Here is a 115343-nt window from a genome sequence, read left to right as displayed (position 1 = left end):
AGCAGTCCCAGCAGCAGCCGCAGGACACCCCGCGCTTCGACAAGCAGTAGGCCACGCCTAGGAGGGCGACATGATCGTACGGATCATGGGGGAGGGACAGCTGACGCTGGCCGACGGCCGGCTCGCCGAGCTGAACAAGCTGGACGACGAACTCCAGGCCGAGATGGAGAACGGCGACGGCCCCGGTTTCCGCGCGACCCTCCAGGCCCTCCTGGCCAAGGTGCGGGAGCTGGGGGAGCCGCTGCCGGAGGACTCCCTGGAGCCGTCGGACCTCATCCTCCCCTCGCCGGACGCGACCCTGGAGGACGTCCAGGAGCTGCTGAGCGACGACGGCCTCATTCCGGACGGTGCGTAATCCTTCCCCCTGTCCGGCGACTGAGGACGAGGCCGTCCAGGCCGGAGCGGGGGCCCGGGGGCGCGGCCCCCGGCAGACGCCCACCGCACGCGGGCTCACTCATCAGACGCGCCCACTGCGGCTACCGTAAAAAACCATGCGCACCCTCGCCCGAGCCCGCTGCACCCTGGGCGCCCACCCCTCCGCACTGGACGCCGCCCTCGCGGCGGCCGTCCTGGTGTGCATGGTCGCCGGCTCCTTCGTGGACCCGCACGGGCCCGAGGGCGTCAGCTGGGCTCTGCGCACGCCAGACGCGCTCAGCCTCGCCCTCATGGCCGTCGGTGCCGCCGCGCTCGCCTTCCGGCGCCGGGCCCCGCTGGCGGTCCTCGCGGTCACCGGCTGCGTCTCCGTGGTCGAGAGCGTCACCGGCGACCCCCGCGCCCCCGTCGTCATGTCCGCCGTCCTCGCCCTCTACACGGTCGCCGCCTCCACCGACCGCCCCACCACGTGGCGCGTCGGCCTGCTCACCATGACCGTGCTGACCGGCGCCGCCATGCTGGCCGGACCGCTGCCCTGGTACGCGCAGGAGAACCTCGCCGTCTTCGCCTGGACCGGCATCGGTGCCAGCGCCGGGGACGCGGTCCGCAGCCGGCGCGCCTTCGTCCAGGCCATCCGGGACCGGGCCGAGAAGGCCGAGCGCACCCGGGAGGAGGAGGCCCGCCGCCGGGTCGCCGAGGAGCGGCTGCGCATCGCCCGCGACCTGCACGACGTGGTCGCCCACCACATCGCCCTGGTCAACGTGCAGGCCGGGGTCGCCGCCCACGTCATGGACAAGCGGCCCGACCAGGCCAAGGAGGCCCTGGCCCACGTACGGGCGGCCAGCCGCTCCGCACTCGACGAGCTGCGCGCCACCGTCGGGCTGCTCCGCCAGTCCGGCGACCCGGAGGCCCCGACCGAGCCCGCCCCGGGCCTGGACCGCCTCGACGAACTCGTCGCCACCTTCCACCACGCCGGGCTGCACGTCGAGGTGGCCCGCACCGACCAGGGCACCGACCTGCCCACCGCCGTGGACCTGGCCGCGTACCGCATCATCCAGGAGGCGCTGACCAACGTGCAGAAGCACGCGGGGACGCGGGCGAAGGCCGAGGTCAGCGTCGTGCGGGTGGGGCCCAACATCGAGGTCACCGTGCTCGACGACGGGGCCGGCGGCAGTACCGCCGAGACCTCCGCGCCGACCGGTGGCGGGCACGGCCTGCTCGGCATGCGCGAGCGCGTCACCGCCGTGCGCGGCACCCTCACCACCGGTCCCCGCTACGGAGGCGGTTTCCGCGTCCATGCGATCCTTCCGGTCAAGAACCGCACCGATGCAGCAAAGGACCCCGCATGACGATCCGTGTCCTGCTCGCCGACGACCAGGCACTGCTGCGCAGCGCCTTCAGGGTGCTGGTCGACTCCGAGCCCGACATGGAGGTGGTGGGGGAGGCGTCCGACGGTGCGGAGGCGGCCCGGCTGGCCGCCGAACGGCGGGCCGACGTGGTGCTGATGGACATCCGGATGCCCGGCACGGACGGCCTGGCCGCCACCCGGATGATCAGCGCCGACCCGTCCCTCGCCCACGTCCGCGTGGTCATACTGACCACCTTCGAGGTCGACGACTACGTGGTGCAGTCGCTGCGGGCCGGCGCCTCCGGTTTCCTCGGCAAGGGCTCCGAACCCGAGGAGCTGCTCAGCGCGATCCGGGTCGCGGCCGGCGGCGAGGCGCTGCTGTCGCCGACCGCCACCAAGGGACTGATCGCCCGCTTCCTCGCCCAGGAGGGCACCGGGGACGGCGCGGAGCGCGACCCGGCCCGCGCCGAGCGGCTGGAGTCGCTGACCGTGCGCGAGCGCGAGGTGCTGGTCCAGGTCGCCGGGGGCCTGTCCAACGACGAGATCGCCGAGCGGCTGGAGGTCAGCCCGCTCACCGTGAAGACGCACGTGAACCGGGCCATGGCCAAGCTGGGCGCCCGCGACCGCGCCCAGCTGGTCGTCATCGCCTACGAGTCCGGCCTGGTACGTCCGAGGGTGGAGTGACCCGGAGCCGGGCGTACTGCGGCCGGAGTTGAGCTACCGGGACGCCGACTGACCGGCCCGCCGTACGGCTCCTCAGTGCTCGCAGAGGGAGAACTCCCGCTCGTAGACCTGTTCGTTGTGCTCGTCGACGAAGAACTTGCGCTCCCGCATGAGCTCTTCGCGGTAGCCCCTGGCCTCCTCGAGCGTCATGGTCGAGGTGTCGGACCACGGCTGCTGCGGTGGCACGTCGGAGGTCGAGACGATCCGCTCCGACGGGTCGACCAGGAAGAAGGCGAGGATCTTGCGGTGACCCGGGCGGGCGGGGTCCGCGAGGCGGAATTCACCGACGCGGTGCTGCAGGACGTTCGGGAACGCCAGGCAGCGGCCCGCCGGGGTCGACGCCGACCCCAGGACCTGGTTCAGCGCGTCCTCGTTCTCCAGGCCGTAGACCTCGCGCATGCCGTTGTCGTCGTTCTGTTCGTAGCGCGGGTCGTCGAGCGCCGTGCGGAAGCTCAGCCGGCTCTCGGTGATGTTCTCGCTGTCCCAGTAGTAGATGCCGGTCGAGACGATCCGCTCGTTCAGCATCCCCTCGACGTGCCAGGAACCGCCGGCGTACTCGGGCTTGTCCGGGGTGAGGTGGATGGTGGCGAGCTTGACGATGACCTGGAGCCGGCGGCCGCGCAGGTCGACGCGTGCCGTGTCGCCGGGCGTCTCGGGCGGGGTGAATTCCGGGGCGTCGGGGACGGTCGGCCGGCGGTTCTCCCACCAGTCGTCGCTGGCCTCTTCCCAGGCCTGCATGGCCTCTTCGTAGGCCTCGTCGTCGCTGAAGGATTCCTCGTCGGGTTCCTCGGGCTCCTCCGACTCGTCGTACCACCCGTAGGGATCGGCCTCGATCCGCAGGGGACGCGGATGGCGCAGGTCGGTGAGTACGTGCTCCAGCAGCGGGCGCATGCGCGCGAACAGGTCGGGCAGGACGGACGCCAGTTCGCGATGATCCTCGGGGTGGACGTTGTTGACGTACGAACGGAAGGTGACGTCGCCGTCGTCGCTGACGTCCACGTCCGTGGGCAGCCACTGGAACCTCTCCGAGAACTCGTACTTCGAGTAGCGGTCCGTCGGGTTCCGCCAGGCCTGCTCGGGCGCGCCGCTCACCTCCCGGACCAGGCAGAAGAGGGAGGGGTGGACCAGGTCCAGTACCTGGCCGTCGGACCCGGGATGCCAGTCCCGCTCTTCTTCGGGGACCTCCTCCAGGACCCGGACCGCCTCGGCCAGCCGGGAGCGGAGCTCGTCGTCGACGAGTGTGTCCGACTGCCACACCCCGTCGACGGCGGACACCTCGGCGCCGGTCCGGGCATCCCGCAGCGCGGCGTAGTGCGCGAGCTCGGCGAGCACGTAACGGACCTGCGCCTCGGTGAGGCCCTGGGAGACCGCTTCCCGTGACCATCTGGCGACGATGTCGGGATCGTTCATCTTGTCGGACCACCCCGGCTTCGACCGGATGTGGGCGCTGCACCGGATCATCTCCAGTTCCCGCAGCGTCCGGGGTTTCGCGGACTGTATGGAGCGGGTCGAGTTGAAGGGCAGGGGGAAAGCGGGCAGGCCGGTCAAAGCTCTGGATCCTCCCAGTCGGTGTGCGGGCGGCGGGAAGCCTACGGCAGCGCACTGACACCGCGACCGTGGGCCTTCCGCCCGCCCGGACCGACCGGGTTACGGCAGCGCCAGCATCCGCTCCAGCGCCAGCTTCGCGAACGCCTCCGTCTCCTTGTCCACCTCGATGCGGTTGACGAGGGTGCCCTCGGCCAGCGACTCCAGCGCCCAGACCAGGTGCGGGAGGTCGATGCGGTTCATCGTCGAACAGAAGCAGACCGTCTTGTCGAGGAAGACGATCTCCTTGTCCTCGGCGGCGAAACGGTTCGCCAGCCGCCGGACCAGGTTCAGCTCCGTGCCGATGGCCCACTTGGAACCGGCCGGGGCCGCCTCCAGGGCCTTGATGATGTACTCGGTCGAGCCGACGTAGTCCGCCGCCGCGACGACCTCGTGCTTGCACTCGGGGTGCACCAGGACGTTCACGCCCGGTATGCGCGCACGCACGTCGTTGACCGAGTCGAGGCTGAAGCGGCCGTGCACCGAGCAGTGCCCGCGCCACAGGATCATCTTCGCCGCGCGCAGTTCCCCGGCCGTCAGCCCGCCGTTCGGCCGGTGCGGGTTGTAGACGACGCAGTCCTCCAGCGACATGCCCATGTCCCGCACCGCGGTGTTGCGGCCCAGGTGCTGGTCGGGCAGGAAGAGGACCTTGTCGCCCTGCTCGAAGGCCCAGTCCAGGGCGCGCTTGGCGTTGGACGAGGTGCAGATGGTGCCGCCGTGCTTGCCCGTGAACGCCTTGATGTCCGCGGAGGAGTTCATGTACGAGACGGGCACGACCTGCTCCGCGATCCCGGCCTCGGTCAGCACGTCCCAGCACTCGGCGACCTGCTCGGCCGTCGCCATGTCGGCCATGGAGCAGCCGGCGGCCAGGTCGGGCAGAACCACCTTCTGGTCGTCCGAGGTCAGGATGTCGGCCGACTCCGCCATGAAGTGCACACCGCAGAAGACGATGTACTCGGCCTCCGGGCGCGCGGCCGCGTCCCGGGCCAGCTTGAAGGAGTCACCCGTGACGTCGGCGAACTGGATGACCTCGTCGCGCTGGTAGTGGTGACCGAGCACGAAGACCTTGTCGCCGAGCTTCTCCTTGGCCGCGCGGGCACGCGCCACCAGGTCCGGGTCGGAGGGCGAGGGCAGGTCGCCGGGGCAGTCCACGCCGCGCTCGCTCGTCGGGTCGGCCTCGCGGCCGAGCAGCAGCAGGGCGAGGGGCGTCGGCTGTACGTCGAGCTCCTGGGGCTGGGCGGTGGTCACGACACGCACCCTTTCTACTTTTCGTCGAACTGACGCTATATATCATAACCCGTTCACGTCACTTTGACGATGCCCATAGTGTCGGTGTGACGTGAATCCCGGCGCCTGAGCCGCTGTCCGCTCCCCGGGGCGTGTGCGAGCATGAAGGGGCGAGCCGAGGAGCAAGACACGGCCCCGGCCCGGAATGAATACGCGGCCCCGTCGGTTGAAACCGTCGGCAAGCAGTCTCCGTACAACCCGGGAGAGATGTAGATGTCCGTATCGGACGAGACCACCACCGTCACCGACGGCATCATCCTGACCGACGCCGCCGCGGCCAAGGTCAAGGCCCTGCTCGACCAGGAAGGCCGTGACGACCTGGCGCTGCGCGTCGCCGTCCAGCCCGGCGGCTGCTCCGGCCTGCGCTACCAGCTCTTCTTCGACGAGCGCTCGCTCGACGGCGACGTGGTGAAGGACTTCGGCGGCGTCAAGGTCACCACCGACCGCATGAGCGCCCCGTACCTGGGCGGCGCCACCATCGACTTCGTGGACACCATCGAGAAGCAGGGCTTCACGATCGACAACCCGAACGCGACGGGCTCCTGCGCCTGCGGCGACTCCTTCAGCTGAGCCGCACGGCGCCGGCCGACGGCGTACGAGGCGTACGAAGAGGGCGGCGGCCCGGGACACCCCGGGCCGCCGCCCTCTTCGCTTCTCCGGCCTCACCGGCCCCCGGACGGCGCCGGCAGCCGGGCGCCCGGCTTGTGCACCGGGATCTCCTCGCCGTCCGACCCCACGACCTTCCGGTCGCCCAGCGGCTCGTCGAGCGGCACCGTCCGCTCGTACTCCTTGGCGATCAGGATGCAGACCTTCTCCGGGTGCGGCGTCTCGGTCACGGTGACCGTCACCTTCCCCTCGGTCTCCTTCGCCGTCGCCTCGTAGTCGGAGCAGACCCCGCCCGTGAAGTGCACGGTCAGCTCCCCGGACCCGGCCGTGTAGCCCCGCACCTCCACGTCCCGCTGGTCACCGTCCGGCGCCGGGACCGGCTCGTCGGACGGGGCCGGGGAGGCGGGGGCCGCAGTGGTCAGGTACTTCGGGTCGACCGCCGGGTGGGTGACCGTGACGGCGTCGTCCGTACCCGGCGTCCTCACCTCGAACAGCCAGGACGGAACCAGCGTCCGCCGCCCCTCGACCGGGTGCGCCGCCAGCCCGAACACCGCCTCCTCGACCGTCACCGCCTGCTTCTCCGGCTTCTTCGGCGTGCCCGTCGGCAGCTCGCAGGGCGTGTCCGCGCCGTCCCCGTGCGGTACCGGGCTCGCGCACCCTCCGATGCCGGGGGCGCTGCCCGGCGCGTTCAGCAGCGCCAGCGTCTCCTCGGCGCCCAGGACGGGATACGTGTCCCCCTCGACCGGCTCCTTCACCTGCCCGCTGCCGCCGACCACGTCGCCGCGCGCCCCGACCACCACACCGGTCGTCCAGCCGTACGTGGGCAGCCCGCCGACCTCGGGATCGGCGTTCACGGCCCGCCGGGCCCCCATGACCTGACCGGCGTCCAGCTTGGCGTCGTCCTGGCCCAGCGCTTTCAGCACGGGCGCCGCCGCCTTCTTCGCCGCCGCCTCGCTCACCGGATCGCCCGCCCCGTCGGCGGACGGGGCCTTGCACACGGCGCCCTTCCTGCAGTCGTCCGTACCCGGTGTGTAGCGGTGGAAGGTCCAGGTGCCCGGCGCCTGCCTGCTCACCGTGAGCAGCGGCCCGGAGCCGTCCTTGGCGTTGCCGACCTTCCAGGCGTCGCCCCGCACCCGCGGCGCCCCCTCGACGCCGAGCGCCGTCGCCAGGCGGGCCACCTCGGCCTCGGTGACCTCGCCCTCGGCCCGGTAGACGGGCGCCGAGCCGGGACCTTCGGGGAGCGGGCCGTCGGCGCGGTAGGTGACGCCGTACGGGTTCGGCTCGCCGGGCGCGATGCCGTTCGTACCCTCCTCGCCGTCCTGACCGCCCTCGCGGCCCGGGGCGGGCGCCGCGTAGCCGTACAGGGCGAGCGGCGGGGGAGTGCCGTCGCCCGACGCGCCGGACGACGTACCGCCACCGTCCTGGCCGCCACCGGACGCGGACGTGGCCAGGTACGCCCCGCCCGTCCCGACCAACAGCACGGCGGCGGCGACGGACGCGACGGCGATGGCCGGGGGACGCCGCCGCGCGGGACGCCCGGTGCCGGCCTCGTCGGCGGCGGTGGCGTCGTCGTTGTCGGGTCGCTCGGTGTTCACCGCATCGCTCCTTCGGCTGCTACTGGGGACAGCGATGGGACGCGGTGGAGGAGGATCCGGTTCCCGGCGGCCTCAGTCGCCGTAGTCGGACATCGCGTCCAGCAGCCTGGCCGACGTCTGCGGCACGCGCACGCCGTGGAGCAGCGAGACGGGGACGGGGCGGGTGGACACCTTGACCGGAGCCTCCCAGCGCGGGGCCATCCGGGCGCAGTCGCCGCGCAGCGACGCCAGGTCGCCGTCCAGGTCGGCGGGGGCGGGGTCGGCGGTCCTCAGGTTCGTCATAAGAGAACCGTAGGCACGTCCGGGACCGTGGAGAAAGTTGTACTACCGGGTAGTTTCGCCTGCTTCGGCCAGACGGCAGTCCCGGGTAGCGTGAACTGTCAACCCGCCTCCCCTCAGGAGAGAGTCCACGCCGTGCGCATCGCAGTCACCGGCTCCATCGCCACCGACCACCTCATGACCTTCCCCGGCCGATTCTCCGACCAGCTCGTCGCGGACCAGTTGCACACGGTCTCGCTCTCCTTCCTGGTCGACCAGCTCGACGTGCGCCGGGGCGGCGTCGCCGCGAACATCGCCTTCGGCATGGGCCAGCTCGGCACCCGGCCGATCCTGGTCGGCGCGGCCGGGTCGGACTTCGACGAGTACCGGGCCTGGCTGGACCGGCACGGCGTCGACACCGGCTCGGTGCGGATCTCCGAGACCCTGCACACCGCCCGCTTCGTCTGCACCACCGACGCCGACCACAACCAGATCGGCTCCTTCTACACCGGTGCGATGAGCGAGGCCCGCCTCATCGAGCTCAAGACCGTCGCCGACCGCGTGGGCGGCCTCGACCTGGTCTCCATCGGCGCCGACGACCCCGAGGCGATGCTCCGGCACACCGAGGAGTGCCGGGCGCGGTCCATCCCGTTCGCCGCGGACTTCTCCCAGCAGATCGCCCGGATGAACGGCGACGAGATCCGGATACTGCTGGACGGGGCGACCTACCTCTTCTCCAATGAGTACGAGAAGGGGCTCATCGAGACCAAGACCGGCTGGACGGACGAGGAGATCCTCGGCCGCGTCGGGTGCCGGGTCACCACCCTCGGCGCCCGGGGCGTGCGCATCGAGCGGGCCGGCGAGGAGACCATCGAGGTCGGCGTCCCCGACGAGGAGCGCAAGGCCGACCCCACGGGCGTCGGCGACGCCTTCCGCGCGGGGTTCCTGTCGGGCCTGGCCTGGGGGGTGTCGCTGGAGCGGGCGGCGCAGGTGGGGTGCATGCTCGCCACGCTGGTCATCGAGACGGTCGGTACGCAGGAGTACCAGCTGCGGCGGGGGCACTTCATGGAGCGGTTCACGAAGGCGTACGGGGACGAGGCGGCCGGGGAGGTCCAGGCGCACCTGGGCTGAGTCGTCGGGTGCGGGTGGGCGGGGGGCCGGTCGCGCCCGCGCGGCGGAGCCGCAAACCGGCACAGCCCCGCGCCCCCTGGCCGCGTCAGCTGACCCGGCGGACCAGGTATGCCGTGCCGCTTTTCGCCTCCTCCTCGCCCACGTACTCCTGCCCCCGCATCTCGCACCAGGCCGGGATGTCCAGGCGGGCCGCCTCGTCGTCGGAGAGGACGCGGACCGTGGCGCCGACGGGGACGTCGCCGATGACCTTGGCGAGTTCGATCACCGGGATGGGGCAGCGCCGGCCGATCGCGTCCACGACGAGGTCGCCCCCGGTCGGCGGGGCGGCCTCCGTGGCCGCCGGCGCCCCCAGCTTCTCCCGCACCGCGGCCACCGTGCCCGGCAGCACCTCCAGGAACCGCTCGACGTCCTCGGCCGGTGTCCCCGGCGGCAGGGACACCCGGACGTTGCCCTCGCTGAGCACCCCCATGGCCTTCAGGACGTGGCTCGGCGCCAGGGTGCCGCTGGTGCAGGACGATCCGGAGGAGACCGAGAAGCCCGCACGGTCCAGCTCGTGCAGGAGGGTCTCCCCGTCGACGTAGAGACAGGAGAAGGTGACGACGCCGGGCAGCCGGCGCTCCGGATCGCCGACCACCTCCACGTCCGGCACCAGGCCCGGCACCCGGGCCCGGATCCGCTCCGTCAGCTCCCGCAGCCGGACCGCCTCCGCGGCCGCCTCGGCACGCACCGCCCGCAGCGACGCCGCCGCCGCCACGATCGCCGGGAGGTTCTCGAAACCGGGCGCCCGCCCCGACTCCCGCTCGTCCCCGGGCCCCTGCGGCGCGAACCGCACCCCTTTCCGTACGACGAGCAGTCCGACCCCGGACGGCCCGCCCCACTTGTGCGCGCTGCCCGCGAGCAGCGACCAGTCACCGGCGACCTTCCCCCACCCCAGCGACTGCGCGGCGTCCACCAGCAGCGGCACGCCCGCCGCCCGGCACGCTTCGGCCACCTCCGCCACCGGCTGCTCGGTGCCCACCTCGTGGTTGGCCGACTGGAGGCAGGCCAGCGCCGTGCCGTCGCGCAGGGAGTCCGCGTACGCCGCCGGGTCCACCGCCCCCGTCCGGTCCACGGGCACCCGCGTGACCGACCCGCCGTCGGCCTCGTGCGCTTCGGCCGCGTGCAGTACGGAGGAGTGTTCGACCGCTGACACGATCAGGTGGGAACCGGCACGACGCCGCCCGGCCAGCGCCCCGGCGACCCCCGAATGGACCGCCCGCGTCCCCGAAGGGGTGAACACCAACTCGTCCGCCCGGCATCCCACGGCCTCCGCGGCCGCCTCCCGGGCGGCATCGAGCAGCATCCGCGCCCGCCGCCCTTCCCGGTAGAGCCGCGCGGGATCGGCCCACCCTTCGTCGAGCGAGGCCAACAGCGCCTGCCGGGCGACAGGGTGAAGGGGAGTGGCGGAGGCTGCATCGAAGTAGGACACGCAGTAACGCTAAGACGTCCGGCGGGGAATCGCCCCAAGGGGCGCGGGGCTGTGCTCGACATGCGGCTCCGCCGCGTGGGCGCGACCAGCCCCAACGCACCGTCAGCCGCCGACGAACCCCCAGCTCGCACCCCCACAGGCGCCCCCGTCCCACCCTTTCAGGGTGCCCCCCGGCGCGTATGCCACCCTCCCCGCGACCCCTCGGAGAGCGTCGGCTAGGGTTTGGTCCGCATAAACATCAAACCCCTGCCCGACGCAGGGCGGCGACCGACCAGCGAGAAGGCCGCAGCCGAACAGCGCGGGCGAGACTCTCGGGAAGGCGCTACGTGAGTCCCAACGGCTCCGACCGCTCGCCGCGGCGCCCGATGCGGCGGAAGCTGCTGCAGGCACTGACCGCGGGCCTGGTCCTGGCGACCGCCACCGGTTGCACATACGAGGACTTCCCCCGCCTCGGCATGCCCACCCCAACCACGGAAGAGGCTCCGCGGATCCTCTCCCTGTGGCAGGGCTCCTGGGCAGCCGCGCTGGCCACCGGCGTGCTGGTGTGGGGCCTGATCCTGTGGAGTTGCTTCTTCCATCGGCGCAGCCGCACCAAGGTCGAGGTTCCTCCGCAGAACAGGTACAACCTGCCCATCGAGGCGCTGTACACCATCGTTCCGCTCGTCATCGTCTCGGTGCTGTTCTACTTCACCGCCCGCGACGAGTCCGAGCTCATGAGCCTGAAGAAGAAGCCCGACGTCACGGTCAACGTGGTCGGCTTCCAGTGGAGCTGGTGCTTCAACTACGTCGAGAACGTCGAGGGTTCCTCCGGCGACGGCAAGACCTCCAAGGAACTGGCCGCCATCCCGGACCGCTTCAAGGAGGACTTCCCGGCGAACGCCGGCGGTGCCTACGACTGCGGTGTCCCCGGCACGGAGAACCCGCAGACCGGCAACCCCGGCCCGACCCTCTGGCTCCCCAAGGGCAAGACGGTCCGCTTCGTCCTGACCTCGCGTGACGTCATCCACTCCTTCTGGGTGGTGCCGTTCCTCATGAAGCAGGACGTCATCCCGGGCCACACCAACGCCTTCGAGGTGACCCCCAACAAGGAGGGCACCTTCCTGGGCAAGTGCGCCGAACTGTGCGGCGTGGACCACTCCCGGATGCTGTTCAACGTGAAGGTCGTCTCCCCGGAGCGCTACGAGCAGCACCTTCAGGACCTCGCTAAGAAGGGGCAGACCGGTTACGTTCCCGCCGGCATCGCGCAGACGAGCCACGAGAAGAACCGGGAGACGAACAACCTGTGAGCATCCTCAATGAACCCCAGGGTGCCGCGGCAGGGTCCCACTACGAGGACGAACTGCCGGTCCGGCGCCAGAGGCGTGGCGAGATCGTGGTGAAGTGGCTGACGACCACCGACCACAAGACGATCGGCACGCTGTACCTGGTGACGTCGTTCGCGTTCTTCGTGATCGGCGGCGTGATGGCGCTGCTCATGCGCGCCGAGCTGGCCCGTCCGGGCCTGCAGATCATGTCGAACGAGCAGTTCAACCAGTCGTTCACGATGCACGGCACGATCATGCTGCTGATGTTCGCGACGCCGCTGTTCGCCGGCTTCGCGAACTGGATCATGCCGCTGCAGATCGGCGCGCCGGACGTGGCCTTCCCGCGGCTGAACATGTTCGCCTACTGGCTGTACCTGTTCGGCTCGCTGATCGCGGTGGGCGGCTTCCTGACGCCGCAGGGCGCGGCCGACTTCGGCTGGTTCGCGTACTCGCCGCTGTCCGACGCGGTGCACTCGCCGGGCATCGGCGGTGACCTGTGGATCATGGGTCTGGCCTTCTCCGGCTTCGGCACGATCCTCGGCTCGGTCAACTTCATCACCACGATCATCTGCATGCGCGCGCCCGGCATGACCATGTTCCGCATGCCGATCTTCACCTGGAACGTGCTGCTGACCGGTGTGCTGGTCCTGCTGGCCTTCCCGGTCCTGGCCGCGGCCCTGTTCGCGCTGGAGGCGGACCGCAAGTTCGGTGCGCACATCTTCGACTCGGCCAACGGCGGAGCCCTGCTGTGGCAACACCTCTTCTGGTTCTTCGGACACCCAGAGGTGTACATCATCGCGCTGCCGTTCTTCGGCATCGTCAGTGAGATCATCCCGGTGTTCTCCCGGAAGCCGATCTTCGGCTACATGGGTCTGATCGCCGCGACGATCGCCATCGCAGGTCTGTCGGTGACGGTGTGGGCGCACCACATGTACGTCACGGGCGGCGTGCTGCTGCCGTTCTTCTCCTTCATGACCTTCCTGATCGCGGTCCCGACCGGTGTGAAGTTCTTCAACTGGATCGGCACCATGTGGAAGGGATCACTCAGCTTCGAGACACCGATGCTGTGGTCCACCGGCTTCCTGATCACCTTCCTCTTCGGTGGTCTGACCGGTGTCATCCTGGCCTCGCCGCCGCTGGACTTCCACGTCTCGGACTCGTACTTCGTGGTGGCGCACTTCCACTACGTGGTGTTCGGCACCGTGGTGTTCGCGATGTTCGCCGGCTTCCACTTCTGGTGGCCGAAGTTCACCGGCAAGCTGCTGGACGAGCGCCTGGGCAAGATCACGTTCTGGACGCTGTTCATCGGCTTCCACGGCACCTTCCTGGTCCAGCACTGGCTGGGCGCCGAGGGCATGCCGCGCCGGTACGCCGACTACCTGGCGGCCGACGGCTTCACCGCCCTGAACACGATCTCGACGATCAGCTCGTTCCTGCTCGGCATGTCGCTGCTGCCGTTCTTCTACAACATCTGGAAGACGGCCAAGTACGGCAAGCCGGTCAACGTGGACGACCCGTGGGGCTACGGCCGTTCGCTGGAGTGGGCGACCTCCTGCCCGCCGCCGCGGCACAACTTCCTCACCCTGCCGCGCATCCGCAGTGAATCCCCCGCCTTCGACCTGCACCACCCGGAGGTCTCGGCGATCGACCAGCTCGAGAACGTCGGTCACGGTGAGAAGACCCTCGCCGGCGGCAAGGAGGCCGGCAAGTGAAGATCCAGGGACAGCTCTTCATCTGGCTGAGCGTCTTCATCCTGGCCGTCGCGATCGTCTACGGCTACTGGTCGATGGAGCCGGCCGGCACCACGGCCCTCTTCCTGGCCTTCGGCCTGGCCCTCATGATCGGCTTCTACCTGGCCTTCACGGCCAGGCGGGTCGACGCCGGCGCCCAGGACAACAAGGAAGCGGACGTCGCGGACGACGCCGGCGAGATCGGCTTCTTCAGCCCGCACAGCTGGCAGCCGCTGGCGCTCGGCATCGGCGGAGCGCTCGCCTTCCTGAGTATCGCGCTGGGCTGGTGGCTGATGTACTTCTCGGCCCCGGTCATCCTCATCGGCCTGTTCGGCTGGGTCTTCGAGTACTACCGCGGTGAGAACCGCACCCAGTAGCACGCGCCGCGCGCCGAGGGGCCCGGACACTCCGTAAGGAGCGTCCGGGCCCCTTCGTCTGCCGCACCCCTCCTCACCCGTCCGGCTTACCCGCCGTGCCGCTTCTGACGTTGCTCCCTAGCGTGAGGACATGAGCAACCCGGTTCACTTCCAGGCGCGGGGGCGTACGGTCGTCGGCTGCACCCTGCTGGTGATCGCCCTCGGCGCGAGCGTCACCGCCTGCACCAGCGGCGGCGGCGACCACCCCCTGTCCGCCGCGCCCTACGACGCGGCCGGCCAGATCTCCTTCAACGGCCCCACGGACGCCGGGAAGAAGGCCGACCCGGACAAGCCCCTGGAGGTCGTCGCCGAGGGCGCCGACGGGCGCATCACGGACGTCACGGCCATGGACGCGGCGGGACGCTACGTGGCGGGCGAACTCTCCGCCGACGGAACCCGCTGGCACAGCACCTCACCACTGGCCGCAGGCGCCCGCTACACGGTCCGCGTGAGCACCGAGGACGGCGACGGGGCGCCCGGCCGCAAGGTCCTCACCTTCGAGACCGGCAGGCCCAGCGCCAAGAAGACGCTGGACGTCTCCTTCGGGCCGAAGGCGGGCGCCTACGGCGTCGGCCAGCCCGTCACCGCGGAGCTGAGCCAGCCGGTCGCGGACCCGGCCCAGCGGGCCATAGTGGAACGCGCCCTGAAGGTGCGGTCCACGCCCGCGGTGGAGGGCGCCTGGTACTGGGTGGACGACAAGAAGCTCCACTACCGGCCCAAGGAGTACTGGCCCGCCCACGCCACCATCCAGGTCAGCAGCACCCTCGACGGCATCAAGATCGGCGACCGGATGTGGGGCGGCACCGCCGAGCCCCTGACCATCACCACGGACGACCACGTCGTGGCCGTCACCGACGCCGCCGCCCACACGCTGACGGTCTACCGGGACGGCGAGGCGGTCAAGCAGATCCCCGTCACCACCGGCAAGCCCGGTTTCGAGACCCGCAACGGCGTCAAGGTCGTCCTGGGCAAGGAACCCTTCGTACGCATGCGCAGCAGCACCGTCGGCATCGCCGAGGGCTCCTCGGAGTCGTACGACCTGCCCGTCTACTTCGCCACCCGGGTCACCTGGAGCGGCGAGTACGTGCACGCCGCCCCCTGGTCCGTCGGCTCCCAGGGCTCCGCCAACGTCAGCCACGGCTGCGTCGGCATGAGCACCGCCAACGCGGAGTGGTTCTTCGGCGCCGTCCAGGAGGGCGACCTCGTCGAGGTCGTGAACTCGGGCGGCGACATGATGGAGCCCTTCGGCAACGGCTTCGGCGACTGGAACCTGGACTGGACCAAGTGGACCACGGGGAGCGCCCTGACGGGCGGTACGGGAGGCACAGTGAACCAGGACACGGCGAGGCTGCGGCCCACGGTGGTGTAACCCGCCCAGGGGCGCGGGGAACTGCGCGGTCAACCCCCACCGGCCCGCAGCCGCCGGACCGAGCTCCTAGGCGCTCTGCAGCCTCCTCTGCCGCAGCAGAGAGGCCAGCGCACCCGCGAACTCAACGGGCTCCACAGGCAACGCCACAGCGCCCTCAGCCCGGCTCCACGTCGCCAGCCACGCGTCCTGCGGCCGCGCGATCAGCAACAGCACCGGGGGGCACTGGAACACCTCGTCCTTGATCTGCCGGCACAGCCCCATGCCGCCGATGGGCACGGCCTCGCCGTCCAGCACGCAGACGTCGACGCCGCCCTTGTCCAGCTCCTTGATCACGGCGGCCGGAGTCGCGCACTCCACGAACTCGACCACGGGCACGTCCGGGGCGGGCCGGCGACCGGTCGCCAGCCGCACCTGCTCGCGGGTGTTGGAGTCGTCGCTGTAGACCAGCACCGTGGCGGTCGGCTGCATGCTTCCTCCGATACGCAGTGAAACAGTCGTAGCCCGTCGCGCCGGATGCTACTCCCTCCCACTGCCCGTCAACACTGGTTCGGACACTGCTTCGACGGGCCGTTCGATGGGCCATACGGGCAGTACAGACAGGGGGAACACACCGAACGGCACCCCCCGGGGTGAGGGCGGGATAAGCGACCGACATAATGTCGGTCGTGGCGACAGCAACGACAGTAGAAACCGGGCACGCGCACCCGTCGGTCAACCGGCCGAACCTCACCAGCGTCGGAACCATCATCTGGTTGAGTTCCGAGCTGATGTTCTTCGCGGCCCTCTTCGCGATGTACTTCACCCTGCGATCGGTGACCGGCCCGGACTTCTGGTCCGAGAAGGCCGACGCGCTGAACTTCCCGTTCTCCGCGACGAACACCACGATCCTGGTGCTCTCCTCCCTCACCTGCCAGCTCGGCGTGTTCGCGGCCGAGCGCGGTGATGTGAAGAAGCTCAGGATGTGGTTCATCGTCACCTTCGTGATGGGTGCGATCTTCATCGGCGGTCAGGTGTTCGAATACACCGAGCTGGTCAAGCACGAGGGCCTCTCGCTCTCGTCGGACCCGTACGGCTCGGTGTTCTACCTGACCACCGGCTTCCACGGACTGCACGTGACGGGCGGCCTCATCGCCTTCCTGCTGGTCCTCGGCCGCACCTACGCGGCCCGGAGGTTCACTCACGAGCAGGCGACCGCCGCCATCGTCGTGTCCTACTACTGGCACTTCGTCGATGTCGTCTGGATCGGCCTCTTCGCCACGATCTACATGATCAAGTAGTCGCGGCACGCACCCGCGCAATACCAGAAGCATCGACGCAGAAGATCCTGACACCGGGGTAATCCGTGAAAAAGCTCTCCGCACGACGACGCCACCCGCTGGCGGCGCTCGTCGTCCTACTCCTCGCGCTGGCATGCACAGGGGGGCTGTACGCCGCGTTCGCACCCGCGGACAAGGCGCAGGCCGATGAAACCGCCCAGTCCCTCGCCATCGAAGAGGGCAAGAAGCTCTACGCCGTCGGCTGTGCCAGCTGCCACGGCACCGGAGGTCAGGGCACCACCGACGGTCCGAGCCTGGTCGGCGTGGGCGCCGCGGCCGTCGACTTCCAGGTGGGCACCGGCCGCATGCCGGCCCAGCAGCCGGGCGCGCAGGTCCCGCGCAAGAAGGTGATCTACTCCCAGGCGGAGATCGACCAGCTGGCGGCCTTCGTCGCCTCGCTCGGTGCCGGCCCGGCCATCCCGTCGGAGGAGAAGTACGGCCCTGAGGGCGCGGACAGCGCCAAGGGCGGCGAACTGTTCCGCACCAACTGCGCGCAGTGCCACAACTTCACCGGCAAGGGCGGCGCGCTGACGCACGGCAAGTACGCGCCCACCCTCGAGGATGTCGACCCCAAGCACATCTACGAGGCCATGCAGACCGGCCCGCAGAACATGCCCTCCTTCCCCGACACCACGCTGTCGGAGCAGAACAAGAAGGACATCATCGCCTACCTGGACGCGGTCAACGGCGACGACACCGTGGACCCCGGCGGCCTCTCGCTGGGCGGCCTGGGGCCGGTCAGTGAAGGCCTCTTCGGCTGGATCTTCGGCCTCGGTGGCTGCATCGCCGTCGCCGTGTGGGTCGCCGCTCGGACCGCAAAGGCCAAGAAGTCATGAGTAGCCAAGACATTCCAGAAGAGAACCTGCCCGCTGAGCAGGGGGGCACGCACGGCGTGCCGAAGCCCGCGGACGACAAGAACCCGTTCGCGGACCCCGGCCTGCCGCCCCACGAGCACCGGATCCAGGACATCGACGAGCGGGCCGCCAAGCGGTCCGAGCGCACGGTCGCCCTGCTGTTCACGGTGTCGATGCTGGCGACCATCGGCTTCATCGCCGCGTTCGTCGCGATCCCGCACGACAAGTCGATCTACGTCTTCCCGCTCGGGCACATCAACGCGATGAACTTCGCGCTGGGCCTGACCCTGGGCGTGGCGCTGTTCACCATCGGCGCGGGCGCCGTCCACTGGGCGCGCACCCTGATGTCCGACGAGGAGGTCGCCGACGAGCGCCACCCGATCGAGGCGTCTCCCGAGGTCCGTGCGAAGGTCCACGCGGACTTCAAGCAGGGCGCCAAGGAGTCGGTGATCGGCCGGCGCAAGCTGATCCGCAACACGATGCTGGGCGCGCTCACCCTGGTGCCGCTCTCCGGTGTCGTCCTGCTGCGCGACCTCGGTCCGCTGCCCGGCACCAAGCTGCGCCACACGCTGTGGTCCAAGGGCAAGCTGCTCGTCAACATGAACACCCACGAGCCGATGCGTCCGTCGGACATCGCGGTCGGTTCGCTCACCTTCGCCATGCCGGAGGGCCTGGACGAGCACGACCACGGCTTCCAGAACGAGATCGCCAAGGCGGCCCTGATGATCATCCGGCTGGAGCCGGAGGCCATCAAGGACAAGCAGGAGCTCGAGTGGTCCCACGAGGGCATCGTGGCGTACTCGAAGATCTGCACCCACGTCGGTTGCCCGATCTCGCTGTACGAGCAGCAGACGCACCACGCTCTGTGCCCCTGCCACCAGTCCACCTTCGACCTCGCCGACGGTGCCCGGGTGATCTTCGGTCCCGCCGGTCACGCCCTGCCGCAGCTGCGCATCGGCGTGAACGACGAGGGCTACCTCGAGGCCCTCAGTGACTTCGCGGAGCCCGTCGGTCCTGCATTCTGGGAGCGCGGATGAGTACTGCAGCCAACGAATCACCCCGCTCTCGCGGGAAGGCCCCGGCCGGCGAACGGGTCGCCGACTGGGCCGACGGCCGGCTCGGGATCTACTCCCTGGCCAAGGCCAACATGCGCAAGATCTTCCCGGACCACTGGTCCTTCATGCTCGGTGAGATCTGCCTCTACAGCTTCATCATCATCATCCTCACGGGTGTGTACCTGACGCTGTTCTTCCACCCGTCGATGAACGAGGTGGAGTACCACGGCTCGTACGTCCCGATGCAGGGACAGCTGATGAGTGAGGCGTACAAGTCGACGCTCGACATCAGCTTCGACGTGCGCGGCGGTCTGCTGATCCGGCAGATCCACCACTGGGCGGCGATCATCTTCCTCGCCGGCATGTTCGTGCACATGATGCGCGTCTTCTTCACCGGCGCGTTCCGCAAGCCGCGTGAGATCAACTGGCTGTTCGGCTTCCTGCTGTTCGTCCTCGGCATGTTCACCGGTTTCACCGGCTACTCGCTCCCGGACGACCTGCTCTCCGGCACCGGTGTGCGCTTCACCCAGGGCGCGATCCTGTCCGTGCCGATCGTCGGCACGTACATCTCGATGTTCCTGTTCGGCGGGGAGTTCCCGGGGACCGACTTCGTCGCCCGGTTCTACTCGATCCACATCCTGCTGCTGCCGGGCATCATGCTCGGTCTCGTGGTCGGCCACCTGATCCTGGTCTTCTACCACAAGCACACGCAGTTCGCGGGTCCGGGCAAGACCAACAAGAACGTCGTCGGCATGCCGCTGCTGCCGGTGTACATGGCGAAGGCGGGAGGCTTCTTCTTCCTGGTCTTCGGTGTCATCGCGGCCATCGCCGGCATCGCCTCGGTCAACCCGATCTGGAACATCGGCCCCTACCGGCCGGACCAGGTGTCCACGGGCGCCCAGCCCGACTGGTACATGGGCTTCGCCGAGGGTCTGGTCCGCGCCATGCCGGGCTGGGAGATCAACTTCTGGGGTCACACACTGGTCCTCGGTGTGTTCGTCCCGCTGGTGATCTTCGGCCTGTTCCTCGCGATCATCGCCCTCTACCCGTTCATCGAGTCGTGGGTGACCGGGGACAAGCGCGAGCACCACATCCTGGACCGGCCGCGCAACGCCCCGACCCGTACGGCCTTCGGCGTCGCCTGGGTCACGGCGTACATGATCATGCTGATCGGTGGTGGCAACGACATCGTCGCCACGCACTTCCACCTGTCGATCAACGCGGTCACCTGGTTCGTGCGCATCGGGTTCTTCGCCGGCCCGGTCGTCGCCTTCGTGATCACCAAGCGGATCTGCCTCGGTCTCCAGCGCCGGGACAAGGAGAAGGTGCTGCACGGCCGCGAGTCCGGCATCATCAAGCGCCTGCCGCACGGTGAGTTCATCGAGGTCCACGAGCCGCTCAGCCAGGAGCAGCTGCACACGCTCACGGCCCACGAGCAGTACAAGCCGGCCGAGATCGGCCCCACGGTCGACGAGAACGGCGTCCAGCGCAAGGTGAAGCGCACGGACAAGCTGCGCGCCAAGCTCAGCAAGTCCTACTACGGCCCGGAGTCGCAGATTCCGAAGCCGACCGTCGAGGAGTACAAGGAGATCACGAGCGGCCACGGCCACCACTGACCCTCCAGCGTCGCCACACCACGGTCGAAGGGCCCCGTCCGTTCCGCGGACGGGGCCCTTCGCCGTGCCCGGGGCTGGATAGGGTGGGAGCACACCTTCTCTGCGTCACGCACACGATTCAGGAGCGGCTCATGAGCGCTTTGACCCCCGCTGGAGGCGACACCGCGGCGGGCCGCTCCTGGCCCGCCCTGCTGAACGGACTGGCGGACGGCCGGGACCTGACCGCCGACGAGACCGCCTGGGCGCTGGACGTGATCATGCGCGGTGAGGCGACCGACGCGCAGATCGCCGGCTTCGCGGTCGGCCTCAGGTTCAAGGGGGAGACCGTCGAGGAGATCTCCGGTCTGGTCCGCACCATGTACGCGCACGCCAACGTGATCGAGGTGCCGGGGCGGACGGTCGACATCGTCGGCACCGGCGGCGACGGCGCGAAGACCGTCAACATCTCCACCATGTCGGCGATCGTGGTGGCCGGCACCGGCGCCAAGGTCGTCAAGCACGGCAACCGGGCCGCCTCCTCGGCGTCGGGGGCCTCCGACGTCCTGGAGAAGCTGGGCGTGAACCTGGAGCTGACGCCGAAACGGGTGGCGGAGGTCGCCGAGGAGGCAGGCATCACCTTCTGCTTCGCCGTGAAGTTCCACCCCGCGCTGCGCCACGTGGCGGCGGCCCGCGGCCAGCTCGGCATCCGCACGGTCTTCAACTTCCTGGGCCCGCTGACCAACCCCGCGGGCGTGAAGTCCCAGGCGATCGGCGTCGCGCACGCCCGGATGGCGCCGATCATCGCCGGTGTCTTCGCCGAACGCGGGCACTCCTCCCTGGTCTTCCGCGGCGACGACGGCCTCGACGAGCTGACCACGACCGCCACCTCACGCGTCTGGGTCGTGCGGGACGGCCGGGTGACCGAGGAGACCTTCGACCCGCGGGACGTCGGCCTCGAACTGGTCCCGGTGGAGGCGCTGCGCGGCGCCGACGCCTCCTACAACGCCGACGTCGCTCGCCGCCTGCTGGCCGGCGAGACCGGTCCCGTGCGAGACGCGGTGCTGCTGAACTCCGCGGCGGCGCTGGTGGCCCTGGAGCCCGGCGACGGCCCGCTCACCGAGCAGATCCGGGCCGGTATGGACCGGGCCGCCGAGTCGATCGACTCGGGCGCCGCCAGGCGGGCCCTGGAGCGCTGGGTGGCGGCGACCCACGCGTAGCCGCCCACCCTTGTGACGTGCGTCCCGCGATCCGGACTCGGGTTGCGGGGCGCCGATCACTTCCCATAAGTTTTCCGACAGGTCATGAGTGACAGTCATGAGGCCCCGGCCGACTGTCCGGCAACCCTCCGTCCGTGGCGGGGTGCCCCGGGTGAAGACCAGGCCGTGGACAGCAAGGTTCACGGCAAGCGCGGACCCCTCGCGAAACCAGGGGTCCTGGGTCGTCCGAGGGAGTCTTCCGTGAACCAGCGAATGCGATAGGGCCGCAGAGCCCCGCCTCCGCATCCCCCTGCTCTTCTCATTCACAGCGTCCTTCTCCGCGCTGGTCCCCACGGGAGTCCTTCCATGTCCGTACCCACCGCTGTCGCCACCCCACTGCCCGTTCTCGGCCGTGATGTCACCGTTCCGCTCGTCACCGGCGGAGAGGTCACCTACGCCGCGCTCGACTACGCCGCCAGCGCGCCCGCGCTGCAGCGGGTCTGGGACGACGTGGCGGCCTACGCCCCCTATTACGGCAGCGTGCACCGCGGGGCCGGTTACCTGTCGCAGCTGTCGACCGACCTGTTCGAGAACGCCCGCAGGACCGTCGCGGAGTTCCTCGGCTGTCGGGACACCGACCAGGTGGTCTTCACCCGGTCCACCACCGACTCCCTCAACCTGCTCGCCGGCGCGCTGCCGGAGGGCTGCCGGGTCTTCGTCTTCGAGACCGAGCACCATGCCTCGCTGCTGCCCTGGAGCGGCGCGGACGTGACCTACCTCGACGCGCCGCGCACCCCCGCGCAGGCCGTCGAGACCCTGGAGCGCGCCCTCGCCGCCCGCGAGCCGTACGGGCCCGCCCTGGTCTGCGTCACCGGCGCCTCCAACGTCACCGGCGAACTGTGGCCGGTGCGGGAACTGGCCGCCGCCGCGCACGCCCACGGCGCCCGGATCGTGCTGGACGCAGCCCAGCTCGCCCCGCACCACCCCGTCTCGGTGGCCGGCCTGGACGTGGACTGGGTCGCCTTCTCCGGGCACAAGCTGTACGCCCCCTTCGGCTCCGGCGTGCTGGCCGGCCGTGCCGACTGGCTGCGCGAGGCCGAGCCGTACCTCGCGGGCGGCGGCGCCAGCCGCAGCGTCTCCCGGCGGGCGGACGGCGGCGTGGACGTCCAGTGGCACGACAGCGCCGCCCGGCACGAGGCCGGCTCGCCCAACGTCATCGGCGCCTACGCGATCGCCTCCGCCTGCAGGGCGCTCACCGAGGCCGGGTTCGACACGCTGGTCGCCCGCGAGGAGTACCTGATCGGGAAGGTGCGGGAGGGGCTCGCCGGGGTGCCCGAGGTGCGGGTCCTCTCCCTCTTCGGTGACGACGCCCCCCGCGTCGGCGTGCTCTCCTTCGTCGTCGACGGCTGGAACAGCTCCCACTTCGCCGCCGCGCTCTCCGCCGAGTACGGCATCGGCGTGCGCGACGGCCTCTTCTGCGCCCACCCGCTGGTGCGCACCCTGCTCGGCAGCGACCCCGAGACGCAGGGCGAGTGCGGGGCCCCCGAGGCGGCGCCCGGCGAGAAGTCCCTCAACGCCATCCGCGTCAGCTTCGGCGCCGGCACCCCGGACGAGCACGTCGAACGGTTCGTGGACGCCGTCAAGGAGCTGGTGCGCGACGGCGCCCGCTGGAACTACCGCACCGAGGACGGCCGTTGCGTGCCCGACACGTCCGCCGCGGACACCGCCGCCGGGACCTCCGCGGTCTGAGCCCGGCCCGGCAGCCGCGAGCCGAGCAGGACCATCCGCAGCGCCCGCTCGGTGGCGTCCGTGAGCAGCTCGGCCGCGCGCACCAGGGCGTCCGCCAACGCCATCGGCGCCGGCATGATGCCGTGGAAGGCGTCCACCCCGGGCACCTCGTGCGCGCCCTCGCCCAGCGTGCCGGCCAGCGCCAGGACGGGACGGCCGTGCAGCTTGGCACGCCGGGCCACCTCGGCCGGGACCTTGCCGCGCGGCGTCTGGTGGTCCAGGGCGCCCTCGGCGGTGAGCACGAGGTCGGCGCGGGCCAGACGGGCGTCCAGGTCGAGGTGGTCGAGGAGGACGTCGAAGCGGGGCAGCAACCGGGCCCCCACGGCGGCCAGACCCGCGCCCAGCCCGCCGGAGGCACCGGTGCCGGGGCCCGTGCGCAGGTCGGCGCCGAACACCCCCAGGTCCCGGGTGAGGACGCGCGCCCAGTTCTCCAGCCCGGACGACAACTCCTCGACCTGCGCGGGCGTCGCCCCCTTCTGCGGGCCGAACACCCGGGCCACGCCCCGCCGGCCGCACAGCACGTTGAAGGGGTTGCAGGCGACCAGCAGCTCGGTGTCCTTCAGCCGGGGGTCCAGGCCGGACGGGTCGATCCGGGCAAGGCGGACCAGCTCCCGACCGCCGCGGGGGAGTTCGAAGCCGTCCGCGTCCAGCAGCCGCGCCCCGAGCGCCTGGAGCGCGCCCGCGCCTCCGTCGGACGTGCCCGAGTCGCCGCAGCCGACCAGGACGCGCCGCACGCCGGTGTCGAGCGCGGCGCGGATCAGCTCGCCGACGCCGTACGTGGTGGTGGCGCCCGGATCGCGCAGGGCGCGAGGGACCAGCGACAGGCCCGCGACGGCCGCCATCTCCACCACCGCCGTGTCCCGGCCGCCGAGCAGCGCGAAATGGGTGCCGACGGGCTCGCCGACCGGGCCGGTGGCGGCCAGCGCGACCAGCCGCCCGCCGGTCGCGGCGGCCAGCGCGCAGGCGGTCCCCTCACCGCCGTCGACGAGCGGGATGCGGTCGATCTCGGCGTCCGGCAGCACCCGGCGGACGCCCGCCGCGATGGCGTCGGCGGCGGCCTGGGCGGACAGGGACTCCTTGAAGCCGCTGGGGGCCACGGCGACCCGGTTGAGCAGGGAGGGAATCGAGGACGTGGAAGACATGTCGGGCTCCTTCAACGAGTCACGGGTACGCCGAGCAGCGGCCAGACGGCGGCGGCGAAGAACAGCACGAGCGCGGCGGTCAGCGGGGCCAGGACGGCGGACAGCCGCAGCAGGTCGCGCGGGGTGTAGGTGGGGGTGCCGGGGATGTCGGAGAAGAGCGTGACGGGCTTGGCGGAGGCCGGGAGCGTGTGGCAGAAGCCGGCCGCGGCGGTGGAGGCGAGCGCGGCGGCGACCGGGTTGACGCCCGCGCCCAGGGCCGCGGCGATCACCAGTGGTACCAGGACCGAGGAGCGGGCCGAGCGGGACTGGAGGACCAGGTGGGCCGCCGTGCTCACCGCGACCACGACCCCGAGGAAGACGGCCGGGGCAACGTCCGCGGGCAGCCCGGACACCAGCCACTTCGCGGCGCCGGAGTCGGCGAGCGCCACACCCATCGCCATGGTCGCCGCCATGAACAGCAGCAGCGACCACGGCACGGTCTTCAGCGCGTCCTTGAGGCGTACGGTGCCCAGCGCGGGGGAGGAGGCGACGACGGCGCCGATCAGCGCCACCACCGCGGGCGGCACATGGTGCAGGGGCTCGCTGCACCACAGCGCCACCACCGTGGCCAGCAGCAGGGCGCAGCGCTTCTCCTCCTGCGTCCAGGGACCGGTGACCGGGTCCTCGGCGTGCCGCTGTATCTCCTCGGCCGTGATGTGCACCGGGCCCTTGCGGTCCGCCCGCCGAGTGGTCGTCAGCAGCACGGCCTCGGCGGCCAGATGGGAGGAGGCCACCGCCAGCGGCAGCCCGAGCAGCAGCCACTGGGTGAAGCCGATCCGGTCACCGGTCGCCTCCCACAGCACCGACACGGTGATCAGGTGCGCGCCCGCGCCGATCAGGGTCGCCACCGCCGACAGCAGGATCACCGTCGGGAACAGCAGCGCCAGCATCACCACCAGCCGCCTGCGGTCCGCGAGGGCCTTGGCGAGGGCGAGGAACACCGGCAGCGCGAGCGCCGCCCGCCCCGACGTGGCCGGCACCGCGAACGCGGTGACGACCAGCGCGGCCGTCGTCAGGTGCACCAACTGCCGTACGCTGCGCGCCCCGCCGACCAGGAAGGCCGCCGCCCGCCCGGCGAGCCCGGTCCGGGCCACCGCCGCCGCCAGCACGAAGGCGCAGATCAGCAGCCACACCGTGTCGTCGCCGAGGGTGCCGAAGAGGGTGTCGCTGCTGATCACACCGGTCGCGGTCAGCGCGAGCCCGGCGCCCAGCGCGATGTACGTGTCGTCGATCGGGGTGCCGATCCAGGCGCAGGTGGCCAGCGCGAACACGGCGAGGGTGAGGCGCGCGTCGCCGCCGAGGGCGGGGAAGTTGCCGGGTACCGCCAGCAGCGCGCACAGGGACAGCGCCACGCAGAGGGCCGCCGCGAGGCGGAGGTTCAACGTCACGTCATCGAGGATTCACGGGGGCGGTGAGTCATCGATGAGCGTCACATGAAGGAAACTTCACCAGGCCGGCAGCCGGTACCCCATCCCGCGCACGGTCTCGACCTGCTGGGCCCCGAGCTTCTTGCGCAGCGCCCGCACGTACACGTCCACGATGTTCGAACCGGGGTCGAAGTCGTAGCCCCACACGTGCGACAGGATCTGCTCGCGGGACAATACCTGGCCCGGATGGCGCAGGAACAGTTCCAGCAGCACGAACTCACGGGCCGTCAGGTCGACGGTCCGCTCCCCGGCGCGGGCCCGGCGGGTGCGCAGATCCAGGCTGAGCGCCCCCGACTTCAGCACCGTCACCTCGGGCGCCCTGGCCGCCGTACGCAGCCTGAGCCGCACCCGGGCGAGCAGCTCCTCGAAGCGGAACGGTTTGGTCATCCAGTCGTCGGCGCCGCCCTCCAGGCCGGCCACCGTGTCCCGTACGGAGTCCCGGGCGGTCAGCACGATCACCGGGGTCGTCACCCGGGACTCGCGCAGCTCCCGCAGGACCGTGAAACCGTCCCGGCCGGGCAGTCCGATGTCCAGGACGACCAGGTCGAAGCCGCCGGTGAGGGCGTACTCGTAGGCGGCGTCGCCGTCGGCGACGGCGGTGGTGGTGAAGCCGTTGGCGCGCAGGCCCTTCTCGACGAAGGAGGCGATGCGCTCCTCGTCCTCGACGATGAGGATGCGGTTCATGGACGTGCCTCTTCCGGAATCAGTCCAGTGTGAGTACGAAGGTGGCGCCGCCGCCCTCGGTGGTGCGCAGGCCGACCCGGCCGCCGTGGCCCTCGGCGATCGCCTTCACGATCGACAGCCCGAGCCCTGCGCCGGTCCCGCGCACCCCGCGCCGGGCCGTGCCGCGCCGGAAGCGCTCGAAGATGACCTCGGCGTCCTGCGCCTGCACCCCGGGACCCGAGTCGGCGACGTACAGCTCGACGCGCGCACCGTCGGCGCGGGAGCCGATGCGGATGGTCTGGCCGGTGGTGGTGTGCTGCACGGCGTTCTGCGCGAGCTGCACCATGGCCTGCGTGATGCGCTGGGGGTCGAGGCGTGCCTCGCGGTCGGCGACCTGGTCCAGCACCCAGTCCCGGTCGCCGAGGGTGCGGGCCTTGACGTAGACGTCGGCGGTGAGTTCGGCGAGCTGCACGGGCTCGGGGGTGACGAAGTCGGGGCGTTCGGTCTTGGCGAGCAGCAGCAGGTCCTCGACGATGCGGCTCATCCGGTCCAGCTCGTCGGTGACCAGGCGGACGGTCTCCTCCCGTTCCGCCGGGTCGTCGCCCATCAGTTCCAGGTGGCCGCGCACGATGGTGATCGGGGTGCGCAGCTCGTGGCCGGCGTCGTCGACGAACCGGCGCTGGGCGGCGAAGGCGCGCTCCAACCGGTCGAGCATGGCGTTGAACGTCTCGGCGAGCGCGGCCACGTCGTCGTGGCCGTGCACCGGGATGCGCCGGGTCAGGTCCTGCTCGGTGAGCTGCGCGGCGGTGGTGCGCACCAGCCGCACCGGCTTGAGGATGCGGCCCGCGACCACCCAGGCGATGCCCGTAGTCATCAGCAGGGCGACGCCCGAGATGGCGAGCAGCACGCGGAACACCTCGTCGGCGCGCTCCTGTTCCCGTCCCGGGTGGAAGGCGACCACGAACGCCGCCGCCGGTTCGCCGCCGTACCGGGCGACGGTGACCTTGGCCCAGCGGACCTCGCCCTCGGGCCGGTGCAGGGTGCCGGTGGAGTCGGGTGAGGCGTAGATGGCGCGCAGGGCGTCACCGTCCTTGTGCAGGGGCAGGGCGACCGGGATCTCGCGCTGCTGGAAGAACTTGGCCGGCCGGTCGCCCGCCTTGCCCACCAGCCCGATCAGTTCTTCGTCCAGGTCGGCGTACTGCCGCTGCAGGAAGACCTTCAGCAGCCGCTCCGGGTCGGTGAACGGCAGGCCGGTCTCCGGGTCGAAGCCCTGCTCCTCGAAGTTGGCGAACTCCCCGGCCTCCTGCGCGAGCAGCCCGTTGATCCGCTGGTCGGTGTCGTGCAGCAGGATCGAGCGGGTGGTCGTGGCCACCGAGGCGAGGGCGACCGCCATCACGAGCAGCAGCCACAGCAGGATGCGGACGCGGGCCGAGATCCGGCGGCGCTCACGGTCAGCCGTCGTCGCCGGGTCCGTCGTCGCCTGATCCGTCGGCGCCCGAGTCGTCCCCGGTTCCCTGGCCTCGGTCGTCGTCATCGTCGTCATCCGCGGGGCTGTCGGTCACCGGCGGCCGGGTCACCACCTGGTCACTGGGCGTCGGCTCGGGCGAGGAGGAGGTGGGCGTCGGGGCGGGGGAGCCGCTCTCCAGCTCCACCTTGGCCGGGACCTTCGGTTCCTGCGGACTGTCGGTGAGGGCGAAGCTCGTCGCGGCGATGCCGAGCGGGATCAGGACGACGGCCGCGAGGGCCGCCATCCGGCGTGAGAAGACCATGCCTTCGATACTGCGCCCCCTACCGGGCACTCACGATGAGCCCGGGATGAAGAACTCTTCATCCTGGACTCGGCACCTCAGTTGTCCAGCCCGATGGCGAACGCCGCCTCCAGGTCGTGCTGCGAGTACGTCCGGAACGCCACGTGGGTGTCCGTGCCCTCCACGCCCGGGATCTTGCTGATCCGGCCGGGGATGACCTCGGCCAGGTCCTCGTGCTGATTCACCCGCACCATCGCGATCAGGTCGTAGGTGCCGGTGACGGAGAAGACCTCGCTGACGTTCTCCAGCGCGGCGATCTGCTCCGCGATCTCGGGGATGCGGTCCACGCTGGTCTTGATGAGGACGATCGCGCTGATCACGGCTGGTTCTCTCCCTCGGGCGCCGCCACTGGAACGCTCTCAACTGTAGTCGTACGCCCGAACCGCGCCCACGCGAAGACGAAGCCCAGCCCGAAGCCCACCAGGTGGGCGAGGTACGCCACCCCCGGCCCGTCGCCCGCCCGGCCCGCCGCCGTCCACTGCAGCCACACCCAGAACGGCAGCACGATCCAGGCCGGGAAGCGCAGCGGCAGGAAGAACAGGAAGGGCAGCAGGCTGGTCACCCGGGCCCGCGGGAACAGGAAGAGGAACGCGCCGAGGACCGCGGAGATCGCCCCGGAGGCGCCGACCAGGGACTGCTGGGAGTGGGCGTTGGCGCCCGCGTAGCCGAGCAGCGCCAGATAGCCGCAGCCGAGGTAGAACAGGGCGAACTGGAGCCGGCCCATCCGTTCCTCGGTCAGCGCGCCGAAGACGTACAGGAAGAGCATGTTGCCCAGCAGGTGCACCCAGCTGCCGTGGACGAACAGCGCCGTGGCGGGGGTGAGCGCGGAGCCGGGGGAGTCCTCGAACAGTTCTGCGGGGATCACGCCCCAGCGCCGGAAGTAGGCGCGCTGCGCGGCGAGCAGTTCCTCGCCGGTGCCGTACACCGGGTTCAGGCCCGCCGCCGGGCTGACCAGGAACAGCAGGCAGCACATGGTGATCAGCGTGTACGTCACGGGCGCGGCCCGGCCCCGGGTGGTGCGGGCCGTGCCGGGCGCCCTGACCGCGGAGACCGTTCTGCGGACCGCCGTGCTCCAGTTGCGGATCATGAACACAGAGCATGACGTAACGGGACGCGACCGCCCAGGTCGCCTCGCCGCCGTGGACACGCGGGCGTCGGGTACCCGCCAGGCCGTAGGGTTACGAGCCACACGCACCGGGGCGGAGCCCGGCGCGTCACCGACACTGGAAGAGAGTGGACAGCCACGATGACGGTTCCCCTGCCGACCGAGACGACGCGGTGGCGCTGCACCCTGTGCGGCAACCTCACCCGCTTCGACGTCACCCGGGCCTCCAAGGTCGTCGAGTACGTGCACCTCGATCTGGCCGGTGAGCCGAAGGTCGAGGAGCGCGAGGTGCTCAGTGAGACCATCGAGTCGGTGCGGTGCCGCTGGTGCAACGCCGTGGACCAGGTGGAACTCGTGGACAGGCCGGGTGCCGACTCCTGATCACGGGAGCGGCTCCCGCATGAGGTGATCCCGCACGGGATCACGCACAGGCATTGGGGTGACGGATGGCGGAGACACAGGGCGGGGGGCCGGGCGACGGCGCCGCCGAGGTGCTCGACCGCCCGCTGCCCGACGGCGTGCGCCGCAGGGTCGTGCAGATCGTCTCCGACGGCTTCGGCGGACTCACCCTCGGCGAACTGCCCCCACAGCTGAGACAGTACGCCCGGTTCGCCCCCAACCGCAGGGCCAAGTTCGCCGGCAACGCCATGGCCGCCGCCGTCGAGACCGACGCCCTGTTCCGCCAGCGCATCGGTGAGAAGTTCCGCGAGGCCCAGCCGGAGCTGGCCGGTGCCCTGGACTCCGGCTCGCCGCCCCCGGCCGCCGACCCGCTCGACGTGGCGGCGGCGGCCTACGTGCTGCGGCCGCACGGCTGGGTGAAGCTGGTGACCGCCGCCGGTGAGGAGGCGCAGCGCGCGGACGCCGAGCGCGCCGACGAGGAGAGCCGCGCGGAGCTGGAGCGGCTGCACGAGGAGCTGGCGCGGGCCCGCGAGCACACCAGGGCCGAGACCGAGCGGCTGCGCGCCGAGCTGGACGCGGCCAAGCGGGAGACCGAGTCGCTCCACCGCAAGCTGCGCTCCGCCCTCAGTGACGTGAAGCGCGGTGAGGCGGCGCTGCGCAAGGTCCAGGCCGAGATCGACGCCGTGCGCGCCGAGGGGCACACCCAGGTGTCCGCCGCCGAGAGCGAGACCCGGCGGCTCAAGGCCCGGCTCGGCGAGGCGGAGGCCGCGCTGGAGGCCACCCGCAGGGCGGCCCGCGAGGGGCGCAGCGTCGAGGACATGCGCGTACGGCTGCTCCTGGACACCCTGCTGGACGCCACCCAGGGGCTGCGCCGCGAGCTGGCCCTGCCGCCGGTGTCCGTGCGGCCCGCCGAGACGGTGGACGCCGTCGAGCCGGGGCGGATGACGCCGAAGGACATCGCCAACCGCGCCCTGTCCGAGCACGACCCCGCCATCCTCGACCAGCTGCTCGCGCTGCCGCAGGCGCACCTCGTCGTCGACGGCTACAACGTCACCAAGACCGGCTATCCGCAGATGCCGCTGGAGAAGCAGCGGCTGCGCCTGCTCGGCCAGCTCTCCCAACTCGCCGCCCAGACCGGGGCGGAGACCACCTGCGTCTTCGACGGGGCCGAACTGGCGGCGCCGGTGCTGCTCGCGCCGCCGCGCGGGGTGCGGGTGCTGTTCTCCAAGCCCGGCGTCACCGCCGACGAGCTGATCCGCCAGCTGGTGCGGGCCGAACCCCCGGGCCGGCCGGTGATCGTGGTCTCCACCGACCGCGAGGTGGCCGACGGGGTCGCGCGCGCCGGCGCACGCCCGGTGGCGTCCGTGGTGCTCCTCAAGCGGCTTTCCTAGCCCCTGCTCCACTTTCGTGCCAACCGTAACGTCGGAGTTGTATGCCCGTATTGACGGAACCGTCACGCAACGTAGCGTCAACATGATGTCACAGCAGGTGAGTTGTGGCAAAGAATGCGGTGAGTGACGGGGTTTTTCGGGTGCAGGATTTGAACTGATCACGAGTGGGTCACTAGGGTCAGCCATCGAACCCTCGAACGGGTGATCCCTCTCAAGAAGGAGCTCGTCTCCGTGGCGTCCCACCGTCGTCCCAAGCAGCCGAGCCGCACGCGCGTGACCGTGCTCACCACCGCTGCCGCCGCCGCTGTCGCTCTCAGCTCCCAGGCCGCCAACGCCGCCCCGAGCGAGAAGCCGAGCAAGGACGAGGTCAAGGCCAAGGTCGACAAGCTCTACCAGGAGGCGGAGCAGGCCACCGAGAAGTACAACGGGGCCAAGGAGAAGCAGGAGAAGCTCCAGAAGGAGATCTCCACCCTCCAGGACAACGTCGCCCGCGGCCAGGAGGAGCTCAACGAGCTGCGCGACGGCCTCGGTTCGATGGCCAGCTCCCAGTACCGCTCCGGCGGGATAGACCCGTCCCTCCAGCTGTTCCTGTCCGCCGACCCGGACGACTACCTGGACAAGGCCTCCACCCTCGACCAGCTCAGCGGTCAGCAGGTGGAGACGCTGAAGAAGGTCCAGGAGAAGCAGCGCGACCTCGCCCAGCAGCGCGCCGAGGCGTCCGAGAAGCTCAAGGACCTCTCCGCCACCCGCACCGAGCTGGGCAAGAAGAAGAAGGAAGTCCAGGGCAAGCTCTCCTCCGCGCAGAAGCTGCTCAACTCGCTCACCGCGCAGGAGAAGGCCGCCCTCCAGGCCGAGGAGCAGCGCGCCACGCGCAGCAGCGAGCGCCAGGTCCTCACCGGCACCTCCACGCCCGCCTCCGGCCGGGCCGCCGCCGCCTTCGCCGCCGCCCAGAGCAAGCTGGGCACGCCCTACGTCTACGGCGCCACCGGACCGTCCTCCTTCGACTGCTCGGGCCTGACCTCCTGGGCCTACGCCCAGGCGGGCGTCGGCATCCCGCGCACCTCCGAGGCGCAGACCGGCGCGGGCACCCGCATCTCCTCGATGAGCGACCTCCAGGTCGGCGACCTGGTCTTCTTCTTCAACGACCTGCACCACGTCGGCCTCTACGCCGGCAACGGCCAGGTGCTGCACGCCCCGCGGACCGGAACGGTCGTCCGCTACGAGTCGATGGGAACCATCGGCGGCCCGTTCATGTTCGGCGTGCGGGTCTGACCGAAGCTCCGCACCTTCCCCCAGCCGCCCTCGCCGTGCCGCCCGTTCGGGCGAATCACGGGATCGCGTTCTGAACCCCGCCCCGCCGGTGACCTGCGTCAGCGGCGGGGTTCGGCGTCGCGCGCCCTTGACGGTCGTTGGTCGGCGCCCCGCCACGGGGTTACTGTCTGCCGCGTTTCCCTGTCCGCCAGCGGAAGGAGTGCGGCTTCCCGTGGGGTCCCATCGCCGCCTTGCACCATCCGGGTTCGACCGCGGCGCCACCGCCGCCGTCGGCCTGTTCTCCGTCGCCGCCGCGCTCCTGGGCGCCGTACCGGCCACGGCCGCCCCGCAGGACGAGCGTCGGGCGGAGGTGGACCGGCTCTACACCGAGGCGGAGCAGGCGACCGAGGCCTACAACAAGGCCGACGCGCGCACCGAGGCGCTGCGCGAGGAGGTCAGCACGGCGCAGGACGCCATCGCCCGCCAGCAGGGGCGGATCAACACCATGCGGGACGCGCTGGGTTCGCTGGCCGGCGCCCAGTACCGCTCCGGCGGCATCGACCCGTCGCTGGCGCTGCTGCTCTCCGCGGACCCGGACGACTACCTGGACAAGGCCTCCGTGCTCGACCGGGTGACCACGCACCAGGCGGGCCGGCTGAAGGAGCTCCAGGAGGCCATGCGCGACCTCGCCCAGGACCGCGCGGAGACCGCCGCCAAGCTCGCCGAACTGGAGAAGGGCCGCAAAGCCGTGGCCGCCCACAAGAAGACGGTGGAGAAGAAGCTCGCCGAGGCCCGCGAGCTGCTCAACTCACTCCCCGACGAGGAGCGCGCCGCCCACGACCGCGGCTCCCGCTCCGGCCGCACCGACCTGACCATCCCCGGCGGCGCCGCCCCCGCCTCCGGCCGCGCGGCAGCCGCCGTCGCCGCCGCCCGCTCCGCCCTCGGCAAGCCGTACGTCTGGGGCGCCAACGGTCCCGGCGGCTTCGACTGCTCCGGACTGACCCAGTGGTCGTACGCCCAGGCGGGCGTCGGCCTGCCGCGCACCTCGCAGGCCCAGTCGGGCGCCGGACAGCGCGTCTCCCTCTCCGAGGCCCGCCCCGGCGACCTCGTCGCCTACCGGGACGACGCCAGCCACATCGGCATGTACGTCGGCAACGGCCAGGTCATCCACGCGCCCTACCCCGGCGCACCCGTCCGGTACGACCCGGTGGGCATGATGCCGGTGTCGTCGGTGACGCGGGTCTGATCCGGCCGGGCAGGGGAAGCCGGCCGTCGGTGCGCGCTCCGGCGTTCGGCGCGGGCGCGTGGCGCCGGTCCCGTCGGTGACCCGCCTCCGCGTCGGCCGCGTACGGTACCCGGTCGGCGGGGGCGGCCCTTCCGGTTCTCCCGCCCGCTGACTCCCGCGGCCCGGCGCCCGTACGATCGGGAAGGTGGCTGGTCGTAGGCGGGTGTCGGGTTCCTCGGTGGTGGTGCTGTGCCTCCTGCTCGTGTCCCTCGTGGCCTGCGGCGGCCGGACCACCGCCGACCCGGTCCGCACCGAGGTGCAGCGGGTGCTGGACCGGCGGGCCGCCGCCGTCCTCGGCCACGACCGGCCCGCGTACGCCCGCACCGGCGCCGCGGACTCCTTCGACAACCTCGCCGCGGTGCCGCTCACCGCGTGGTCGTACCGCGTCACCGACGTGGACCGCACCGGCGACACGGCCACCGCGGACGTCGAGCTGAACTACCGGCTCGACGGCTACGACCGGGGCCCCGTCACCGCCCGGCGCACCGTGCGCCTGGACCGGAGCGGCGAGGACGGCCGGTGGTCCGTCGAGTCCGACCGGCCCGCGGAGAAGTCCGGCCAGCAGCCGTGGGACCAGGGGGCCGTCCGGGTCGTGCGGGGCACCCACAGCCTCGTGCTCGGCGTGGGCCAGTCCACCGAGGCGCTGCGCGGCTTCGCGGACCTGGCCGACCGGGCGGTGCCGGCCGTGTCGGACGCCTGGGACGGCGACTGGGCCCGGCGGGTCGTCGTACTCGTCCCCGAGTCGCTGGAGGCGATGGCGGGCCTGCTCGGCTCACCGGCCTCCTCCTACCGGGGCATCGCCGCGGTCACCACCGGCGAGACCGGCGGCCGGGAGCACGCCCCCGCCGACCGGATCATCGTCAACCCCGACGCGTACGGGCTCCTCGGCACCCTCGGCAAGCAGGTCGTCCTCACCCACGAGACCACCCACGTCGCCACCCGCGCCGACACCACCGCCGCCACCCCGCTGTGGCTCTCCGAGGGCTACGCCGACTGGGCCGGCTACCGCGACAGCGGCCGCACCCCCGCCCAGGCGGCCCCCGAACTGGCCCGCGCGGTGTCCGAGGGCCGGATGCCCGCGGACCTGCCGACCGACGAGGACTTCGGCTTCACCGCCGACGCCGACCGGCTGGCCCGCGCCTACGAGGGCGGCTGGCTGGCCTGCCTGATGATCGCCGACCAGTGGGGCGAGGACCGGCTGGACGCCTTCTACCGCGCCGTCGGCGCGCACGACCGGCGGGCGGGCGCCGTGGAGGACGCGATGAACGAGGTGCTAGGCACAGCGCCCGAGGAGTTCACGGCGCGGTGGCGGGAGTATCTGCGGACGGAACTCGGCTGAGCCGGCCCTTCTGCTCGGCCCGCCCGCGCGACACCGTGTCGCGCCACAGGACGCGGGCCGCGACGAGCGCGGCGGCCACCAGCAGGCCGTTGCGGACGAACAGCAGCCCGACGCCGAGCGGATCGCTCGCCACGACCTCCGCGAAGTACAGCGGGAACTCCAGCACCGTCACCAGGCTCGCCACCAGCACCAGGACGACCGGCAGGCGCATCCGGCTCGCCCGGAAGCACAGGCAGACCGCCGCCAGGCCGATCAGCCACACCATGTACTGCGGGCTTATCACCCGGCTGGTGACCGTGAACATCAGCACCGCCACGAACGCCGCGTCCGCCGCCGTGTGCGCCGCGAACCGCGAGGCCGCCAGCCGCCACAGCAGCAGCCAGCCGAACGCCAGTGCGGTCAGCGCCAGCGCCACCTTGCTCACCGCGCCCACGTACGGGCCCAGGAACTCGACCGAGCCGTAGTTCAGCAGCACCTCGCCGTCCCAGCCGAACTGCCGGGCCACATGGAAGACCAGCGCGCCCAGCGACTCCACCTCGGTGCCCCGGTCACGCTGGAACGTGACGAACGCGAACGCCCCCGGCATCGACACGGCGAACACCACCGCCAGCCCCGCCGCGCTCAGCGCCGCGGCGGCCCAGCGCGCACGCCCGCGCATCCCGAGCAGCACCAGCGCCGGCCACACCTTCAGCATCGCCCCCAGCCCCACCAGGACACCCGCCGCCCGCGGATGCCGGCCCGCGGCCAGCAGCGCCGCCACCGCGACGGCCGTCACCATCACGTCGTAGCGGGCGTACACCGTCGGACCGAGCAGCGGTACGCCCACCACCCACACCCACGCCCCGCGCGGCGAACGCCCGGACCCACGGCCCGCGTGCCGCAGCAGGGCCAGCACGGCCAGGTCGGTGAAGCAGGCCAGGACGAAGAAGGCCGTCGCGTACTCCAGGAAGGGCAGCAGCGCGGGGGAGAGGATCGCGAGGGCCGCGACGGGCGGGTACTGCCAGGTGACGTCGTCCAGAGGAAACGTTCCGGTACGCAGGGTCTCGTACCAGTTCCGGTAGATGACGGACACGTCGCTGGTGACGTCCGGACCCGGGAAGACCCACACCTTCAGCACGAACAGCAGCAGCACCAGCCGCGTGGCACCCCAGGCCGTGAGCAGCAGCCACACCGCGGACCGCCTCGTATCCGTCGTCTCCACGTGCTCCCTGCCCGGTCCCCGGTCCTCCGTGTGCCCTGCCGTGCGGCCATGATGGCCCGGACACCTGTGCGGATGCCACAGTACGCGGGCGGGCCCAGGCCCGCCCGGCGGGTTCGGTAGGGTCGGCGGCGTGCGCAAGACCTTGATCGTGACGAACGACTTCCCGCCCCGGCCGGGCGGCATCCAGGCCTTCCTGCACAACATGGCGCTACGGCTGGACCCCGAGCGGCTCGTCGTCTACGCCTCCACCTGGAAGCGCAGCCGCGAGGGCGTCGAGGCCACCGCCGCCTTCGACGCCGAGCAGCCCTTCACCGTCGTACGCGACCGCACGACGATGCTGCTGCCGACGCCGGGCGCGACCCGTACGGCCGTCCGGCTGCTGCGCGAGCACGGGTGCACGTCGGTGTGGTTCGGTGCGGCGGCGCCCCTCGGCCTGATGGCCCCGGCACTGCGCAAGGCGGGCGCCGAACGCCTCGTCGCCACCACCCACGGCCACGAGGCGGGCTGGGCCCAGCTGCCCGCCGCCCGGCAACTGCTGCGCCGGATCGGCGAGTCCACGGACACGATCACCTACCTCGGCGAGTACACGCGCTCCCGGATCGCGGGCGCCCTCACGCCCGAGGCGGCCGCACGGATGGTGCAGCTGCCGCCCGGCGTGGACGAGAAGACCTTCCACCCCGCCAGCGGCGGCGACGAGGTGCGGGCCCGGCTGGGCCTGACCGACCGCCCGGTCGTCGTCTGCGTCTCGCGACTGGTCCCCCGCAAGGGCCAGGACACCCTGATCCGGTCGATGCCCCGCCTCCTCGCCGCCGAGCCGGACGCCGTCCTGCTGATCGTCGGCGGCGGCCCCTACGAGAAGGACCTGCGCCGCCTCGCCGAGGACACCGGCGTCGCCGCCTCCGTCCACTTCACCGGCGCCGTCCCCTGGTCGGAACTGCCCGCTCACTACGGCGCCGGGGACGTCTTCGCCATGCCCTGCCGCACCCGCCGGAACGGACTCGACGTGGAGGGCCTGGGCATCGTCTACCTGGAGGCCTCCGCGACCGGCCTGCCCGTCGTCGCCGGCGACTCGGGCGGCGCCCCCGACGCCGTCCTCGACGGCGAGACCGGGTGGGTGGTGCGGGGCGGCGACCCCGGCCAGGCCGCCGACCGCATCGTCACGCTCCTGGGCGACCCGGAGCTGCGCCGCAGGATGGGCGAGAGGGGCCGCGCCTGGGTGGAGGAAAAGTGGCGCTGGGACCTGCTGGCAGAGCATCTGAAGGCGTTGCTGTAGCAAGCGGTGTCTGGAGGCAAGGGCGCCGATATGCCGTTGAGGGGCGCGGAGGACTGCGCGAGGAACCAAACGACGAACCCGCACCCGCCCGCGGCGACCAGGGGGCACCCCGGAAGGCGCCCCTACTTCTACTTCGCGTAGATCGCCTCGATCTCGTCCGCGTAGTCCTTGGCCACAACACTCCGCTTGAGCTTCAGCGACGGCGTCAGATGCCCGGAGTCCTCCGTGAACTGCGCCCCCAGCACCCGGAACTTCCGCACCGACTCCGCCTTGGACACCGCCGAGTTCCCGTCGTCGATCGCGTCCTGGATCGCCGCGAGCAGATCCGCGTCCTCCCGCAGCGACACCGCGGTCGAGCCGGCCGGCTTCCCGTGGTCCGCGCACCAGCGGCCGAGGAACTCCTCGTCGATGGTGACCAGCGCGCCCACGAACGGCCGCCCGTCGCCGACGACCATGCACTCCGCGACCAGCGCGTGCGCGCGGATGCGGTCCTCGATCACGGCCGGGGCGACGTTCTTGCCGCCCGCGGTCACGATGATCTCCTTCTTGCGGCCGGTGATCCGCAGGTAGCCGTCCTCGTCGAGGGTGCCGATGTCGCCGGTGTGGAACCAGCCGTCCGCCAGCGCCTCGGCGGTCGCGCCCGGGTTGTTCCAGTACTCCTTGAACAGGTGCTCGCCGTGCAGCAGCACCTCCCCGTCGTCCGCGATGCGCACCACGGAGCCCGGCAGCGGCTGCCCGACCGTGCCGATCTTCTGCCGGTCCCAGGGGTTGAAGGCGGTGGCCGCGCAGGACTCGGTCAGACCGTAGCCCTCCAGCACCGTGAAGCCGATGCCGCGGAAGAAGTGGCCGAGCCGCTCGCCGAGCGGGGCGCCGCCGGAGATGGCGTACTCGCCGCGCCCGCCGAGGACCGTGCGGAGCTTGCCGTAGACCAGCTTGTCGAAGACCTTGTGCTTGATCTTCAGGCCGAGGGACGGGCCGGACGGCGTGTCCAGCGCCTTGCTGTACGCGATCGCCGTGTCCGCGGCCTTGTCGAAGATCTTGCCCTTGCCGTCGGCCTGCGCCTTGGCGCGCGCCGAGTTGTAGACCTTCTCGAAGACGCGCGGCACACCGAGGATCAGCGTCGGCCGGAAGGCGGCCAGTTCGTCGGTGAGGTTCTTGATGTCCGGGACGCAGCCCAGCTTGATCGGCGCGATCATCGGCGCGACCTGCACGAGACGGCCGAAGACGTGGGCGAGCGGGAGGAAGAGGAGGACCGAGCACTCACCGGTGCGGAAGAGCGGACGCAGCCGCTCCACCACGTTCCCGCACTCGGCGAAGAAGCTGCGGTGGGTGAGCACGCAGCCCTTGGGGCGGCCGGTGGTGCCGGAGGTGTAGACGATGGTCGCCGGGTCGTCGGCCTTGGCGATCGAACCGCGCTCCTCGACGGCCTGGTCCGTCACGTCCTGACCCAGGCGCCCCAGCTCCTCCACGGCACCGGCGTCGATCTGCCAGACGTGCTTGAGGGCGGGCAGCCGCTCGCGAACCGACTCGACGGAGGCGGCGTGCCCGGCGGACTCCACGACGCACGCGGTGGCGCCGGAGTCACTGAGGATCCACTGAACCTGCTCGGGCGAGCTGGTCTCGTACACCGGCACGGTGATCGCGCCCGCGCTCCAGATCGCGAAGTCCAGTAGCGTCCACTCGTAGCGCGTACGGGACATCAGCCCGACCCGGTCGCCCGGCTGCACGCCGGACGCGATGAGGCCCTTGGCGGCGGACTGAACCTCGGCGAGGAACTCCCGTGCGGTCACGTCCTGCCAGGCGCCGCCCACCTTGCGGGCGATGACGGCGACATCCGGGTGCTGCGCGGCGTTTCGGCGGACGATGTCGGTCAGGTTTCCGTCCGAAGGGACCTCGTACAAAGCCGGAAGGCTGAACTCGCGCAAGACTGCTGCTCCTCATAGGGCGCCGGCGCCACGACACTGTGTGATGCGACGGTGCGGTCCAAGGCTCGGGCAAGCGCTCGGGACAACTCATGCGGAATTCACATGTTGAAATCCAGAGCACGACTGGACTGCCCGGACGTTACCCGCCGGTATGGCCTCTCCGACAGGGGGTCCCCGCGAGATGTTCGCTGCGTCACACGGAAGGGGTTTCCTTCGCGCACAGTAGTCGACACACCGACCGACCAGCCAGTAACCGCAGGTCCGACCGCCACTGTTCACAAGAGGCACGCGCTGCTTACGCTTGATCGTCATGGCACCCACACCGCCCGGTAACACCAGGACGCGCGTCCACGTGGTCAGCGACGTCCATGGCAACGCCCGCGACCTGGCCAGGGCCGGCGACGGCGCCGACGCCCTGATCTGCCTCGGCGACCTCGTCCTCTTCCTCGACTACGCCGACCACTCGCGCGGCATCTTCCCCGACCTCTTCGGCGTCGCGAACGCCGACCGCATCGTCGAGCTGCGCACCGCCCGCCGCTTCGCCGAGGCACGGGAGTTCGGGGCGCGGCTGTGGGCCGGCGTCGGCGGGGACCGGGCGGCGCTGATCGAGGCGGCGGTGCGCCGGCAGTACGCCGAGATGTTCGCCGCGTTCCCCACGCCGACGTACGCCACCTACGGCAACGTCGACATGCCGGACCTGTGGCCCGAGTACGCCGGGCCCGGCACCACCGTGCTCGACGGGGGACGGGTGGAGATCGGCGGCCGGGTCTTCGGCTTCGTCGGCGGCGGACTGCGCACCCCGATGCGGACGCCGTACGAGATCAGCGACGAGGAGTACGCCGCCAAGATAGAGGCCGTGGGCGAGGTGGACGTGCTGTGCACGCACATCCCGCCGGAGGTGCCGGAGCTGGTCTACGACACGGTCGCGCGGCGCTTCGAGAGGGGCAGCCGCGCGCTGCTGGAGGCGATCCGCCGCACCCGGCCCCGGTACGCCCTCTTCGGCCACGTGCACCAGCCGCTGGTGCGGCGCATGCGCATCGGGGCGACCGAGTGCGTGAACGTGGGGCACTTCGCTTCGACGGGGAGGCCGTGGGCGCTGGCGTGGTGAGGGTGCGTGACCAGCGGTGCGCGGGCAGGTGGTGACAACCGCGCCGTCCGTGCGCGATAGCCTTCACGCGGCACACACGTGCGCGCCACGGGCGCACGGACGACCTCAGTAGCGGCCCGCATCCGACAGGAGCCACGGCGATGGCGGAACACACCAGCTCGAGCATCACCATCGAGGCGGCACCGGCCGACGTCATGTCGGTGATCGCCGACTTCGCCCGCTACCCGGACTGGACCGGCGAGGTGAAGGAGGCCGAGGTGCTGGCCTCCGACGCGCAGGGCCGTGCCGAGCAGGTCCGGCTCGTCATGGACGCCGGGGCGATCAAGGACGACCAGACCCTCGCCTACACCTGGACCGGTGAGCACGAGGTCTCCTGGACCCTGGTCAAGTCCCAGATGCTGCGCTCCCTCGACGGCTCCTACCTGCTCAAGCCGGCGGGCACGGGCACGGAGGTCACCTACCGCCTGACGGTCGACGTCAAGATCCCGATGCTCGGAATGATCAAGCGCAAGGCGGAGAAGGTCATCATCGACCGGGCGCTGGCGGGGCTGAAGAAGCGAGTGGAGTCGAAGTAGCCGAGCCGCGGGCAGTCGTGCCTCCCCCAGTGCCTGAACCGCCTGGGAGGTACCCCGCAGCGCCGGGCCGCGCACCCACCCGGCCCGCGCTCCCGCCGCCGGTCAACGAGCCCGACCGGCGCAGCCCCCAGGTACCGTTCACCCCCATGCGCACCATCCTGATCACCGGCCCCGGCGGCAGTGGCCGTACCACCGTCGCCGCGGCCACCGCGCTCGCCGCCGCCCGCCAGGGCACCCGCACGCTCCTGCTCGGCGCCGACCGCGACGACACCCTGGGCGCCGCGCTCGGGGTGCGCACCGGCCCGGAACCGGTCACCGTCGAACCCGGCCTCACCGTCCGCCGACCCGACCCGGCCCAGGGCTTCCGCGACGGCCTCGCCGCCCTCCAGGACCGCGCCGCCTCCGCCCTCGACCTGCTCGGCGCCTCCCGCCTCGACCCCGAAGAGCTGACCCCCCTGCCCGGCGCCGACGAACTCGCCCTGCTGCGCGCCCTGCGTGACGCCGCCCTGGCCGAGGCCCACGACCTCCTCGTCGTCGACCTCCCGCCCGCGCCCCGCGCCCTCGCCCTGCTCGCCCTCCCCGAGGAACTGCGCCGCTACCTGCGCCGTCTGCTCCCGCCCGAGCGGCAGGCCGCCCGCGCCCTGCGCCCCGTCCTCGGCCGGCTGGCCGGCGTGCCCATGCCCGCCGAGGCGCTGTACGAGGCCGCCGCCCGCTGGGACCTGGAACTCGCCGCCGCCGAGGCCGTCGTCGCCGACCGCAACACCGTCGTGCGGCTGGTCGCCGAGCCCGGCCCCGCCGGTGCCGACGCCCTGCGCACCGCCACGCTGGGCCTCGCCCTGCGCGGCCTGCGCACCGACCTGCTCGTCGCCAACCGGGCCCTGCCCGAGGAGGAGGTGCCGGCCGGCAGCTGGCTCGCCGGCCCCCTCGCCCAGCAGCGCAAGACACTGGCGGAGTGGCAGGGCGCGTACGACGTCCGCGCCGTCGCCCATCTGGGACGCGACCCGCGCGGCACGGACGACCTCGCCGCGCTCGACGCCCCCGCCGTCAACGAGGACGCCTCCCCGGTCGAGTGGCCCGTCACCGACCGGCTGGCCGACGACGGCGTCCTCGTCTGGCACATCCCGCTGCCCGGCGCCGTACGCGACGAGCTCGACCTGGTCCGGCGCGGCGACGAACTGGTCGTCACCGCCGGACCGTTCCGCCGGATCGTCCCGCTGCCGTCGGCACTGCGCCGCTGCGGCGTCGACGGGGCCGCCCTGCGGGAGGGCGCCCTCGCCGTCCGGTTCGCGCCGGACCCGCGGCTGTGGCCGCAGGGACGCTGATCCGCCTGGCCCGTTCGGGTAACGTCGTAAGGACGAACCGTAGTCAGGAGTCCGTCATGAGCGAAGAGCTCCCCCCGTCCGAGGCCGCCCGCCCCGACGAGGCCGACACGGTCGACGAGGTGCGGGCCACCGACGCCGACGCCTGGGCGACGGCGTGCGCCGAGGACCTGGAGGCGGAGAAGGCCCGCCGCCGCGCCGAGTACGGCCCGCCCTCCGGCTCGGCCGCCGAGGAACTGCGCCGGCTCGTCGACACCGTCGCCGACAAGTTGTCCGGCCTCCAGAATCCCCTGCTCGGCCAGGTCGCCGGCCCCGCCGCCCAGCAGGTGGTCCGGCAGGTCGTCCAGCAGGCCAAGGCAGCCGTCGAACCGGTCATCGAGCGCAACCCGGACGTCTTCGACCACCTCGCCGCCGCCGGTGGTGAACTCCTCGCCGCCTACCGCTCCGCCGTCCAGAACCAGGAGCGCCGCTGGACCACCCGGGACACCGCGTCGAAGGACCCGATCGACCCCCGCGACCAGGACGGACGCCGCGAGGACGGCCGGGACGACGGCGGCGAGGGCACCGGCCCGGGGCAGCGCATCGACCTGGACTGAGCCCTGCCTCGGGTACGGTTGGCCGTAGCGGGGCTCGACCGAACTGAGGGATTCATGGGACTCACCATCGGCGTCGACATCGGCGGCACGAAGATCGCGGCCGGCGTGGTCGACGAGGAAGGCAACATCCTCTCGACCCACAAGGTGCCGACCCCCACCACACCCGAGGCCATCGTGGACGCCATCGCCTCGGCGGTGGAGGGCGCGCGCGTGGGGCACGAGATCGTCGGCGTGGGCATCGGAGCCGCCGGATACGTCAACCGCCAGCGCTCCACGGTCTACTTCGCGCCCAACATCGACTGGCGCCAGGAGCCGCTGAAGGAGAAGGTCGAGGCCCGCGTCGGCCTCCCGGTCGTCGTGGAGAACGACGCCAACGCCGCGGCCTGGGGCGAGTACAAGTTCGGCGGCGGCAAGGGCCACCGCAACGTCATCTGCATCACCCTCGGCACCGGCCTCGGCGGCGGCATCATCATCGGCAACAAGCTGCGCCGCGGCCACTTCGGCGTGGCCGCCGAGTTCGGCCACATCCGCATGGTGCCGGACGGCCTGCTGTGCGGCTGCGGCTCGCAGGGCTGCTGGGAGCAGTACGCGTCGGGCCGGGCACTGGTGAGGTACGCCAAGCAGCGCGCCAACGCCACCCCGGAGCGCGCCGAGGTGCTGCTCGCGCTCGGCGACGGCACCCCCGACGGCATCGAGGGCAAGCACATCTCCGTCGCCGCCCGCCAGGGCTGCCCGGTCGCCGTCGACTCCTACCGCGAGCTGGCCCGCTGGGCCGGCGCCGGACTCGCCGACCTGGCCTCGCTCTTCGACCCGTCCGCCTTCATCGTCGGCGGCGGCCTCTCCGACGAGGGCGACCTGGTCCTCGACCCGATCCGCAAGTCCTACAAGCGGTGGCTGGTCGGCGGCAACTGGCGCCCGGTCGCCGACGTCATCGCCGCCCAGCTCGGCAACAAGGCCGGCCTCGTCGGCGCCGCAGACCTGGCCCGGGAGCCCGACCCGATCATGTGACGATCACTTCCCGGTACCGGGGACTGCGCCGACCCAAGGGGCGCGGGGAACTGCGCGACGAGCCACGCACCACCGGCAGTCGCCCACGCTCCCCGCGCCCCGAGGTGTCAGGCGCCCAAGCACCCGGTCCCGTAAATTGACCACATGGCAACGTCCCTCCAGCCGCTCCCCAACTCCCGCACCGAACCCGACGGTTCCGCCGTCATCCGGGTCCTCAGCTACAACATCCGCTCGATGCAGGACGACACCGACGCCCTCGCCCGCGTCATCGCCGCCTGCGCCCCCGACCTCGTCCTCCTCCAGGAAGCCCCCCGCTTCTTCCGCTGGCGCAAGAAGCTCACCCGCCTCGCCCGCGCCGCGGACCTGGTGCTCCTCTCCGGCGGCGCTCCCGCCGCCGGCCCCGCGCTGCTGTGCTCCCTGCGCGCCACCGTCGAGCGCACCGAGGACGTGCTGCTCCCGCTCACCCCCGGCCGGCACCGCCGCGGCCTCGCCACCGCCGTCGTCCGGATCGGCGGGGCCCGCCTCGGCGTCCTGAGCTGCCACCTCTCCCTGGAGGCGGAAGAGCGGTACGAGCAGGCCGGCCTGCTCCTCGGCCAACTGGCCGGCATGGGCGTGACCCACGCCGTGGCGGGCGGGGACCTCAACGAGCGCCCCGGTGGCCGCACCTTCCGGCGGCTCGGCGACGGGCTGCGGGACTGCTGGACGGCCGCGCCCTGGGGCGGCGAGTACACCTTCTCCGCCACCGGCCCCGACCGGCGCATCGACGCGGTCTTCGTCACGGAGGGTGTCGAGGTGCTGGGCTGCGGAGTGCCGCTGGGCCTGCCCGGGGTCGCCGAGCACGACCTGAGGGCGGCCACGGACCACCTCCCGGTCCTGACCGCCCTCCGCGTACCGGCGTCCGAGGCCTGATCCCGTACCCGCGCCCCGCCGTGCCTCCTGCCGGCGAGGCCCTAGACCACCGCGCCCCGCCCCGGATCGTCGTCGTCCTCGTCCCCCGTGCGCATCCGCGTCACCAGCGTGGCGAAGCCGCCGAGGAAGCCGCCGACGCTCACCGTCGTCAGCCACCAGGTCATGTCCCAGCCCAGCACCACCGCCAGCAGGAGCAGCACCGGCCCGCCGAGCACACCCAGCCAGGCGAACTTCGCGGTGGTGTCGCCCTCGGGCAGCGGCGGCGGCTCCGGCGGTACGAAGTGGCCCTCGTCGTCCTCGCCGAGATCCTCGTCCGAGGGCTCGGCCAGGCTGTGGTCGCGCGGGCCGGCCACTCCGGGGGCGAAGGCGACGGAGCTGCCCAGCGGCCGGGCCGAGGCGGGCTGGTCCGGCGTGGTCCGGTCGGCCTCGGGCCGGTCGTCGTTGGTCTCGGCCTCCAGCAGCGCCAGGTCCTCCACCGACTTGAACGGCTTCGCGCCCGGCGGGTCCGGCGGCTCGTCCCCGTACCCGGCGACGATCGCGGCCCAGGCGGCGTCCTCGTCCAGGGGCACGGCCGCGTCCGCGGGAGTGCGCTCGGCCGCGCGCTCCCGCCCCTCCTCGTGCCCCGGCGTCCGCTCCAGGTCCCGGTCCTCGCGCTCGCCGTGCTCCTCGCGGTCCGCGCGGCCGGACTCGTGCTCAGCCACCTGTGGTCGTCCCTTCCTTGCCGAGACCGGACTCCGGCTCCCCGACGGAACCGGGCGCGTGCCGGCCGATGAACGCGATGCTCTGGGCGAAGATCCGGTCCGCGTCATGGTCCAACGTCGCCACGTGGTAGCTCTGTTCCAGCAGGACCTCCGTCACGTCCGTCGACGAGACCCTGCCGAGGATGCGGGCCGAGTCGGCCGGCGGCACCACGTGGTCCTGCGGACTGCGCAGCAGCAGCAGCGGCTGCGTCACCTGCGGCAGGTCCCGGTCGGCCAGCCGGAAGAACGCGCGCAGCGAGTGCGCCGCGTGCAGCGGCACCCTGTCGTACCCCAGCTCGGTGCTGAGCGGCTTGGCGATGTCGCTGGCGATGCCCTTCGTCGCGGGCACGAGGTGACGCAGGACCGGCAGGGCGTGCTGGGCCACGCCGTGCATCCGGTTCGCCGGGTTGACGACCATGACGCCCGACACCGCGTCCCCGTGCCTGGCGGCGAGCCGCAGCGCCAGCGCGCCGCCCATGGACAGGCCGGCCACGAAGACGCGCGCGCAGCGCTCCCGCAGGGCACGCAGCTCGCGGTCCACCTCCGCGTACCAGTCCTGCCAGCCGGTGACCTGCATGTCCTGCCAGCGGGTGCCGTGCCCGGGCAGCAGCGGCAGCGCGACGGTCAGACCGCGCCCGGCGAGGTGGCGGGCCCAGGGGCGCAGGGACTGCGGGGAACCGGTGAAGCCGTGACAGAGGAGGACGCCGGTCTCCCCGCCCTCATGGCGGAACGGCTCGGCTCCGGGCAGGACCGGCACGTCTCGGTCTCCTGTCGTCAAGGGGCCGGCACAGCCGGACCGTCGTACTGCGATGGACGCGTGTGCGGTACTCGCGGGTACTTCACCGTACGCGACCGCACTGACACCGACCAGGGCCGTCGGGGCCATTGACGGTTCCCCGGGTTAAGGTCTGAGCCACAGACACAGGAGGCACTCGGTTGTTGTACGGCGCGATGAAGGTCACCGTCGGGGGTTCGCTGAAGCTCGCCTTCCGGCCCTGGGTGGAAGGCCTGGAGCACATCCCGGCCGACGGCCCCGCCATTCTGGCGAGCAACCACCTGTCGTTCTCCGACTCGTTCTTCCTGCCCGCGGTCCTCGACCGCAAGGTGACCTTCATCGCCAAGGCCGAGTACTTCAACACGCCCGGGGTCAAGGGGCGGCTCACCGCGGCCTTCTTCAAGGGCGTCGGCCAGCTCCCGGTGGACCGCTCCGGCGCGCGCGGCGCGGGCGAGGCGGCCATCAAGAGCGGCATAGAGGTCCTGGAGCGCGGTGAGCTGTTCGGCATCTATCCGGAGGGCACGCGTTCCCCGGACGGCCGGCTCTACCGCGGCAAGCCCGGCGGCCTCGCGCGCGTGGCGCTCGCCACCGGCGCGCCCGTCATCCCGGTCGCCATGATCGGCACCGAGAAGATCCAGCCGCCCGGCCAGGTGATGCCGAAGCTGATGCGGCCCGGCATCCGCATCGGCGAGCCCCTGGACTTCACCCGCTACCAGGGCATGGAGCACGACCGCTTCGTGCTCCGCGCGGTGACCGACGAGGTCATGTACGAGATCATGAAGCTCTCCGGCCAGGAGTACGTCGACATGTACGCGACCGCCATGAAGCGGCAGATCGCGGAGGCGGCGAAGGCCGAGAAGGAGGCGGGCAAGGCGGCGAAGGCCGCGCTCGCCCAGGCGGAGAAGGAGCAGGCCGCCAAGGAGAAGGCGGCGGCCGAGCAGGACCGGGCCGAAGACCGGTAGCGGCCGGAGACCGGCCGGCGAGAGGCGGTCCGAAGGACGTACGTACGGGCCGGGGACGGGGGGACATGGCCAGGCGCGAGAGAGTCATGAGGATGTCGGTCGAGCAGCCGCTGTGGCGCGCGCTCGCCGGCTACCGCGTGCTCACCATGCTGTACGCGATCGGGTTCTTCGCCACCGCCCACTCCGGCTTCGTCCGCCCCTGGCTCGCCGTGGCCTACTACGCCGTCCTCTTCGTCTGGACCCTGGCCACCCTGCCCAAGGTCTCCGGCGCGGCGAGCTGCACCAAGCGGTTCCTCGCCGCCGACCTCACCATCGCGCTCACCGGCATCCTGATCACCCCGCTCGCCGACGCGCCCGAGCGGGTCGCGGACGGCGGCCCGACCCTGCCGTCGATATGGACCGCCGGTTCCGTCCTGGCCTTCGCCATCAAGGGCGGCTGGCGCTGGGCGGCCGTCGCCTCCACCCTCGTCGCCGTCGCCAACCTGGTCGAACGCGGCTCCCCGGCCCGCGACACGGTCCACAATGTCATCCTGGTCTGGGTCGCCTCCATCGCCATCGGCTACGTCGTCGAGGTCGCCCGCGCCTCCGAGCGCACCCTCGCCCGCGCCCTGGAGATCGAGGCGGCGACCAGGGAGCGGGAGCGGCTCGCCCGGGACATCCACGACAGCGTGCTCCAGGTGCTCGCCATGGTGCAGCGGCGCGGCGCCGTGATCGGCGGCGAGGCCGCCGAGCTGGGCCGGCTGGCCGGCGAGCAGGAGGTAGCCCTGCGCACCCTGGTCTCCGGCGGCCTGGTGCCCGTCTCCCGCCTGTCGGAGGACGCCGCCGAGGGAGCGCTCGTCCGCGCGGTGGACGAACCGGAGTCGACGGACCCCGACGGCCCCGTCGACCTGCGCGCACTGCTCGCCCCGTACGCCGGCTCCCTGGTGAACCTCGCCGAGCCGGGCGCCCCGGTGCTGCTGGCGCCGCCCGCGGCGCGGGAGCTGGCGGCCGCGGTGGGGGCCGCCCTGGACAACGTGCGCAAGCACGTCGGAGCGGACGCGCGCGCGTGGATCCTCGTCGAGGACGAACCCGACGAGGTGATCGTCACCGTCCGCGACGAGGGCCCCGGCATCCCCGAAGGACGGCTCGCCGAGGCCGAGGGCGAGGGCCGGCTCGGCGTGGCCCTGTCGATCCGGGGCCGGCTGCGCGACCTCGGCGGCACGGCCGAACTGATCTCGGTGCCCGGGCAGGGCACGGAGGTCGAACTGAGGACACCGAAGGAATCCGGCGGCACCGCCGCTCGGGGGAAGGCGGCCGACCGTGAGTGAACGACAGGACCCGATCAAGGTCATGGTGGTCGACGACCACCCCATGTGGCGCGACGCCGTCGCCCGGGACCTCGCCGAGTCCGGCTTCGACGTGGTCGCCACCGCCGGCGACGGCGACCAGGCCGTGCGCCGCGCCCGCGCCGCCGCCCCCGACGTCCTGGTGCTCGACCTCAATCTGCCCGGCAAGCCCGGCGTCCAGGTCTGCAAGGAAGTCGTCGGCGCCGACCCGAAGCTGCGCGTCCTCGTGCTCTCCGCCAGCGGGGAGCACGCCGACGTGCTGGAGGCCGTGAAGTCCGGCGCGACCGGTTACCTGCTGAAGTCGGCCTCCACGGAGGAGCTGCAGGACGCGGTGCGCCGCACGGCCGCCGGCGACCCGGTGTTCACCCCCGGGCTGGCCGGACTGGTCCTCGGCGAGTACCGCCGCCTCGCCTCCGAGCCGGCGCCGGCGGCGGAGACCGGCGACCCCGCGGCGCCCCGGCTCACCGACCGCGAGACCGAGGTGCTGCGCCTGGTCGCCAAGGGCCTGAGCTACAAGCAGATCGCCGAACGCCTCGTCATCTCCCACCGCACCGTGCAGAACCACGTCCAGAACACCCTCGGCAAGCTCCAGCTGCACAACAGGGTGGAACTGGTGCGGTACGCGATAGAACGGGGTCTGGACGACGCGTGACCCCGCGCGGGACAGTGGCGGTGGCCTGAACCACCCGCTGTGGCAAGGGAGTTCGCGATGAAGGTCGGAGTACTGACCGGAGGCGGTGACTGCCCCGGGCTCAACGCCGTCATCCGGGCCGTCGTCCGCAAGGGCGTACAGGAGTACGGCTACGGGTTCGTCGGCTTGCGGGACGGCTGGCGCGGGCCCCTGGAGGGCGACACCGTCCGCCTCGACATCCCGGCCGTCCGCGGCATCCTGCCCCGTGGCGGCACTGTGCTCGGCTCCTCGCGCACCAACCCGCTCCAGCACGAGCACGGCATCCGCCGCATCAAGGAGAACCTCGCCGAGCTCGGCGTCGAGGCGCTCATCACCATCGGCGGCGAAGACACCCTCGGCGTCGCCACCCGCCTCGCCGACGAGTACGGCGTGCCCTGCGTCGGCGTACCCAAGACCATCGACAACGACCTGTCCGCCACCGACTACACCTTCGGCTTCGACACGGCCGTCGGCATCGCCACCGAGGCCATCGACCGGCTGCACACCACCGCCGAGTCCCACATGCGGGTGCTGGTCGTGGAGGTCATGGGCCGGCATGCCGGCTGGATCGCGCTGCACTCCGGGCTGGCCGGCGGTGCCAACGTCATCCTCATCCCCGAGCAGCGCTTCGACACCGAGCAGGTGTGCGCCTGGGTGACCTCCCGGTTCCGGGCGTCGTACGCGCCGATCGTGGTCGTCGCCGAGGGGGCGGTGCCGAAGGACGGCGACATGGTGCTCAAGGACGAGACGCTGGACTCCTACGGGCACGTCCGGCTGTCCGGCGTGGGGGAGTGGCTGGCGAAGGAGATCGAGAAGCGCACCGGCAAGGAGGCCCGGACGACGGTCCTCGGCCATGTCCAGCGCGGCGGCACCCCCAGCGCCTTCGACCGCTGGCTCGCCACCCGGTTCGGGCTGCACGCCATCGACTGCGTCCGCGACGGCGACTTCGGCAAGATGGTCGCCCTGCGCGGCACGGACATCGTCCGCGTCCCGATCGCCGACGCCACGGCCCGGCTGAAGACGGTCGACCCGGCGCTGTACGAGGAGGCCGGCGTCTTCTTCGGCTGACCGCTGACCGCTGACCGCTGTCCGCTGACCGGCGGCCGCGCGCTCCGCGCCGTATATTCGGCCCGGAGCCCAGCAGAACGGGAGCGGTCATGGAGATCCTGGCCTTCGGCGTCCAGGCCGACGAGCGGCCCCTGATCGAGCGGGCCTTCCACGGCCACGACGAGATCCGCTGCCTGGACGTCTTCCTCAACGAGGACACCGCCCCCATCGCGGCCGGCCACGAGATCGTCTCCACGTCCGTCAACGCCGACCTCGGCGCGGCCGTCCTGGAGATCCTCGCGGCCGGCGGCACCCGGATGGTGGCCCAGCGTTCCACGGGCTTCAACAACATCGACCTCGACACGGCCGAGCGGCTCGGCATGACCGTCGCCCGGGTGTCGTACTACTCGCCGTACTCGGTCGCCGAGTTCGCCTGGACGCTCGCCATGGCCGTCAACCGCCGGATCGTGCGCGCCTCCACCCGTACCCGCGACTTCGACTTCCGCCTGGACGGACTGATGGGCCGGGACATGCAGGGCCGCACCGCCGGCGTCATCGGCACCGGCAAGATCGGCGCGGCCTTCGCCCGCATCGCCCACGGCTTCGGCATGCGGCTGCTGGGCTGGGACGTCGCCGAGAACCCCGCCTGCATGGAGCTGGGCATGCGCTACGTCCCGAAGGACGAGCTGCTCGCCCGCTCCGACCTGGTCACCCTGCACGTCCCCCTGATGCCCGAGACCAGGCACCTGATCGACGCGCCCGCCCTGAAGTCGATGCGGGACGACGCGATCCTGGTCAACTCCAGCCGCGGCGGCCTCATCGACACCGCCGCCCTGGTCACCGAGCTGCGCGCGGGCCGTTTCACGGGCGTGGGCCTGGACGTGTACGAGGCGGAGGCGGGCCTGTTCTTCCTCGACAAGTCCCTGGAGGCCATCGCCGACGACACCCTGGCCCGCCTCGTCACCTTCCCGAACGTCCTGGTCACCTCGCACCAGGCGTACTACACCGAGGACGCCGTCGGCCAGATCGTCGACGCCACGGCGAAGAACGTCCTCGACTACCTGGAGGGCCGCCGCTCGGAGAACGTGCTCGTGCCCCGCAGCTGACCGACCAGCTCCCGCACGATCGCGGCGCCGTTCAGCGTCAGCACGGACTCGGGGTGGAACTGCACCCCGGCGAAACCCTCGCCGCGCAGCGCGTGCACCTCGCCGCCCGCCGAGCGGCTCACCTCGACGCCGTGCGCTGCCAGCTCGGCGGCCGCCTCGTCGTCGCAGCGCGCCGTGAAGCTGTTGTAGAAGCCGACGGTCTCGCGCCGCCCGAACAGGTCGATCTCCGTCTGCGCCCCCTGGTGGGGCACCTCCTTGCGTACGACGTCCAGTCCCAGCTCCGCCGCGATCAGCTCGTGCCCGAGGCAGACCCCGAGGACGCCGTCCCGGTTCTCCCGGATCACGTCGGCGGTCAGCGCGCGCAGGAAACGCATCCTGGGGTCGGCGGGGTCGGAAGGATCACCGGGACCGGGACCCAGCACCACCGGGCCCTCGTGGCCGAGGACCGCCTCGCGCAGCCCCTCCTCGTCGTACCGGCGCACGCTCACCGCGAGCCCCGACGAGCGCAGTACGTGCGCGAGCATCGCCGTGAAGGTGTCCTCCCCGTCGACGACCAGGGCGTGCCCGGCGAGCGCGCCGGACGGCTCCTGCATCCGCAGCCAGAACGGCGCCAGCGAGGCCCGGCGTCCGTCCAGCGCCGCCCGCACCCGGGGGTCGTCCGCCAGCTTCGGCCGCCCGGCCTCCGCACGCGGCCGGGACGGCCCTGCGCCGAGCGCCGCCAGCACCCCGGCGGCCTTGGCGTGGGTCTCGGCCACCTCGCCCGCCGGGTTCGAACCCCGCACCAGCGTGGCGCCGACCGGCACCCGCAGCCGCCCGCCCGCGTCGATGTCGGCGGTACGGATCAGGATGGGGGAGTCGAGGGTCTGGGCGCCGCCCGCGTCCCGCCCCAGCAGCGCCAGCGCCCCCGCGTAGTAGCCGCGCCCGCCGGTCTCGTGCCGCTCGATGACCCGGCAGGCGTTCTGCACCGGCGACCCGGTGACCGTCGCCGCGAACATGGTCTCCCTCAGCACCTCCCGAACGTCCAGCGAGGACTTGCCGCGCAGTTCGTACTCGGTGTGCGCGAGGTGCGCCATCTCCTTCAGCCGGGGCCCGACGACCACGCCGCCCATGTCGCCGACGGTGCACATCATCTTGAGCTCCTCGTCGACCACCATCGACAGCTCCTCGATCTCCTTGCCGTCGGCGAGGAAACCCAGCAGGTGCTCCGGGGTCGGCCCCTCGGCGGGATAGCGGTACGTCCCGCTGATCGGGTTCATGACGACCGTGCCCCCGGACATCCGCACGTGCACCTCGGGGCTGGCCCCGACCAGCGTCCGGTCCCCGGTGTGCACGACGAACGTCCAGTACGCGCCCCGCTCGCCCTCCAGCAGCCGTCGGAACAGCGCCAGCGCGTCGGCCCGCCCGAACCCGGGGACCACGCCCTCGTACGTCCGCCGGATCACGAAGTTGGCGCCCTCGCCGGCCCCGATCTCCTCGTCCAGCACCCGCCCGACGATCTCCGCGTACTCCTCGTCGCCGACGTCGAAGCCACCGCCCTCGACGCGGACGTCGTGCGCGGGCAGGGCGGCGAGGACGTCGGCGAGCGGCACGTCGTACCGCTCCTCGGGGGTCAGCACCAGCAGCGGCGTGCCGTCGTCGCGGACGTCGAAGCCGCGCTCTCGGATCTGCCGGAAGGGCACGAGCGCCAGCCCTTCGCCCGGCAGGTCGGCCAGTCTGTCGTGCTCGGTCACCGGGCCGAGCAGCAGTTCCACGGTGTCGTGGTCGTGGCCCGGGGTGCGGCGGCGCAGCAGGGAGAACGGGCGGGAGTCGGCCAGGAGGCCGTCGAGCGGTGTCATGGGTCCGGTTCCTTCTCGGTTGTCGGGAGAGGAACGGACCCGGTCGCGGAAACGCCGAAGGCCGCCCCTCGGGCGGCCTTCGCGAAGTCTTGCGTACGCGCAGTCAGTGGGCCGCCGGACGAGCGGTCCACCACCAGGTCTGGGTCGAGTGCGCGAACATACGGCGCAGCGTACCCCACCGCCCCGGTGTCCACGGAGCATTCCGTGCGTCTCATTCCCTGGGCACGGGGCGGGGGCCCCGGTCCGACCCCGTAATGTTGGGGCCGTGACCGTGAACGCTAAGACCAGCGCGAGCGCTGGCAACACCTGGCGAGACCTGCCCGCGGCGCAGCAGCCCGAGTACCCCGACACCGAGGCTCTGCGCGCAGTGATCGCGGACCTCGAGTCGTATCCGCCGCTCGTCTTCGCGGGCGAGTGCGACCAGCTGCGCGCCCGGATGGCGGCCGTCGCCAAGGGAGAGGCGTTCCTCCTCCAGGGCGGCGACTGCGCCGAGGCCTTCGACGCGGTGTCCGCGGACCACATCCGCAACAAGCTCAAGACGCTGCTCCAGATGGGCGCCGTGCTGACGTACGCCGCCTCCGTGCCCGTGGTGAAGGTGGGCCGGATCGCCGGCCAGTACTCGAAGCCGCGCTCCAAGCCGACCGAGACCCGCGACGGCGTGACGCTGCCGACCTACCGCGGCGACTCCGTCAACGGCTTCGACTTCACCGAGGCGGCCCGGGTCCCGGACCCCGAGCGGCTCAAGCGCATGTACCACGCGTCGGCGTCCACGCTGAACCTGGTGCGCGCCTTCACCACCGGCGGCTACGCCGACCTGCGCCAGGTGCACGCCTGGAACCAGGACTTCGTGAAGTCGTCCCCCTCGGGCCAGCGCTACGAGCAGCTCGCCCGGGAGATCGACAACGCGCTGAACTTCATGCGGGCCTGCGGCACCGATCCGGAGGAGTTCAAGACCGTCGAGTTCTTCTCCTCGCACGAGGCGCTGCTGCTGGACTACGAGTCGGCGCTCACCCGCGTGGACTCGCGCACCGGGCAGCTGTACGACGTGTCGGCGCACATGGTGTGGATCGGCGAGCGCACCCGGCAGCTGGACCACGCGCACATCGAGTTCGCCTCGCGCATCCGCAACCCGATCGGCATCAAGCTCGGCCCGACGACGACGGCCGAGGAGGCGCTGCAGTACATCGAGCGCCTGGACCCGGAGCGCGAGCCCGGCCGGCTGACCTTCATCGTCCGCATGGGCGCGGACAAGATCCGCGACAAGCTCCCGGAGCTGGTCGAGAAGGTCACCGCGTCCGGCGCGACCGTCGCCTGGATCACCGACCCGATGCACGGCAACACCTACGAGGCGGCCTCCGGTCACAAGACCCGCCGCTTCGACGACGTGCTCGACGAGGTCAAGGGCTTCTTCGAGGTCCACAAGGCGCTCGGCACCCACCCGGGCGGCATCCACGTGGAGCTGACCGGCGACGACGTCACCGAGTGCGTGGGCGGCGGCGACGAGATCTTCGTCGACGACCTGCACCAGCGCTACGAGACGGCCTGCGACCCGCGGCTCAACCGCAGCCAGTCGCTCGACCTGGCGTTCCTGGTGGCGGAGATGTACCGGGACCAGTGACGGACGGCCCCCGCCGGGGCCGGTGAATGGGGCGCGGGTCACACACGATCCGCGCCCCCTCCACTTTTGCCGACCTTGCGCGATGGGTAAGGTTAGGTTTGCCTCACCGATCAGTCGGGCCTTCCGGTCGTCGTCGGTACGGCACGACCTTGTACCCCGCTCGGGAGGTGAACCGCGTGTTCGTCTGCAGCTGCTTCGGTGTCACCGAGGAACAGGTGAAGAGCCACGCGGAAGCCGGCGCCTGCACGCCCCGGCAGATCGCCTCCGCCTGCAAGGCCGGCACGGACTGCGGCGGCTGCGTGCGCCGCATCCAGGCGCTGCTCGGCCGGGGCGCCTGCCCCCGCCGCCAGCTGGCCGACCAGGGGGAACCGGTCCTCGCGGAGCTTCCCGAAGCCGCCTAGCTACAGCGAGCCGGGGCCGGACGCGTCCGGCTGGGACTGCTCGATCACCGTGGACAGGTACAGCGACTCGCCCAGCTTCTCGATCAGCTCCAGCTGGGTGTCCAGGTAGTCGATGTGGTGCTCCTCGTCCGCGAGGATCGCCTCGAAGACGTTGGCCGACGTGATGTCGTGCTTGGCCCGCATCACCTCGATGCCCCGGCGCAGCCGGTCGATGGCCTCGACCTCGATCTCCCGGTCGGCCTGGAACATCTCGGTCACGCTCTGGCCGACCCGCACGTGGAAGAGCCGCTGGTAGTTCGGCAGGCCGTCCAGGAGCAGGATGCGGTCGGTGAGTACCTCGGCGTGGCGCATCTCGTCGAAGGACTCCGCGCGCGTGTACTTCGCGAGCTTGGTCCAGCCCTTGTGGTCCTGCAGCTTCGCGTGCAGGAAGTACTGGTTGATCGCCGTGAGCTCGGCGGTGAGCTGCTCATTCAGGAACTCGATGACCTCGGGGTCGCCCTGCATCGCTTGACGCTCCTTCGAACGGGAACTGGCGTGTTGCGCCGCATGATTGCACCGGCTCCCAAGATCGTCCAGTAAGTCTAGACTTAGTAAGTAAGTGCAGGCTTAGTCCATTTTGCTCTCGATTGCCCGAATGTAAGTGGGGCGGGTCCGGGGCATCGGTCCGGGTCTGTCAGGATGGAGGCATGGGTCAGCCGGTGGAACACGAATCGGGAGATGGCGGTTCGCAAGGAGCGTCGCGGTTCGAGCTCCCGCCGGGACAGCGACTGCAGCGCGGCTGGCCGGTCACGCACTACGGACCGGTCCCCAAGTTCCGCCCCGAGCGCTGGGAGTTCCGGGTCTTCGGGACCACCGCCGACGGTGAGAAGCACGGCTGGACCCACGACGAGTTCACCGCCCTGCCGTACACCACGGTCGTCGCCGACCTGCACTGCGTCACCAAGTTCAGCATGCTCGGCTCCGAGTGGGGCGGCGTTCCGGCCGCCATGATCCTGGACCTGGCCCCGCCCGGGCCGGCCGTCACCCATGTGATGGTGTGGGCCGAGTACGGCTTCAGCTCCAACCTCCGGCTGTCCGACTTCGCCGCGGAGCGCACCCTCTTCGCCACCCACAAGGACGGCGAGCTGCTCACCGCCGAGCACGGCTTCCCGCTGCGACTGGTCGTGCCGCACCTGTACGCCTGGAAGGGCCCGAAGTGGGTCCGCGGCATCGAGTACATGACCGCCGACCGCCGCGGCTTCTGGGAGGAGCGCGGCTACCACAACATCGGCGATCCCTGGAAGGAGCAGCGCTACTCCTACCAGGAGGAGCCCGGGGACGGCCCCGAGCTCTGACCTGCCGGACCGGTCGGCCTTTCCGGGTCAGCCGTCGCGCAGCTTCTTCAGCCGCTCCACGTCCGCCGCGTGCCCCTCCTTGCCGCCCGGGGTCTCGATGACCAGAGGCACGCCCTCGGTCGCCGGGTGGGCCATCAGCGCCCGGAACGGGTCCTCGCCGATGTGTCCGGCGCCGATGTTCTCGTGCCGGTCCTTGTGCGCGCCGGCCACGTCCTTGGAGTCGTTGGCGTGGATCAGCTTCAGCCGGCCCTCGCCGAGCGTGTCCACCAGCGCATCCAGGGTCTGGTGCATGCCGGACGGCCCGGTCAGGTCGTGCCCGGCTGCGAAGATGTGGCAGGTGTCCAGACACACGCCCAGCTTCGGGTGGGCGTCCAGCGCCTCGAAGTACGGCCCGAAGTCCCAGGTCCGCGAGCACAGGGACGCGCCCTGGCCCGCTGTCGACTCCAGCAGCAGGTGCGGGTCGTCGTCGTGGGTCAGCTCGTCGAGCAGCGGCAGCATGTGCTCCCGCACCTGCTTCAGCGCCACCGACCTGTCCCGTCCGCCGGTCGCACTGCCCGTGTGCACGACCACGCCGAGCGCCCCGATCGCCCGCCCGCGCCGCAGCGAGTGCCGCAGCGACTCGACCGACCGCTCCACCGTCGCCTCGGTGTGCGAACCGAAGTTGATCAGGTACGGCGCGTGCACGTACGCCGGGACCGACCCGGCCGCGCAGGCCTCCCGGAACGCCTCGTCCTGCTTCGGGTTGCCGGCCGGCGTGGCCCAGCCGCGCGGGTTGGCGACGAAGACCTGCACGGTCTCGGCCCGCAGGTCACGGGCGTAGGACAGGCCGACCGAGTGCAGGCCGCCGGCCACGGGGACGTGACCGCCGACGGGGTTGCGGGGGAGCGCGGAGGCGGGGGAGAGGGAGGCGGCGGACCGTTCACTGTTCACCCGTTCAGGGTGTCATGACTGGTGGCGCCCCCGGACCGTGAGTGCCGTCACCCGACGGTGTCACCCGGTGGCGTCATCTGATGGTGATCTTGATGGTGGACCCCTTGGGAGCGGTGTCCCCGCCGTCCGCGGACTGCTCCTTCACGGTGTCGCCGAACAGCCCGAGCAGACCGCGGTCCTCGTCCACCTCGAAGCCCGCGTCCTCCAGCTTCCGCTTGGCGTCGTCCACGCTGTCGCCGACCACGTCCGGGACCTCGATCATCTCGGGGCCCTTGGAGACCGTGAGGGTCACCGTGTCGCCCTCGGCCGCCCGGCTGCCCGGACCCGGGCTCTGGCGGGCGACCTGCCCCTTGTCGTGCTCCGAGTTCACCTGCTCGTCGGCGACCTTCACCTTCAGCCCGGCCTCGGTCAGCTCGGCCCGCGCGTCTGCCAGGTCGTCGCCGGTGACGTCCGGGACGTCGATCGGGCCGCCCTTGCTGACGACCAGCGCGACCGCGGAGCCCGCGCGCACCGTGGTGCCCGTCTTCGGCTTCGTGGAGATCACGAAGCCCTTCGGCACCTCCTCGCTGAACGCCCGGGTCACCATGCCGGGCTCCAGCCCCTCGTCCTTCAGCACGGTGCGCGCCCGGTCCAGCTTGTAGCCCTCGACATCCGGCAGCTTCACGGTGTCGGGGCCGTCGGAGACCGTGAGCGAGACCGAGTCGTTCTTGCGGATACGGGTGCCTGCTTCGGGGTCGGTGCTGATGACCTTGCCCCGCTCCACGGTGTCGCTGTAGGCGTGCTCGACCTTGCCGACGTCCAGCCCGGCGTCCTCCAGCCGGTCCCGGGCCTGCGCCTCGGTCTTGGACAGCAGTGCCGGCACCTTGGTGAACTGGCCGGAGTTGATGTACCAGACGCCCGTGCCGACGCCGAGCACCAGCAGGACGGCCACGACGACCGCCAGCGGGCCGCGCCGCACCCGCGGCCGCCGGCTCCGGGGCGGGGCCGTCGGGGGAGCGGTCAGCCGGCTGGTGCGGTTCACCCCGTCCGCGGGGAAGGCGCCGTCCGTGCCGTCGCCCTCGTCCTCGTTGACGGGCAGCGGCCGGGGCATCGTCAGCGCGCGGGGGATCACGCTCGTGCGGTCCTCCGCGTTGTCGTGCTCGCCGGGGAGCGCTTGCGGCGGCACCGCGTCCAGCTGCTCGTCGGTGAGCGCGGCACGGGCCTCACGGGTCTGTGCGAGCAGCGCCACGGCGTCGTGCGGCCGGATCCCGGGGTTGCGCGCGGTCGCCGAGGCGACCAGCTCGTCCAGCTCGTACGCCATCCCCGGCACGACGGCCGACGGCGGCGGCACGTCCTCGTGCAGGTGCTTGTAGAGGACCTGGGCCGGGGAGTCGCCCTCGTGCGGCTTGCCGCCGGTCAGCATCTCGTACAGCACGACGCCGCACGCGTACACGTCGACCCGGGGGTCGGCCGCGCCCTGCTCGATCTGCTCGGGCGCCAGGTAGGAGACGGTGCCGAGGACGGCGCCGGTGGTGTTGGTGACCGTGTCCACGGCCCGGACCAGTCCGAAGTCGGCGACCTTGACCCGGCCGTCGTCCCCTATCAGCACGTTCTCCGGCTTCATGTCCCGGTGCACGAAGCCGGCCCGGTGGGCGGCGCCCAGCGCGGCCAGCACCGGCTCCAGGATGTCCAGCGCGGCCCGCGGCCCGAGCGCCCCGCGCTCGCGCAGCACGTCACGCAGGGTGCAGCCGGCGATGTACTCCATCGCCAGGTAGACGTACGCTCCCTCGGCTCCCTGGTCGAACACCTGTACGACATTGGGATGGTCCAGCCGGGCCACCGACTTCGCCTCGCGGATGAACCGCTCCACGAAGGTGGCGTCGGTCGCGAGCGTCGGGTGCATCACCTTCAGCGCGAGCACGCGGTCCAGGCGGGTGTCCACGGCCCGGTAGACCGTGGCCATCCCGCCGACCGCGATCCGCGCCTCTACGCGGTACCGGCCGTCGAGCACCTGCCCGACGAGAGGGTCCTGGAGGGTCGTGTCCACGCAGCGAGTCTACGAGCCGCCACGGACACCCGACGCCGCCGTCGTCGATCGGCCCCGGTACTGCAGCGCACCTGTGACGCTTCCCACGCACGCACGGCGAAGACCGGGCGGCAGGACGGCGGGGCTACCGGAAAGCGGGCCGCTCCGGATCAAGCACCGCGAGGCCCTCCGCGGGAGACGACGCCTCGGCGAACCGCCGCCGCGGGATCCGCCCCGCCCGCCGCGCGCAGCGCCCCGCCTCCACGGCGAACCGCATCCCCTCCGCCATCAGTACCGGTTCCTGCGCCCGCGTCACCGCCGACGCCAGCATCACCCCCGCACACCCCAGCTCCATCGCCAGCGCCACGTCCGACGCCGTGCCGGCCCCCGCGTCCAGGATCACCGGCACGCGCGCGTGCTCCACGATCAACTCGAAGTTGTGCGGGTTGCGGATGCCCAGCCCCGACCCGATCGGCGACCCGAGCGGCATGATCGCGGCGCACCCGACGTCCTCCAGCTTCCGCGCGAGGACCGGGTCGTCGTTGGTGTACGGCAGCACCGTGAACCCGTCGTCGACCAGCGTCTCCGCCGCGTCCAGCAACTCGATCGGGTCCGGCAGCAGGGTGCGTTCGTCGGCGATGACCTCCAGTTTCACGAGGTCGGTGCCGAGCGCTTCGCGCGCGAGCCGCGCGGTGAGCACGGCCTCCCCGGCGGTGAAGCAGCCGGCTGTGTTCGGCAGCACCCGGATGCCGAGCTTCTCCAGCACCGACAGCACCGACCCGTGCACCGAGGCGTTCACACGCCGCATCGCGACGGTCGTCAGTTCCGTACCGGACGCCACCAGCGCCCGCTCCAGGACGTCGAGGCTGGGCGCCCCGCCCGTACCCATGATCAGGCGGGACCCGTAGGACGTACCGCCGAGGACGAAGGGATCGTCGGCCATGGTCAGCCTCCTTGGACGGCGGTGAGGACTTCGACGCGGTCGCCGTCGGACAGCGCGGTGGCGGCCCACCGCGCGCGCGGGACGACGGTCTCGTTAAGGGCGGCGGCCACTCCGGACGGCGCCGTGGTGAGCGTGAGCACCAGGGCGTCCAGGGCCGTGCCGGGAGCCACCTCGCGCGGCTCGCCGTTGACGGAGATGTTCATGCGGACTGCTCCGTAAGTTGCGGGAGTGCGGGGAGCGCGGGGGCGTCGGCGAAGCGCCGGGGGGTGAAGGGCCGGGCCTCTTCCGGCAGCTCGCCGGTGGTCAGGGCGTGCGCCATGACGTCGCCGGTGACCGGGGTGAGCAGGACGCCGTTGCGGTAGTGACCGGTGGCCAGCAGCAGGCCGTCCAGACCGGTCGGGCCGAGCAGCGGCGCGTTGTCCGGGGAGCCGGGACGCAGACCCGCCCGGGTCTCCGTCAGGGGCAGCTCGGTGATGCCGGGGACCAGCTCGTGGGCGTCGCGCAGCAGCTCGTAGACGCCGCCCGCGGTGACCGTCGTGTCCCAGCCCAGCTCCTCGCTGGTGGCGCCGACGACCAGCTCGCCGCTCTCGCGGGGCACCAGGTAGACGGCGTTGCCGCGTACCACGGCGCGCACCGTGCGGCTCAGCAGCGGCCCGTGCGCCCGCGGCATCGTCAGCCGCAGCACCTGCCCCTTCACCGGCCGCACCGGCGGCAGTACGTCCTGGGGCACGCCCGCAAGCCGTCCGCTCAGGCTGCCGCCCGCCAGCACCACCTGCCCGGCCTCCAGCACGGTGCCGTCGGCGGTGACGATCCCCGTGGTCCGCTCGCCGCCGTGCCCGACGGTGAGCCGGTCGGCCCACACCCGGTGGAGGACGACGCCCGCGCGGTCGCAGGCGGCGACCAGTGCGGCGGCCAGGCGCCGCGGGTCGATCTGGTGGTCGCCGTCCACCCGGAGTCCGCCGCGCACGCCCGGCGCGAGCATCGGCTCCAGGCGCCGGCACTCACGCCCCGGCAGCCACTCGGACTCCAGCCCCGAACGCTGCTGGAGCGCGTGCAGTTCCCGCAGGTGGACGCGGTCGTCGGCGTCCAGCGCCACGGCGAGGGTGCCGCAGCGGCGGTAACCGAGGTCGTGTCCCGTGACGTCCGCCAGCTCGGCGGCGAACTCCGGGTAGCGGCGGGCCGAGGCGAGATTCAGCGCGAGCAGCGTCTGCTCGCCGTAGTGCAGTTCCGTGACGGCGGCCAGCATCCCGGCCGCCACCTGGGCGGCGCCACCGCCCGGTTCCGGGTCCACCAGTGCCGTGGCGAGTCCGCGCTGCGCGGCCCGCCACGCCGTGACCAGGCCGATGATGCCGCCCCCGACGACGAGGACGTCGGGTGTACGGGACGACGTGTGCGGTGGTGACGACATGGGCGTCCAGCCCCTCCCTTCGCCGGCATGACCCGGATCAGGTTCGTACGGTCGGAGGCCGCCAGCCTCCCTCTCAGCCCGGTGCGTCCGGGCTCCCGCGAGTGCCTTACGTTGGCCACCCTAGCCCGCAGCACATCGCACTCGTAAGGGAGCCTCGCCCGTGGCCCGTTCACTCGACGGTCTCGTCCTCGCCCCCGTCGCCGACCAGGCGCCCGGTCAGGTGGGCACGCGCACCCGCTTCACCTACCACGAGCGGGACGGCGCCGTGTGGGCCGAGTACGCGGGCGGTGACGTCCTGCGCGGCCACCTGGTGGGCACCCGGGAGGGCGACCGCCTGGACTTCCGGTACGTGCAGCTCAAGACCGACGGCAGCACGTCGTCGGGGCACTGCGTGTCGACCGTCGTGGAGCTGCCGGACGGGCGGGTGCGGCTGGACGAGACCTGGGAGTGGGAGTCGCAGCGGGGCAGCGGGACGAGCGTTGTGGAGCAGCTCACCGCGCACGAGCACTGACCCGCGGTGCGCGGGGTGTCTAAGGTGATCAGGTGAGCGAGCAGACGCAGGAGCGGACCCCGGAGCGCCGCGTGGTCGTCGTGGGCGCGGGCATGGCGGGGGTGCAGACCGCGGTCGCCCTGCGCGAGCGGGGCTTCACCGGTCCCGTCACGCTGATCGGCGCCGAGCCGCACCAGCCCTACGACCGCCCCCCGCTGTCCAAGGCCGTCCTGCTCGGGACCGCCGAGGGCTCCGCCTTCGACGTCGACTTCGAGGCCCTCGGCATCACCCTGCGGCTCGGCTGCGAGGCCTTGGGCGTCCGCCCCGCCGAGCACGTCCTCGACACGTCCGAGGGGCCCGTGCCGTACGACTGCCTGGTGCTGGCGACCGGCGCGGAACCGTTGCGGCTGCCCGGCGCCGAGGGCGTGTCCGGGGTGCACCTGCTGCGCACCCTGGACGACGCCGAACGGCTGCGCCCGGTGCTCGCACGGCAGCACGACATCGTGGTCGTCGGCGCGGGCTGGATCGGCGCGGAGTTCGCCACCGCCGCGCGCGAGGCCGGCTGCGCGGTGACCGTGGTGGAGGCCGCCGACCGGCCGCTGACCGGCGCACTGCCCGCCGAGGTCGCCGCCCCGATGACGCAGTGGTACGCGGAAGCCGGCGCCGTCCTGCGCACGCACGCACGCGTGGAGCGCGTCGAGCAAGGCGAAGGCCCCGGGCAGCCCGGTCACGTGGTGGTCCTGGACGACGGTTCGCGACTGCCCGCCGACGCGGTCGTCGTCGGCATCGGCGCCCGGCCCGCCACCGCCTGGCTGGCCGGCTCCCAGATCGCCCTCGGCGCGCACGGCGAGGTCCTGGCCGACGACCGCCTGCGCACGTCCGCCACGGACGTGTACGCGGTCGGCGACTGCGCGTCCTTCCCCTCCGGCCGCTACGGGGAGCGGCTGCTGGTGCACCACTGGGACAACGCCCTCCAGGGCCCGCGCACGGTCGCCGCCGACATCGCCGGCGCCCCCGGCGGCGAGGCCCCCGAGGCCTACGATCCGGTGCCGTACTTCTGGTCCGAGCAGTTCGGCCGCTTCGTGCAGTACGCCGGTCACCACACGGCCGCCGACACGATCCTGTGGCGCGGCGACCCGGCGTCTGCCGCCTGGACGGTCTGCTGGCTGCGGGGGAGCCGCCTGGCCGCCCTGCTGGCGGTGGGCCGCCCCCGGGACCTGGCGCAGGGCAGGAGGCTGATCCAGGCGGGCACGGCGATGGACCCGCGGCTGCTGGCCGACCCGGCGAAGCCGCTGAAGGCGGCCACGGCGTAGTCCGGTTTCCGACTGTCAGTGCCAGATGGCAGGCTTGAGGCGTGACCGAGATTGACGCAAAGATCGATGCTCTCGTGCCTGCCTGGCTCACCGTTCCCGACATCGCCGAGATGCTCGGCGTCGAGGTGACCCGCGTGCGCCAGCTGATCAAGGAAGGCCAGCTCATCGCCGTACGCCGCGGCGAGAACCGCGCACTGCACATCCCGGCGGCCTTCATCGACGGGGACAAGGTCGTCAAGGGCCTGGTCGGCACCCTGACGCTGCTGCGGGACGACGGCTTCACGGCCGAGGAGATGCTGGAGTGGCTCTTCACGCCCGACGAGTCCCTGCCCGGCACCCCCGCGCAGGCGCTGAGCGAGAACCGCGGCACGGAGGTGAAGCGCCGCGCCCAGGCGCTCGCCGTCTGATCCGATCCCCCGGGCGGCGGGGGTCCGCCTCGTGGCGGCACCACCGCCGCGTCGTACCTTGGGCGGCGTACCCTGCGGAGCCCCGTCCGGGAGTCGCAGGGGCCGCAGCCCGTTAGCCGAGGTGTGCGGCCCACCGCGGGCCGCACACCGCACACCTGGGGGGACACCCGCATGCCCGACACCGCCGCGACCGCACGCGCCCGGCTCGCCGACGCCCGGCTCTACCTGTGCACGGACGCCCGCCGCGACCAGGGCGACCTGCCCGAGTTCCTCGACGCGGTGCTGGCCGGCGGCGTCGACATCGTGCAGCTGCGCGACAAGGGCATGGAGGCGGCCGAGGAGCTGGACCACCTGAAGGTCCTCGCCGACGCCTGCGCCCGCCACGGCAAGCTGCTCGCGGTCAACGACCGGGCGGACGTCGCCCACGCCGCCCGCGCCGACGTACTGCACCTCGGTCAGGGTGACCTCCCGGTGCCCGCCGCCCGCGCGATCCTCGGCGACGACGTGCTCGTCGGCCGCTCCACCCACGCCGAGTCCGAGGCCGCCGCCGCGGCCGCCCAGGACGGCGTGGACTACTTCTGCACCGGCCCGTGCTGGCCCACCCCCACCAAGCCCGGCCGCCACGCACCCGGCCTCGACCTGGTCCGGTACACCGCGTCCCTGGGCACCGGCCGCCCCTGGTTCGCCATCGGCGGCATCGACCTCGGCAATCTCGACGAGGTGCTGGAGGCCGGTGCCCGCCGCGTCGTCGTCGTCCGGGCGATCACCGCGGCGGACGACCCGGGCGCGGCGGCGGCCGAGTTCGCGAAGCGGCTGCGGCAGGCGTAGGCGCGGCGGGTGCCGCCGGCATGTGTCCAAGGGGTGGACAACAACTCGACAATGCGGACAAATATCCCGCATCCGGTTGGGTGACCGCCACCCCCTGGCTAACCTGCCCGTATGGCCCTCGGAACCGCATCCACCAGGACTGACCGCGCACGCACCGTGCGCGACATCCTCGCCACCGGCAAGACGACGTACTCGTTCGAGTTCTCGGCGCCGAAGACGCCGAAGGGCGAGAAGAACCTGTGGAGCGCGCTGAGGCGGGTCGAGGCGGTCGCCCCGGACTTCGTCTCCGTCACCTACGGCGCCGGAGGTTCCACGCGCGCGGGCACGGTGAAGGAGACCCAGCAGATCGTCGCCGACACCACACTGACCCCCGTCGCCCACCTCACCGCGGTCAACCACTCCATCGCGGAGCTGCGCAACATCATCGGCCAGTACGCCGACGCCGGGATCCGCAACATGCTGGCCGTGCGCGGCGACCCGCCCGGCGACCCGATGGGCGAGTGGGTCCCGCACCCCGAGGGCCTGACCTACGCCGCCGAACTCGTCGAACTCATCAAGGAGTCCGGCGACTTCTGCGTCGGCGTCGCGGCCTTCCCGGAGATGCACCCGCGCTCCGCCGACTGGGACAAGGACGTGGCGCACTTCGTCGACAAGTGCCGGGCCGGCGCCGACTACGCGATCACCCAGATGTTCTTCCAGCCCGAGTCGTACCTGCGCCTGCGCGACCGCGTCGGCGCGGCCGGCTGCGACACCCCGGTCATCCCGGAGATCATGCCGGTGACCAGTGTGAAGATGCTGGAGAGGTTGCCAAGGCTCAGCAACGCCTCCATCCCGGCCGAGCTGAAAGAGCGCATCCTCGCGGCCAAGGACGATCCGGCGGCTGTACGCTCGATCGGGATCGACTTCGCCACGGAGTTCTGCGCGCGGCTGCTGGCCGAGGGTGTCCCCGGACTGCACTTCATCACGCTCAACAACTCCACGGCGACGCTGGAAATCTACGAGAACCTGGGCCTGCACCACCCACCGCGGGCCTAGACCGGCCGCACATACTTACGACACACTGCGTTGCGGCCACTGGGAGAGGGGCGTACATGGGCTGGACGGTCCTCTACATCGCGTTCGGCATCGTCGCGCTGTGGCTGCTCGGTGAGGTGCTGCTGCAGTACAAGGCGCGGCTGCGCTGGCGGCTGCTCGCCTTCGGCGGCTTCGTCGGCGTCGTCGCCGGTGTGCTGCTGTCCAACGTGATCGTCATCGGTCTCGGCGCCGCCGCCTTCGCGGTCGGCCAGACCTACGTGACCCTGTCCTTCCGACGCGGCTTCGAGGCCGGCTGGGCGGTCAACGCCCCGGCGAGCCTGGTAGGCAGGCGGGCCCGTCCCGAACGCGGCCGCCAGGAGCCGACGCTGGAGGTCTCCGGCCTCGAGGCGGCCGGTTCCGACCACGACGCCCACGGCGACCGCGGCGCCTACGACGGCCACGCGCAGGGCGACGGCGACCCCTCGTACGGCGGCGACGACTACGACCGCGACGACGTCTTCACCCCCGTCCGCCCCGCCGACCCGAGCGCGGCGGAGACCACGGCCGTCTACGAGCCGCTGCCCATGCCGGACGACACCGGTTCCTACGGCGTGTACGGCGACACCGGATACGGACACGACCAGCAGACCCCGGCCGCCGCCGCGCACGGCGCCGACCCGTCCTACGCCTACGACTACTCGGGCAACGCCCAGCAGGGGTACGGGTACGACACCGGCGGCCAGCAGCAGTACGCCGCCTACTCCGACCCGTACATCGGCACCCACACCTACGGCGGGGCGTCGTACGACACCGGCGGCTACGACACGTCGGGCGGGCAGCAGTACGGCCAGCAGGGCTACGGGCAGGACCCGTACGTGACCGGCACGACCGGCGGCTACGGCGGCGAGACCCCGGCCGGCGGGGTCTGGGTGCCGCAGCAGCGCAGCACCGACGACCCCTACGGCGGTGAACTCCCGCCGGAGCAGACCTACCCGTACCAGGGCGACGGCCGGCCGCAGGGCCAGGGTCAGAGCCAGGGCTACGACGAGCAGTACCGCTTCTGACGGCGCCCCCGGCGCCCGGTGACCGGGCGCCGGCCGCTCACTGGGAGCCCCGGAACTCCGGTCCCTCCACGACGAGTCCGGCGACCAGCGCGCCCGACATGCCCGCGTGCGGCAGGCCGCCGCCGGGATGCGACCAGCCGCCGACCGTGAACAGCCCCTCGGTGCGCGTGCTGTTCGCCGGGTGCAGCAGGCGCCCGCCGGCTCCCGCCAGGGCCGGCGCCGGCACCGCGCCGTCCGCCACGCCGGTGGCCGCCGCCACGTCGGCCGGGGTGCGTACCTCGTGCCACAGGAGACGGTCGCGCAGGTCGGGTATCGCACGCTCGGCGGCCCGGACCAGGCGCTCGGCGTGCTCCTGGTGCTCGCCGACGTCCGCCCCACCGCCCGCGGGCACCACCGAGGTCACGGTGACCGCCTCGTGGTCCGGGCCCGGCACCAGCGCCGGATCGTCGGGCCGCAGGACCGTGACCGTCGGCCGCGCGGCCATACCGGGCGTGCTGCCGAACAGTGCCTCCAACTCGGCCTCCCGGTCGGGCGCGTGCACCACCGTCCGGTGCGCCGTCCCCTCCGGACGGCCACCCCGCAGCGCCAGCAGCACCGTCAGCCGGCTCGCCCCGCCGCGCTGCGCCGGCACCTCCCCGTCGCCCCGCGCCGACGAACCCCCGCACAGGCCGTCCAGCACCCCGGGCGCCACCCCGGCGACCACGAACTCCGCCTCCGCCACGCCGCCTTCGGCCAGCTCCACGCCCGCCACCCGGCCGTCCTTCTCGACGACTTTGGTGACCTCGGCGCCGAAGTGGAACTCGACCCGGCGGGCCAGACACCGCTCGTACACCGCCCGCGCCAGCTCCCGCAGACCGCCACCGCGCACGTACCACATGCCGAACGCGTACTCCATGTACGGCAGCACCGCGGTGTTGGCCGGGGCGGTCCTGGGGTCCAGGCCGTGGGCGAGGGCGTGGCTCTCCAGCAGGGCGGTGAGCCGCGTGTCCCGCAGCTCCCAGGCGCCCACCTCGGCGAGCGTGCCGGCCCGGCGGGTGCGCAGCAGCCGCTTGTGCGGGACCGCGGGGTAGGGCTCGCGCTCGGCCAGCACCTCCCAGTTCGGCCAGAGCGGCTCCTCCAGGAGCGGGCGGCGCGTGCGGTCCCAGGTCTCCCGGGCCCGCACCAGGAAGTCGCCCCAGCGCCGCCCGGCGTCCGGGCCGAGCGCGGCGTCCAGGGCCGCGAGGACACCGGCCCGCGAGGCGTTCGGCAGCGAGACGTCCGTGCCGTCCGCGAACACGTGGCGTGCGGAGGGGTCGACCTGGACCAGCTCGACGCAGGACTCCAGCGGCTCCTTGCCGGTCTTGACGAACAGATCGCGCCAGACCGCGGGCAGCGGCAGCAGACCGGGGCCGGTGTCGAAGGAGAACCCGTCCCGCTCGAAGCGGCGCAGGGCACCGCCGTACGTCGCCGTCCGCTCGTACACCGCCACCCGGTGGCCCGCGACGGCCAGCCGGGCGGCGGCCGCCATCGCGCCCGTCCCGGCGCCGATCACCGCAATCCGTGCCATGCCGGCGACTTTATCCGCCGCCACCGACAATCCCGCCCGAGGGTCGGCGGCCCGCGGCGGCGACGGGCGCCGGGCCGGAGCTGAGTACCGCGACGGGCGCGCGCGTGACCGGTCGGCCGGCCACCGTGGTGAGCCGGGGTGCGCACGCCTGAGTAGGTGTACCTACTCCATCAGATGAGTACGCGCGCGGATGGGGGCCGACCTGTGTGAACGAGAGAGTGGAGGCACGGAGAGGGGCACGGCTCCGGCACCGGCGACACGGGGTGCCGGAACGGAGCCGGGCCCGCGATCCGCTCCTTCCGCCGGCCGCGGTCGGCGGGAGCGAGGCACGGGGGGAGCCCGGGGGAACGACCGAGAACGGGGGTTCCTACGGGGGGACGTACGGGGGAGTACGAGAAGGCGCCGGTCCGACGGCGGCCCGCGGGGGACGCGGCCACCACGGACCGGCGCTCTTCGTGCGCGGCGCCTCAGGGGCGGCCGCTCACCCGCCCCTGGAGCAGCCGGGACAGGGCCGAGTGCACGTCGTCCAGAGAGCGCTCCGGCTGGAACGACTTCCAGTCCAGCGCGGCCACCAGGACCATGCCGACCAGGGCGGCGGCGGTCAGCGGCACGTCGATCTCGTCGCTGAACTCCCCGCCCGCCACGCCGTCGCGCAGCACGCCCTCCACCACCGCTACGGCCTCCTGGCGGACCACCAGCAGGGTGGACTGCCAGGCCCGGTTGGTGCGCCACAGCTCGGCCACGTACAGCTGGGTGAAGGCCGGGTAGCGGTCGATGAAGACGAGCCCCGCGCGGATCATGGCGTCCAGGGCGTCGACCCGGCCCCGTCCCTCGCGCGCCGCCTGCTCGGCCGCCTCCCGCAGCGATGCGGTCAGCAGACCGACACCGTGCCGCAGCAGCTCCTCGAAGAGGACGGACTTGCTGGCGAAGTTGTAGTACACCGTGCCCTTCGCGACCCCGGCGCGTTCGGCGATCTCGTCCACGGTGGTGGCGGAGAAGCCCTGCTCGGCGATGAGGGTGACGGCCGCCTCGTAGAGCTTCTGCCGGGTGGCCTCGCGGCGGCCGCTGCCGTGCGAGGTGGCGCTGCTGCTTTCCATGGTCCCGATTGTCACAGCACCCGCCCCCGGTACGTCACCGCAGGGTCCGCCGGGGTCACAGGGTCAGCTCCGGGTGCAGCCGGTCGATGGTCCACACCTGACGGCGGCGGGCCGACAGGGCGGTCAGCGCGAGGGCCGCCGCGGTGAACGCGGCGAGCACCACGCACGCGTGCCACACCGGTTCCAGACCGCCGCCCGTGATGAGCCTCCTGAGGGCCTCGACGACGTGGCTCATCGGCAGGAAGGGGTGCAGCGCGTTGAAGAAGCCCGGACTGGTCTGCACGGGGTACGTGCCGCCCGCGGACGTCAGCTGGAGCATCAGCAGCGCGAGCACCAGGATGCGGCCCGCCGCCCCGAAGCGCGCGTTCAGCCACTGCACGATCGCCGCGAAGCACGCCGTCACCAGGAAGAGGAAGCCCACCGTCCCGGCCGTCCGGGCCATTTCCAGGCCCACCGCCCAGTGCAGCACCGCCATGAGGGCCGCCGTCTGCAGCACCCCGAGCGCCGCCACCGGCAGCCAGCCCGCCAGGGCGATCCGCCAGGCCGACGCCCCCGCGGCGAGCGCGCGCCGGTTCATCGGCGGGATCAGCATGTACGCCACCATGGCGCCCACCCACAGGGAGAGCGGGATGAAGTACGGGGCGAAACCGGTGCCGTAGTTGGGTGCCTGGTGCAGGGACTCGGAGGCCAGCCGGACCGGGTCCGCCATCACCCCGGTGCGCTCGTCGCGCTCCTTCTCGTCGTAGTCGGGGATCCGCCCGGCCCCGTCGTGCAGCCCTCCGGCGAGCTTCTCGGAGCCGTCGGCCAGCTTGAACATGCCGCCGTTCAGGTCGTCGGCACCGGTGCGGAGCTTGCCGACGCCCTCGTCCAGGTCCTTCGCGCCGGTCTTGGCCTTGCCGATGCCCTTGTGGAGCCCCTCGGCGCCGTCGGCGACCTTCCCGGCGCCCGTGTTGAGGTCGTTGACCTTCTTGACGGCGTCGTCGAGGTCCTCGGAGAGGTTCGGGGCGCGCTCGGCGAGGGCCTGGGCCTGCTTCTCCAGGGCGGACAGGTTCCCGTCGAGCTTCTTCAGCTCCTCCTCGCGGTCGGTGACCAGGCCGCTGACGTCTTCGGCGACCGTCGCCACGGTGGCCGCCGCGTCCCTGGCCTTCTCGAGGTCGGGGCAGGCGGCGTCGGGCAGCGCCGGGTCCTCGCAGCGCGTCCGGTACACCTCGGCCAGTGTGTCGGACTCCGCGCGGGCGTCCTTCGCGGCGGCGGGGGCCTGCTCGACCAGGGCGTCCAGGTTCTCGCGGAGCGCGCCGGAGGAGTCGGCGACGAACCGGGCGGTCTCGCCGATGCTCTTCTCGTTGTCCTCCAGGAAGGGGCCCACCCGGCCGGCCGCGCCGTTGACCTTCGCCGCGAGCTTCTCGGTGCCGTCCGCGACCTGCTGGGCGCCCTTCTCCAGGTCGCCCGCCTTGGTGTCCAGCTTCTTCAGGCCCTTGGACAGGTCGCCACTGCCGTCCTCGGCGTCCTTGAGCCCGTCGGCGAGGTCCTGGGTGCCCTTCTCCGCCTTGCCGATGCCGCCCTTGAGCTCGTCCGCGCCCTTGGCCGCCTTCACCGTCTCCCCGTGGATGTCGGAGAAGGAGATGAAGATCCGGTCGAGGAACGACCGCGACGCCTTGCTGGACGCCGCCTCGCGCACCTCGGCGAAGACGGTCCGCGAGATCTGCCCGACGATGTAGTTGTTGGCGTCGTTCGTACGCACCTGGAGGGCGCCGGCCTGAGGCGAGTCGCCCGCGCTGGAGGCGATGCGGCGGCTGAAGTCCGCGGGCATGGTGAGCGACAGGTAGTAGGTGCCGTCCTCGACGCCGTGCCGGGCCTCGGCGGCGCTCACCTCGTGCCAGTCGAAGACCTCGCTCTCGCGCAGCCCCGCGGTGATGTCGTCGCCCGCCGTGAGCCTGCGGCCGTCCGCGGTGGCTCCCCGGTCGTCGTTGACCAGCGCCACGGGGATGCGGTCCAGACGGCCGTACGGGTCCCAGAACGACCACAGGTACAGGGCGCCGTAGAGCAGGGGCAGCAACAGCAGCGCCACCAGGGCGGCCCGCGGCAGCCGTCCGCGCCCGAAGCGCCTGAGCTCAAGCGCGGCCAGCTTCGGCGAGCGCATCGGCGTCCTCCTTCGTCGCGTCGTCGGCGGCGGCGTCGTCCGTCCCGGGGCCGTCCGTCTCGGTGTCCAGGCCGGTGGAGACGGTCACCGCGTCCGCGGGTGCCTCGCTGCACACCGCCACGACCGTCGTGCCCGACGCGGCGATCGACGCCAGCAGGGACCAGACCTCGCCCCGTTCGGCGGCCGACAGCTTGAGATCGGTGTCGTCGACACCGAGCAGCCGGGGGCGGCCGATCAACGCGAGGGCGATCGACAGCCGCAGTGCCTCCGTGCGCTCCAGGTCCCGTACGGCGGTACGCGATCCCTTGGGCAGCGTCTCCAGGTCGAGACCTGCCGCCGCCAGGGCGGCATCGGTCAGGTCCCGCGCCTTCGCCGCCCGCTCCGCGCGCGGGCGCAGCAGGGCGCGCACCGAGTCGCCGAAGCGGCGCTGCAGCAGCGCCCGCTCGCGCAGGTGCTCGGCGACGGTCAGGGCCGGCTCCAGGTCGGTGACACCCGGTACGTGCGCGAGGGCGCTGGTCCGGCGCAGGGCTGACATCTGCCGGGGCAGCCGCAGTCCGCCCACGACCGCCGTGCCGTCGGTCGGCCTCATCCGTCCGGTGAGCGCGAGCAGCAGGCAGGTGCGGCCCGACCCCGACGGCCCCTCCACCGCGATCAGCGAGCCGGGCCCCGCGTCGACGCGGACGCCGCGGAACACCCAGCCGCGTGGTCCCCTCAGCCCGAAGTCGCGGGCCTCCACCGCGAGCCCGTGCGGACCTTCCACGCCGCCTCACCCCTGAGCTGCTTTCGAACTGACTGGTCAGTGCAAAAACTAACCCGAACCTGCGATCGAGGCAAAAGGGCAGGTCAGAACGGATTGTCAGTGGCATACCTCACGATGGGCACATACGGCATCTCGTTACAGAGCGTGCCGTCACGGAGACGACAGGAGGATCGTCATGGCCCACTCGTCCGCAGCCGCCGCCCGGCGGCGCCGCGCAGCCGGCCCTGCACCCTCACTGACCGGCCCGGCGAGCGACGTGCACCCCGTGCTCCGCCGGACGACCGCCCCGCCCGCCGCCCTCGGCCTGCTCGCCCAGGCGAGGGCCGGCCTCGAGGAAGCCACCGTCCTCGAGACACCGAACGAGCGCTACGCGACCGCCCACCTCGCCGCCCTGCGCACGGCAGCCGCCGTGCTCGCCGCCCGGGGCCGGCCGGAGACCACCCCGCGGGCCCGGGCCCGCATCCGCAGCGCCTGGGAAGTGCTGCCCGAGATCGCGCCCGAGCTCGCCGACTGGAGCGCGCTGTTCGCCTCCGGCGCCGCACGCCGGGCGCGGGCCGAGGCGGGCATCCAGGGCGCGGCGGGCAGCCGGGACGCCGACGACCTGATACGCGACGCGGCCATGTTCCTGCGCCTCGTGGAGCGGATGCTGGCCCTCCAGCCGGTACTGCCCCAGCCCCGCCCCGGCCCGGACGGCCCCGGCCCGGACGGCACGCGCGCCGACGCCTCCGGCTCGGACCGGCCGGATGCCGGCTCCCCGCCCCGCGCCGGGGACGCCGGGCCGGGCCGCCCCCTGCCGGACGCGGGCTGAGCAATCCCCGTCCCACCCCGGTCCGCACCCGCCGGGACCGGGCGGGTGCGGACCGGTGGCGGCTCGTGGGTGGAGGCGGCCGCTCGCGTCGAGTGCGTCCGCCCGGTCGAGGGCCCGTCGTTCGCGGCGTCGGTTCCACAGGGTCCGTGTCCGGGCAGGGCCGGCGGCTCGGCCCGCGGGGTGAGCGCCGTCGGGTCGCGTCGGGCGCGTCGGCCGGGGCACTCGGTCGTGGGCACGTCGGCTCAGCGGGCCGCGCCGGGTGGCCGGCCCCGCCGGGCCCCCGGCCCGCAGGCCGCCCGTGCCCGTCCGCGAGGCGGGGGGCGGTACGGGGTGACCGGTCGCCGCACCGGAGGCAATAGGGTGGGAGACGCCTGAAGCCTGCCCCGTCCCGTTCCCGCGCCGGGGCGGCAGCCCGTTCGCTCCGCCCGTGCCCGAGGCGGTGCCGCGCCGAGGAGTCAACTGCCGTGTCGGACCCGATGCGCCCGCCCGTCTCCCCCCACCGCCCTCACACGGCGTCGCCGCGCTCCGAGCCCTCCCGTTCCCGCGCCGCTCTGAGGACCGCCGTGGTCTGGGACGTCCTCCAAGCGGCTCTCGACCGCCGGGTCAAGGCCACCGGCCGCCAGGCGCTGGACGTCCTGGACACCGGTGGCGGCAGCGGCAACTTCGCGGTGCCGGCGGCCCGCCTCGGCCACCGCGTCACCGTCGTCGACCCGAGCCCCAACGCCCTGTTCGCCCTGGAACGCCGGGCCGCCGAGGCCGGTGTCGCCGACCGCGTGCGAGGTGTCCAGGGAGACGCCCGCGGCCTCTTCGACGTGGTCGAGCGCGGTGGTTACGACGTCGTGCTCTGCCACGGCGTCCTGGAGTACGTGGACGACCCAGCCGAGGGCGTGCGCAACGTGGTCGCGGCGCTGCGTCCCGAGGGCGTCCTCAGCCTGCTCGCCGCGGGTCTCGGGGGAGCCGTGCTGGCGCGTGCCCTCGCCGGCCACTTCACGGAGGCCCGGCAGGCCCTCGGTGACCCGGACGGCCGCTGGGGCGAGGGTGACCCCGTGCCGCGCCGGTTCACCGCCGAACAGCTCACCGGCCTGGTCGAGGCCGCCGGGCTCCGGGTGGGCGCCGTGCACGGTGTCCGCGTCTTCGCCGACCTCGTGCCCGGAGTGCTGGTGGACACCGAGCCCGGTGCCATGGACGCGCTGCTGGAGCTGGAGGCCGCGGCGGCCGAACTCGCCGCCTTCCACTCCGTGGCCACCCAGCTCCACGTGCTCGGTGAGACCAGAGGGGCCCAAGAGGACTGAGCCGCCCGGTGGGGTACGGCGCTGATCAGGGGCGCGACTGCACATGGAGTACGCCACAGGCCCCCCGAACGGGGGCCAGTCGCCGTATGATCGAGGGAGACCGCCCGGCATGACGGGTCGGCCGCTGGGGAATGTGAACTTCAGCGAGCCGGCACGGCCATGACGGAGACCGGTTGGCCAATTGGCGTAGAGGGGCGGGTTTCACGGGGGCGATTCCCTGCCTATCCTGAAGAGACCCCCCCGGGTCGCCCCGGCGACTGCACGATGAGGAGGACTCCGTGCCGCTCTCGGAGCACGAGCAGCGCATGCTCGAGCAGATGGAGCGAGCGCTGTACGCCGAAGATCCCAAGTTCGCGACAGCGCTCGAGGGAAGCGGGCTGCGTACGTACACCCGGCGACGGGTCTACCAGGCGGTCGCGGGCTTCCTCGTAGGTATTGCGCTCCTCATGGCCGGTATGGTCGCCCAGCAGGTCTGGCTCAGTGTGGTGGGCTTCCTGGTCATGCTGGGCTGTGCGGTTCTCGCCGTGACCGGCTGGCGCAAGGCCCCGAAGCCGGGCGAGCAACCGGCCGCGGGCGCCGGACCGCAGGGGCGCCACCAGGGAAAACAGAAGCGTTCCATGATGGATCGCATCGACGAGCGCTGGCAGCGGCGCCGGGATGAGCAGCAGGGCGGCCAGTAGCCGCGGGCAACCGCTCACCAGGACATTCGGGTGAGGGGGTGACCACCACCCGGTGGTCACCCCCTCACCCGCGTGTGTGGGCCGGTGCCGCGTGCCACCTGCCCCGCCGGCTCAGCTCCGCTGCCCCGAGGCCTTCCGCAAGGCCGGCCGGGCCGCCGTGACCCGCCGTTTCACGGTCGCCCACCGGGCCGACACCGCCCAGGCCACCCGTACGGTCGAACGCGGGGCGAACCGTGCGCGCAACCGCGTGCGGCGCCCGACCCCGGCCCGCAGACCGGCGCTCGCCCGGAGGACGTCCTCCGTGAGGCCCGCCGTCAGGCGCGGGCGGGGAGCGTAGAGGACCTGCTCCACCGCGTCCGCCACCCGGCGCACCGCAGCGGCTGCCGCCGGGTCGAGGTGTCCGAGCCGCACGATGCGGGCCGCGGCCTTGCGCGGTGTCTGCGACTCCTCCGGCAGGATTCCGAGGTCCCACGCCGTATCGGTCAGCTCCTGCCAGACCGCCAGGGTGTGCGGTCCCGCGTCCGCCTCGGTGCGGCCGTGCGCCCCCAGCCGCACCGACCGGGTGCGCCGCCGCCACAGCAGGGGGGCGAGCGGGACCAGCAGCACCGCCAGGCCGCCGACGCACCAGGCGAGGACCGTGTACCACTTGGTTCCGTTGCCGCCCGTGACCGGCGCGGCGGCGGCGGACTCGCTCGCGCACCCCTGCACCTTCTTCAGCTCGGCCGAGCAGCTCTCGCTGACCGAGGGGGCCGCCGACGGCTCCGTCTGCGGGTTCCGGGACGGCAGGGCCGGGTCGGGCACCGAGCTGCCCGGCACGTCGGTCACGGTGTACGACGGTGTCGAGCCGCGGGTCGGCGTCGGCTCGAAGCGGGTCCAGCCCACACCCTCGAAGTACACCTCCGGCCAGGCGTGCGCGTCCCGCAGCCCCACCGACACCGAACCGTCCGCCTGCGGGGAGCCCGGCGCGAAGCCGACCGCGACCCTGGCCGGAATGTCCAGGGAGCGGGCCATCGCCGCCATGGCGAAGGAGAAGTGGACGCAGAAGCCCTCCTTGTCCTTCAGGAACCGGGCGATCGCCCGGGAGCCACTGCCGACCTCCACCTGGGTGTCGTACTCGAAACCGCCGTTGACCGCGAAGTACTCCTGGAGCCTGACCGCCCGCTCATAGGGGTTCGCCGCGCCGGCGGTGACGTCGCGGGCGGTCTGGGAGACCACGTCGGGCAGCGAGTCCGGCAGTTCCGTGTACTCCCGCTTCAGAGCCGCCGACGGGGGCGGTGCCGCGGCGAGCTGCTCCGCCGTCGGCTGCACGTCGAGGCTCCGCACCTGATAGGTGAGCCCCCGTGTGTTCTGGCCGTGGTCGCCGACCAGGGTCATGCCCACCGGTTCGTAGCGCCAGTTGCCGGGGACGCGGACGCCGCTCGGCGGATACGGCATCGGCAACCAGTCCTGGGCGTACCAGTCGGCGGCCGTGATCGTGGTCCGGGTCTCCGCGCGCCTGACGTCCGGGCCGAGGCCGACCGGGGTCGGGAACGTGCCGTCCGGCACCGCTGTGATGTGCCGCTTGGACGGCTTCCAGGTGGTGCCGTCGAAGTCGTCCAGGGACACGATGCGCAGGTACAGGTTCGATATGTCGCCCGAGTCGGTTTCGAGGGAGAGGACCTGCCGGTTCTCGTCGACGTTGAGGCTGTCGCGCAGGGAGACGAGGGGGTTCACCGCGGAGATCGTGCCGCCGCCCCCGGTGCCGGAGCCGACGCCCGTGTTGGAGCTGTCCAGCAGCCCGCCGTTCATCGCGGGCAGGGCGAGCGGTGCCACCAGGGCGATGCCCAGCGCGAACGCGCCGATGCGCCGCCCGGTGCGGACCGGGGCGACCGCGCCGCCCCGCTCCGCGCCCGGGCCGCGTGGTGCGCCGCCGAAGACCCTGCCCCACTGGGAGAGCCGATCACGCCCCTCGGCCAGGAGCAGCATCAGATAGCCGACCGCGGCGACCAGGAACCACAGCCAGTCGGCACCGCCCTCGGACAGCCCCGCGGCCACCGAGTAGAGGGCGAGCAGCGGCAGCCCGGCCGGTGCGGCGCTCCGGAAGGTCACCGCCAGCGTGTCCACCAGCAACCCGATCACGAGGACACCGCCGACCAGCATCAGCCGGATGCCGTCCGACTCCAGCGGGGCCGGGATCGCGTACCGGGCGATGTCGTCACCGCCCTGTTGCAGCAGGTCGGCGAAGCGCTGGAAGGCCTGCGGGCCGGGGATCAGCCCGGCGAGCGCCTGCTGCCGGGCGAAGACCAGGGTCAGGAGCATCAGTGTGACCAGGGCCTGCGCGGCGACGGTCAGCGGCCGGGCCAGCGGCACCCGCCGGGCGGCCGCGCCCACCCCGGACTGGACCGCCAGCAGGAACGCGGCCTGCAGGATCCAGGTGGCCGGATCGACCAGGGGCAGCAACGCGCACGCCGTCGTCAAGGTGGCCGCCCACGCACACAGCGCCACCCGCGCCCGCCCACTCATCGCGCCCCCTCCCCGCCGCCCGCCGTCGCGAGCCCGGTGCGCTCGCGGTCCGCCTGGCGCCACAGCTCCTCCAGGGGAGCGCCCCGGGGGACGTGCACGGCGGTCCAGCCGGCCTCGCGGAGCATCCGCAGCCGTTCCTCGCTCCTGTCCAACGGGCCGGGTGCGCCGACCGGTTCCCGGGCCCAGCTCTCCGCGTCCAGCACGAAGGCGAGCGCTCCGCCGCTGCGCTGCCGCATCTTGGCGGCCACCGTCGCCTGCTCCTCGTCCAGATCGCCGAAGAACGCCACCAGCAGCCCCTCGTTCCCCCCGCGCAGCACGTCGTACGCCGGGGACAAGCCCGTGCCGTCGGAATGGTCGATCACCGCGAGCGTGTCCATCATCAGCCCGGCCGCGTCGGCCGTGCCCTGGCTCGCGCCCGCGAAGCCGTCGGCGCCCTCGCCGGGCACCGAGTCGCCGGTGTCCGTGAGCAGCCGGACGGAGAAGCCCCGCTCCAGCATGTGCACCAGCACGGACGCCGCGCCCGACACCGCCCACTCGAAGGCCGAATCGGGGCCCGCGCCCTCGAAGGCCCCGCCCCGGGTGTCCAGCAGCACCGTGCAGCGGGCGCGCTGCGGCTGCTCCTCGCGGCGCACCATCAGCTCGCCGTACCGCGCGGTGGACCGCCAGTGCACGCGGCGCAGGTCGTCGCCGTACCGGTACCCGCGCGGGATCACGTCGTCGTCGCCGGCGAGGGCGAGCGAGCGCTGCCGCCCCTCGCCGTACCCCTTCGCCTCCCCGCTCAGCCGCACCGGAGGCAGCGCCTCCACCCGCGGGGTCACGGTCAGGGTGTCGTGCGTCGAGAACGAGCGGGTCAGCTCGCACAGCCCGAAGGGGTCGGTCAGGCGCAGCTGCAGCGGGCCCAGCGGATAGCGGCCGCGCAGGTCCGAGCGGACCCGGTAGGACACCTCGCGGCGACCGCCCGGCTCCACCCGGTCGAGGACGAAGCGGGGGCGCGGGCCGAGCACGTACGGCACCCGGTCCTGGAGCATCAGCAGGCCGGTGGGCAGCCGCGAGACGTTGTCGACACGCAGGTGGACCCGGGCCTCGCTGCCCGCGGGCACCCGCCCGGGGGAGAGCCGGCGGCTGCCCGCCACCCGGTAGCGCGTGCGGTAGAGCACGGTCGCGCAGACCAGGGGCAGCACACCCAGCAGCAGACCGACGCGGAGCAGGTCGCTCTGCCCGAGGACGTACGCGCAGACCGCGGCGGCGATGCCGGCGGCCAGGAAGGAGCGCCCGCGGGTGGTCAGACCCGTCAGGGCGGTGCGGATGCCGCCGCCCTGGTCCCGGTCGTTCTCCGGCCGGTCCGTCCCCCCGGTGTCCATCACAGCCTCCGCGGCGGTTGCTGGCCGTACGCCGACGTGCCGCGGCCCATGCCGTAGCCCGTCTGCTGCTGGGGCGCCGCGGGCACCGGGGTGCGCTGCAGGATCTCCTGCACGACTTGCTCGGCGGTGCGGCGGCCCAGCTGTGCCTGGGCGGTGGGCAGCAGGCGGTGGGCCAGGACGGCGACCGCGAGGGCCTGGACGTCGTCCGGCAGCGCGTACTCCCGGCCGCTCAGCGCGGCGGACGCCTTCGCCGCGCGCAGCAGATGCAGCGTGGCGCGCGGCGAGGCGCCGAGTCTGAGATCCGGGTGGCTGCGGGTGGCGGCGACCAGGTCGACGGCGTACCGCCGGACCGGCTCCGCGACGTGGACGCCCCGGACCGCCTCGATCAGCTTGAGGATCTCGTCCGCGTGCGCCACCGGCTGCAGGTCGTCCAGCGGATTCACCCCGCCGTGCACGTCGAGCATCCGCAGTTCGGCGTCCGGGCTGGGGTAACCGATGGAGACCCGGGCCATGAAGCGGTCGCGCTGGGCCTCCGGCAGCGGGTACGTGCCCTCCATCTCGACCGGGTTCTGCGTCGCCACCACCATGAAGGGGCTGGGCAGCTCGTAGGTCTGCCCGTCGATGGTGACCTGGCGCTCCTCCATCGACTCCAGCAGCGCCGACTGCGTCTTCGGCGAGGCGCGGTTGATCTCGTCGCCGATCACCACCTGGGCGAAGATCGCGCCCGGTTTGAACTCGAAGTCCCGGCGCTGCTGGTCCCAGATGGACACACCGGTGATGTCCGAGGGCAGCAGGTCCGGCGTGAACTGGATCCGGCGCACGGAGCAGTCGATGGACCGCGCCAGCGCCTTGGCCAGCATGGTCTTGCCGACTCCCGGGACGTCCTCGATCAGCAGGTGTCCCTCGGCGAGCAGCACGGTCAGCGAGAGCCGTACGACCTCGGGCTTGCCCTCGATCACGTCCTCCACCGAACCGCGCACGCGCTCGGCCACCGCGGTCATGTCAGTGAGGCTCGCTCGATCGTCATAGGTCGTCACCCGGCCCTCCTCGGCCTTTCCCCGCGCTCCCTGGGAAGCGGGGGTACCCCAATTGCCGGGCCGGCCCGTAAGCGCGGACCGGCCCACCCCGAATCACGGACGCCGCGCGGAAAAGGTTCCGCACGACACCACTTCCCGCATTCTTGCCGCCGTTACCGATTCGTGTCACTCGCCTGTGGACAACTGGCCGCGATATGTCGCCCCTTACGGCCTTTGCGGAGCTTGCGCGGCAACGGCGCGCCCGGGGTCAGGCGGGGGTGACCTCGCGCAGCCGGCCCGTCTTCACGTCGAAGACGAAGCCGCGCACGTCCTCGGTGTGCAGGAGGAACGGCGAGGTGCGCACCCGCTCGATCGACTGCCGGACGTCCTGGTCGACGTCCCGGAAGGACTCGACCGCCCATGCGGGACGCTGGCCGACCTCCAGCTCCAGGTCGTGCCGGAAGTCCTCGGTGAGGGACTCCATGCCGCAGTTTGTGTGGTGGATGAGGACCACGCTGCGCGTGCCGAGCGCCCGCTGGCTGATGGTGAGCGAGCGGATCACGTCGTCGGTGACGACACCGCCCGCGTTGCGGATGGTGTGGCAGTCACCCAGGTTGAGGCCGAGCGCGCGGTGCAGGTCGAGGCGGGCGTCCATGCAGGCCACGACGGCGACGCGCTGGACGGGGCGGGCGTCCATCCCGGGGTCGGTGAACGCGTCGGCGTAGCGACTGTTCTCCTCGACGAGCCGGTCGGTGACGGAACCGCCGTCGGCCGTGGTGGACTCGGAGCCTGTGGGAGCCGATGCAGAAGTCGTCATAACCATGACGTTACTGGTCACCGTCGCGCCGGACCCCTCGGGAAGGCGGACAAAGAACGCCATCGCGTCTTGTTGTGAGCCACTCCACAGACCCGTACGGCCGCCTCCACACGGGTGAAGCAGCCTCCCGCGACGATTCGTGGGCGCCGGCTCCGCGACGCGCAGGCCGGTTGATTGACCGGGCCACAGGGTGGACTAAAGTGACGCGAAGCGGGAGGCGAGGCTCTCCCCGCTGGACTGAAAACCCCGGAGACCTGGGCGAAGTCCCGCCAGATCTCCCCACGTGCGCGGCGCGTACGTACGGCTCGGCCTCCTCCCGCTCCCGGCCGGCCGACGCTTCCGGCGCCGGCAGGACTCCCCTTCACGAGCGAGCGGGAGGGGACCCGGCGGTGCGTGACGCCGTGCCGGACCTGAGAGGCCGTCCCACTTGAGCCAGAGTCGACACGTCCCGGTGATGCTCCAGCGGTGCCTGGACCTGCTGGCGCCCGCCCTGAAGGACCCGGGCGCCGTGGTCGTCGACTGCACGCTGGGACTCGGCGGGCACAGCGAGGCGCTCCTCGCCCGCTTCCCCGAGGCCCGGCTGGTCGCCCTCGACCGGGACAAGGAGGCCCTGCGCCTGTCCGGCGAGCGGCTCGCCCCGTACGGGGAGCGCGCCACCCTGGTGCACGCCGTCTACGACGAGCTGCCCGACGTGCTCGGCCGGCTCGGCGTCCCCCGCGTCCAGGGCGTCCTCTTCGACCTCGGCGTCTCCTCCATGCAGCTCGACGAGGCCGACCGCGGCTTCGCCTACGCCCAGGACGCCCCGCTCGACATGCGCATGGACCAGACGACCGGCATGAGCGCCGCCGAGGTCCTCAACACCTACCCGCCGGGTGAACTGGTCCGCATCCTGCGGGCGTACGGCGAGGAGAAGCAGGCCAAGCGGATCGTGTCCGCGATCGTCCGGGAACGCGAGAAGGAGCCGTTCAACAACAGCGCGCGGCTCGTGGAGCTGATCCGCGCGGCGCTGCCGCAGGCCGCCAAGCGCACCGGCGGCAACCCGGCCAAGCGCACCTTCCAGGCCCTGCGGATCGAGGTCAACGGCGAGCTGTCCGTCCTGGAGCGGGCGATCCCGGGTGCCGTGGAGGCGCTCGGCGTGGGCGGACGGATCGCCGTGCTGTCGTACCACTCCCTGGAGGACCGCCTGGTCAAGCGGGTGTTCGCGGCCGGCGCCGCCAACACCGCGCCGCCCGGTCTCCCGGTCGTCCCCGAACGCTACGCGCCCCGGCTCAAGCTGCTCACGCGCGGTGCCGAACTTCCCACCGAGGAGGAGATCGCCGAGAACCGGCGAGCGGCACCCGCGCGGCTGCGCGGAGCCGAGCGCATCAGGGAGTCCACCGGGTGAAACGAGTGAGGCAGGGGGAGGGCCGATGAGCCGGAAACCCGAACTGAAGGGGAGGGCGGCCCGGCTGGCCAAGCTCTTCCCGCCCGGGAGCAGACGCGGCCAGGCCGCCCGGGCTCCCTTCGTCCTCCTGGTGGTCGTCCTCCTCGGCGGCGGGCTCATCGGGCTCCTCGTCCTCAACTCCGCGCTGAGCGAGGGCTCGTTCCAGCTGGACGACCTGAAGCAGCAGACCAAGGAGCTCACCGACGAGGAGCAGGCGCTCCAGCGGGACATCGACGCCTACTCCGCCCCCCGCGCCCTGCAGCGCCGCGCCCGCGAGCTGGGCATGGTGCCCGGCGGCGACCCCGCCTTCCTCGCCCCCGACGGCACCGTCAAGGGCTCGCCCAGCCCCGCGCCCACCCCGGCCACCCCGCTGGTCCTCGCCCCCGAGGCGCTGACCGCGCCGCCCACCACCGCGTCCCCCGGCAGCGAGCCGTCCGACCCGGCCCCCACTCCCACCACAGCGGCCACCCCCACCGCCGCGGCGACGCCCACCCCGACCCCGACCCCCGGCAGGTGACGGAAGTGTCCGACAGGGAACCGCCGCGCCGCCGCGTGCCCGGACCCGCCAGGCCCGTCCGCCCCGGCGCGCGACGGCAGCCCGGGCCGGGCGCCCGGCCCGCCCGCAGGCCCGGTCCGCCCCGGCAGGCCGCGCCCAGCACCATCCGGCTGGGCAGCCCCCGCCCACGCCTGCGCATGATCGGCCTCGCGCTGACCCTGGTGATGACCGCCTTCGTCGTACGGCTGCTCCAAGTGCAGGCCGTCGACGCCGGCACGTACACCGCCAAGGCCGAGCAGAACCGCTACGTCGTCCACACCCTGCCCGCCGAGCGCGGCGGCATCACCGACCGCAACGGCGTGGCCCTCGCCACCACCGTGGACGCGTACGACATCACCGCCGACCCCACGATGTTCACCCGCGAGCAGCTGAAGGTCGGCGACGGCCCCGAGCAGGCAGCGGCGCTCCTCGCGCCGATCCTCGGCGAGGAGCAGAAGGACCTGGTCGAACAGCTCCGCCCCGAGAACAAGGAGCTGCGCTACGTCCGTCTCGCCCGGAGGGAGACCCCGCAGGTCTGGAACCAGATCAAGGACCTGAAGACCGCGCTCACCAAGAAGGCGGAGACGGACGAGTCCGTGGTCAACGTCCTCGCGGGCGTCTTCGCGGACCCCAGCAGCAAGCGCGTGTACCCGGGCGGCGACCTCGCCGCCGGCATCCTCGGCTGGGTCGGCGCCGACGGCAAGGGCGGCGGCGGCCTGGAGCGGAAGCTGGACAAGACGCTGGCCGGCGAGGACGGCAAGATCCGTTACGCCCAGTCCGGTGGCCGCCAGGTGCCCACTGCCGGTTCCACCGAGACGCCCGCCGTACCCGGCAAGGACGTCGAGCTCACCATCGACCGCGACATCCAGTGGGCCGCTCAGCACGCCATCAGCGAGCAGGTGGAGAAGTCCAAGGCGGACGGCGGCTACGTCATCGTCCAGGACACCGCCACCGGCGAGATCCTCGCCATGGCCAACTCGCCGGGCTTCGACCCGGGCGACCTCACCCGCGCCGACCCGGACGCGCTGGGCAACGCCGCCCTCCAGGACGCCTTCGAACCCGGCTCCACCGCCAAGGTGCTGTCGATGGCGGCCGTGCTGGAGGAGAACGCGGCCACGCCGATGACCCACATCACCGTGCCCAACCGGCTCAAGCGCGGCGACCGGCTCTTCAAGGACGACGTCGACCACCCGACCTGGTACCTCACGCTCAACGGCGTGCTCGCCAAGTCCAGCAACATCGGCACCATCATGGCCACCGGCGAGCTCGGCAAGACGCAGGCGGAGGCGAACAAGGTCCTCTACTCCTACATGCGCAAGTTCGGCCTCGGGAGCTACAGCGGACTCGGCTTCCCCGGTGAGACCAAGGGCATCCTCGCGCCGCCGGACCAGTGGTCGACCTCGCAGCAGTACACGATTCCTTTCGGCCAGGGCGTCTCCATCAACGCGCTCCAGGCGGCCTCCATCTACTCGACCATCGCCAACGGCGGCGTCCGCGTCGAACCCACGCTCGTGCGCGGCACCAAGGGGGAGGACGGCCGCTTCACCCCGGCCGCCGAGCCCGAGAAGACCCGCGTGATCAGCGAGAAGACCGCCAAGACCCTCGCGCGGATGCTGGAGTCCGTGGTCGACGACGAGGAGGGCACCGGCAACAAGGCGCAGATCCCCGGCTACCGCGTCGCGGGCAAGACCGGCACGGCCAACCGGGTGGATCCGGCCACCGGCAAGTACCACGGCTACACGTCGTCGTTCGCCGGGTTCGCCCCCGCCGACAAGCCGCGGGTCACCGTCTACTGCGCCATCCAGAACGCCACGGAGGGCAGCTACTTCGGCGGCCAGATCTGCGGCCCCATCTACAAGCAGGTCATGGAGTTCGCCCTGAAGACCCTCCAGGTCCCGCCGACCGGTGCCGCCCCGGCGAACCTCCCGGTCACCTTCAAACCCTGACCCCGCCGGGCCGGTACCAAGCCGGCGCCGACGCAGTACCGAGCCACCAGGAACGACCCGTGACAACGATCACCCCCGATCCCGGGAACCAGAGCAGCGCCCCCACCTCACTTCGCCCGCAGGCGGGTACGCCCGGTACGCTCACCGCCGTGCCACACGCTGATCAGTCCCAAACCACCCAGAAGGGCCACCCCGTGACCTACCCGGGACCGCCCAGGCCGGTGCGGATCTCCGCCACACCCCTCGCGGAACTCGCCGACCAGCTGGGTGTCACCGCACCGGACAGCACCGCCGGGGTCACCGGCATCACCCACGACTCGCGCGCCGTCCGCCCCGGTGACCTGTACGCCGCCCTGCCCGGAGCCCGCCTCCACGGCGCCGACTTCGCCACCCAGGCCGCCGGCCTCGGCGCCGCCGCCGTGCTGACCGACCCGTCCGGTGCCGAGCGCGTCGCCGCCACCGGTCTGCCGGCGCTCGTCGTCGACGACCCGCGCGCGCGGATGGGCGAGCTGGCCGCCACGATCTACGGCCACCCGGGCCGCGACCTGCTCCAGATCGGCATCACCGGCACCTCCGGCAAGACCACCACCGCCTACCTCGTCGAGGGCGGTCTGCGCACGGCGAAGTCCACCGGCCTGATCGGCACGGTCGAGATGCGCATCGGCGACGAGCGCATCAAGTCCGAGCGCACCACGCCCGAGGCCACCGACCTCCAGGCCCTGTTCGCGGTGATGCGCGAGCGCGGCACCGAGGCGGTCGCCATGGAGGTCTCCAGCCACGCCCTGGTGCTCGGCCGCGTCGACGCCTGCGTCTTCGACATCGCGGTCTTCACCAACCTCAGCCCGGAGCACATGGAGTTCCACTCCGGCATGGAGGACTACTTCCAGGCCAAGGCCCAGCTCTTCACGCCGGAACGCAGCAGGCTCGGCGTGGTCAACGTGGACGACGAGTACGGGCGCCGCCTCGCGAACGAGGCCACCGTCCCGGTCGTCACCTACTCCGCCGAGGGCCACCCGGACGCCGACTGGCGCGCCGACGAGGTCGAGGTCGGGCCGCTGGACTCGACGTTCACCGTGCTCGGCCCCAAGGGCGAGCGGATCGCCGCCAAGTCGCCGCTGGCCGGACCGTTCAACGTGGCGAACACCCTCGCCGCGATCGTCTCCCTCGCCGCCGCCGGCCTCGACCCGCAGACCGCCGCCGACGGCATCGCCGCCGTCCCCGGCGTGCCGGGCCGCCTGGAGCGCGTGGACGAGGGCCAGCCGTACCTCGCGGTGGTCGACTACGCCCACAAGACCGACGCCGTCGAGTCCGTCCTGCGCGCCCTGCGCAAGGTGACCGAGGGCAAGCTGCACGCCGTGCTCGGCTGCGGCGGCGACCGGGACACCACCAAGCGGGAGCCGATGGGCGCCGCGGTGGCCCGGTTCGCCGACACCGCCGTACTGACCTCCGACAACCCCCGCTCCGAGGACCCGCTCGCGATCCTCGCCACCATGCTCCAGGGCGCGGCCTCCGTGCCCGCCCACGAGCGCGGCGAGGTCCAGGTCTTCGAGGACCGGGCCGCCGCCATCGCCGCGGCGGTCGCCCGGGCCGAGCCCGGCGACACCGTGCTGGTCGCGGGCAAGGGCCACGAGCAGGGCCAGGACATCGCCGGGGTGGTCCGTCCCTTCGACGACCGCCAGGTGCTGCGCGAAGCCATCCAGAAGACCCAGGTATGAGATCCCGAATGATCCAGCCGATCCTGATCCTGATCCAGGGGACGAACTTGTGATCACCCTCTCTCTCGCCGAGATCGCAGAAGTCGTCGGCGGGCGGATGCACGACATACCGGACGCGTCCGCGCAGGTCACCGGGCCGGTCGTCCGGGACTCGCGGGAAGCGGGGCCCGGCTGCCTCTTCGTCGCCTTCGTCGGCGAGCGGGTGGACGGCCACGACTACGCGCCGGCGGTCGTCGAGGCGGGCGCGGTGGCCGTGCTCGGCTCCCGCCCCGTCGGCGTGCCCGCGATCGTCGTGGACGACGTCCAGGCCGCCCTCGGTGCCCTCGCCCGGCATGTCGTACGACGCCTCGGCGCCACCCTCGTGGCCCTCACCGGGTCCGCCGGCAAGACCAGCACCAAGGACCTGATCGCCCAGGTGCTGCGCCGCAAGGCGCCCACGGTCTTCACGCCCGGCTCCATGAACAACGAGGTGGGGCTGCCGCTCACCGCGCTCACGGCCACCGAGGAGACCAGGTTCCTCGTGCTGGAGATGGGCGCCCGCGGCATCGGCCACATCCGGTACCTCTGCGAGCTGACCCCACCGCGGATCGGTCTCGTCCTCAACGTCGGCTCCGCGCACATCGGGGAGTTCGGCGGCCGGGAGCAGATCGCCCAGGCCAAGGGCGAACTCGTCGAGGCGCTGCCGCCGGCCGAGGAGGGCGGCACCGCGATCCTCAACGCGGACGACGCGCTGGTACGGGCCATGGCCTCCCGAACGAAGGCGAAGGTGGTCCTTTTCGGAGAGTCCGACGAAGCGGACGTTCGCGCCGAGAACGTGCGACTCACGGACACCGGACAGCCCTCCTTCAGTCTTCACACACCCTCCGGTGCAAGCGATGTGACCATGCGCCTGTACGGTGAGCACCACGTGTCGAACGCGCTCGCCGCGGCCGCCGTCGCCCACGAGTTGGGCATGTCCGCAGACGAGATCGCCACCGCGCTCTCCGAGGCGGGCTCCCTCTCCCGCTGGCGGATGGAGGTCACCGAGCGCCCGGACGGCGTGACGGTCGTCAACGACGCCTACAACGCGAACCCCGAGTCCATGAAGGCCGCGCTGCGTGCGCTGGCGGCCATCGGCAAGGGGCGCCGTACGTGGGCGGTGCTCGGCAAGATGGCCGAGCTCGGGGACGAGGCGCTCGCCGAGCACGACGCGGTCGGACGGCTCGCCGTCCGGCTCAACGTCAGCAAGCTCGTCGCGGTCGGGGGCAGGGAAGCCCGATGGCTGCAACTGGGCGCATATAACGAGGGTTCGTGGGGTGAGGAGTCGGTGCACGTGTCCGACGCACAGGCGGCGGTCGACCTGTTGCGCAGCGAGCTGCGCCCGGGGGACGTCGTGCTCGTGAAGGCGTCCCGTTCGGTGGGTCTGGAGAGCGTCGCCGCGGCGCTGCTGGAGACCGGCGCCGAGGGTGAGGTCGCCGCCCGATGATGAAGCAGATCCTGTTCGCGGGAGTCATTGGCCTGTTCCTGACGCTGGTCGGCACGCCGCTGCTGATCAAGCTGCTGGCCCGCAAGGGCTACGGCCAGTACATCCGCGACGACGGACCGCGCGAGCACGCCAGCAAGCGCGGTACGCCGACCATGGGTGGTATCGCCTTCATCCTGGCGACGGTCGCCGCCTACTTCCTCGCCAAGGTCATCACCAGCTACCTGGACCCGGAGGCGGACGCGGCGCCGACCTTCTCGGGTCTGCTGGTGCTCGGCCTGATGGTGGGCATGGGCCTGGTCGGCTTCCTCGACGACTACATCAAGATCGTCAAGAGGCGTTCGCTGGGCCTGCGGGCCAAGGCGAAGATGGCCGGCCAGCTCATCGTCGGCATCGCCTTCGCGGTGCTCTCGCTCCAGTTCGCGGACAACCGCGGCAACACGCCCGCGTCCACCAAACTGTCGTTCATCACCGACTTCGGCTGGTCGATCGGCCCGGTGCTGTTCGTCATCTGGGCGCTGTTCATGATCCTCGCGATGTCGAACGGCGTGAACCTGACCGACGGTCTGGACGGCCTGGCCACCGGCGCCTCCGTCCTGGTCTTCGGTGCCTACACCTTCATCGGCGTCTGGCAGTTCCAGGAGTCCTGCGCCAACGCGCTGACCCTGACCAACCCGGGCGCCTGCTACGAGGTGAGAGACCCCCTCGACCTCGCGGTGGTCTCCTCCGCCCTGATGGGCGCCTGCCTCGGCTTCCTGTGGTGGAACACCTCGCCGGCCAAGATCTTCATGGGCGACACCGGTTCGCTCGCGCTCGGCGGTGTGCTCGCGGGTCTGGCGATCTGCTCGCGCACCGAGCTGCTGATGGCCATCCTGGGCGGCCTGTTCGTCCTGATCACCATGTCGGTGGTCATCCAGGTCGGCTCCTTCCGCCTCACCGGCAAGCGCGTCTTCAGAATGGCGCCACTCCAGCACCACTTCGAACTCAAAGGCTGGTCCGAGGTCCTTGTCGTGGTCCGCTTCTGGATCATCCAGGGCATCTGTGTGATCGTCGGACTGGGCCTCTTCTACGCGGGATGGGCAGCGGACAAGTGACCGACTCCTCGGTGCCTTTCGAATTCCAGGGCAAGCACGTCACCGTCGCCGGGCTCGGCGTCTCCGGCGTCCCGGCGGCCAAGGTCCTGCACGGCCTCGGCGCGCGCGTGACCGTCGTCAACGACGGCGCGGACGAGCGCGCGCGGGCGCAGGCGGCCCAGTTGGAGGCGCTCGGCATCACCGTGCGCCTCGGCGACGGGGACACGCTGCCCGACGGCACCGAGCTGATCGTCACCGCGCCGGGCTGGAAGCCCACCAAGCCGCTGTTCACGGCGGCCGGTCAGGCGGGCGTCCCGGTCTGGGGCGACGTCGAACTGGCCTGGCGCCTGCGCCGCCCGGACTCCGCGCCGTGGCTCGCGGTCACCGGCACCAACGGCAAGACCACCACCGTCCAGATGCTGGCGTCGATCCTGAAGGCGGCCGGTCTGCGCACCGCCGCCGTCGGCAACATCGGCGTCTCCCTGCTGGACGCGGTCACCGGCGACGAGCAGTACGACGTGCTCGCCGTGGAACTCTCCAGCTACCAGCTCCACTGGGCGCCCTCCCTGCGCGCCCACTCGGCCGCCGTCCTCAACCTGGCCCCCGACCACCTCGACTGGCACGGCTCCATGGAGGCGTACGCCGCCGACAAGGGCCGCGTCTACGAGGGCAATCGCGTCGCCTGCGTCTACAACGTCGCCGACAAGGCCACCGAGGACCTGGTCCGCGAGGCCGACGTCGAGGAGGGCTGCCGGGCCATCGGCTTCACCCTCGGCTCCCCGGCCCCCTCCCAACTCGGCGTCGTGGACGGCATCCTGGTCGACCGCGCCTTCGTCGAGGACCGGCACAAGAACGCCCAGGAGCTCGCCGAGGTCTCCGACGTCAACCCGCCGGCCCCGCACAACATCGCCAACGCCCTCGCCGCCGCCGCCCTCGCCCGCGCCTTCGGCGTCCCCGCCGCGGCCGTACGGGACGGGCTGCGCGCCTTCACCCCCGACGCCCACCGCATCGCGCACGTCGCCGACGTCGACGGCGTGGCGTACGTGGACGACTCCAAGGCCACCAACACCCACGCCACCGAGGCGTCCCTGGCCGCCTACGAGTCGATCGTCTGGATCGCGGGCGGACTGGCCAAGGGCGCCACCTTCGACGAGCTGGTCGCGGGCGCGGCGAAGCGGCTGCGCGGTGCCGTACTCATCGGTGCCGACCGCGCGCTGATCCGCGAAGCCCTGGCGCGACACGCCCCCGAGGTACCCGTGGTCGACCTCGACCGGACCGACACTGGTGCGATGCTCCAGGCCGTCCAGGAGGCCCGGCGACTCGCCCGGCCCGGCGACACGGTGCTGCTGGCCCCGGCCTGTGCCTCCATGGACATGTTCACCAACTACAACAAGCGCGGCGACGCGTTCGCACAGGCCGTTCGCGAACTCGGCGCCTGACCCGGCCGCCTCCTGCGCCGGGTGATCTCGGGAGGACGCGTGGGACGGTCCATGCCGACGTACAGCGGAGGCCGTGATGCCCGGTAGTCCCCAGAGCCGCACCGGACGTCCGCCCGTGCGGCGGGCCACGAAGCGCCCCGTCGCACCGCCGCCGCACGACAACCCGGTGCTCCGCCTCCACCACCGTCTCCGCCGTGCCTGGGACCGGCCGCTGACCGCCTACTACCTGATCTCCGGAGCCGGTGCGCTGATCACCGTGCTCGGCCTGATCATGGTCTACTCGGCCTCCCAGATCACCGCGCTCCAGCTCTCGCTCCCGGGGTCGTACTTCTTCCGCAAGCAGGCCCTGGCCGCCCTGATCGGCGCCGGGCTGCTGGTGGCCGCGATGAAGATGCCGGTGAAGCTGCACCGGGCGCTGGCCTACCCGATCCTCGCCGGTGCCGTGGTCCTGATGATCCTGGTGCAGGTCCCCGGGATAGGAGTCGCGGTCAACGGCAACCAGAACTGGATCGCGCTCGGCGGCTCCTTCCAGATCCAGCCCAGCGAGTTCGGCAAGCTCGCCCTGGTGCTGTGGGGCGCGGACCTGCTCGCCCGCAAGCAGGACAAGAGGCTGCTGGCCCAGTGGAAGCACATGCTGGTGCCGCTGGTGCCGGCCGCGTTCATGCTGCTCGGGCTGATCATGATCGGCGGCGACATGGGGACGGCGATCATCCTGACCGCCATCCTGTTCGGCCTGCTGTGGCTGGCGGGCGCGCCGACCCGGCTGTTCGCCGGCGTGCTGTCGATCGCCGTGCTGCTCGGCTTCATCCTCATCAAGAGCAGCCCCAACCGCATGGCCCGGCTGGGGTGCCTCGGCGCCACCGACCCCGGCCCCGGCGACGCCTGCTGGCAGGCCGTGCACGGCATCTACGCCCTCGCCTCGGGCGGGCTGTTCGGTTCCGGGCTCGGTGCCAGTGTGGAGAAATGGGGTCAACTCCCCGAAGCGCACACCGACTTCATCTTCGCCGTCACCGGTGAGGAGCTGGGCCTGGCGGGGACGCTGTCGGTGCTCGCCCTCTTCGCGGCTCTAGGCTATGCGGGTATCCGCGTGGCCGGACGCACGGAAGACCCGTTCGTGAGGTATGCCGCGGGAGGCGTGACCACCTGGATCACGGCCCAGGCCGTGATCAACATCGGTGCGGTCCTCGGGCTGCTCCCGATCGCCGGTGTCCCGCTCCCGCTGTTCTCCTACGGCGGTTCCGCCCTGCTGCCGACCATGTTCGCCATCGGTCTGCTGATCGCCTTCGCGCGTGACGAACCCGGTGCGCGGGCGGCGCTTGCGCTGCGGCAACCTCGCTTTGGTAGAAAGCGGGGGGCCAGGGGTCCCGGGTCCAAGCGGAATCCCCGGAGTTGGAACACGATGCGACGGCGTGCCTCGAAGGCGCGCTCGTCCGGAGAGCGGTGAATTTCGGTGCATGTCGTACTCGCCGGCGGAGGAACCGCGGGCCACATCGAGCCCGCGCTCGCCCTCGCGGACGCCCTGCGCAGGCAGGATCCGACCGTGGGCATCACGGCCCTGGGCACGGAACGCGGCCTCGAGACCCGTCTCGTACCCGAGCGCGGGTACGAACTGGCGCTGATCCCGGCCGTACCGCTGCCACGCAAGCCCACCCCCGAGCTGATCACCGTCCCGGGCCGGCTGCGCGGCACCATCAAGGCGACCGAGCAGATCCTGGAGCGCACCAAGGCGGACGCCGTGGTCGGCTTCGGCGGATACGTGGCCCTGCCCGGCTACCTCGCGGCCAAGCGGCTCGGTGTGCCGATCGTCGTCCACGAGGCCAACGCCCGCCCGGGCCTGGCCAACAAGATCGGCTCGCGGTACGCGGCCCAGGTCGCCGTGTCCACGCCGGACAGCAAGCTGCGGAACTCCCGGTACATCGGCATCCCGCTGCGCCGCTCCATCGCCACCCTCGACCGGGCCGCCGCCCGTCCCGAGGCCCGCGCCATGTTCGGGCTCGACCCCAACCTGCCCACGCTGCTGGTCACCGGCGGCTCGCAGGGCGCCCGCCGCCTCAACGAGGTGATCCAGCAGGTCGCGCCGTGGCTCCAGCAGGCCGGCATCCAGATCCTGCACGCGGTCGGCCCCAAGAACGAACTGCCGCAGGTCCAGCAGATGCCGGGGATGCCCCCGTACATCCCGGTAAGTTACCTGGACCGGATGGACCTCGCGTACGCCGCGGCCGACATGATGCTCTGCCGCGCGGGCGCGATGACCGTCGCCGAACTCTCCGCCGTCGGACTCCCGGCCGCCTACGTCCCGCTGCCCATCGGCAACGGCGAACAGCGGCTCAACGCCCAGCCGGTGGTCAAGGCCGGCGGTGGCCTGCTGGTCGACGACGCGGACCTCACCCCCGAGTGGGTGCAGCACAACGTCCTTCCCGTGCTCGCCGACCCGCACAAGCTGTACGAGATGTCCCGCGCCGCCGCCGAGTTCGGCCGCCGGGACGCCGACGACCTGCTCGTCGGCATGGTGTACGAGGCGATCGCCGCCCGTGCACACCGCTAGGGACGCATGACGGAGGGCAGGGAGCGTGGCCGGACCGACCACCGCCGAGCGCGGTGAACGCCAGCAGGAGTCGTCCGGCCCGCCCCGGACCCGGCGGCTGCGCCCGCCGCGCCTCCGTACGGTCGTCGTCGCGGCCGTCGTCCTGGTGCTCCTCGCTGGCGGCACCGTCTGGCTGCTCTACGGGTCGGACTGGACGCGCGTGGAACGCGTGTCGGTCTCCGGAACCCGTGTTCTGACACCCGGGCAGGTGCGTGCGGCCGCCGACGTGCCGGTCGGGGACCCGCTCGTCTCCGTCGACACAGGGGCGATCGAGGCGCGGCTCGCGCGGGAATTGCCCCGCATTGACGAAGTTCGCGTAGAGCGTTCCTGGCCGCACGGAATCGAGCTGAAAGTGACGGAGCGTACCCCGGTTCTGATTGTCCAAAAGGGCGGAAAGTTCGTGGAAGTGGACGACGAAGGCGTCCGTTTCGCCACGGTTTCCCGCGCCCCGAAAGGCGTGCCCGAGCTGGAATTGGACCTCGCCCGTTCCGGCAACGCCGCGGCGAGTCTGCGCCGCTTCGACGAGGACCGCCTGGTGCGCGCGGCGGTAGGGGTGGCCGGCCGTCTCCCGGACGCGGTCGCCAAGGACGTACGGACCGTCAAGGTCCGTTCCTACGACGCCATCTCACTCGCGTTGAGCGGGGACCGGACCGTGGCCTGGGGCAGCGGAGAGCAGGGCGAGCGGAAAGCCCGGGCGCTCACCGCGCTGATGAAAGCGACTCCCGGCGCGCGGCACTTCGACGTGAGCGTTCCCACCGCGCCTGCGTCATCGGGCAGTTGACGGGTATACGTGCAGGCCAGCACCCTGGTTGGGCAGCGCTACGGCTGATCACATAGGGTGAAAAGAAAAACGGGAGGTTCGGCGTGTTCGTTGAACGTGCGCCACTTGTCGACTTAGTGTCCTGTTCAGAAGACTCCAAGGAACAGACACACTGGTAACCCTAAACTTCAGCGTTAGGGTTCGGGTCGGCACTACGGACCGTCCCAATCGGCATCAGTCGTCGGGTCGCGGGGGCATCAGTGCTTCGGCGGCCGGCGACACGTAACTCGAGGCGAGAGGCCTTCGACGTGGCAGCACCGCAGAACTACCTCGCAGTCATCAAAGTCATCGGTGTCGGCGGCGGTGGTGTCAATGCCATCAACCGGATGATCGAGGTCGGTCTCAAGGGCGTCGAGTTCATCGCCATCAACACCGACGCGCAGGCGCTGTTGATGAGCGACGCCGACGTCAAGCTCGACGTCGGCCGCGAACTCACCCGCGGACTCGGCGCCGGAGCCAACCCGGCAGTCGGCCGCAAGGCCGCCGAGGACCACCGCGAGGAGATCGAGGAGGTCCTCAAGGGGGCCGACATGGTCTTCGTGACAGCCGGTGAAGGCGGCGGCACCGGCACCGGCGGCGCGCCCGTCGTGGCCAACATCGCCCGCTCGCTCGGCGCCCTCACCATCGGCGTGGTAACCCGCCCGTTCACCTTCGAGGGGCGGCGCCGGGCCAACCAGGCCGAGGACGGCATCGCCGAGCTCCGCGAAGAGGTCGACACCCTCATCGTCATCCCCAACGACCGGCTGCTGTCCATCTCGGACCGCCAGGTCAGCGTGCTCGACGCGTTCAAGTCCGCCGACCAGGTGCTGCTGTCCGGTGTGCAGGGCATCACCGACCTCATCACCACGCCCGGCCTGATCAACCTGGACTTCGCCGACGTGAAGTCGGTCATGTCCGAGGCCGGTTCGGCCCTCATGGGCATCGGCTCGGCCCGCGGCGACGACCGCGCGGTGGCCGCCGCCGAGATGGCGATCTCCTCGCCGCTGCTCGAGGCGTCCATCGACGGCGCCCGGGGCGTGCTGCTCTCCATCTCAGGCGGCTCCGACCTCGGCCTGTTCGAGATCAACGAGGCCGCCCAGCTGGTCAGCGAGGCCGCCCACCCCGAGGCCAACATCATCTTCGGCGCGGTCATCGACGACGCCCTCGGCGACGAGGTCCGGGTCACCGTGATCGCCGCCGGCTTCGACGGCGGCCAGCCGCCGTCCAAGCAGCGGGACAACGTCCTCGGCGCCTCCTCCTCGGCCAAGCGCGAGGAGCCCGCCCCGGTGCGGCAGCCCGAGAACCGCCCGTCCTTCGGTTCGCTCGGCAGTGTCAAGCCGAAGGAGGAGCCGGAGCCGGCCCCCGCGCCGGAGCCGGTGAGCGACCTGCCGCAGGTCGCCCCGCCGCCGGTTCCGCCGTCCCGCACCTACTCGGACAGCGCGGCCGAGGAACTGGACGTGCCGGACTTCCTGAAGTGATAGGACAGCGCGACACCGTGAACGGCGCGCACTTCGGCTTCACCGACCGGTGGGGCGGAGTGAGCGCCGTTCCGTACGAGGAGCTCAATCTGGGCGGCGCGGTCGGTGACGACCCCGCCGCCGTCACGGCCAACCGGGCTCTCGCGGCCAAGTCGCTGGGCGTCGACCCGGCCCGGGTGGTCTGGATGAACCAGGTCCACGGCGCCGACGTCGCCGTGGTCGACGGCCCCTGGGGAGAGGGGCCGGTCCCGCGGGTCGACGCGATCGTCACCGCCGAACGCGGCCTCGCCCTCGCCGTCCTCACCGCCGACTGCGTGCCCGTCCTGCTGGCCGACCCGGTCGCCGGCGTCGCTGCCGCGGCCCACGCGGGCCGGCCCGGCCTCGTCGCCGGGGTCGTCCCCGCCGCCGTACGCGCCATGACCGGACTCGGCGCCGACCCCGCCCGGATCACCGCCCGCACCGGACCCGCCGTGTGCGGCCGGTGCTACGAGGTGCCCGAACGGATGCGCGCCGAGGTGACCGCCGTCGAACCGGCGGCGCACGCCGAGACGAGCTGGGGCACACCGGCGGTCGACGTGGGCGCCGGGGTGCACGCACAGCTCGCACGCCTCGGGGTGCGCGACCGGGCGCAGTCGCCGGTGTGCACGCTGGAGTCGAAGGACCACTTCTCGTACCGACGCGACCGCATGACCGGGCGGCTCGCGGGCTATGTGTGGCTGGACTGATGGGGCATGACGGACCGTAAGAGCGAACTCGCCGGAAACCTGGCGAAAGTGGAGGAGCGCATCGCCGCCGCCTGTGCGGCCGCGGGCCGCCCCCGCGACGAGGTGACCCTGATCGTGGTCACCAAGACCTACCCCGCCGACGACGTGCGCGTCCTGGCGGACCTCGGAGTGCGCCACGTCGCGGAGAACCGCGACCAGGACGCCGCGCCCAAGGCCGCCGCATGCTCGGATCTGCCCCTTTCGTGGCATTTCGTGGGCCAGTTGCAGACCAACAAGGTGCGTTCGGTGGTCGGTTACGCGGACGTCGTGCAGTCCGTCGACCGTCCCAAGCTCGTCGCAGCTCTGTCGAAGGAGGCCGTGCGGGCCGGGCGCGAGGTGGGCTGCCTGCTCCAGGTCGCCCTCGACGCCGAGGAGGGCGCGCGCGGTGATCGCGGCGGCGTGTCGCCCGAGGGAATCGAAGAGTTGGCCGACCTCGTCGCCGGGGCCGACGGGCTGCGGCTCGACGGGCTGATGACGGTGGCGCCGCTCACCGGGGAGTACGCGGGACGCCAACAGGCGGCGTTCGAGCGCCTCATGGATTTGTCGACCTACGTGCGCCGAGCCCATCCGGCTGCGAACATGGTCTCCGCAGGGATGAGTGCGGACCTCGAACAGGCCGTGGCCGCCGGAGCGACACATGTACGCGTCGGCACTGCGGTACTCGGAGTCCGCCCCAGGCTCGGGTAACGTCGCCAAGAAGTCGGACCACAGCAGAAAATATGGTCATTACCGCCGAAAGGCGGAGGCAACGACCTTGTGGATCGCGGGCACTTGGCAGTCGTCAGCCGATCCACCACAGAGCGGAGGACTCAGAGCATGGCCGGCGCGATGCGCAAGATGGCGGTCTACCTCGGCCTCGTGGAGGACGATGGGTACGACGGCCGGGGGTTCGACCCCGACGACGACTTCGAACCCGAACTGGACCCGGAGCCCGAGCGGGACCACCGGCGGCACGAACCGGCGCATCAGCCGCACGGTTCACATCAGCCCCAAAGGGACGAAGAGGTACGAGTCGTCCAGCCACCCGCGCCCCGCGAGCCGGTCTCCCGGTCCGCTTCGCTCGCGGCGGAATCGGGCCGTCCGGCGCGTATCGCGCCCGTGGCATCCATCACACAAGAACGCGCAAGCCTGGAAAAGAGCGCACCGGTCATCATGCCCAAGGTCGTGTCCGAACGAGAGCCCTACCGGATCACCACGCTTCACCCCCGGACCTACAACGAAGCCCGTACCATCGGGGAACACTTCCGTGAGGGCACGCCGGTGATCATGAATCTCACTGAGATGGATGACACAGATGCGAAGCGACTTGTCGACTTTGCGGCCGGTTTGGTGTTTGGTCTTCACGGCAGTATCGAGCGGGTGACGCAGAAGGTGTTCCTGCTGTCTCCTGCTAACGTCGATGTCACGGCGGAGGACAAGGCCCGCATCGCAGAGGGCGGGTTCTTCAACCAGAGCTGAGACGCAACACCGGCAGTGAGCAAGACACGGGTCCGACAACGGGCCCGAGAGATGGTTCAGGGGAGAGGGAAGCAAGGGTCATGAGCGTGGTCCTGGATGTCGTCTACATCGCGCTGATGTGCTTCCTCATCGTGCTCATCTTCCGGTTGGTCATGGACTACGTCTTCCAGTTCGCCCGCTCGTGGCAACCCGGCAAGGCGATGGTGGTCGTTCTGGAGGCCACCTACACTGTCACCGATCCACCGCTGAAGCTTCTGCGGCGGTTCATTCCGCCGCTGCGTCTCGGGGGCGTGGCGCTCGACCTGTCCTTCTTCGTACTGATGATCATCGTCTACATCCTGATCGCGATCGTGAGCCGGCTGTGAGCGATGAGAGAGACACGGGCTTGCCGAATGCCGACGACAACGTTGAGGTGAAGAGATGCCGTTGACCCCCGAGGACGTGCGGAACAAGCAGTTCACGACCGTCCGCCTCCGAGAAGGCTATGACGAGGACGAGGTCGATGCCTTCCTCGACGAGGTCGAAGCCGAACTGACCCGACTGCTCCGCGAGAACGAGGACCTGCGCGCCAAACTGGCCGCGGCGACGCGCGCGGCCGCGCAGAACCAGCAGAACATGCGCAAGCCACCGGAACCGCCGCAGGATCAGCAGCAGCATCAGCAGCAGCAGGGCCCGCCGCAGCAGGGCGGTATGCCTCAGCAGGGCATGCGAGGTCCCGGCGCTCCGGTGCCCGCCGGCATATCGGGCCCGCCGCAGCAGCAGATGGGTGGCCCCATGGGTGGTCCGCCCCAGCTGCCGAGCGGTGCCCCGCAGCTGCCCGCCGGTCCCGGCGGTCAGGGTGGCCCGCAGGGCCCCGGCCCGATGGGGCAGGGTCCGGGACCGATGGGCCAGGGCGGCCCCGGTCCGATGCAGGGTCAGATGGGCCCCGGCCCGATGGGCGGCCCCATGGGCGGTCCGCAGGGTCCCGGTGGTCCCGGCGGCATGCCCGGTCAGGGCGGCCCCGGCGGCGACAGCGCCGCGCGTGTCCTCTCGCTGGCCCAGCAGACCGCCGACCAGGCGATCGCCGAGGCCCGTTCCGAGGCCAACAAGATCGTCGGCGAGGCGCGTTCGCGTGCCGAGGGTCTGGAGCGGGACGCCCGTGCCAAGGCGGACGCCCTGGAGCGGGACGCGCAGGAGAAGCACCGTGTCGCGATGGGCTCCCTGGAGTCCGCCCGCGCCACGCTGGAGCGCAAGGTCGAGGACCTGCGCGGCTTCGAGCGCGAGTACCGGACGCGACTGAAGTCGTACCTGGAGTCGCAGCTGCGTCAGCTGGAGACCCAGGCGGACGACTCGCTCGCCCCGCCGCGTACGCCCGCGACGGCCTCGCTTCCGCCGTCCCCGGCGCCCTCGATGGCACCGGCCGGCGCGAGTGCCCCGTCCTACGGCGGCAACCAGTCGATGGGCGGCGGCCCGAGCCAGAACGGTCCGTCGTACGGCGGCCAGCAGCAGATGTCGCCGGCGATGACCCAGCCGATGGCGCCGGTGCGTCCGCAGGGGCCGTCGCCGATGGGGCAGGCGCCTTCGCCGATGCGAGGGTTCCTGATCGACGAGGACGACAACTGACGCACGGTAGTACGGCGTGATCGCCGGCAGCGTTCAGGGCGGGCCCCGGGTTTCTGACCCGGGGCCCGCCCTTTGCCGTGCCCGCCCAGCTGGGGGCAGCCGTGGCTCCCCCAGCGCCCGAACGACCCCGGGCCGATGGGGGAGGGCGGGCGCAGCGGCACCCGGCCAACGCCGGTGAGCGGCACCTGCCCCTTGGCCCGCGCCGACGGACAGCACTGGGCCCGGCGCCCCTCCACGCGAGGGGCGCCGGGCCCAGGTGCCGCCAGTCGGTTACTGCTGCTTGCGCAGGCGGAACGTCAGGGACAGCCCCTCGTCCGCGAACGGAACCCCGTACGTCTCGTCCGCCTCACCCCGCGCGAAGTCCGTCGCAAGGACCTCGTCGGAGATCAGCCCCGCGTGCTCGGTCAGCGCGGCTACCGTCGCCTCGTCCGTGGCCGTCCAACGCAGCGTGATCCGGTCCGCGACGTCCAGCCCGCTGTTCTTGCGGGCCTCCTGGATCAGCCGGATCGCGTCCCGCGCCAGACCCGCCCGGCGCAACTCCTCCGTGATCTCCAGGTCCAGCGCCACCGTCGCGCCCGAGTCGGAGGCGACCGACCAGCCCTCGCGCGGCGTTTCCGTGATGATCACCTCGTCCGGAGCGAGGGTGATCACCTCACCGTCGACCTCCACCGACGCCGTGCCCTCGCGCAGCGCGAGGGAGAGGGCGGCGGCGTCCGCGTTCGCGACCGCTTTCGCCACGTCCTGGACCCGCTTGCCGAACCGCTTGCCCAGCGCCCGGAAGTTGGCCTTCGCGGTCGTGTCGACCAGCGAGCCGCCGACCTCGCTCAGCGACGCGAGGGACTCGACGTTCAGCTCCTCCGTGATCTGCGTGCGCAGCTCGGGGGAGAGGGTGTCGAAGCCGGCCACCCCGATCAGCGCGCGGCTGAGCGGCTGGCGGGTCTTGACACCCGATTCGGCGCGCGTGGCGCGGCCCAGCTCGACCAGCCGGCGCACCAGCACCATCTGCTTGGACAGCTCGGGGTCGATGGCCGCCAGGTCGGCCTCCGGCCACGACGACAGGTGCACCGACTCCGGCGCGCCCGGGGTGACCGGAACGACCAGGTCCTGCCAGACCCGCTCGGTGATGAACGGGGTCAGCGGAGCCATCAGCTTGGTGACCGTCTCGACGACCTCGTGCAGCGTGCGCAGCGCGGCCTTGTCACCCTGCCAGAAGCGGCGGCGCGAGCGGCGGACGTACCAGTTCGACAGGTCGTCGACGAACGCGGACAGCAGCTTGCCGGCGCGCTGGGTGTCGTACGCGTCCAGCGCCTGGGTGACCTGGTCGGTGAGCGCGTGCAGCTCGGACAGCAGCCAGCGGTCCAGTACCGGGCGGTCGGCCGGGGCCGGGTCGGCCTCGCTCGGCGCCCAGCCCGTGGTGCGGGCGTACAGGGCCTGGAAGGCGACCGTGTTCCAGTAGGTGAGGAGCGTCTTGCGGACGACCTCCTGGATGGTGCCGTGACCGACGCGGCGGGCCGCCCACGGTGAACCGCCGGCCGCCATGAACCAGCGGACCGCGTCCGCGCCGTGCTGGTCCATCAGCGGGATCGGCTGCAGGATGTTGCCCAGGTGCTTGGACATCTTGCGGCCGTCCTCGGCGAGGATGTGGCCGAGGCAGACCACGTTCTCGTACGAGGACTTGTCGAAGACCAGGGTGCCGACCGCCATCAGCGTGTAGAACCAGCCGCGGGTCTGGTCGATGGCCTCGCAGATGAACTGCGCCGGGTAGCGGGCCTCGAACAGCTCCTTGTTCTTGTACGGGTAACCCCACTGCGCGAACGGCATCGAGCCCGAGTCGTACCAGGCGTCGATGACCTCCGGCACGCGCACCGCTTCGAGGGAGCAGCCCTCGTGGGTGCAGGTGAAGGTGACGTCGTCGATGTACGGGCGGTGCGGGTCCAGCTCCGACTGGTCGGTGCCGGACAGCTCGGTCAGCTCCGCGCGGGAGCCGACGCAGGTGAGGTGGCCCTCCTCGCAGCGCCAGATCGGCAGCGGGGTGCCCCAGTAGCGGTTGCGGGAGAGCGCCCAGTCGATGTTGTTGTTCAGCCAGTCGCCGTACCGGCCGTGCTTGACGGAGTCCGGGAACCAGTTGGTGCCCTCGTTCTCCGCCAGGAGGCGGTCCTTGATCTCCGTGGTGCGGATGTACCAGGACGGCTGCGCGTAGTAGAGCAGCGCGGTGTGGCAGCGCCAGCAGTGCGGGTAGCTGTGCTCGTACGGGATGTGCTTGAAGAGCAGGCCCCGGGCGTCCAGGTCCTCGGTGAGCTGCTCGTCGGCCTTCTTGAAGAAGACGCCGCCGACCAGCGGCAGGTCCTCCTCGAAGGTGCCGTCCGGGCGGACCGGGTTGACCACGGGCAGGCCGTAGGAGCGGCAGACCTTGAGGTCGTCCTCACCGAAGGCGGGGGACTGGTGGACCAGACCGGTGCCGTCCTCCGTGGTGACGTAGTCCGCGTTCACCACGTACTGCGCGGGCGCCGGGAACTCCACCAGCTCGAAGGGCCGCTGGTACGTCCAGCGCTCCATCTCGGCGCCGGTGAAGGTCTGGCCGGTGGTCTCCCAGCCCTCACCGAGGGCCTTCTCCACCAGCGGCTCGGCGACGACGAGCTTCTCCTCACCGTTCGTCGCGACGACGTAGGTGACCTCGGGGTGGGCCGCCACGGCCGTGTTGGAGACCAGCGTCCAGGGCGTGGTCGTCCAGATCAGGAGCGCGGCCTCGCCGGCCAGCGGGCCGGAGGTCAGCGGGAAGCGGACGTAGACCGACGGGTCGACGACCGTCTCGTAGCCCTGCGCCAGCTCGTGGTCGGACAGGCCGGTGCCGCAGCGGGGGCACCAGGGGGCGACGCGGTGGTCCTGGACGAGCAGGCCCTTGCCGAAGATCTCCTTCAGCGACCACCAGACGGACTCGATGTACTCCGGGTCCATCGTGCGGTACGGGTTCTGGAGGTCGGCCCAGTAGCCCATGCGGGTCGTGAGCTCTTCGAAGGCGTCGGTGTGGCGGGTCACCGACTCGCGGCACTTGGCGTTGAACTCGGCGATGCCGTACGCCTCGATGTCCTGCTTGCCGGAGAAGCCCAGCTCCTTCTCCACCGCCAGCTCCACCGGGAGGCCGTGGCAGTCCCAGCCGGCCTTGCGGCCCACGTGGTAACCGCGCATGGTGCGGAAGCGGGGGAAGACGTCCTTGAAGACGCGCGCCTCGATGTGGTGGGCGCCGGGCATGCCGTTGGCGGTGGGCGGGCCCTCGTAGAACACCCACTCGGGGCGGCCCTCGGACTGCTCCAGGCTCTTGGCGAAGATCTTCTGCTCGCGCCAGAAGTCGAGCACCGCGTGTTCGAGCGCGGGCAGGTCGACCTGGGCGGGCACCTGGCGGTACTGCGGCTGCGTATTCAACGAGCTTCCTCCGGCGGACGTGCTGCCTTCCGTCGGAGGGACGAGAGCCGTGCTCCCGCGGTACCACCCTCCTTGGCCGCCCGGCGCGTCGTGTGCGCCGTCCAGCCCCCTCATTGGGGTCGCGAGCCGGTTCTACTCGCCCTGGCGCTCCTGCCAGGGCTTTCTTCCGGCGGCTCCGGGGTGATCTTCACGTCGCGCTCGCCCCCGGGCTCACACCGTCCCCGGGTCGCTCTGGGCTGCCTACGCCGCTACTCGTCCCCATCCAAGCTTTTCGCTCCGCCCAGTGTACGGCGCCCCGCGGACAGCGGCCGACCGGTTTTCGTACGTCGGGCGGTGACCCGAATGCCGCCGCCCGGCGTTCGGCTCCCGGCGGCCTCGGCCGGGGCCGCCGTCCGGCGGATTACCGGGCGGGGAGCTGGGCACAACGCATGCATGCTCGCCGCGCGGCGCGCGGTGGGCGGGCGAATCGGGCGGCGTGCCCCGTTGCCGCGGGACCGGAGTCGATTTATCGTCCCAGCACGATTCGCGAGCAAGATCACAATATGTGAAGGGGCCGCGGCCATGGTGGCGAAGAAGACCGCCCAAGAGCAGCCGGAGACGGCTGCGGAGAAGACCGCCGCCAAGAAGACGACGGCCAAGAAGGCAGCCGCCAAGAAGACGGCCAGGAAGAGCACGGCCGAAAAGGCCGCGGCCGGGAAGAGCACGAAGAGCGCGGCGAAGAAGACCGCGGCGAAGAAGAGCACGTCCAAGAAGGTGGGCGCGGCGCAGGCCGCGGAGCAGACGGGAGCCACGACGGTGGTTGCGAAGAAGACTCCTGGCACGGCCACGGCGGCCAAGACCGCCGTTCCCAAGGCGCGCGGCGCCGCCGACCCCGGCGACCTCGCGGTACGTCCCGGCGAGGACCCCTGGACCCCGGAAGAGGTCGAGGAGGCGCGCGGCGAGCTCCAGTCCGAGGCCGACCGGCTGCGCACCGAGATCGACTCCTCCGAGCGCTCGCTCCAGGGCATGATGCGGGACTCCGGCGACGGCGCGGGCGACGACGAGGCGGACACCGGCAGCAAGAACATCACGCGCGAGCACGAGCTGGCGCTTGCGGCCACCGCGCGGGAGGTGCTCAGCCAGACCGAGCGCGCCCTGGAACGCCTGGACGCGGGCACCTACGGCCTGTGCGAGAACTGCGGCAATCCCATCGGCAAGGCACGCATGCAGGCCTTCCCGAGGGCCACCCTGTGCGTCGAGTGCAAGCAGAAGCAGGAGCGGCGGTACTGATCGGGTACTGATCAGCGGCCGGGAGCCGGGGCGTGCCGTACCCTCGTCCTCAGTCAGGCACCTAGGCTGAGGGACTCACGTGGCAGAGGCGGAGCGCATCATCGGTACTCCGGACACCCCGGACGCGGCGGGGGACGGGCAGGAGCGGCCCGACGCCGAGCAGGAGCAGGCTGCCCCGGAGCGCCCCCGGGGCAGGCGGCGCATCGCCGTGCTCTTCGCGGTCGCCGCGTTCGCCTACCTCCTCGACCTGGTCAGCAAGATGATCGTGGTCGCCAAGCTGGAGCACCAGGAGCCCATCGAGATCTTCGGGGACTGGCTGCGGTTCGTCGCGATCCGCAACGCGGGCGCCGCCTTCGGCTTCGGCGAGGCCTTCACCGTGATCTTCACGGTGATCGCGGCGGCCGTGATCGTCGTGATCGCCCGCCTCGCGCGCAAGCTCTACAGCCTGCCGTGGGCGATCGCGCTCGGCATGCTGCTCGGCGGCGCGCTCGGCAACCTCACCGACCGGATCTTCCGCTCGCCCGGCGTCTTCGAGGGCGCGGTCGTGGACTTCATCGCGCCCAAGCACTTCGCCGTCTTCAACCTCGCCGACTCGGCGATCGTGTGCGGCGGCATCCTGATCGTGATCCTGTCCTTCCGGGGCCTGGACCCGGACGGGACCGTCCACAAGGACTGAGCGCGCGTTCGGGAGTGTCCGACCCGTCCGGCATACTCGACGGGGTGAGCACGCTTCCCGAGATCCGTACCCTGCCCGTGCCCGACGGCCTGGAGGGCGAGCGCGTCGACGCCGCCATCTCCCGCATGTTCGGCTTTTCCCGTACCAAGGCCGCGGAGCTCGCCGCGGCGGGCAAGGTGCAGGTCGACGGATCGGTGGTCGGCAAGTCCGAGCGCGTCCACGGCGGCGCCTGGCTCGAGGTCGAGATGCCGCAGGCGCCCGCGCCGGTCCAGGTGGTCGCCGAGCCCGTCGAGGGCATGGAGATCGTGCACGACGACGAGGACGTGGTCGTCATCGTCAAGCCGGTCGGCGTCGCCGCCCACCCGTCCCCGGGCTGGAGCGGCCCGACCGTCATCGGCGGACTCGCCGCCGCCGGCTACCGCATCTCCACCTCCGGTGCCGCCGAGCGCCAGGGCATCGTGCACCGCCTCGACGTGGGCACCTCCGGCCTGATGGTGGTCGCCAAGTCGGAGCGGGCGTACACCTCGCTCAAGCGCCAGTTCAAGGAGCGCACGGTCGACAAGCGGTACCACACGCTCGTGCAGGGCCACCCCGACCCGACCAGCGGCACCATCGACGCCCCCATCGGCCGCCACCCCCAGCACGACTACAAGTGGGCCGTCACCGCCGAGGGCAAACCCTCCGTGACGCACTACGACCTGATCGAGGCCTTCCGCGCCGCCTCCCTGCTCGACGTGAAGCTGGAGACCGGCCGCACCCACCAGATCCGCGTCCACATGGCCGCCCACCGCCACCCGTGCGTCGGCGACCTGACCTACGGCGCCGACCCGACCCTCGCCAAGCGCCTGCGGCTGACCCGCCAGTGGCTGCACGCCGTGCGACTGGGCTTCGAGCACCCCGGCGACGGACAGTGGGCCGAGTACGCCAGCGACTATCCCGAGGACCTCCAGCAGGCCCTGGACCGGGTCCGCGAGGAGACCTACGCATGACCACGCCGTCGCGGCCGCCGTCGTACGGGATACGCGTCGCCGAGGACCCCGCCGACCTCGAGATGTGCTTCGCCGTGCGCAAGGAGGTCTTCGTCGCCGAGCAGCAGGTCCCCGAGGACATCGAGTACGACGCCTACGACGCCGTCGCCGTGCACGTCCTCGCGGTGCGGGCGGACGGCGTACCGCTGGGCACCGGCCGGCTCCTGCACGGCGAGGCGGCCGCGGCGAAGACCGGTGGCGAGGCGGCCGTCGGCTCCCTGGGCCGGCTGGCGGTGACCCGGGACGCCCGCGGACTGGGTGTCGGAGCCGCCCTGGTGCGGGCCGTCGAGGAGGCGGCCCGCGCGCGTGGACTCACCGCGGTGGACCTGCACGCGCAGACCCACGCCCTGGGTTTCTACGAGCGACTGGGGTACGAGGCGTACGGACCCGAGTTCCCGGACGCCGGGATACCCCACCGCGCGATGCGGCGCGCCCTGTAGCCGGAAGTGCCGTACGGGCTGGTGGGGACCGTGACGTGACAGGCTTGAGGTCCGCCGTGTGACGCCGAGAGACCACCGGAGCGGTGACCGTGGATCAGTTGGGCCTGTTGTTCATGCTGCTGCTCGGGGCCCTGCTGAGCGTCCCGCTCGGCGCCCGCCTCGGGCTGCCGGCGCCGGTGCTGATGACGGTCCTCGGGATCGTCCTGGCGCTGCTCGACTTCGTGCCCAACGTCGACATCCCGCCCGAGCTGATCCTGCCCGCGCTGCTGCCGCCGCTCCTCTACGCGGCCGTACGGCGCACGTCCTGGCGGCAGTTCGCGGCCAACAAGCGGCCGATCTTCCTGCTCGCCGTGGCGCTGGTCTTCGTCACCATGGCCTGCGTGGCCGCGGTCGCCCACGCGATCGTGCCGGGCCTGCCCATCGCCGCCGCCTTCGCGCTGGGGGCGCTGGTGGCACCGCCCGACCCGGTCGCGGCGACCGCCGTCGCCGGTCAACTGGGGCTGCCGCGCCGCCTGGTGTCCATTCTGGAGGGCGAGGGGCTGTTCAACGACGTGACGGCCATCGTCCTCTACCACGTGGCCATCGCCGCCGCGGTCGGCGGCACCTTCTCGCCGTGGCGGGCCGGGCTCGACCTGGTGCTGTCCGCCGTCGTCGCCGTCGCGGTCGGCCTCGCGCTGGGCTGGGCCACCAACAAGCTGATGAGCGTGCTGGGCGACGCCACGCTGCAGATCGGCATGACGCTGCTGGTGCCCTACGTGGCGTACGTACTGGCCGAGGAACTGCACGGCTCCGGGGTGCTCGCGGTGCTCACCACCGCGATGTTCCTCGCCGAGTACGCTTTCGACGCCGACGACGTGATGACCCGGCTCGCCGGACACACCGTCTGGGACGTCGTCGACACGCTCGTCACCGGTGTCGCCTTCGGACTCGTCGGCCTGGAACTGCACAACGCCATCCGCACGGCCTCCGGACGCTGGACCGAACTGCTCGGCTGGTCCGCGGCAGTCGTGGGCGTGGTGATCCTCGTACGGCTGCTGTGGCTGCTGCCCGCCACCTGGCTGACCCAGCGGCTGCACCGACGGCGGGACCAGGACGAGGACATCCCCACCTCCTGGCGGGAGACGGTCGTCATGTGGTGGTCGGGCATGCGGGGCGTCGCCTCGGTCGCCCTGGCGCTCGCGATCCCGCTCGAGACGGAGGACGGGTCGGCCTTCCCGCACCGCGAGGAGATCATCTTCATCGCCTTCGGCGTGATCATGGTCACGCTGCTGCTGCAGGGCCTGACGCTGCCGTGGCTGGTGAGCCGGCTCGGGGTGCGCGCGGACACCGAACGGGAGCAGCGGTACGAGAAGGAACTGGCAGTCCGGGCGGCCAAGGCGGCCAAGCAACGGCTCAGGGAGATCGAGTCGGTCGAGGAACTGCCGGAGGAGCTGTCCGAGCAGATGCTGCGGCGCGCCTTCGACATCGGGCTGCGGATCAGCCCCGACGTCGGTGACGAGGAGCGGCGCGAGGCACAGGAGCAGCGGGCCCGCAGGGTGAAGCGGATCCGCCGCATCCAGGGCGAGATGCTGAGCGCGGCCCGCCACGAGGTGCTGGCCGCCCGCAGCGAACCCGGCGCGGACCCGGAGATCGTCGACCGGGTACTGCGCCAGCTGGACGTCCGGAGCATGCGGTGAGGCCGGCCCTCGCGCGCGGCGGCGAGGGCGGGCCCGAGGGCCGGAGAAGGACGGCGGAGGGGCGTGTCCGCACCACAGCGATCCGGCAGCACTCGCCCGGCCGGCCCCGGCACCGGGCCGGCCGGCTGCGGGGTGCCGTGCGGGCCGGGCCGGACGTGGGGCGTGCGGGCCGGTCCGGGCGCGGAGCGTCCGCTCGCAGCGGTCGTCACAGGCTCTTCGCCGGCTGTTCCGGGAATCGGCGGGGGCTGCCGTCGGAGGAGGGACGGCGGGGGTGGTGGACGCCGCGCAGGGCCGCGTCGGCCGTGTTGACGCGGGGCAGCGCGTACGGGTGCTCGTCGGCCAGCCAGCGGATCATCCCCTCGCGCACCGTGACCCGTACCGTCCAGATGTCGTCCGCGTCCTTCGCGGTCACCAGGGCCCGCACCTGCATGGTGTTCGGGGTGGTGTCCGTGACGGTGAGGTTGTAGTCGCGGCCGTCCCAGGCCGGGCACTCGCGCAGGATGTCGCGCAGCCGCTCGCGCATCCGGTCCAGCGGTGCCGTGTGGTCGAGGTGCCAGTAGACGGTCCCGGTCATCTGCGGGGTGCCGCGCGACCAGTTCTCGAACGGCTTGGACGTGAAGTACGACACCGGCATCGTGATCCGGCGCTCGTCCCAGGTCCGTACGGTCAGGAAGGTGAGCGTGATCTCCTCGACGGTGCCCCACTCGCCGTCCACCACCACGGTGTCGCCCATGCGCACCATGTCGCCGAAGGCGATCTGGAACCCGGCGAACATGTTGCTGAGCGTGGACTGGGCGGCCACACCGGCGACGATGCCGAGGATGCCGGCCGAGGCCAGCAGCGAGGCACCCGCCGCGCGCATCGCCGGGAACGTCAGCAGCATCGCCGACACGGCGACCACACCGACGACCGCCGTGACCACCCGCATGATCAGCGACACCTGGGTCCGCACCCGGCGCACCCGGGCGGGGTTGCGCTGGGCGTGCGCGTGGGCGTAGCGGGAGTACGACGTCTCGACGATCGCGGCGGCGATCCGGGTCACCAGCCAGGCCACCGAACCGATCAGCAGCAGCGTCAGCACCCGGCCGACCGCCGACCGGTGTTCCGGGAACACCTGCGCCTCGACGTACGAACCTCTCAGCAGCGCGGCGCACAGCATGACCTGGTACGGGATGCGGGCACGGCGCAGCAGCCCCCACAGGGGCGTCTCGGGATGCCGCGCGTCGGCCTTGCGCAGCAGCAGGTCGGTGGCCCATCCGATGACGAGGGTCAGCAGGATCGAGCCGCCGACCACGGTCAGCGGGCGGAGTATCGTCTCCATCCCTCGAACGTAACCGGACCCGCCGTGCGGTGAACCTGTGACTTCCGTCCCGCCCCGGGTATCGCCGCCGATCGCGTTGTCACACCGGGCTGGCACCATGGCCTCATGAACATCGTGCTCTTTCACTCGACCCTCGGCCCGAGGCCCGCGGTGCGGCAGGCCGCCGACCGGCTGCGCGACGCCGGGCATCAGGTGTGGACCCCGGACCTCTTCGAGGGCCGTACCTTCGACACGGTCGAGGAGGGCATGGCCCACCAGGACGGCATCGGCCGGGAGGAGCTGCTCAAGCGCGCGGTGCTGGCCGCGGCGCCCTACTCCGAGCGCGGACTGGTGTACGCGGGCTTCTCGCTCGGCGCCTCCATCGCCCAGACCCTCGCCCTCGGCGACCACCGGGCGCGCGGCCTGCTCCTGCTGCACGGCACGTCGGACATCGCGCCCAACGCCTCGGTCGACGAGCTGCCGGTCCAGTTGCACGTCGCGGAGCCGGACGCCTTCGAGACGGACGACTGGCTCAGCGCCTGGTACCTCCAGATGGGCCGCATCGGCGCCGACGTCGAGGTGCACAGATACGCCGGGGCCGGCCACCTCTACACCGACCCCGAGCTGCCGGACTACGACGCGGAGGCCGCCGAGGCCACCTGGCGGGTGGCGCTCGGCTTCCTCGACTCGCTCCAGGAGACGCAGGAGACCCAGGACGCGGATCAGACGGGCGAGTAGACCCGCTCCACCCGCTGCGTGCCGCTGCGCGTGCGGTACGAACGGGCCCACATCGACGTGGCGTCCGGGTCGGTGCGGTCGGAGACGACGTAGTAGTCCATCTGCGTCCGCTCCGCCGTGACGTCCAGCACGCCATAGCCGTGCCGGTCGGTGTCGACCCAGTGCACGTGCCGGTTGGCGGCCCGGATCACCGGCGCCGCGATCGCCGAGACGGTGCCCTCGGGGACCTTCACGATGTCGTCGAGGTTGTCGGAGGTCACCGAGGTGACGACGAACTCCGTGGCGGCCGAGGCGGACAGCGGGTACGTGGCGGCGTTGTGCGGCACGTCGTTGGCCCAGGACATGTGGATGTCGCCGGTCAGGAAGACCGTGTTGCGGACGGCGTTCGCGCGCAGGTGGGCCAGCAGCTCGCGGCGGTCTTGGGTGTAGCCGTCCCACTGGTCGGTGTTGAGGGCGAGGCCCTCCTTGGGCAGCCCCAGCAGCTCGGCCAGCGGCTTCAGCAGCTCGGCGGGGATCGAGCCGATGGCGAACGGCGAGATCATCACCGGGTTGCCCACCAGCCGCCACGTGGTGTCGGAGGAGGCGAGTGAGGACTTCAGCCAGTCCATCTGGGCCCGGCCCGTGATGCTGCGGTCCGGGTCGTCGACCTCGCCGTTGCCGAGCGCCACCTGCTGGGAGCGGAAGGAGCGCAGGTCCAGCAGCGACAGGTCGGCCAGCTTGCCGAAGCGCAGCCGGCGGTAGGTGGTGCCGGCGATCGCGGGGCGGACCGGCATCCACTCGAAGTAGGCCTGCTTGGCGGCGTCCCGACGCGTCGCCCAGGCCCCCTCGACACCCTCCGTGTGGTTCTCGGCACCGCCCGACCATGTGTCGTTGGCGATCTCGTGGTCGTCCCATATCGCCACGACCGGCGCGGCGGCGTGCAGCGCCTGGAGGTCGGGGTCGGTCTTGTAACGGCCGTGCCGGACCCGGTAGTCGGCGAGCGTAAGGATCTCGTGGGCGGGCGCGTGCGGCCGTACGACGGTGCCGCGGGTGCCGTACTCGCCGGTGCCGTACTCGTAGATGTAGTCGCCCAGGTGCAGCCAGGCGTCCAGGTCGCCGCGGGCCGCGAGATGGCGGTACGAGGAGAAGTGGCCGGCCTCCCAGTTGGCGCAGGAGACCACGCCGAAGCGCAGGCCCGGCACCGCGGCGTCGGCCGCGGGAGCGGTGCGGGTGCGGGCGGCGGGGGAGTCGGTGGGGCCGGCGGAGAAACGGAACCAGTAGTCCGTGGCGGGCGCCAGACCCCGGACGTCGGCCTTCACGGTGTGGTCGGAGGCGGCCGTCGCGGTGACCGACCCCTTGGCGACGACGTTCGTGAAGTCCTTGTCCCTGGCGACGATCCAGTCCACCTCGGTGTCGGGTCCGGTTCCCGAGCCCGGCACGGCCTCGGGCGTCGGCGTCACCCTGGTCCACAGCAGGACGCCGTCGGGCAGCGGGTCGCCGGAGGCGACGCCGTGCAGGAAGGCCGGGGCGGCGCCGGCGGCACCGGCCGGCAGGGCGGCGGCGAGCGGGGCCGCCAGAACCGCGCCGGCCGCCGCGGCCTTGACGACCGTACGGCGGCTCGGTGAACGGGCGTCCCCGTGATCCGCGGACGACGGAACGGAGGTCTCGGATGATCTGTGTCGACTGGTCACGGACGATCAGGTTACTGATCGGTATGCGCCCAAGTGGGCGAACTCGCAAAAGTTCGCCCACTCGTTGACGTGCGTACTGCTGGTGCCTGCCGTTCGGTGCGGCCTACTTGGTGACGCCCGCGTCCTTGAGCGCCTTCTGCCACTCGGCGTCCGTGCCCGGCGTCTCGATCACCTTGTCGTTGATCTTGACGGTCGGGGTCGACTGGACGTCTTCGGCCTTCTGGAAGGCGTCGCTCATCTTCATCGCCCAGGCGTCGTAGGTGCCCTTCTCCACGGCGTCCTGGAACTTCTTGTTGTTCTTCAGGGCGTCCACCGAGTTGGCGACCTTGATCAGGTAGTCGTCCTTGGCGAACTCGTCGGTCGACTCCGACGGGTGGTACTCGGCGGAGTACAGCGCGGTCTTGTAGTCGATGAACGCCTCGGGGGAGACGTTCAGCGCGGCGCCGAGGGCGCTGAGGGCGTTCTTGGAGCCCTCGCCGCCGAGGTTGCCGTCGAGGAAGGTGCCGATGGTGAAGGAGAGCTTGTAGGTGCCGTCCTCCATGCCCTTGTTGACGGCCTCGCCGATGGTCTGCTCGAAGTTGGCGCAGCCCGGGCAGCGCGGGTCCTCGTAGAGGTGGACGACGTTGTCGCTCTTGGACTCGCCGAGGGTGACCGTCGTGCCGTTCTTGCCGGAGGTGTTGGCCGGGGCCACCACCTTGGCGTCGGCGGCCTCCTCCCACTTCGAGGGCTGGTTGCTCTGAACGACGGCGTAGCTGATGCCGCCGGCTATGGCCAGCACGCCGACGATCGAGCAGGCCACGATGACCTGACGCTTGACCTTGTCGCGCTTGGCCTGGCGCTCGCGCTCCAGGCGCAGCCGCTCACGGGCCGCCGACTTCGCCGCCTGACTGTTCCGCTTGCTCATGGTGGTGATCTCTCCGGGGACGCGCACACGCGGGTGTGCGGGATGCGTACGGGGGGACTGCTCGTGCTCGGTGACGGGTCACACGAAGGCGACCGAGCACGGCGGTCCGCGCCGTCCCAGGGAGTGCGTGAGGATCGCCTCGCGGGCGCCGGCGGTGCGGTGGGCCAGGGCCGCCGGACGGCGCACCGCCGGGGCCCGGCGGACGTTCACCGCCGCGACGGCCAGCAGCAGCGGCCGGAAGGTGGTCGCGGCCACCGCGCTCAGCAGCTGGGCCAGCGCCCGCTCGCCGCGCCGCAACCAGGCCGCCGCCAGCAGCCCGACCCCGACGTGCGCGCCGAGCAGCAGCCAGGCGGTCCGGGGGTCGGCGTCGGCGAGCGCGGTCGCCAGCCGGTCGGTCTCGGCGCCGGTCACCCGGCTCAGCGGGGCGGCGACCCCGGCGTGGACGCCGGTCCCGTCGCCGCACAGCACGTCGAAGCCGACCGAGCGCAGCGGGCCCGCGACGGGGCCGCCCGCCCTGCCGTAGCACACGTGCTGGCCGGTGGTGAAGACCGTGTCGGCGGCCAGCTCCAGCGGGATCAGCAGGGCGGCGATCCGCCCGAAGCCGCGCTCGCGCCGCCCGGCCAGGGCATAGGCGATCAGGAACACGGCGGCGCCGACGGCCGCCACCGTGGGCAGCGGCAGCGGAACCCCGGACAGCAGCACGTGCGACGCGGTGCTGAGCGTCACGACGAGTGCCGTGAACAGCGCCGCGCGCACGGCTCTGAGCGGGGTCCCGGATATGTCCATAGCGATAGAAGAGTGTGTCACGGGGTCCGGTAAGGGACCCCTAAAGGGTTCCTGTGAGAAGGGCGACGGTTACCGAACCGGAATGGTCACAGACCCGGGATCCGGCCGTTGCGGAAGAGGTCCACGAAGGTCTGGTGGTCGGCACGCGCGCGTGCCCCGTACCGGTGCGCGAAGTCGACGAGCAGGGGCGCGAAGCCCTCCTCGTCGGCCGCGATCGCCGCGTCGATGGCCCGCTCCGTGGAGAACGGCACCAGGGACTCCCCGGACTGGTCGTCCGCCGCCGCGTGCATCGCGGCCGTGGCCCGGCCCAGGTCGGCGACGACCTCGGCGATCTCCTCGGGATCGTCGATGTCGCCCCAGTCCAGGTCGACGGCGTACGGCGAGACCTCGGCGACCAGCTGGCCCGCGCCGTCCAGCTCGGTCCAGCCGAGCCACGGGTCGGCGTGCGCCTGGAGGGCGCGCTGGGAGATCACCGTGCGGTGGCCCTCGTGCTGGAAGTACTCCCGGATGGCCCGGTCGGTGACGTGCCGGGAGACCGCCGGGGTCTGGGCCTGCTTGATGTAGATCACGACGTCGTTCTCCAGGGCGTCGCTGTTGCCCTCCAGGAGGATGTTGTACGAGGGCAGCCCGGCCGAGCCGATGCCGATGCCGCGGCGGCCGACGACGTCCTTTACGCGGTAGGAGTCGGGGCGGGCCAGGGAGGACTCGGGGAGGGTCTCCAGGTAGCCGTCGAAGGCCGCCAGCACCTTGTAGCGGGTGGCCGCGTCCAGCTCGATGGAGCCGCCGCCCGGGGCGAAGCGGCGCTCGAAGTCGCGGATCTCCGTCATCGACTCCAGCAGGCCGAACCGGGTCAGGGAACGGGCGACGCGGAGGGCGCCCAGCAGGGGTCCGTCGGCGGTGTCCAGCGAGAAGGGCGGCACCTCGTCGCTCTTGGCGCCGGTGGCCAGGGCGTGGATCCGCTCCCGGTACGCCTCCGCGTACACCCGCACCAGCTCGGTGATCTGCTCGTCGCTGAGCGCCTTCGCGTACCCGATCAGCGCGACCGAGGCGGCGAAGCGCTTGAGGTCCCAAGTGAAGGGGCCGACGTAGGCCTCGTCGAAGTCGTTGACATTGAAGATCAGCCGGCCGGTGGAGTCCATGTACGTGCCGAAGTTCTCCGCGTGCAGGTCGCCGTGGATCCACACCCGGGAGGTCCGGTCGTCCAGGTAGGGACCGCCGGTCTGGGAGCCGAACTCCTTGTCCTCGGTCAAATCGTGGTAAAAGAGGCATGCGGTGCCGCGGTAGAAGGCGAAGGCGGAGGCGGCCATCTTCCGGAACTTCACGCGGAACGCCGCCGGATCCGCGGCCAGCAGCCGGCCGAAGGCGGCGTCGAAGACGGCGAGGATCTCCTCGCCGCGGTGCTCCTCGTTGAGCTGCGGGACCGACATGCCTGGTGCCTCCTGGTGCGGATGGTGCTGTGACTGGTGGAGCGGATCTTCACTCGGACCAACGTTCGAAGGGGTGCGGGAGTGCCCGTGCCCGGGCGTCCGCACCGACACGCGGACCCGCCCCCGAAGGTACGCGGGGGAGCCCCCGGAGTGTCAGTGGCGAGGCATAGACTTCGACGCTGACCCCCCGGACTGACCGCAGCCCGTAGCCCACAGTTTTCTCAGGAGGCCGCACGTGTCCAAGCCGCCGTTCACGCACCTGCACGTCCACACCCAGTACTCGCTGCTGGACGGTGCCGCGCGGCTGAAGGACATGTTCAACGCCTGCAATGAGATGGGCATGACGCACATCGCCATGTCCGACCACGGCAACCTGCACGGGGCGTACGACTTCTTCCACTCCGCGCAGAAGGCCGGGGTCACCCCGATCATCGGCATCGAGGCGTACGTGGCGCCCGAGTCGCGCCGCAACAAGCGGAAGATCCAGTGGGGCCAGCCGCACCAGAAGCGGGACGACGTCTCCGGTTCCGGCGGCTACACCCACAAGACCATGTGGGCGACGAACAGCACCGGCCTGCACAACCTCTTCCGCCTCTCCTCGGACGCGTACGCCGAGGGCTGGCTGCAGAAGTGGCCGCGGATGGACAAGGAGACCATCTCCCAGTGGTCCGAGGGCATCGTCGCCTCCACCGGCTGCCCCTCCGGCGAGGTGCAGACCCGGCTGCGCCTCGGCCACTTC

107 protein-coding genes and 2 riboswitches (2 of these 109 only partly in view) are annotated in these 115343 nt (G+C 72.0%); of the genes, 68 read left to right on the top strand and 39 right to left on the bottom strand.

What is annotated here, in order from left to right:
* The 4 genes from ACFW47_RS01055 to ACFW47_RS01040 all read left to right on the top strand — a co-directional run.
* Positions 1–50, top strand: the 3' portion of a protein-coding gene (locus ACFW47_RS01055) for a PspA/IM30 family protein (RefSeq protein ID WP_274535659.1). It extends 736 nt beyond the left edge of the window; only the last 50 of its 786 coding nucleotides appear in the window; its start codon lies off the left edge, out of view; it ends in the stop codon at positions 48–50.
* Positions 51–70: 20 nt separating this feature from the next.
* On the top strand, positions 71–355 hold the full coding sequence (locus ACFW47_RS01050) for a hypothetical protein (protein ID WP_386282865.1): 285 nt from the start codon (positions 71–73) through the stop codon (positions 353–355).
* A 136-nt stretch (positions 356–491) separates the two neighbouring features.
* Positions 492–1721 carry a sensor histidine kinase gene (locus tag ACFW47_RS01045; protein WP_386282862.1) on the top strand — a complete coding sequence of 410 codons (1230 nt, stop codon included), beginning with the start codon at positions 492–494 and terminating at the stop codon, positions 1719–1721.
* Positions 1718–2404 (top strand): response regulator transcription factor, encoded by a 687-nt coding sequence (locus ACFW47_RS01040; RefSeq protein WP_217252694.1) that lies wholly within the window; start codon positions 1718–1720, stop codon positions 2402–2404. The genes ACFW47_RS01045 and ACFW47_RS01040 overlap by 4 nt, the downstream gene beginning before the upstream one ends.
* Before the next feature lie 72 nt (positions 2405–2476).
* Here the strand turns inward: ACFW47_RS01040 and ACFW47_RS01035 are convergent, their stop codons facing one another.
* Together ACFW47_RS01035 and nadA are read right to left on the bottom strand one after the other, a co-directional pair.
* The gene (locus tag ACFW47_RS01035) at positions 2477–3991 is read right to left on the bottom strand and encodes a DUF4246 domain-containing protein (protein WP_386282859.1); all 1515 of its coding nucleotides are present in this window, start codon (positions 3989–3991) and stop codon (positions 2477–2479) included.
* A gap of 99 nt (positions 3992–4090) precedes the next feature.
* Complete coding sequence (nadA, locus tag ACFW47_RS01030; RefSeq protein WP_386282856.1) at positions 4091–5275, bottom strand: quinolinate synthase NadA; 1185 nt, start codon at positions 5273–5275, stop codon at positions 4091–4093.
* Positions 5276–5527: 252 nt separating this feature from the next.
* Between nadA and ACFW47_RS01025 the strand changes: the two genes are divergently transcribed.
* Complete coding sequence (locus tag ACFW47_RS01025; RefSeq protein WP_030405042.1) at positions 5528–5884, top strand: iron-sulfur cluster assembly accessory protein; 357 nt, start codon at positions 5528–5530, stop codon at positions 5882–5884.
* Positions 5885–5976: 92 nt separating this feature from the next.
* On the opposite strand, the gene ACFW47_RS01020 is transcribed toward ACFW47_RS01025, so the two are convergent.
* Together ACFW47_RS01020 and ACFW47_RS01015 are read right to left on the bottom strand one after the other, a co-directional pair.
* Positions 5977–7515: a hypothetical protein gene (locus ACFW47_RS01020; RefSeq protein WP_386304242.1), complete on the bottom strand. Its 1539-nt coding sequence runs from the start codon at positions 7513–7515 to the stop codon at positions 5977–5979.
* Between the two features lie 72 nt (positions 7516–7587).
* Positions 7588–7797 carry a hypothetical protein gene (locus ACFW47_RS01015; RefSeq protein WP_361729662.1) on the bottom strand — a complete coding sequence of 70 codons (210 nt, stop codon included), beginning with the start codon at positions 7795–7797 and terminating at the stop codon, positions 7588–7590.
* A gap of 132 nt (positions 7798–7929) precedes the next feature.
* On the opposite strand from ACFW47_RS01015, the gene ACFW47_RS01010 reads away from it, so the two are divergent.
* The gene (locus ACFW47_RS01010; RefSeq protein ID WP_386282851.1) at positions 7930–8904 is read left to right on the top strand and encodes a carbohydrate kinase family protein; all 975 of its coding nucleotides are present in this window, start codon (positions 7930–7932) and stop codon (positions 8902–8904) included.
* Between the two features lie 85 nt (positions 8905–8989).
* Here ACFW47_RS01010 and ACFW47_RS01005 read toward each other — a convergent pair whose 3' ends face one another.
* Positions 8990–10372 (bottom strand): cysteine desulfurase/sulfurtransferase TusA family protein, encoded by a 1383-nt coding sequence (locus tag ACFW47_RS01005; protein WP_386282849.1) that lies wholly within the window; start codon positions 10370–10372, stop codon positions 8990–8992.
* A gap of 326 nt (positions 10373–10698) precedes the next feature.
* Here ACFW47_RS01005 and coxB point away from each other — a divergent pair, with 326 nt between their 5' ends.
* From coxB to ACFW47_RS00985, 4 genes are all read left to right on the top strand, one after another.
* Positions 10699–11658 (top strand): cytochrome c oxidase subunit II, encoded by a 960-nt coding sequence (gene coxB, locus ACFW47_RS01000; RefSeq protein WP_386282847.1) that lies wholly within the window; start codon positions 10699–10701, stop codon positions 11656–11658.
* Entirely contained in the window at positions 11655–13388 is a 1734-nt protein-coding gene (ctaD, locus tag ACFW47_RS00995) for a cytochrome c oxidase subunit I (protein WP_386282844.1), read from the top strand. The genes coxB and ctaD overlap by 4 nt, the downstream gene beginning before the upstream one ends.
* A complete protein-coding gene (locus ACFW47_RS00990; RefSeq protein WP_386282842.1) occupies positions 13385–13783 on the top strand; it encodes a cytochrome c oxidase subunit 4 in 399 nt (132 codons plus the stop codon). Before ctaD ends, ACFW47_RS00990 begins: the two co-directional genes overlap by 4 nt.
* Before the next feature lie 130 nt (positions 13784–13913).
* Positions 13914–15191, top strand: a complete 1278-nt coding sequence (locus ACFW47_RS00985; RefSeq protein ID WP_386282840.1) for an Ig-like domain-containing protein — start codon at positions 13914–13916, stop codon at positions 15189–15191.
* Between the two features lie 66 nt (positions 15192–15257).
* Here ACFW47_RS00985 and ACFW47_RS00980 read toward each other — a convergent pair whose 3' ends face one another.
* Positions 15258–15659, bottom strand: a complete 402-nt coding sequence (locus ACFW47_RS00980; protein ID WP_386282838.1) for a hypothetical protein — start codon at positions 15657–15659, stop codon at positions 15258–15260.
* A gap of 188 nt (positions 15660–15847) precedes the next feature.
* Here ACFW47_RS00980 and ACFW47_RS00975 point away from each other — a divergent pair, with 188 nt between their 5' ends.
* The 6 genes from ACFW47_RS00975 (at position 15848) to ACFW47_RS00950 (ending at position 22956) form a co-directional block, all read left to right on the top strand.
* Complete coding sequence (locus ACFW47_RS00975; protein WP_029393865.1) at positions 15848–16468, top strand: heme-copper oxidase subunit III; 621 nt, start codon at positions 15848–15850, stop codon at positions 16466–16468.
* 65 nt (positions 16469–16533) lie between these two features.
* The gene (locus tag ACFW47_RS00970) at positions 16534–17343 is read left to right on the top strand and encodes a c-type cytochrome (protein WP_386304240.1); all 810 of its coding nucleotides are present in this window, start codon (positions 16534–16536) and stop codon (positions 17341–17343) included.
* A complete protein-coding gene (locus ACFW47_RS00965) occupies positions 17340–18398 on the top strand; it encodes a Rieske 2Fe-2S domain-containing protein (RefSeq protein ID WP_386282834.1) in 1059 nt (352 codons plus the stop codon). Before ACFW47_RS00970 ends, ACFW47_RS00965 begins: the two co-directional genes overlap by 4 nt.
* Positions 18395–20032 (top strand): cytochrome bc complex cytochrome b subunit, encoded by a 1638-nt coding sequence (locus ACFW47_RS00960; protein WP_386282832.1) that lies wholly within the window; start codon positions 18395–18397, stop codon positions 20030–20032. Before ACFW47_RS00965 ends, ACFW47_RS00960 begins: the two co-directional genes overlap by 4 nt.
* A gap of 131 nt (positions 20033–20163) precedes the next feature.
* Positions 20164–21228, top strand: a complete 1065-nt coding sequence (gene trpD, locus ACFW47_RS00955; RefSeq protein WP_386304238.1) for an anthranilate phosphoribosyltransferase — start codon at positions 20164–20166, stop codon at positions 21226–21228.
* 80 nt (positions 21229–21308) lie between these two features.
* A riboswitch (SAM riboswitch) is annotated at positions 21309–21425 on the top strand.
* 148 nt (positions 21426–21573) lie between these two features.
* Positions 21574–22956, top strand: coding sequence for an aminotransferase class V-fold PLP-dependent enzyme (locus tag ACFW47_RS00950; RefSeq protein ID WP_386282827.1), 1383 nt, complete (start codon positions 21574–21576; stop codon positions 22954–22956).
* On the opposite strand, the gene ACFW47_RS00945 is transcribed toward ACFW47_RS00950, so the two are convergent.
* The 7 genes from ACFW47_RS00945 to ACFW47_RS00915 all read right to left on the bottom strand — a co-directional run bounded on the left by ACFW47_RS00945 (position 22881) and on the right by ACFW47_RS00915 (position 29161).
* Positions 22881–24110, bottom strand: a complete 1230-nt coding sequence (locus ACFW47_RS00945; protein WP_386304810.1) for a glycerate kinase — start codon at positions 24108–24110, stop codon at positions 22881–22883. The genes ACFW47_RS00950 and ACFW47_RS00945 overlap by 76 nt on opposite strands.
* Positions 24111–24148: 38 nt before the next feature.
* Positions 24149–25564 (bottom strand): SLC13 family permease, encoded by a 1416-nt coding sequence (locus ACFW47_RS00940; protein ID WP_386282824.1) that lies wholly within the window; start codon positions 25562–25564, stop codon positions 24149–24151.
* A 57-nt stretch (positions 25565–25621) separates the two neighbouring features.
* Complete coding sequence (locus ACFW47_RS00935; protein WP_100044203.1) at positions 25622–26287, bottom strand: response regulator transcription factor; 666 nt, start codon at positions 26285–26287, stop codon at positions 25622–25624.
* 19 nt (positions 26288–26306) lie between these two features.
* Positions 26307–27800, bottom strand: a complete 1494-nt coding sequence (locus tag ACFW47_RS00930) for an ATP-binding protein (RefSeq protein ID WP_386304236.1) — start codon at positions 27798–27800, stop codon at positions 26307–26309.
* A complete protein-coding gene (locus ACFW47_RS00925) occupies positions 27718–28035 on the bottom strand; it encodes a small secreted hydrophilic protein (protein WP_386282818.1) in 318 nt (105 codons plus the stop codon). The genes ACFW47_RS00930 and ACFW47_RS00925 overlap by 83 nt, the downstream gene beginning before the upstream one ends.
* Before the next feature lie 77 nt (positions 28036–28112).
* Complete coding sequence (locus tag ACFW47_RS00920; RefSeq protein WP_272585426.1) at positions 28113–28394, bottom strand: Lrp/AsnC family transcriptional regulator; 282 nt, start codon at positions 28392–28394, stop codon at positions 28113–28115.
* Positions 28391–29161, bottom strand: a complete 771-nt coding sequence (locus tag ACFW47_RS00915; RefSeq protein WP_386282816.1) for a rhomboid family intramembrane serine protease — start codon at positions 29159–29161, stop codon at positions 28391–28393. Before ACFW47_RS00915 ends, ACFW47_RS00920 begins: the two co-directional genes overlap by 4 nt.
* Before the next feature lie 159 nt (positions 29162–29320).
* Here ACFW47_RS00915 and ACFW47_RS00910 point away from each other — a divergent pair, with 159 nt between their 5' ends.
* From ACFW47_RS00910 to ACFW47_RS00890, 5 genes are all read left to right on the top strand, one after another.
* Positions 29321–29560 (top strand): hypothetical protein, encoded by a 240-nt coding sequence (locus tag ACFW47_RS00910; RefSeq protein WP_019327945.1) that lies wholly within the window; start codon positions 29321–29323, stop codon positions 29558–29560.
* 65 nt (positions 29561–29625) lie between these two features.
* A complete protein-coding gene (locus ACFW47_RS00905) occupies positions 29626–30969 on the top strand; it encodes an NYN domain-containing protein (RefSeq protein ID WP_386282811.1) in 1344 nt (447 codons plus the stop codon).
* Between the two features lie 231 nt (positions 30970–31200).
* Positions 31201–32241, top strand: a complete 1041-nt coding sequence (locus ACFW47_RS00900; protein ID WP_386282959.1) for an NlpC/P60 family protein — start codon at positions 31201–31203, stop codon at positions 32239–32241.
* 211 nt (positions 32242–32452) lie between these two features.
* Positions 32453–33466, top strand: a complete 1014-nt coding sequence (locus tag ACFW47_RS00895; protein WP_386304234.1) for an NlpC/P60 family protein — start codon at positions 32453–32455, stop codon at positions 33464–33466.
* Between the two features lie 184 nt (positions 33467–33650).
* A complete protein-coding gene (locus ACFW47_RS00890) occupies positions 33651–34844 on the top strand; it encodes a hypothetical protein (RefSeq protein ID WP_386282807.1) in 1194 nt (397 codons plus the stop codon).
* On the opposite strand, the gene ACFW47_RS00885 is transcribed toward ACFW47_RS00890, so the two are convergent.
* A complete protein-coding gene (locus ACFW47_RS00885) occupies positions 34801–36045 on the bottom strand; it encodes a glycosyltransferase 87 family protein (protein WP_386304231.1) in 1245 nt (414 codons plus the stop codon). The two genes, ACFW47_RS00890 and ACFW47_RS00885, sit on opposite strands and share 44 nt — an antisense overlap.
* 130 nt (positions 36046–36175) lie before the next feature.
* Between ACFW47_RS00885 and ACFW47_RS00880 the strand changes: the two genes are divergently transcribed.
* Positions 36176–37318: a glycosyltransferase family 4 protein gene (locus tag ACFW47_RS00880; RefSeq protein WP_386304230.1), complete on the top strand. Its 1143-nt coding sequence runs from the start codon at positions 36176–36178 to the stop codon at positions 37316–37318.
* Between the two features lie 128 nt (positions 37319–37446).
* On the opposite strand, the gene ACFW47_RS00875 is transcribed toward ACFW47_RS00880, so the two are convergent.
* A complete protein-coding gene (locus tag ACFW47_RS00875) occupies positions 37447–39243 on the bottom strand; it encodes an AMP-dependent synthetase/ligase (protein ID WP_386282801.1) in 1797 nt (598 codons plus the stop codon).
* Positions 39244–39595: 352 nt separating this feature from the next.
* On the opposite strand from ACFW47_RS00875, the gene ACFW47_RS00870 reads away from it, so the two are divergent.
* From ACFW47_RS00870 to ACFW47_RS00845, 6 genes are all read left to right on the top strand, one after another.
* Entirely contained in the window at positions 39596–40351 is a 756-nt protein-coding gene (locus ACFW47_RS00870) for a metallophosphoesterase (protein WP_386304808.1), read from the top strand.
* Between the two features lie 140 nt (positions 40352–40491).
* Positions 40492–40926 (top strand): SRPBCC family protein, encoded by a 435-nt coding sequence (locus ACFW47_RS00865; RefSeq protein ID WP_386282799.1) that lies wholly within the window; start codon positions 40492–40494, stop codon positions 40924–40926.
* A gap of 146 nt (positions 40927–41072) precedes the next feature.
* A complete protein-coding gene (locus tag ACFW47_RS00860; protein WP_386282796.1) occupies positions 41073–42248 on the top strand; it encodes an ArsA family ATPase in 1176 nt (391 codons plus the stop codon).
* A gap of 56 nt (positions 42249–42304) precedes the next feature.
* Complete coding sequence (locus tag ACFW47_RS00855; protein ID WP_386282794.1) at positions 42305–42841, top strand: DUF5304 domain-containing protein; 537 nt, start codon at positions 42305–42307, stop codon at positions 42839–42841.
* A 54-nt stretch (positions 42842–42895) separates the two neighbouring features.
* Positions 42896–43849, top strand: coding sequence for an ROK family glucokinase (locus tag ACFW47_RS00850; protein WP_007448618.1), 954 nt, complete (start codon positions 42896–42898; stop codon positions 43847–43849).
* Positions 43850–43993: 144 nt separating this feature from the next.
* Positions 43994–44758: an endonuclease/exonuclease/phosphatase family protein gene (locus ACFW47_RS00845; protein WP_386282791.1), complete on the top strand. Its 765-nt coding sequence runs from the start codon at positions 43994–43996 to the stop codon at positions 44756–44758.
* A 41-nt stretch (positions 44759–44799) separates the two neighbouring features.
* Here ACFW47_RS00845 and ACFW47_RS00840 read toward each other — a convergent pair whose 3' ends face one another.
* Positions 44800–45459, bottom strand: a complete 660-nt coding sequence (locus ACFW47_RS00840; protein ID WP_386304227.1) for a hypothetical protein — start codon at positions 45457–45459, stop codon at positions 44800–44802.
* Complete coding sequence (locus ACFW47_RS00835) at positions 45452–46255, bottom strand: alpha/beta hydrolase (protein ID WP_386304225.1); 804 nt, start codon at positions 46253–46255, stop codon at positions 45452–45454. Before ACFW47_RS00835 ends, ACFW47_RS00840 begins: the two co-directional genes overlap by 8 nt.
* 194 nt (positions 46256–46449) lie before the next feature.
* Here ACFW47_RS00835 and ACFW47_RS00830 point away from each other — a divergent pair, with 194 nt between their 5' ends.
* From ACFW47_RS00830 to ACFW47_RS00810, 5 genes are all read left to right on the top strand, one after another.
* Complete coding sequence (locus ACFW47_RS00830; RefSeq protein WP_386282955.1) at positions 46450–47235, top strand: lysophospholipid acyltransferase family protein; 786 nt, start codon at positions 46450–46452, stop codon at positions 47233–47235.
* Between the two features lie 65 nt (positions 47236–47300).
* The gene (macS, locus tag ACFW47_RS00825) at positions 47301–48542 is read left to right on the top strand and encodes a MacS family sensor histidine kinase (protein ID WP_386282785.1); all 1242 of its coding nucleotides are present in this window, start codon (positions 47301–47303) and stop codon (positions 48540–48542) included.
* Positions 48543–48564: 22 nt separating this feature from the next.
* The gene (locus ACFW47_RS00820) at positions 48565–49212 is read left to right on the top strand and encodes a response regulator (protein ID WP_386282952.1); all 648 of its coding nucleotides are present in this window, start codon (positions 48565–48567) and stop codon (positions 49210–49212) included.
* Between the two features lie 57 nt (positions 49213–49269).
* A complete protein-coding gene (locus ACFW47_RS00815; protein WP_386304224.1) occupies positions 49270–50298 on the top strand; it encodes a 6-phosphofructokinase in 1029 nt (342 codons plus the stop codon).
* A gap of 89 nt (positions 50299–50387) precedes the next feature.
* Complete coding sequence (locus tag ACFW47_RS00810) at positions 50388–51383, top strand: 2-hydroxyacid dehydrogenase (protein WP_386304223.1); 996 nt, start codon at positions 50388–50390, stop codon at positions 51381–51383.
* On the opposite strand, the gene ACFW47_RS00805 is transcribed toward ACFW47_RS00810, so the two are convergent.
* Both ACFW47_RS00805 and ACFW47_RS00800 read right to left on the bottom strand, forming a co-directional pair.
* Positions 51335–53218, bottom strand: coding sequence for an anthranilate synthase family protein (locus tag ACFW47_RS00805; protein ID WP_386282779.1), 1884 nt, complete (start codon positions 53216–53218; stop codon positions 51335–51337). The two genes, ACFW47_RS00810 and ACFW47_RS00805, sit on opposite strands and share 49 nt — an antisense overlap.
* Positions 53219–53321: 103 nt before the next feature.
* Positions 53322–53378: a trp operon leader peptide gene (locus ACFW47_RS00800; RefSeq protein ID WP_386282949.1), complete on the bottom strand. Its 57-nt coding sequence runs from the start codon at positions 53376–53378 to the stop codon at positions 53322–53324.
* A 105-nt stretch (positions 53379–53483) separates the two neighbouring features.
* Between ACFW47_RS00800 and ACFW47_RS00795 the strand changes: the two genes are divergently transcribed.
* Both ACFW47_RS00795 and ACFW47_RS00790 read left to right on the top strand, forming a co-directional pair.
* The gene (locus tag ACFW47_RS00795; protein WP_386282777.1) at positions 53484–54836 is read left to right on the top strand and encodes a class II 3-deoxy-7-phosphoheptulonate synthase; all 1353 of its coding nucleotides are present in this window, start codon (positions 53484–53486) and stop codon (positions 54834–54836) included.
* 167 nt (positions 54837–55003) lie between these two features.
* A complete protein-coding gene (locus tag ACFW47_RS00790) occupies positions 55004–55237 on the top strand; it encodes a bacterioferritin-associated ferredoxin (RefSeq protein ID WP_073723846.1) in 234 nt (77 codons plus the stop codon).
* Here ACFW47_RS00790 and bfr read toward each other — a convergent pair whose 3' ends face one another.
* Positions 55238–55741, bottom strand: coding sequence for a bacterioferritin (bfr, locus tag ACFW47_RS00785; protein WP_386282774.1), 504 nt, complete (start codon positions 55739–55741; stop codon positions 55238–55240). It lies immediately after the preceding gene.
* A gap of 182 nt (positions 55742–55923) precedes the next feature.
* Between bfr and ACFW47_RS00780 the strand changes: the two genes are divergently transcribed.
* Complete coding sequence (locus ACFW47_RS00780) at positions 55924–56571, top strand: sulfite oxidase-like oxidoreductase (RefSeq protein ID WP_386304221.1); 648 nt, start codon at positions 55924–55926, stop codon at positions 56569–56571.
* Between the two features lie 27 nt (positions 56572–56598).
* Here the strand turns inward: ACFW47_RS00780 and ACFW47_RS00775 are convergent, their stop codons facing one another.
* From ACFW47_RS00775 to thiO, 5 genes are all read right to left on the bottom strand, one after another.
* On the bottom strand, positions 56599–57501 hold the full coding sequence (locus ACFW47_RS00775) for a deoxyribonuclease IV (protein WP_386304219.1): 903 nt from the start codon (positions 57499–57501) through the stop codon (positions 56599–56601).
* A gap of 73 nt (positions 57502–57574) precedes the next feature.
* Positions 57575–59527: a Stk1 family PASTA domain-containing Ser/Thr kinase gene (gene pknB, locus ACFW47_RS00770; RefSeq protein WP_386304217.1), complete on the bottom strand. Its 1953-nt coding sequence runs from the start codon at positions 59525–59527 to the stop codon at positions 57575–57577.
* 124 nt (positions 59528–59651) lie between these two features.
* Positions 59652–60449: a thiazole synthase gene (locus ACFW47_RS00765; RefSeq protein ID WP_386282765.1), complete on the bottom strand. Its 798-nt coding sequence runs from the start codon at positions 60447–60449 to the stop codon at positions 59652–59654.
* Between the two features lie 2 nt (positions 60450–60451).
* On the bottom strand, positions 60452–60652 hold the full coding sequence (thiS, locus tag ACFW47_RS00760) for a sulfur carrier protein ThiS (RefSeq protein WP_386282763.1): 201 nt from the start codon (positions 60650–60652) through the stop codon (positions 60452–60454).
* A complete protein-coding gene (gene thiO, locus ACFW47_RS00755; RefSeq protein ID WP_386304215.1) occupies positions 60649–61857 on the bottom strand; it encodes a glycine oxidase ThiO in 1209 nt (402 codons plus the stop codon). The genes thiS and thiO overlap by 4 nt, the downstream gene beginning before the upstream one ends.
* Positions 61855–61966: riboswitch (TPP riboswitch) on the bottom strand. It overlaps the preceding gene by 3 nt.
* A gap of 51 nt (positions 61967–62017) precedes the next feature.
* On the opposite strand from thiO, the gene ACFW47_RS00750 reads away from it, so the two are divergent.
* The 6 genes from ACFW47_RS00750 (at position 62018) to ACFW47_RS00725 (ending at position 66973) form a co-directional block, all read left to right on the top strand.
* The gene (locus ACFW47_RS00750) at positions 62018–62368 is read left to right on the top strand and encodes a hypothetical protein (RefSeq protein ID WP_386282759.1); all 351 of its coding nucleotides are present in this window, start codon (positions 62018–62020) and stop codon (positions 62366–62368) included.
* Between the two features lie 32 nt (positions 62369–62400).
* Entirely contained in the window at positions 62401–63660 is a 1260-nt protein-coding gene (locus tag ACFW47_RS00745; RefSeq protein WP_386304212.1) for an NAD(P)/FAD-dependent oxidoreductase, read from the top strand.
* 41 nt (positions 63661–63701) lie between these two features.
* Positions 63702–64067 carry an Rv2175c family DNA-binding protein gene (locus ACFW47_RS00740; RefSeq protein WP_073722049.1) on the top strand — a complete coding sequence of 122 codons (366 nt, stop codon included), beginning with the start codon at positions 63702–63704 and terminating at the stop codon, positions 64065–64067.
* A gap of 171 nt (positions 64068–64238) precedes the next feature.
* Entirely contained in the window at positions 64239–64895 is a 657-nt protein-coding gene (thiE, locus tag ACFW47_RS00735) for a thiamine phosphate synthase (protein WP_386282754.1), read from the top strand.
* Positions 64896–65006: 111 nt separating this feature from the next.
* The gene (gene metF / locus ACFW47_RS00730; RefSeq protein WP_386282751.1) at positions 65007–65930 is read left to right on the top strand and encodes a methylenetetrahydrofolate reductase [NAD(P)H]; all 924 of its coding nucleotides are present in this window, start codon (positions 65007–65009) and stop codon (positions 65928–65930) included.
* A gap of 56 nt (positions 65931–65986) precedes the next feature.
* The gene (locus tag ACFW47_RS00725; protein ID WP_386304211.1) at positions 65987–66973 is read left to right on the top strand and encodes a hypothetical protein; all 987 of its coding nucleotides are present in this window, start codon (positions 65987–65989) and stop codon (positions 66971–66973) included.
* 37 nt (positions 66974–67010) lie between these two features.
* Here ACFW47_RS00725 and ACFW47_RS00720 read toward each other — a convergent pair whose 3' ends face one another.
* The 4 genes from ACFW47_RS00720 to ACFW47_RS00705 all read right to left on the bottom strand — a co-directional run bounded on the left by ACFW47_RS00720 (position 67011) and on the right by ACFW47_RS00705 (position 72516).
* Complete coding sequence (locus ACFW47_RS00720; protein WP_386282747.1) at positions 67011–68519, bottom strand: phytoene desaturase family protein; 1509 nt, start codon at positions 68517–68519, stop codon at positions 67011–67013.
* A gap of 467 nt (positions 68520–68986) precedes the next feature.
* Positions 68987–69616: a TetR/AcrR family transcriptional regulator gene (locus ACFW47_RS00715; RefSeq protein WP_217252820.1), complete on the bottom strand. Its 630-nt coding sequence runs from the start codon at positions 69614–69616 to the stop codon at positions 68987–68989.
* Between the two features lie 55 nt (positions 69617–69671).
* Complete coding sequence (locus ACFW47_RS00710) at positions 69672–71756, bottom strand: YhgE/Pip family protein (RefSeq protein WP_386282744.1); 2085 nt, start codon at positions 71754–71756, stop codon at positions 69672–69674.
* Positions 71728–72516: an ATP-binding cassette domain-containing protein gene (locus ACFW47_RS00705; protein WP_386304208.1), complete on the bottom strand. Its 789-nt coding sequence runs from the start codon at positions 72514–72516 to the stop codon at positions 71728–71730. Before ACFW47_RS00705 ends, ACFW47_RS00710 begins: the two co-directional genes overlap by 29 nt.
* Positions 72517–72691: 175 nt before the next feature.
* On the opposite strand from ACFW47_RS00705, the gene ACFW47_RS00700 reads away from it, so the two are divergent.
* From ACFW47_RS00700 to ACFW47_RS00690, 3 genes are all read left to right on the top strand, one after another.
* Positions 72692–73324: an SAV_6107 family HEPN domain-containing protein gene (locus ACFW47_RS00700; protein ID WP_386304207.1), complete on the top strand. Its 633-nt coding sequence runs from the start codon at positions 72692–72694 to the stop codon at positions 73322–73324.
* A 464-nt stretch (positions 73325–73788) separates the two neighbouring features.
* On the top strand, positions 73789–74616 hold the full coding sequence (locus tag ACFW47_RS00695; protein WP_386304206.1) for a methyltransferase: 828 nt from the start codon (positions 73789–73791) through the stop codon (positions 74614–74616).
* A 278-nt stretch (positions 74617–74894) separates the two neighbouring features.
* The gene (locus tag ACFW47_RS00690) at positions 74895–75296 is read left to right on the top strand and encodes a spore wall synthesis complex protein (protein ID WP_386282735.1); all 402 of its coding nucleotides are present in this window, start codon (positions 74895–74897) and stop codon (positions 75294–75296) included.
* A 111-nt stretch (positions 75297–75407) separates the two neighbouring features.
* Here ACFW47_RS00690 and ACFW47_RS00685 read toward each other — a convergent pair whose 3' ends face one another.
* The 4 genes from ACFW47_RS00685 to ACFW47_RS00670 form a co-directional block, all read right to left on the bottom strand.
* A complete protein-coding gene (locus tag ACFW47_RS00685) occupies positions 75408–77798 on the bottom strand; it encodes a transglutaminaseTgpA domain-containing protein (RefSeq protein ID WP_386304203.1) in 2391 nt (796 codons plus the stop codon).
* The gene (locus ACFW47_RS00680) at positions 77795–79159 is read right to left on the bottom strand and encodes a DUF58 domain-containing protein (RefSeq protein ID WP_386282731.1); all 1365 of its coding nucleotides are present in this window, start codon (positions 79157–79159) and stop codon (positions 77795–77797) included. The genes ACFW47_RS00685 and ACFW47_RS00680 overlap by 4 nt, the downstream gene beginning before the upstream one ends.
* Positions 79159–80196, bottom strand: coding sequence for an AAA family ATPase (locus tag ACFW47_RS00675; RefSeq protein ID WP_386304201.1), 1038 nt, complete (start codon positions 80194–80196; stop codon positions 79159–79161). Before ACFW47_RS00675 ends, ACFW47_RS00680 begins: the two co-directional genes overlap by 1 nt.
* Before the next feature lie 247 nt (positions 80197–80443).
* Positions 80444–80998 (bottom strand): beta-class carbonic anhydrase, encoded by a 555-nt coding sequence (locus ACFW47_RS00670; RefSeq protein ID WP_386282726.1) that lies wholly within the window; start codon positions 80996–80998, stop codon positions 80444–80446.
* Between the two features lie 421 nt (positions 80999–81419).
* Here ACFW47_RS00670 and rsmH point away from each other — a divergent pair, with 421 nt between their 5' ends.
* The 16 genes from rsmH (at position 81420) to divIVA (ending at position 99270) form a co-directional block, all read left to right on the top strand.
* On the top strand, positions 81420–82376 hold the full coding sequence (rsmH, locus tag ACFW47_RS00665; RefSeq protein ID WP_386282723.1) for a 16S rRNA (cytosine(1402)-N(4))-methyltransferase RsmH: 957 nt from the start codon (positions 81420–81422) through the stop codon (positions 82374–82376).
* Positions 82377–82401: 25 nt separating this feature from the next.
* Positions 82402–82932 carry a septum formation initiator family protein gene (locus ACFW47_RS00660; RefSeq protein WP_386282720.1) on the top strand — a complete coding sequence of 177 codons (531 nt, stop codon included), beginning with the start codon at positions 82402–82404 and terminating at the stop codon, positions 82930–82932.
* Positions 82929–84896 carry a peptidoglycan D,D-transpeptidase FtsI family protein gene (locus tag ACFW47_RS00655; protein WP_386282717.1) on the top strand — a complete coding sequence of 656 codons (1968 nt, stop codon included), beginning with the start codon at positions 82929–82931 and terminating at the stop codon, positions 84894–84896. The genes ACFW47_RS00660 and ACFW47_RS00655 overlap by 4 nt, the downstream gene beginning before the upstream one ends.
* A 194-nt stretch (positions 84897–85090) precedes the next feature.
* Entirely contained in the window at positions 85091–86611 is a 1521-nt protein-coding gene (locus ACFW47_RS00650) for a UDP-N-acetylmuramoyl-L-alanyl-D-glutamate--2,6-diaminopimelate ligase (RefSeq protein ID WP_386282947.1), read from the top strand.
* Positions 86612–86660: 49 nt separating this feature from the next.
* Positions 86661–88076, top strand: coding sequence for a UDP-N-acetylmuramoyl-tripeptide--D-alanyl-D-alanine ligase (murF, locus tag ACFW47_RS00645; RefSeq protein ID WP_386304198.1), 1416 nt, complete (start codon positions 86661–86663; stop codon positions 88074–88076).
* Positions 88076–89167 carry a phospho-N-acetylmuramoyl-pentapeptide-transferase gene (gene mraY / locus ACFW47_RS00640; protein WP_019327998.1) on the top strand — a complete coding sequence of 364 codons (1092 nt, stop codon included), beginning with the start codon at positions 88076–88078 and terminating at the stop codon, positions 89165–89167. Before murF ends, mraY begins: the two co-directional genes overlap by 1 nt.
* An 11-nt stretch (positions 89168–89178) precedes the next feature.
* Positions 89179–90585, top strand: coding sequence for a UDP-N-acetylmuramoyl-L-alanine--D-glutamate ligase (gene murD, locus ACFW47_RS00635; protein WP_386282712.1), 1407 nt, complete (start codon positions 89179–89181; stop codon positions 90583–90585).
* 76 nt (positions 90586–90661) lie between these two features.
* Entirely contained in the window at positions 90662–92029 is a 1368-nt protein-coding gene (ftsW, locus tag ACFW47_RS00630) for a putative lipid II flippase FtsW (RefSeq protein WP_386282710.1), read from the top strand.
* A gap of 6 nt (positions 92030–92035) precedes the next feature.
* Complete coding sequence (gene murG, locus ACFW47_RS00625; RefSeq protein ID WP_019328001.1) at positions 92036–93130, top strand: undecaprenyldiphospho-muramoylpentapeptide beta-N-acetylglucosaminyltransferase; 1095 nt, start codon at positions 92036–92038, stop codon at positions 93128–93130.
* Positions 93131–93155: 25 nt separating this feature from the next.
* Positions 93156–93950 (top strand): cell division protein FtsQ, encoded by a 795-nt coding sequence (ftsQ, locus tag ACFW47_RS00620; protein WP_386304196.1) that lies wholly within the window; start codon positions 93156–93158, stop codon positions 93948–93950.
* Positions 93951–94237: 287 nt separating this feature from the next.
* Entirely contained in the window at positions 94238–95446 is a 1209-nt protein-coding gene (ftsZ, locus tag ACFW47_RS00615) for a cell division protein FtsZ (RefSeq protein ID WP_386282704.1), read from the top strand.
* On the top strand, positions 95443–96171 hold the full coding sequence (gene pgeF / locus ACFW47_RS00610; RefSeq protein WP_386282701.1) for a peptidoglycan editing factor PgeF: 729 nt from the start codon (positions 95443–95445) through the stop codon (positions 96169–96171). The genes ftsZ and pgeF overlap by 4 nt, the downstream gene beginning before the upstream one ends.
* 6 nt (positions 96172–96177) lie before the next feature.
* Complete coding sequence (locus ACFW47_RS00605; RefSeq protein ID WP_386282699.1) at positions 96178–96897, top strand: YggS family pyridoxal phosphate-dependent enzyme; 720 nt, start codon at positions 96178–96180, stop codon at positions 96895–96897.
* Between the two features lie 129 nt (positions 96898–97026).
* Complete coding sequence (sepF, locus tag ACFW47_RS00600) at positions 97027–97668, top strand: cell division protein SepF (RefSeq protein WP_386282696.1); 642 nt, start codon at positions 97027–97029, stop codon at positions 97666–97668.
* 80 nt (positions 97669–97748) lie between these two features.
* On the top strand, positions 97749–98033 hold the full coding sequence (locus ACFW47_RS00595; protein ID WP_019328007.1) for a YggT family protein: 285 nt from the start codon (positions 97749–97751) through the stop codon (positions 98031–98033).
* Between the two features lie 55 nt (positions 98034–98088).
* Positions 98089–99270, top strand: coding sequence for an apical growth/hyphal branching protein DivIVA (gene divIVA / locus ACFW47_RS00590; RefSeq protein WP_383280861.1), 1182 nt, complete (start codon positions 98089–98091; stop codon positions 99268–99270).
* 270 nt (positions 99271–99540) lie between these two features.
* On the opposite strand, the gene ileS is transcribed toward divIVA, so the two are convergent.
* Positions 99541–102690 (bottom strand): isoleucine--tRNA ligase, encoded by a 3150-nt coding sequence (ileS, locus tag ACFW47_RS00585; RefSeq protein ID WP_386282693.1) that lies wholly within the window; start codon positions 102688–102690, stop codon positions 99541–99543.
* Positions 102691–103251: 561 nt separating this feature from the next.
* Here ileS and ACFW47_RS00580 point away from each other — a divergent pair.
* The 5 genes from ACFW47_RS00580 to ACFW47_RS00560 all read left to right on the top strand — a co-directional run bounded on the left by ACFW47_RS00580 (position 103252) and on the right by ACFW47_RS00560 (position 107779).
* Positions 103252–103959, top strand: a complete 708-nt coding sequence (locus tag ACFW47_RS00580) for a TraR/DksA family transcriptional regulator (protein WP_386282690.1) — start codon at positions 103252–103254, stop codon at positions 103957–103959.
* A gap of 79 nt (positions 103960–104038) precedes the next feature.
* Positions 104039–104635, top strand: coding sequence for a signal peptidase II (gene lspA, locus ACFW47_RS00575; RefSeq protein ID WP_386282688.1), 597 nt, complete (start codon positions 104039–104041; stop codon positions 104633–104635).
* A gap of 44 nt (positions 104636–104679) precedes the next feature.
* Entirely contained in the window at positions 104680–105624 is a 945-nt protein-coding gene (locus tag ACFW47_RS00570) for an RluA family pseudouridine synthase (protein ID WP_219177912.1), read from the top strand.
* Positions 105621–106103: a GNAT family N-acetyltransferase gene (locus ACFW47_RS00565; RefSeq protein ID WP_386304193.1), complete on the top strand. Its 483-nt coding sequence runs from the start codon at positions 105621–105623 to the stop codon at positions 106101–106103. The genes ACFW47_RS00570 and ACFW47_RS00565 overlap by 4 nt, the downstream gene beginning before the upstream one ends.
* 89 nt (positions 106104–106192) lie before the next feature.
* Positions 106193–107779, top strand: a complete 1587-nt coding sequence (locus ACFW47_RS00560) for a Na+/H+ antiporter (protein WP_386282680.1) — start codon at positions 106193–106195, stop codon at positions 107777–107779.
* A gap of 205 nt (positions 107780–107984) precedes the next feature.
* Here the strand turns inward: ACFW47_RS00560 and ACFW47_RS00555 are convergent, their stop codons facing one another.
* Entirely contained in the window at positions 107985–109100 is a 1116-nt protein-coding gene (locus ACFW47_RS00555) for a mechanosensitive ion channel family protein (protein ID WP_386282677.1), read from the bottom strand.
* Positions 109101–109160: 60 nt separating this feature from the next.
* On the opposite strand from ACFW47_RS00555, the gene ACFW47_RS00550 reads away from it, so the two are divergent.
* Positions 109161–109817: a dienelactone hydrolase family protein gene (locus ACFW47_RS00550; RefSeq protein ID WP_386282944.1), complete on the top strand. Its 657-nt coding sequence runs from the start codon at positions 109161–109163 to the stop codon at positions 109815–109817.
* On the opposite strand, the gene ACFW47_RS00545 is transcribed toward ACFW47_RS00550, so the two are convergent.
* The 4 genes from ACFW47_RS00545 to ACFW47_RS00530 all read right to left on the bottom strand — a co-directional run bounded on the left by ACFW47_RS00545 (position 109802) and on the right by ACFW47_RS00530 (position 114604).
* Positions 109802–111487: an alkaline phosphatase D family protein gene (locus ACFW47_RS00545; protein ID WP_386304191.1), complete on the bottom strand. Its 1686-nt coding sequence runs from the start codon at positions 111485–111487 to the stop codon at positions 109802–109804. The two genes, ACFW47_RS00550 and ACFW47_RS00545, sit on opposite strands and share 16 nt — an antisense overlap.
* Before the next feature lie 103 nt (positions 111488–111590).
* Positions 111591–112391 carry a DsbA family protein gene (locus tag ACFW47_RS00540; RefSeq protein WP_386282672.1) on the bottom strand — a complete coding sequence of 267 codons (801 nt, stop codon included), beginning with the start codon at positions 112389–112391 and terminating at the stop codon, positions 111591–111593.
* A gap of 78 nt (positions 112392–112469) precedes the next feature.
* Positions 112470–113177 (bottom strand): hypothetical protein, encoded by a 708-nt coding sequence (locus tag ACFW47_RS00535; RefSeq protein ID WP_386282669.1) that lies wholly within the window; start codon positions 113175–113177, stop codon positions 112470–112472.
* Between the two features lie 86 nt (positions 113178–113263).
* The gene (locus ACFW47_RS00530) at positions 113264–114604 is read right to left on the bottom strand and encodes a DUF2252 domain-containing protein (RefSeq protein ID WP_386282667.1); all 1341 of its coding nucleotides are present in this window, start codon (positions 114602–114604) and stop codon (positions 113264–113266) included.
* Positions 114605–114839: 235 nt separating this feature from the next.
* Between ACFW47_RS00530 and dnaE the strand changes: the two genes are divergently transcribed.
* On the top strand, positions 114840–115343 hold the beginning of the coding sequence (gene dnaE / locus ACFW47_RS00525; protein WP_386304189.1) for a DNA polymerase III subunit alpha. Its footprint extends 3036 nt past the window's final position; the window shows 504 of its 3540 coding nt (coding positions 1–504); its start codon is at positions 114840–114842; its stop codon lies beyond the right edge, outside the window.

This window comes from Streptomyces sp. NPDC058796, assembly GCF_042745235.1.
Classification (GTDB): Bacteria; Actinomycetota; Actinomycetes; order Streptomycetales; family Streptomycetaceae; genus Streptomyces.
The sequence above is the reverse complement of the archived record's forward strand: the minus strand, read 5'-3'. Positions and strand labels throughout refer to the sequence as shown.

Excerpts from the sequence above, each read along its gene's own strand:
- ACFW47_RS01050 (WP_386282865.1), top strand. The coding sequence starts at position 71 with ATGATCGTACGGATCATGGGGGAGGGACAGCTGACGCTGGCCGACGGC.
- ACFW47_RS01045 (WP_386282862.1), top strand. The coding sequence starts at position 492 with ATGCGCACCCTCGCCCGAGCCCGCTGCACCCTGGGCGCCCACCCCTCC.
- ACFW47_RS01040 (WP_217252694.1), top strand. The coding sequence starts at position 1,718 with ATGACGATCCGTGTCCTGCTCGCCGACGACCAGGCACTGCTGCGCAGC.
- ACFW47_RS01025 (WP_030405042.1), top strand. The coding sequence starts at position 5,528 with ATGTCCGTATCGGACGAGACCACCACCGTCACCGACGGCATCATCCTG.
- ACFW47_RS01015 (WP_361729662.1), bottom strand. The coding sequence starts at position 7,797 with ATGACGAACCTGAGGACCGCCGACCCCGCCCCCGCCGACCTGGACGGC.
- ACFW47_RS00985 (WP_386282840.1), top strand. The coding sequence starts at position 13,914 with ATGAGCAACCCGGTTCACTTCCAGGCGCGGGGGCGTACGGTCGTCGGC.
- ACFW47_RS00980 (WP_386282838.1), bottom strand. The coding sequence starts at position 15,659 with ATGCAGCCGACCGCCACGGTGCTGGTCTACAGCGACGACTCCAACACC.
- ACFW47_RS00975 (WP_029393865.1), top strand. The coding sequence starts at position 15,848 with ATGTCGGTCGTGGCGACAGCAACGACAGTAGAAACCGGGCACGCGCAC.
- ACFW47_RS00965 (WP_386282834.1), top strand. The coding sequence starts at position 17,340 with ATGAGTAGCCAAGACATTCCAGAAGAGAACCTGCCCGCTGAGCAGGGG.
- ACFW47_RS00960 (WP_386282832.1), top strand. The coding sequence starts at position 18,395 with ATGAGTACTGCAGCCAACGAATCACCCCGCTCTCGCGGGAAGGCCCCG.
- trpD (WP_386304238.1), top strand. The coding sequence starts at position 20,164 with ATGAGCGCTTTGACCCCCGCTGGAGGCGACACCGCGGCGGGCCGCTCC.
- ACFW47_RS00950 (WP_386282827.1), top strand. The coding sequence starts at position 21,574 with ATGTCCGTACCCACCGCTGTCGCCACCCCACTGCCCGTTCTCGGCCGT.
- ACFW47_RS00935 (WP_100044203.1), bottom strand. The coding sequence starts at position 26,287 with ATGAACCGCATCCTCATCGTCGAGGACGAGGAGCGCATCGCCTCCTTC.
- ACFW47_RS00930 (WP_386304236.1), bottom strand. The coding sequence starts at position 27,800 with ATGACGACGACCGAGGCCAGGGAACCGGGGACGACTCGGGCGCCGACG.
- ACFW47_RS00925 (WP_386282818.1), bottom strand. The coding sequence starts at position 28,035 with ATGGTCTTCTCACGCCGGATGGCGGCCCTCGCGGCCGTCGTCCTGATC.
- ACFW47_RS00915 (WP_386282816.1), bottom strand. The coding sequence starts at position 29,161 with ATGATCCGCAACTGGAGCACGGCGGTCCGCAGAACGGTCTCCGCGGTC.
- ACFW47_RS00910 (WP_019327945.1), top strand. The coding sequence starts at position 29,321 with ATGACGGTTCCCCTGCCGACCGAGACGACGCGGTGGCGCTGCACCCTG.
- ACFW47_RS00905 (WP_386282811.1), top strand. The coding sequence starts at position 29,626 with ATGGCGGAGACACAGGGCGGGGGGCCGGGCGACGGCGCCGCCGAGGTG.
- ACFW47_RS00865 (WP_386282799.1), top strand. The coding sequence starts at position 40,492 with ATGGCGGAACACACCAGCTCGAGCATCACCATCGAGGCGGCACCGGCC.
- ACFW47_RS00860 (WP_386282796.1), top strand. The coding sequence starts at position 41,073 with ATGCGCACCATCCTGATCACCGGCCCCGGCGGCAGTGGCCGTACCACC.
- ACFW47_RS00855 (WP_386282794.1), top strand. The coding sequence starts at position 42,305 with ATGAGCGAAGAGCTCCCCCCGTCCGAGGCCGCCCGCCCCGACGAGGCC.
- ACFW47_RS00850 (WP_007448618.1), top strand. The coding sequence starts at position 42,896 with ATGGGACTCACCATCGGCGTCGACATCGGCGGCACGAAGATCGCGGCC.
- ACFW47_RS00845 (WP_386282791.1), top strand. The coding sequence starts at position 43,994 with ATGGCAACGTCCCTCCAGCCGCTCCCCAACTCCCGCACCGAACCCGAC.
- ACFW47_RS00830 (WP_386282955.1), top strand. The coding sequence starts at position 46,450 with ATGAAGGTCACCGTCGGGGGTTCGCTGAAGCTCGCCTTCCGGCCCTGG.
- macS (WP_386282785.1), top strand. The coding sequence starts at position 47,301 with ATGGCCAGGCGCGAGAGAGTCATGAGGATGTCGGTCGAGCAGCCGCTG.
- ACFW47_RS00820 (WP_386282952.1), top strand. The coding sequence starts at position 48,565 with ATGGTGGTCGACGACCACCCCATGTGGCGCGACGCCGTCGCCCGGGAC.
- ACFW47_RS00815 (WP_386304224.1), top strand. The coding sequence starts at position 49,270 with ATGAAGGTCGGAGTACTGACCGGAGGCGGTGACTGCCCCGGGCTCAAC.
- ACFW47_RS00810 (WP_386304223.1), top strand. The coding sequence starts at position 50,388 with ATGGAGATCCTGGCCTTCGGCGTCCAGGCCGACGAGCGGCCCCTGATC.
- ACFW47_RS00805 (WP_386282779.1), bottom strand. The coding sequence starts at position 53,218 with ATGACACCGCTCGACGGCCTCCTGGCCGACTCCCGCCCGTTCTCCCTG.
- bfr (WP_386282774.1), bottom strand. The coding sequence starts at position 55,741 with ATGCAGGGCGACCCCGAGGTCATCGAGTTCCTGAATGAGCAGCTCACC.
- ACFW47_RS00780 (WP_386304221.1), top strand. The coding sequence starts at position 55,924 with ATGGGTCAGCCGGTGGAACACGAATCGGGAGATGGCGGTTCGCAAGGA.
- ACFW47_RS00765 (WP_386282765.1), bottom strand. The coding sequence starts at position 60,449 with ATGGCCGACGATCCCTTCGTCCTCGGCGGTACGTCCTACGGGTCCCGC.
- thiS (WP_386282763.1), bottom strand. The coding sequence starts at position 60,652 with ATGAACATCTCCGTCAACGGCGAGCCGCGCGAGGTGGCTCCCGGCACG.
- thiO (WP_386304215.1), bottom strand. The coding sequence starts at position 61,857 with ATGTCGTCACCACCGCACACGTCGTCCCGTACACCCGACGTCCTCGTC.
- thiE (WP_386282754.1), top strand. The coding sequence starts at position 64,239 with ATGCCCGACACCGCCGCGACCGCACGCGCCCGGCTCGCCGACGCCCGG.
- metF (WP_386282751.1), top strand. The coding sequence starts at position 65,007 with ATGGCCCTCGGAACCGCATCCACCAGGACTGACCGCGCACGCACCGTG.
- ACFW47_RS00725 (WP_386304211.1), top strand. The coding sequence starts at position 65,987 with ATGGGCTGGACGGTCCTCTACATCGCGTTCGGCATCGTCGCGCTGTGG.
- ACFW47_RS00720 (WP_386282747.1), bottom strand. The coding sequence starts at position 68,519 with ATGGCACGGATTGCGGTGATCGGCGCCGGGACGGGCGCGATGGCGGCC.
- ACFW47_RS00715 (WP_217252820.1), bottom strand. The coding sequence starts at position 69,616 with ATGGAAAGCAGCAGCGCCACCTCGCACGGCAGCGGCCGCCGCGAGGCC.
- ACFW47_RS00710 (WP_386282744.1), bottom strand. The coding sequence starts at position 71,756 with ATGCGCTCGCCGAAGCTGGCCGCGCTTGAGCTCAGGCGCTTCGGGCGC.
- ACFW47_RS00700 (WP_386304207.1), top strand. The coding sequence starts at position 72,692 with ATGGCCCACTCGTCCGCAGCCGCCGCCCGGCGGCGCCGCGCAGCCGGC.
- ACFW47_RS00685 (WP_386304203.1), bottom strand. The coding sequence starts at position 77,798 with ATGAGTGGGCGGGCGCGGGTGGCGCTGTGTGCGTGGGCGGCCACCTTG.
- ACFW47_RS00680 (WP_386282731.1), bottom strand. The coding sequence starts at position 79,159 with ATGGACACCGGGGGGACGGACCGGCCGGAGAACGACCGGGACCAGGGC.
- ACFW47_RS00670 (WP_386282726.1), bottom strand. The coding sequence starts at position 80,998 with ATGGTTATGACGACTTCTGCATCGGCTCCCACAGGCTCCGAGTCCACC.
- ACFW47_RS00660 (WP_386282720.1), top strand. The coding sequence starts at position 82,402 with ATGAGCCGGAAACCCGAACTGAAGGGGAGGGCGGCCCGGCTGGCCAAG.
- mraY (WP_019327998.1), top strand. The coding sequence starts at position 88,076 with ATGAAGCAGATCCTGTTCGCGGGAGTCATTGGCCTGTTCCTGACGCTG.
- ftsW (WP_386282710.1), top strand. The coding sequence starts at position 90,662 with ATGCCCGGTAGTCCCCAGAGCCGCACCGGACGTCCGCCCGTGCGGCGG.
- ACFW47_RS00605 (WP_386282699.1), top strand. The coding sequence starts at position 96,178 with ATGACGGACCGTAAGAGCGAACTCGCCGGAAACCTGGCGAAAGTGGAG.
- sepF (WP_386282696.1), top strand. The coding sequence starts at position 97,027 with ATGGCCGGCGCGATGCGCAAGATGGCGGTCTACCTCGGCCTCGTGGAG.
- ACFW47_RS00595 (WP_019328007.1), top strand. The coding sequence starts at position 97,749 with ATGAGCGTGGTCCTGGATGTCGTCTACATCGCGCTGATGTGCTTCCTC.
- divIVA (WP_383280861.1), top strand. The coding sequence starts at position 98,089 with ATGCCGTTGACCCCCGAGGACGTGCGGAACAAGCAGTTCACGACCGTC.
- ACFW47_RS00580 (WP_386282690.1), top strand. The coding sequence starts at position 103,252 with ATGGTGGCGAAGAAGACCGCCCAAGAGCAGCCGGAGACGGCTGCGGAG.
- ACFW47_RS00565 (WP_386304193.1), top strand. The coding sequence starts at position 105,621 with ATGACCACGCCGTCGCGGCCGCCGTCGTACGGGATACGCGTCGCCGAG.
- ACFW47_RS00555 (WP_386282677.1), bottom strand. The coding sequence starts at position 109,100 with ATGGAGACGATACTCCGCCCGCTGACCGTGGTCGGCGGCTCGATCCTG.
- ACFW47_RS00540 (WP_386282672.1), bottom strand. The coding sequence starts at position 112,391 with ATGAGCAAGCGGAACAGTCAGGCGGCGAAGTCGGCGGCCCGTGAGCGG.
- ACFW47_RS00535 (WP_386282669.1), bottom strand. The coding sequence starts at position 113,177 with ATGGACATATCCGGGACCCCGCTCAGAGCCGTGCGCGCGGCGCTGTTC.
- ACFW47_RS00530 (WP_386282667.1), bottom strand. The coding sequence starts at position 114,604 with ATGTCGGTCCCGCAGCTCAACGAGGAGCACCGCGGCGAGGAGATCCTC.